Raw genomic sequence first — 115343 nt, 5'->3', positions numbered from 1 at the left:
AGGTTTTGCTGAAAGTTTAAAAGAGTTAGAAAAAAGACGCGAAGAAAAAAAACAATTATTAGGCGAAAAGGAAGCCAAGAAAAAAGAATTTACCAATAATCTGGCCAAGAGAAAGACATCTGTCTCTTATTCTCTGGTAGACCGCCATAGTTATGTGCTACCTCCGCCAATTTACACCTGTATTGAAGGGGGTAAAGTAGTCATAAATATTATTGTGGATGCCAATGGTAATGTGGTGGAAGCTGATTTTAATGCCAAAAGTTCGGGAACTTCTAATGGTTGTCTTGTTGATAATGCAATCACCTATGCTTTAAAGGCTCGTTTTAACTCATCTTCAAGGAGCTCACAGAAGGGCACTATCACTTACATCTTCCAGAGCAAGTAAACGCATCAGATCTGCTAAGGTATTATCTCCTTTATCTTTATTGTACCAAAGCTGAAGATCTTGCTTAAACTCTGGACTAAGTTTACCGTGTTGTTTCCTGTAATCACTGGCCATTTGTGTTGCCTTTGAAGGTCTGGGTCCCCAGTTTCCGAGTACTTCAAGCGTATTAGCATCGAGCATGATTAATTTAGGAATAGACATGGCTCCATTTGTCAGGAAGAGATCCATGAGCTCCAAATTTTCATCCCTGAAAAGTACTTTGAAATCAATGTTCTTATTGAGCTCAGCAACTTTTGCCATCACCGGCATGGTTGGCGCAGCATCTCCACACCAACTTTCTGTAAGCACCAGCCAATAAACAGGTCTGTCCCATTTTTTTATATATTCGGCTTCTTCCTGAGGAACTCTAAAAGTCTTATCCCACCTTTTGAATCTGCGACTATTGAGTTGCGTATAATTTATAAGAGCATCTGTTTGCTCCGGCCCACTGGTGCTCCCCCTTGCTGCAAATTCGTCTACCAGGTCTCGAAATTGGGAATATGTTACAGCCTTCTTCAGGCTTTCTGAAACTATATATTTAATTGAGTCTACAGTAGCTATTTTCATTGTTATTTCTTAATGCTAGGGTAAAAAAGCCCATAAATTAATTACTGTTCGGAGCGGATTGGTAGTAAAAAGACCCATAACCTTACATAATTCCTATTTAGAGATTTTGCGGATTTACAGACAGGCTCCTAAACAATGTTGCCTTGGTAGCCAGGTATTTATTCTGAATTTCATTAAGTTTTAAATTAGCGTCTATTAACTTACTCTCTCTGGTATTGATAAGAAAAAGTGAGCTTTCTCCAAAACTAAATTTTCGCTCTTCGGCCCCAAGCATGGTTGTATAATCTGCTACAATATTTGCTATCAATTGATTTTGGGTTTCATAGGAATTCAACTCCATATATATCGCTCGGACCTTGTTTCGAATTTCTAATTGGATATTATCATATTCTAGTTCTGCATCTCTTAATTTAAACTTTGCTAATTTCAGATCGCCTCGTTCCTTGCGCAAGAACAGTGGAAATCTGAAATTTACACCCCCTTTATAATCATTGGTGTCAAAAGAATTTATGATCTCCGGCTGTGTGGTTAGAAAATTGTATTCCAAATCGATAACCGGGAGTAGTTTATTAGCTTTTAAGCTTTTGTCAACTGCCAGACTTTCTATCTTAAATCCCTGAGACCTTAGTTTGGGGTGGTTCTCTACGGTAAAGCTATCGAGGGGTTTATCATTTATTTCCAAGGAAATATCGACTTCTCCATCCAGCCGAATATTTGGAATAACATTGTCCTGTAATTCTACAGGAATGTTGGCGTCTAACCATAAAAAATTTGAGAGTTCAAGTCTCCTCTTCACCAACGCCACCCGTGCTTGCTCTAAGCCAAGCTTCCTACTATTCATCGCTATTTTGGCCTCAACCGTATCTATATTGGCCAGATCTCCAACTTCTGCACTCCGTTTTATACCAACAAACCTTGATTTGGCGTTTACAAAGAAATTTTGATACACACGCTGATCATTGTAAGCCCTAAGCCAGTTAAAATAAGCCAATGATGCCTTATATAAGATATGATTAACTTCAAGGTCCCTGTCTGCTTTAGTTCTTTCCCTTAATAATTTGGCTTGTTTCAAGGTAGCCATCCTCTCATTGATCCAAAATCCATTGCCCAGAGAAACAGACACTCCTGCACTATACAAGCCGTCGGTTGGCAAAATCTCATCAGGGTTTAGAAAATCGCCCTGGTTCTGTTCAAAATTTCCTTTTAGTTCTATCCCATACCATGTTGGCACCTTAAAAGTGGCATTAAAGCGATCGTAATATTCCGTTCCTTTGAATTTCTTTCTATCATAGTCTACCTCTATTTTAGGATCAAAACCACCACGGGCCTTCATCAGATTGGCCTGCCCGATATCAATTTGGAGTTGGGCTTGCCTCGCTATTGGGTGGAATTTCTTTACATAGCCTAAATACTCCCGGAAAGATAGCACAACACTGTCTTGTTGCTGCGCTTTTACGGGGATTGTTACTAGCAGTAAAAGAAGGATTAAAATTCTGCTCATCCCTTTTTATTTTCCTTTACGGTTAATTGGTTGTCGGGCAGATAATAGTTTGGGGGAAACCCATTTAGTTGCCGCCACAATTCGAACCAAATTGGCACATCATCCAATAGGGCCAGGGTCATTGCACCAGATCCTACCCGTATTTCCTTTGGCCATGGATGATCTTGCGGGTCAGGAGCCAAGAGCACCCTATATTTTCCATTGTCACTTATAAAGGTTTCCATCGCCACTACTTCCCCGCCATAAGTTCCATAGGATATATTGGGCCATCCGCTAAATACGATAACCGGCCAGCCATCAAACTGTATTCTAACTTTCTCTCCAATATGTATTAGAGGAAGGTCTATTGGGCTGACAAAAGTTTCCACTGCCATTTCATAATCGGAGGGCATTATACCCACCAACTCTTCTCCTTCCTTAAAAGTCTCTCCTACGCCGGCTCGTAATGCCTTATTGATAAAGCCGCTTTGAGGGGCGCGAATATAATAGAGGTCTCTTCGCATTTCATAATTGGTGTAATCATTCCTGAGTTTGGTCACTTGAGCTTCTGAATCAAACTGACTAGACTGTGCCGTAAACATTTCACTCCTTGCCTTAGAAATCTTATCCGTATATTCCGCTTTAACCCTATTGATCTCTACCTCGGCATTAATAACATTATTTCTTGTGGCTAATAATTTATTTTTCTGGGAGATCAATTTAGCCTGAGTTTCCTGAAGTTTAAGACGCTTTTCTTCAACATCTGTCAAAGCCTTAAGTCCTTCTTTCTGTAACTGAGTAATTCGATTGAACTGACGTTTAGCAATCTCAATATTGGTTTTAGCCGCCTCCAGATCAATACTATCGCTCTTCACTTTGAGCCCAGCCTGCATCAGCTTATTGTTTGCTTGCTCTAATTTTAATTGCCGCTCGCGAGATAATGCTGCAATCTGATTATTTAATGCCCCAACCTTGCCTTCATAAGAAGATACTGCCCTAGTTTTTGCGTCAATTTGTTCACCTGTTCTTTGCACCAGGGCCGGGTCAAAATATTCATTCTTAACCTCAGAAATATGAATTATAGTGTCCCCTTTGTTTACAAAATCCCCCTCGCTGACGTACCATTTTTCAATTCTTCCGGGAATTGGAGATTGAATTGTCTGGGGTCTTTGATCTGGTTTTAATGTGGTAAGACTTCCCTTACCGGAAACTGTCTGTGTCCAGGGAAGAAATAATACGAGAACGGCAATACCTGCAAAAGCCAACAGAAATCTATTGAAATGCTTGTAATGTCTTAAGTGGAAAACCTTTTTTCCCGACTTATAGCCGGTGAGGTCCACACTTTTATGAAGTCTGTTCGGAGATATATTTAACATGATTATTAACTTTCGTTTACAATTTTACCCTCTTCCATGGTTATAATTCTTGTACAACCTTTTTTCCAAGCATCATTTTGGCTGACTACAATCAATGCCCAGGGGTTAGATCTGTCTGTTAAAAATTCCATGATCTCGTTGTACTCATTTGAGTCGAACTGATCTAACGGATCTTTGAGAATGAGTAATTTAGGTTTCCTTACCAGGCTTCTTGCCAGCACAATTTTCTTTGAAATTACATAAGGAATTTGTTTCCCTTCAGGATACAAAGTGGTTTTTAAACCATAGGGTTGTTCCTTAACAAAACTGGTAAGTTTTACCTTTTCCAGAGCCCAGTACACCTGCTGATCTGTTATGTTTTTGTCGCCGAAGGTGATGTTCTCTAAAATGCTGCCTTCGAAAGGCGATTCTTCGGTTAATGACTGTCCCATTTGGGCTCTATAGTGATTGAGATTTAAAGATTTCAGGGAAACATTATTTACAAAAATATTACCGGAATCTGGTTCAATGATGCCAGTGATAAGTCTTAAGAGGGTAGATTTTCCAGAGCCTGTGCTACCATCCAATAATATAGCACAACTAGGGGTAATCTTCATGGAAATATTATCCACGATTGGTTGTGTTCTTCCGGGAACAGAGTAAGTCACGTTTTTAAGTTCCACATCAAAACCTTCTTCTAGTTTAATGGGCGTTTCCCCTTCCTGTGGCTCTAACTCCTTATCTACAACCTGTCCAAGTTTCTCCAAAGAGGTAAGCAGGTCATAAAATGTTTCAAGACCCAAAATGAGCTTCTCTACTGAAGTTATGACAAGTAAAATTATAATCTCAGCAGCTACAAACTGTCCTATATTCATTTCCTGGTTCAAGACCAAAAGACCACCAATCAAGAGCAATCCCAGGGTCACCAGGACCTTAAAACCTATCATTTGGATAAATTGTAATACGAGAATCTTGAAATGACTTTCTCTGGAATTTAGATAATCTGTTATCAAAACATCGTTCTTATCCATTGCCAGACTTGTTTTGCCCGACAGCTTAAAACTTACCACAGACCTGGCTACCTCTTGTATCCAATGGGCCACTTTGTATTTGCTTTGCGACTCCTCCAAACTGGTTTCCAGGCCCCTTTGGGCAGTAAACTTAAATACAAGATAGATGAGTATTAATAGTAAAAATCCGTAGATTATAAAGAAGGGGTGATAGAAAGAAAGTAGAACAAGGCCAAAAACGATTTGCAGTAGGGCGGCAGGAAAATCAACCAAAATTTTGGAAAGTCCTTTTTGCACTGTCAAAGTATCAAAAAATCTATTGGCCAGTTCTGGTGGATAAAAATTCCTGAGCTCCTTCATTTTTATTTTTGGAAAACGGTAAGCAAACTCAAAGGAAGATCTGGTAAAGATTTTTTGCTGAATATTTTCAATAATCCTGATTTGCATCAATTGCAATATTCCACCAAATGCTACCCCTAATGTAACAAGCACCACAAGGACGATCCAGGACGTACTTATTTGGGCCCCTTGAATAAGATTAATAATCGCCTGAATTCCCAAAGGGAGAGAGAGGTTAACCAAGCCGGCAAAAACGGCATAGTAAAAAACCTGGAGTACGTCTCTTTTATCAAGCTTAAGAAGTCCTAAAAGCCGCTGCCAGGCGGTCATTATTGTTTTAGCCATTATCGCCGGTATTAAGTGAGTTAAAAACTAAATGAGTAAGATATTGGGTAGGGCTGATATGTTGATCACAATCTGTCAAAGACGGAAAATGCTCTTTTAGGAAATACTGATGTAAAGACCCCTCCAATACCGTACTCGACAGGCTATGAGGATATGGGTAATCAGGGTCGACCGCTATGATCATTTCTACCATTCTGATTATCAGTCTTTTGTAAATTTCAAAATATCCTTCTTTATTCTCTTCATCAACTTCTTTGGTCAGATAAGATTTAGAGTATTCATTAATTACAATTTCATTTAGCATTACTTCATTTATGTGGGAAAATGAAGCATCTAAGGAAACTGTTTGCGTTAAAACCTTAATGGCAGATTTTAGTTTCTCCTGTGAATCGGAGATACTATTAGTGGTAAATACCAACTGATATTCTAGCCAACCCCAATACCAGGATGTTAAATAGAGCAATAATTTGTGTTTATTTTCAAAATAACGGTATACCGAACTTTCGTTGGAACCTATTTTGGCACCTACTTTTTTAAAAGTAAAATGCTCGAACCCCAATTCATGTATCATCATGATACTATTTTCGATAATTCTTTTACCCAGATCTGACGACTCAGGATCTTTTACAAAGGTCTTTTCATTTACACCGATCTTTATGTTTTGTAGTAGATGTTTCATATCATAGGTTTCTATATCGAGGACAAATATAATAGTATTACTATCATATTCTAATTGTTTAACTTTTATTTAACGAGAGTATTGCTAATATAATTTTGTTTTTTACTATTATTTTATCTTATTTAATCAGATTGATCCCTAAATTGAAAATGATATGAGAAATGCACTAATTTTTTTTATCGCTGTTTTGATTGTACAATTTGCTGAAGCTCAAAATGTTACCGAGAAAGATGTGGTGGGTAAGATCCTTATTATCAAGGCACCTAAAGGCCACTCTTTTAATCACCTTAATTTTCCGAGACTAAATTTCATAATCAAAAAAAGAGGAATTGCGAATTACAAGAGCGTTTATGACAACCGGGTAAAAATTACGGCATCAGAACAATTGGAAGATGGCAATACCAGAGTTTACTTAAAAAGAACCAACGGCAGGAAATTCTTTAATTATCTTCCTGAGGTAGCTGCAAATCTGGAACTGGCATTACAAAGTGGAGAGTTGGTTCTGTATGAGCCTTAGACAAATGGGACGTCATCCAAAGCACCGTGATATGTCTTACTTTTATCCCTGTAGGATATCCTCACCTTTAGAAAATATTGCCATATCTTTAGGGTATAATCCTGTTTTATGAAACAAAAATGCGGCTGGTGCCTTGGCAATGACCTCTATGAGGCCTATCATGACCTGGAGTGGGGAGTTCCGGTAAGGGATGATGCTACCTTATTTGAATTTTTGATTCTTGAAACTTTCCAGGCAGGCCTTAGCTGGCTTACTATTCTTAAAAAGCGCGAAAATTTCAGACTTGCCTTTGATAATTTTAACTACAAAAAGATCGCCAATTACGACCAATCAAAAATTGACCTCCTTTTGCAAGATGCCGGCATCATCCGGAACAAGCTGAAAATTAAGGCTACTATTTCCAATGCTGTAGCTTTTATGAAGGTGCAGGAAGAATTTGGGAGTTTTAGCACATATATCTGGGGTTTTGTAGATGGGAAACCAATTAAGAATAAATTAAAAAATTATATGGAAGGACCATCCACCACGGCACTTTCTGATAGCCTGAGTAAAGATTTAAAACGGCGCGGCTTCAAATTTGTCGGGAGTACGGTGGTCTATGCCCATATGCAGGCAACCGGGATGGTCAACGACCATGAGACAAGTTGTTTTCGATATCATCAGGTGTAGTAAGTTGTTGCGTATAATATCAATTAAAATGGATGTGAAACTCAAATTATTTATACCCTTGTTTGCCATTGGCTGTTTTTGCTTTTCACAAGATGGGTTTGAAGGCGAACATAGAATTAAAAAATCACAATTTCCCGCATTAAAAGATCCGCAACTAATCCCCGATGAAGGAATAAAACAGTTGCGCTTCTACAAGGAAACAGAGAACGCCGAGTCTCAATACAGATTAAAGTTTAAACAGAACAGATTGCATTATTATATGAACTTTAATCATGATGGTGTTCTTTTAAATCTTGGCTTTAGAGTTAAAACTATTGATATTCCATCAGACACCCACACAAATATTGGTTCCTATTTCAACGAGCATTTTGAACAATCCAAAATAAGACGGATGTATCAGGAATACCAAGTAAAAAAAACAGCCGGCGCGAGAGAAGTCGTTAAGAATGCCTTTCAGAACCTCTTACTGCCAGATATTCAATATCTAATTATTATAAGGGGTAAAAAAGAAGGTGATTGGAATAGTTATAAGGCCAATTTTAATGCCGATGGAAAGTTGATTAGCATTAGGCGCGCATTGCCTCCAAATTATGACCACATACTGTACTAGTTAGTTTTTAAGGATTTCAATAAATTCCTTTCGTGAAATATCTTCGGCACCCAAACTCTCTAAATGAGGAGTATACATCTGACAATCTATAAGCTTGTAATTCTTTTCCTCCAATTCCCTTGCAAGATGAATGAATGCAAACTTAGAGGCATTGCTTTTAAGGCTAAACATACTTTCCCCGCAAAATACATGACCCAAATCTATCCCGTACAATCCTCCAACCAATTCCCCCTCTTCCCAAACCTCATATGATTTTGCCAAACCCTTTTCGTGTAATGTAAGATATGCGGCTTTCATAGTTTGGGTAATCCAGGTACCCTGCTGTCCCTTTCTAGCTACCGTTGAGCAATGCTCCAAAACTTCTTTAAAGCAGGTATTCTGACTCAACTGGAATTTATCCGATTTCAGAATCTTATTCATGGTCCTGGAAACTTTTATTTTATTTGGAAACAGCACCATTCTTGGATCTGGACTCCACCATAAAATCAGGGAGTCTTCGTTAAACCATGGAAATATACCTTCACTATAAGCTAATTTTAGCCGTTCCGGACTAAGATCACCACCAACCGCCAGTAATCCTTCAGCATTGGCATTTTCCACCGGTGGAAATATCAGGGTTTGAGTAAGAAATGCTATGTTGGTTTCTTTTCCTTTCAATCTTTAGACATTAGTGTAATACATTTTGGTCCTCAAAATAAAAAACCCGTCCTATTAATAGCATAAGACGGGTTGATTTTTACTTCGATCAATATTTCTAAAATGGCAGATCATCATGATCCTCTTCTTTCAGATTATCTGCAGGTTCAAAAGCCTCCATTGGAGGTACCGGTGGCATCCCTTCCGGGCTGGCATCGCTCTGTATGCTTTCAATACGCCATCCCTGAATAGAATTAAAATACTTCACCTCACCCTGCGGATTGGTCCATTCTCTGCCGCGGATGTTAATACTGATTTTTACCTGCTGTCCAACGCTATAACTATTTAATAAATCGGTCTTATCCTGTACAAACTCAACCAAAATATGCTGGGGGTATTGTTCTTCCGTGGTAAGCACCACTTCTCTTTTCCTAAAACCATTATTCCCGAAGGTTTTGGTTTCATCTATCTTCTTTATTGTTCCTTGAATTTCCATTGTTTTATTTAATTAGTGCAAATTATTAATTATATCTCTTACTTGGGCAATCCCATTACATAAATCCCTTGCTTTTTACTATTTTTTTTTGCGTATCCTTTGGTCCAGACATAATTCTGGGGATTAAGCTCACTCAGGAGTATCTCCATATCTTTCAGGGAATAGATTCTGGGCAATGACGCCTGGCCATCCCAGGCATAGCAGACCGGAATTATGGGTATTAAATAGGTAAACACCAGTTGTTGCCAGGTCAGAGGTTTTACAAATGGTGTCATAAAAAGCACCATGATCATCAGTATAATCAGGCTAACAGGCAATAAAAACCACCATAGCAAAACAGGGAGTTTATTGTCTCCCAATTCATAAATCAACAGGGGTTGCTTATGCTCTTGTGCTGATGCCAAAATTTTCCTGGCTTTATCTGGCGGCATATGGTGAAAACTATTCACCATTGTTTTAAGACCTTCTGGTGCTGAGGAAAAGTTGGTAGCGTCTACCGAGCTCGGGTCATATGAGATACTATCATCCTTGTTTTCATTAAACTTCTTCAATATGCTGGCGTTCGGATATAAGTCGGTCATAACCAGCCTAACTTCATTAAGCTCGGAATCTTCCTTTAATATCTGAAGTACATCGGGCATTACGCCCCCGGAACCGGATCCTAAATCTGTTATCTGAGAAATCCCCTGATTTTTAAGTACATTGGCAATAAGCTTAGCGAGTACTTCGCTGGTTCCCAGCATACGCTGTAATAAAACAATAAGATTCGTCATACAGGTTCTTAACCAATCGGGAAACCAGTTAAAATCTTCAAATTCGAATAATTGTATCCTTTTCAGCTCCATGCTTACCTGGTAATTCTATCTGCTAACAGCGCTTTCCAGGCTTCCAGGACCTTATTGTCTTCCAATAATCCCTGAGCATATTTGTGTAGCTGTTTCTGATCATCAGCGCTTAAAAGCCTTCTTATTTCCACATGCTCATCCAGAAACTTAAGAACCTCTTCTTTGGAAGGTGTTTTTTCAATATTGCCAAGCATCCCAAGATCATTGCCCGTTAACACATTACTTTTTCTAATATCTTCGGGAATCTGGTCTACACCAATCCCTAATGAAGAGAGTGGTTTAGGCACTTCAAATAATCCTGTATTTGCACGTGTATACCAGTTGCCGCCCATACGGGCTACCTGATCTATTTTATATTGGTCTATGGCACCATTTTCATCCAGAATACTTTCTTTTATATGTATTTTTACGACCTCAGAAAACACCAGATTCCCTGCGCCTCCATCTTTGCCAAGCGCCTCAACCTTTGTTACTTTACATTCAAATTGAACCGGAGATTCAGCCACTCTAAAGGGTTTAACTAAATCTGATTTCTGCATAGTAAGGCCGGCCTTTTTAAATTCGTTCACTTCTGTGCCATATTCCGTACTGGATAATGACATTTGCTGAACCATGTCATAATCCACAATATTTATCACTACCTCAGGTGTTTGCAGAACGTTTTCCAGGGTATGTTTTATAGTATTATCTCTTACTCGCCTCGCAGGCGAAAAAATAAGTATTGGAGGGTTGGCGCTGAATACATTAAAAAAGCTAAATGGGGATAAATTGGGAATTCCCGATGCATTCATTGTACTGGCAAATGCAATTGGTCTTGGGCCTACCGCACCTAATAAATATCCGTGTAATTTGCTAATTGCAAGTTCGGAAGGTAGCAGCGAAATTGTAGTATCCATAGTGCAGCAAAGGTACATAAATTGCACCCTAATTAAAACAGCAATCGAGCATGGATATACAACATTTTATATCAAATTAAGTTATCTTTAAAGAACATTAAACAGCAGGATGAATTTTAATCCTAAAAGAAAAACTTCCAACGTATTTTTATTGATAGCATCCTTTGTTATCGTGAGCCTTATACTATGGAATACAAATAGTTTTTTTAGAAAATTCAAGGAAGAAGAGCGCTATAAAATGGAGATTTGGGCCACTGCCCAATCAGAATTTCTTTCTATGCCTGCAGATGCCGATCCGGGTAACCTTACTCTTAGGGTCTTTCAAAATAATACTTCCACTCCCATGATTTTAGTCAATAGGGACGGTACAATGAAAACCAATAACATTCCTCCGGAATTAGCTAAAGATACCGTATACCTGCTCCGAAAAATGGAACAGTTCAAAAATGAAAATAATCCCATAATGATGGACGATAAAGGGGAACATCTGGCTACTTTGTATTACGGTAACTCTGAGGTCCTGAACAAGCTTAAATATTACCCGATAGCGTTGCTTCTGATTATTTTTCTTTTTGGCGCGGTGATATTTTTCTTTTTTAAAACCAATAAGGCCTCTGAACAGAATAAACTATGGGCGGGCATGGCCAAGGAAACTGCACATCAGATAGGCACTCCACTTACCTCTCTACTCGGGTGGAACGAAATTTTAAAGACAGAGGATATCAATCCTGACATTACTAAAGAAATAGAGAAAGATATTGGCCGGTTACAAACCATAACAGAAAGGTTTTCAAAAATTGGTTCCCTTCCCAAATTACAGGAATCGGACATTGTTAAAGAAACCAGAGATGCCTATGATTATTTAAAACTAAGGAGCTCCAAACTTATTCATTTCTCTTTTACTTCCAGGGTTGAAAAACTCCCTGTGTTACTAAACAGTTCTCTCTATAACTGGACCATTGAAAATTTAGTTAAAAATGGTATTGATGCAATGAAAGGTAAAGGACACATTGCTATAGAAATAATTCCTGAGGGTAAGTATGTAAACGTTCTGGTTTCTGATACGGGCCATGGTATGCCCAAAAGCGAATTCAATACCATATTTAATCCTGGGGTGACTACAAAAAAAAGAGGTTGGGGATTAGGGCTATCTTTGGTTAAAAGAATTGTAGAAGAATATCACCAAGGCAAAATCAAAGTACTGAGCTCAGGGAAAGAAGGTACTATTATGCAAATATCTCTAAAAGTTAATACATAATTCAGGCTATGTCGAAAGAAGAATTAGTAGTTATTCAGGAGTCCGATCTGACCAATAATTGCCCGGAATGTTTTAACCAGGAATTGAGACTTAGGTTCTATCAAAAGCACAAGCATAATAAATTCTTCCATAAGATTACATCTGAAGTGAACCATGAACTAAAATGTAAAACCTGTGAGTCTATTATTTATCCTGTAAAATGGGATAACAACATAGAGAACGCCTTTAATTACTATCAGAAAACGGTGAAAGCAGACAGAAGCACAATAAAATTCAATGCGCTGTTTTATATCCTGGTGATTATCCTATTACTGATAATAGGAGCCGGTATATATTTTATTATTATGGGTATCCCTATAACTTAGTTCTGATACTGTTTGCAACAGCTTCAAATTCCTCAGAGGTAAGGGATACTTTTTGCTGAAAAGTTGCATTGGCCATACTATTCAAAGGGATAAGATGCACATGTACATGAGGTACTTCCAGGCCAATTACGGTTAATCCAACTCGTTTGCATTCAACTGCAGCTTCAATAGCCTTAGCTATTTTTCGTGAAAACGCCATTAATCCCATATAGGTGGTCTCATCCAGATCGGTAAGTTTATCCACTTCTTTTTTAGGAATACAAAGGGTATGACCAATGGCATTTGGATTGATATCTAAAAAAGCAAAGAAATCCTTATCCTCTGCAATTTTGTAACAGGGAATTTCCCCCGCGATTATCTTAGTGAAGATACTTGCCATTGTAAATAGTAATTATTCTCTGGTTATTTCAAGAATATCGAACTTTATAGTACCATTGGGTACTGTAATCTCCGCAACATCTCCTACTTCTTTTCCCAGAAGTCCTTTCCCAATAGGCGAGGTAACCGAGATCTTTCCTGATTTTAAATCTGCCTCACTCTCCGCAACCAGAGTATACTTCATCTCCATCCCGTTTTGCTGGTTTTTTAGCTTAACAGTAGACAATACCAATACTTTAGAAGTATCTAACTGGGATTCATCAATAAGTCTGGCATTTGCCAAAACTTCTTCCATTTTGGATATCTTAAGTTCCAATAATCCCTGAGCTTCCTTGGCGGCATCGTATTCGGCATTCTCGGATAAATCACCTTTATCCCTTGCTTCGGCAATGGCCTGTGAGGCCTTTGGCCTTTCCACATCTTTGAGCTGGTTTAGCTCTTCTCTTAAGTTTTTTAATCCTTCAGCAGTGTAGTAAGATACGTTGCTCATAACTTCATCGTTTAATTAATAACGTTTAAATTAAATTGCATGCAATTTAATTTATTGATTTTTCACGTTATAAAAGGGAAAATCCTCTAGGACTCCTATGGCTATAGGTTTTTTAAAGAGGATTTAACGCAAAGATACAGATTTTTTGCTCAATTTTGTGGAAGATTTCTTAAATACCCCCTTATTATGCGCGCCTTAAGGCTACTTATTTTGATGACATTAATTCTCGGTTGTAGCAACGATCGGGGAACTCGCAACCCATATTTACAGGAAGTAGGTTTCAGATTTGATATCAACCTGAATTTGCCGCTGTATAGTCCACTTACGAACCCTGGCAATACCATATATATAGGTACACAGGGAGTTGGCACCAGGGGTGTTTTTGTCATCAACACCGGGTTTAATGTTTTCCGGGCTTTTGAGGCAAGTTGCCCCAATCATGCACCAAATTCTTGTTCTACAATGGAATTAGACAGCCAAATTGCGGTATGTTCATGCGAGGACTTTGAATATAGCTTATTTACAGGTCAGCAGCTTAACAGGCCTGACGATGGTAACCGCTACTACGATATGTTAGAATACCGGGCTACCCAAAGCGGCAATACGGTGTTCATTTCTAACTAGTCAAAAGGAAGTAGGTCTGGCTCCAAATAACTTTTTTTAGCCCGCTGCGAACTAAATATGTCTACTGAATAGTGCTGGCCTAAAAGGGTTTTAAAATTATCTTTTAGTCTGGGAAATTCTTGAATAAAATCAACAAAGTTACTCGACTCAGATTTCAGGCTGAAATGATAAACGGCCCTAATAGCCGCTATGGTAACCGTTGTATTGTACTTGTCCTTAGCACCTATATTTTCTACAAAACATTTTAGTTGATCGCAGATATTCTCAATTGCCTGTTCTTTCCCATATTTCTTAATATGAATCCAGGCCAGTCTTAAATGCGCTTCATGCGAAAAAAGGGAGGGATGTAAAGAACCATCCTTAAATGAACGTTCAAAAGCGGCATCGGATAACTGTAGGTGGTTTTTCATTTGATTAAATGTAAAACAAAAAATAGAAATAGATTTTGCCTACTTCTTGCTATTCCCCAATTTTAGACAAGCTGCATCAATCAATCAGTAAGCTAGAAATTTAAAGTAGCGCCAATTAATATATTAATCCCCGCCTGGGGATAGTACCCTGCACCTTCGATAGTAGTAATTGTCCCTGGGTTGGAAAAATCATCATCATAGGTAAAGAAGTAGCCGTTTGAGACATATTTCTTATCAAAAATATTGTTTACCAATCCGGATAATACGATACTTTTCATAAAAGTATTGGTGGTAATTTCATATTGAATATTAAAATCTGTTTGGGAATATGCTTCCAGTATGGAGCTTGCCGCATCAATATTTCCCATATACTGCTTTCCTACATATTTTGAAAGCACGGAAAATTCCAGCTTCTCTTTAGGGCTGTACGCAATTCTGTTTCCCAGTATAATTCCCGGAGAAAAAGCAATGTTAGTATTTCCGAGTTCCAATAATTCCCCATCTCTTTGGAATACAAAATCCACATTTTTATTGGTGCTTAAAGCCAGATTAGGCTGCCAGGTGAAATTTCCCATCTTTAAACTTGCATCGAGTTCCAATCCCAACCGATAACTATCCCCAACATTTGCACGTAAGGGGGCGCCTACATCATTGAGTTCCCCGGTGAGCACCAATTGATCCTTGTATTTCATGAAATAGGTATTGGCACTTAGCTGAAATGACGGGGATAAAAACCGCCACCCTAACTCAAAATCATTTAGTTTTTCTGGTTTAGGGTTGCCATTTTCATAGTCGTTCCTGTTGGGTTCCCTGTTCGCCACTGCATAGGAGAAATAAAAATTATTTCTGGGATTGGGGTTATAACTTACGCCAGTTTTTGGATTAAAGAAATTAAAAGTATCATCTACTAAACCGGTATCTTGTCCATTGGCCTTATAGGAAACGGTTCTTAGCTGCAAATCTCCAAAAAGATGCCATTTATTGTCTAATCTGTAATTCACCTTAGTAAAGAGATTAAAATCGGTTTTCTTAGAGTCATCATCATAGTACCTTTCCCGAATACTACTATTTCCAGCATATCTGGCCCAAATGACCTCACCAAAATGCGTTCCGTCATACACATTGTATCCACCTCCGAGGATGAGGTCGAGGATTTTTGAATTGTGGTTCGCAGAAAAGACAGTTCCGTAGAAATCATTGTCGAGCCAACGACGTCTAATAAGGTCTGTGGTATTAATCTCATTTCCATCTACAGATATTGGGGCAAAACCGTAGGTTTCGAAGGTATCGTCTTCTCGGAACTGTTCAAAGTATCCTCTCCCTCGCGTATAATGAACGGCAAGGTTTGTTCTCCATGTGGCTGAAATTTCCTCACTCCAGTGCAACTGCGCATGGTCTTGCTTGTAATTGTCTACTTCGTTATCGTAGAATTGTGTGTTGCCATCTTCATCTGTAAATATGCCTGCAGGATTAAAAGTCCTGTTGGTAGCCAGGGTTGAGGCATCAATACCAAACCAGGACTGGTAAGTGATCTCATGACCTCCAAAAAGCAATCCTTTTAAGAGTGTTTTCTTATTACTGAAAGTTCCTTGCAGAAAATATGATTCCAATTCAGATCTGGCGCGGTCAATATAGCCATCAGAAGTAATTCTGGACAGTCTTCCTGCAATTTCAAAGTTGTCATTAAGTTGACCTGTACTGAACTTTAAATTATTTCTCATGGTTTTATAGCTTCCTAGGGAAGAAGAAATTTGGGCGTAGGGATCTTTAGAAGTTTTATCTGTCAGGATATTTAAACTGGCCCCAAAAGCCCCTGCTCCATTTGTTGATGTGCCAACTCCGCGTTGCAACTGCAAACTTTCTGTAGAAGAGGCAAAGTCTGGCATGTTTACCCAGAAAGTGCCATGAGATTCCGAATCATTATAGGGAATTCCATTAATGGTAACATTTACTCTTGTTGCATCACTTCCACGAACTCTTATCCCGGTGTATCCAACTCCGGCGCCGGCATCTGAAGTGGTGACAACCGCTGGTAGAAAATTCAATAATACAGGAATGTCTTGCCCCAGATTTCTTGGTGCTATCTGTTCCTTGTTAATGTTAGAGAAGGTTACTGGCGAATTTTTAGTTACTCTAACTGCAGCCACCAATACCTCGTCAAGTACAATCTCCTTCCCAATCAGTGTGTCTGTCTGCTGTTCTTGCGATCTTAAACCATCAATGAATAAAAGAAGGCATATGGTAGCCAAAAATAATCTTGTGGGAGATGTAACACAATGGACCCATGTATTCGATTTAGCTCTGAAATATTCTAATTTCGATGATAGACAGAAGATATTCATCCGTAATAATTTTACGAATAAAAGGGGTAATTATTCCTGGTTTTACTATGATTTTTGTTCTCTTACGAACAAAGGAAAATCCTTTCAGCGATCCACGCATTCCTTGGCAGCATTACCTGCCCAGGTTCATTGGGTATAATCTCAGCCCTTAAAAGTTTTGAATTTTAGATTGGTTCCAATCTGATTTCAATACCTAAAAGCACCCCTTTGAGATGTAGCAAATATACATCCGCGTTTTTATTTATCATAGTAAACCCCTTCAAATAATTATCCCTGGTTTGCCATATGGTGGTATTACCTCTAAAAATAAAAAGGAACGGAGACCTATTGTGGCTCCGTTCCGACCAAACCAACTTGATACCAAGAAGTGAATCAAGCTATTTTATTGGTTAATTTAAATGTTATATAAAAGTCCCGACACCGATAAGAACCGGAAATCGGGACTTTAAAAAAAACCAACAACCAAAAAACCTAAATTACCTGTTTCAACAATTACAAACAGAATAAGATCATCGCTAAATCCTCTTCCATTACCTTGTAACTTGAACGGGGGAAATTAATCGTCATAGCTTTTTTGGAATCTTTGTTGGTTCCGGATAATACGTGGTTAGTGATTGTGACGAATTATCCTTATTCTTATTAGCTTTTTCGTTCTTCGATTCGATTTTTTGTTCTACACTAATGCCAGATGACTTTGCTCTGGGCAATGATACTGCCAAAATGCAAAATGCCGGACATGTAAGAGCATATGCTGCAGAAATCATTAAGTGTCTCATTGCTTGTGATAATTTGCGATTCTATTTATTTAGACACTTCTTTTTTGAAAAAGTCACATTAAAATAAAAATACCCCAGATGAGGATCATCTACGGCATTCTAAAAACACGCTTAATTAAAGCTGTTTATCAACAAATAGTAATAAAGATTACTAAACTATTTTGAAATTTGGTGAGTAGGCTTTAGCAAGTCATTCACTGTTTTAACCGGATTAAATGTAAAGGAAGGCACCTCAACAAATATAGTATTCCAATAGGCCATTGCCCCATTCCACAACCCTGGTAATTCCAGTGCTTTCAATACTTCACCATCTTTGGTCTTAGAAGTGATAAAGCCCTGCTTTTCGTCAACAAAATTCAGAAGATTATATTTTTCTCCTTTGTAATTTTTTACGCTACAAACCAGATCGACTGGGTTAAAATGCGTGGAATTCTTAAAAATTCTCTGTTGCACTTCATCTGTCAAATCTACCTGGGCCGATTCAATAATTTGAAGGGAAATATGATCATGTATATCTCTTATCCAAAATGGGCCCCCTCCCGGATCCCCTTCATTTATTACCATACCGCATACGCGAATAGGTCTGTTAACTTTGTCCTTATAAACTGCAAGTTGCTGATCTATACTAAAACCGAAGAAATTTTCTGAGAAGCGCACGTTAAGTTCATTTTCAAGGAAAGATTTTAAGGCTCCCAGTTGATCCGGATCTATATTATTATCATCTAACAATCTGGCATAATAGAACGCTTTTTCCCGAATCTTTAGTAGCAATCCGGCCAGCACTTTTTTGCTATTGGAAATGGCTTCTAAATATTCCGGAACAATTACATTATCAATGTTCTTAATGAAAATGATGTCGGCGTCCTGTTCATTCAAATTTTCTATCAACGCTCCATGCCCTCCCGGCCTGAACAGTATAGTGCCATCTTTATTTCTAAAAGGTTGGTTATCTAAAGTTACCGCAATGGTATCTGTTGAAGGTTTTTGGAAAGAGTAGTCTATTTCGAATGTGCTTTTGGTTTCGGTTTCAACCCTGTTTTTGATCCTATCATACTCCCCTTTAAACATTTCCTCATGCTGGGGTGATATAGTAAAATGCAATCGTGCATTGGCAGCTACGGCTGCATATTTTGCGCCTTCCTTTAAATGTTCTTCAAATGGGGTGCTTACGTACTCTCCGTAGTTGTGAAAAGGCAAAAGGCCTTTAGGGTAAAACCCATAATTCAGTCCCCCTTCCGAGAGTAATTCTTTAACGAATAAATGGTGTCCTTCTTCCGCAGAGTCAGCTTTACCCTGTATCCTATCATTCACAATTCCGGCAAAGGGCAGCAAACTTTGATCCGCAAAAAAGATTTCAATGGCGTTGTCCCCTGTCCTTTCAACATAATTATCAAGTGTTTCCTGCTTGGGATCAAAACTTTCCAGAAAATTGAATAGCGACTTAAACATCCTGGAAGCTGCGCCGGAAGCAGGTATAAATTTTAGTACATCTATGTCATTAACCGCCTTCTCAAAGTACTGAATAAGAGCTTTATTCTCTTCCTCGGTAAACTTTAAAATGCCGGAGGAAACCACCGCCTCCTTTTCCAGGCAGATCATTGCGATCCCTTCTTCAAAAGTGGTAATTTGTTTTAGGACCTTCTCTTCGGATATCCCCGCTTCGGCAAACTGCTGTTGGTCTTTATCTGTAAATTGGATCATATGGCCATTGTCTTATTTATAGCTTCTATCGCCATTGCTAAACGGGTTTTTTTATCTCCTTTTAAGATAATAAAATTCCGATTGTATTTTACCAGAGAATTTTTAAAATATTGGAACATTCTTTCCCGTTCTCCGGGTTTGTCTCTTAAATCATCTTTTTCCCAGGGCACGTCTATGTAGGTAAGTAAATATAAGTCATACCAATTTTTCAAGGCATATTTCTCCAGAAGGGGATCGCAATAGCCAAGGTAGTAAGCTTCTGAATATACCATAGTTTCCAAAAGATCCGTATCACATACCAACAACCTGGTGGCCTTTTTAGCAAGTGCATTTTCAAGCTTCATTTGACCTTTGGCAATGGGTAGTAAATCATCTGGTTCACAGGTTTTTCTTTCATTGTTCCACTTATCCTGCAAATATTCCCGTGCATATTCCGGCACCCAAACTGTATTGTAATGTCTGGCCAATTGTTCTGATAAAGTGGTTTTGCCGGTAGATTCAGGTCCAAACAAAACTACTTTAATGACATCTGCGGGGTCTTGTTCAAATGCTTTCTCCATGCAAAATATCCAAAGATTGCTATTATTGTAAATATCAGATATTGAAGACTCGTAAAGGTAAGTCCCTTATAAAAATACAAAGGAACAGATATTATATCGCCAATTATCCAATATATCCAATTCTCTATTTTCCTTTTAGCCATTAGCCACATTCCCACAAAAAAGATTGCAGTCGTAAGTGTATCTACATAGGCCGTCCAACTCGTCCATTTATCGAATGTGAAATAAACAATATATACAAATATCAAAGTAGCAATAAAGATGAATAGGGAAATCTTTTTTTCTTTTAGAGTTGTAACAGATATAGGGGTGTAATTTTCATTGTCTACCTTCCGTGTCCATACATACCAGCCATAAACGCTGACAATAAAATAATATCCATTAATCATCATATCACCAAGGAGGCCCCATTGAAAAAGCAGGTATACAAAAATTGCCGTACTTATCATCCCTGTAGGGTATACCAGTATATGATTCTGTTTGGCGAACCAAACAGATAATAATCCAAATACAACGGCAATAATCTCTAATACCGTATGATGTGTTTCGTAGTCGTTATACTGACCAAATAAAAAATCAAAAATGGGGCTCATAATCGCTGCGATCAGTTTTAACTATTTTCATAAACAACAGTCCGTTATCCATACTCTCCAAGGCTGTTTTGATCTCTGTCTGAAGTAAGGGCATCAGGGAATCATAGTCGCCATAAATCTGTGTGCTTAAGGGGTTTTCCAAGACAGTATGGCCAGAATCTCGCAGTCTTTCAATAAAATTAATAATCGGTGCCTCGAAATGCTCTTGTAATGGACTAAGCGTCAATTCTACTGAAATTTTCATAATTATAGATTAAGTATGGTCATCTTTAAATAGTAAAGTTGAGATTAGTACTACTAGTAAATAGTGTTTGTTATGTTTCATCTTTTCTTATAGCATATACACAGCTAAAGCCCTCAAAATCTACGAACGAAATGGTATAGTTTGAAACTTTCCCCAGGTACAGTATTTCCCCCGTGGTGCTGGAATCTGATATTGAAAAGTCTTTGATATTTATATGGTGCAAAAAACTGAGCCCATGAGTCGCATAAATTTTGTAAAGTGATTCTTTTGCCCCCCAAACCATGGTAAGTTTCCGTATTAGAGCATCGACATTCGCAATAGTCCTGTACTCATTAATTGGGGTGAATTTATGTGCTATCCGCAATATTTTTTCACGTTGTTTTTCTATATCGATACCCACTTCTTTCTCAGTGCTGACAATTAGTCCTGTATATTGATGCGAGTGTGAAATTGAAACAAAATTTCCGTCGTGTAAATGCGGTTTTCCTGCCTTGTCATAAAAAAGATCTCTATCGACATAACCCGGGATTTTCATCAAATGACGTATACTCAAAAATGCCCGTCGGTGTATTTCGGACTTCATGCATTTTATCCGTGACAGACTATTGGTCTCTAATACCAAATCTTTGGATAATTCTGCCTCGGACTCCGTGACATGCCATATATAGGCTTTTATGCCCGGCTGAACTGTTATAGTTTTGTAAAGAGGCATGCGGTTATTTATGTTATCATTACCTTTGCAAATGAATTTATCTCAGGTATACTGCGATAAAACGAAAGTAAAATAAAAAATATATATGAGCACCAAAACTACAACTTATGTCCCCTATAAAGTCAAGGATATCACTTTGGCTGCATGGGGTAGAAAGGAAATAGATCTTGCCGAAGCAGAGATGCCGGGACTAATGTCTTTAAGGGAGGAATTTGGAAAGGAACAACCTTTGAAAGGAGCCCGGATTGCCGGCTGCCTTCATATGACCATTCAGACGGCGGTATTAATTGAAACGCTAATAGCTCTTGGGGCGGAAGTTACCTGGAGTTCTTGCAACATTTTCTCCACTCAGGATCATGCAGCTGCGGCAATCGCAGCAGCCGGTATTCCGGTATACGCATGGAAAGGAATGAATGAAGAGGAATTTGATTGGTGCATAGAGCAAACGCTATTTTTCGGAGAAGACCGAAAACCATTAAATATGATTCTCGACGACGGCGGTGATCTTACTAATATGGTATTGGATCATTATCCGGAATTTGCCAAGGGCATTAAAGGCCTGTCCGAGGAAACTACTACCGGAGTACACCGCCTTTATGACAGGGTGAAAAATGGCACCCTGCCAATGCCGGCTATTAACGTCAACGATTCGGTTACCAAATCCAAATTCGACAATAAATATGGTTGTAGAGAGAGTGCGGTAGACGCTATCCGAAGGGCTACGGATACTATGCTTGCTGGCAAGAAAGTTGTAGTAGCAGGCTATGGTGATGTAGGAAAAGGAACTGCCGCTTCGTTCAGAGGAGCAGGTGCTATAGTAACCATCACCGAAATAGACCCAATTTGCGCACTCCAGGCCTGTATGGATGGTTTCGAAGTTAAAAAACTGGAATCGGTAATTGAGAATGCAGATATTGTAATTACTTCAACTGGGAATAAGGATATTATTCGCCCGGAGCATTTCCTGGCAATGAGAGACAAGGCTATTGTATGTAATATTGGACATTTTGATAATGAAATAGATATGGCCTGGTTGAACGACAATTACGGAGACACCAAAGATGAGATTAAGCCCCAGGTAGATAAATATCATCTCAACGGAAAAGATATCATTGTATTAGCAGAAGGAAGACTGGTTAATTTGGGCTGTGCCACAGGGCATCCGAGTTTTGTGATGAGTAATTCATTTACCAACCAGACCCTGGCGCAAATAGAACTTTGGAAGTATAGTGATAAGTATGAAAACAAGGTATACATGTTGCCCAAACACCTGGACGAAAAAGTGGCTAAATTACACCTTTCCAGACTAGGCGCAGAGCTAACGGATCTTAAGAAAGATCAGGCAGACTATATTGGTGTACCGGTTAATGGTCCTTTTAAACCAGACTATTACAGGTATTAATTTGCCTATCTGATCTATTTATAACTAAAAAATCCTGTTCAAATTAGAACAGGATTTTTTAGTTATATAGTCATCAATTAAAACTCGTAAAGCATTGGGTTTGCCTTAGAATGGATCATAACCAAATTTTTGACCGCCAACAGAAGCGTCAGCCATTAGTCCTGCCTTAGGCAGCGCAAAAACCGCTACCCCATCTTTATATTTTGCATTTACTGCTATCCCGGATTTAAGTGCCACTGCAGATGCCTCAGCAGCGAAAGCAAACTTCCCTTCCATAAACCTGTTCAGGTCTACTTTAGTCTCAAAGAAAATAACTTCAATAATAGATTGCCCGCCTGCTTGGAGTCCCACGTTCAACTTTTTGAGATTTGCCATTCCTACGGCATTTCCCTTTTCGTAAACTACCCCGTTGCCTGATGCACCTCCAATGATAAATCCTCCTTTACCAACATTAGGGAAAATTACATAGCCTGCGGAATTATCAAAAAATGATTGCAGACTGGAACTGGTTTTAAGAAGTTCTTTCTTGGCTTTTCTGGCATCAGCCATTATTTTTTTATCCTTTTTGGACTGCGAATGAACTGTAAATGAAACTAATAAAAGTAGTATTGTTGTTATTGATTGAAGTGCTCTCATAAATATTTCTTTTTGCCTATACAAGGTAATGATTTTCCGGATAAACAGATGACTTTAATAAGTGCATTCCCGGATATTTCTATGAACAACTTACGATATGTTAAGATTTTGTGATTGATTTGTAGTTAGGTTTTCTTTAATTGCTTTTTTGCCGTACTTCGCAAAAACAAAAGCAATGACATTATTTGTGGATATGGATGAAGTAATGGCAGATACTTATGGAGCCCATATAGAAATCTATAACAAAGATTACAACGCTTCATTAACCCTCCAGGATTGTTTAGGAGCAGAAGTATGGCAATGTGTTCCTGAGGCTCATCAGGAAAGTGTTCGTCAACATGCACGGCAGCCCGGATTTTTTCGGGATCTTAGCCCATTAAAAAATAGTAAGGAGGTACTCCGGGAGCTTAACAATAAGTACGAAGTTTATATCGCTTCCGCAGCCATGCAGTTTCCAAACTCATTGAGAGAAAAAAGCGATTGGCTAGACAAACACTTCCCATTTATTCCCTGGCAAAAACGAATTTTATGTGGCGATAAACATGTACTTAAAGGAGATATACTCATTGATGACCGCAGTTATAACCTGGAGAGCTTTAATGGAAAGTCTTACCTTTTCTCCTCACCACACAACATAAATACCAACGGTTTTGAAAGAGTAGATCACTGGCTGCATCTGGCTGATAAATTGCTTAAGTGAAATTAATGAATAGGACTAAACTAATTATAGATACTGATCCGGGAATAGATGATAGCAGGGCTATCCAGTTCGCTTTTGGCAGCAGACAATTTGATGTTTTGGGACTCACTACAGTCTATGGCAATGCAAATATTGAATTGACTACCAGCAATGCCCTGCGATTGTTGTATTTACTAGACCAACCTGATGTCCCGGTTGCCAGGGGGGCCGCGCATCCTTTGAATTCTGAATTCTCGGGCGGCGTCGCTTTCATTCATGGTGATGATGGCCAGGGCAATACATGGGCAGCGGAAGCCCCTCTAAAAGCTATTGATTTACCTGCTGCTGAGTTTATTATCAAAAAGATAAATGAATTACCGGGTGAAGTTACCCTTGCCGCACTTGGCCCACTGACAAATTTGGCTCTGGCTTTACAAAAAGATCCTGAGATTCAACATAAGGTGAAAGAAGTCGTCTTTATGGGCGGTAATGCTTTTTGTGCTGGAAATGCAAGTCCGGCAGCAGAAGCCAATATACTATCTGATCCGGAGGCAGCCGATAAGGTTCTTGGTGCCAGTTGGCCAATTACAATGGTAGGCTTAGATGTAACTCATAAAACCGTTTTATCCAGAGAGACTTTTGATGAAATAGCAAGAAATGACTCCCCAATAAATGCGCACGTTACAAAGGCATATCTTTTTTATCTGGACTTTTTTCAACGCGTAAACCAAATGAATGGGACGTATGTGCACGATTCCTCGGTATTTGCCTATTTGATAAAGCCAGGCCTTTATAAAACCGTAAAATACCCTGTTCGTGTGGAAACCAATGGAGGTATAAGCAAGGGCAAGACTTGGCCTGCTACTGTGGATACAGATAATGAAGAGCGAAAGACCTTAAAACCCTGGAAAAACAGACCCAAAATAAACATCTGTATAGATGTAGATGGGGAAGGGGTAATCCAATTATTAAAAAATGCATTGACAGGTTGAATATACCCGAGGTCTATTACTCCGCTTAACTAATAATTTAGTACAGCATAAAAAAACCCTGACAATGCGGACATTATCAGGGTTTTTTAATATTAAGTAGTATTCTAAGCCTCAAAAGGCTCAATAGAAACATAGGATTTCCCTCCTGATTTCTTTTCAAATTTTACAAGACCATCAACTTTAGCGTGCAAAGTGTGATCTTTACCGGCATATACATTCTCCCCTGGATTATGTTTAGTGCCTCGTTGTCTTACGAGGATATTTCCGGCAACGGCAGCCTGGCCACCGTAAATCTTAACGCCCAGACGTTTCGATTCTGACTCCCTACCGTTCTTAGAACTACCTACACCTTTTTTATGTGCCATGATATTTTATTTTAATCGTCTTACCGGATAATTCCCGGACAACATAGTTATTATTTACTCAATGCTGCTATTAAATCGGCTTTTTTCATTGAAGAAATCCCTTCAATTCCTTTTGCCTTTGCCATTGCCTTTAATTCAGCAACTGTATTTTTACTCAGATCCGTTGTCGCCTTAGGAGCTGCCTTTTTAGGAGCAGCTTTCTTTGGTGCAGCTTTTTTAGTTTCTGCCTTGGCCTTTGGAGCTTCAGCTTTTTTAGCAGCAGGTTTTGCTTTTTCCGCTTTAGCCTTCGCAGGAGCTGCTTTTTTTGCGCCTTTGGCTACAATACTTTCAATGACCAATTCTGTTAAATACTGTCGGTGACCATTTTTTGTTTTGAACCCTTTACGCCTTTTCTTTTTAAAGACAATAACTTTGTCTCCCTTCAGGTGTTTTACGACTTTAGCCTCTACAGCGGCTCCGTCTATAGCCGGGGCGCCAATGGTGATGTTCTTACCATCTTCAATTAGGAGAACGTTGTTAAAAGTTACCTTTTTACCTTCGTCTTCCTTTAAACGGTGAACATACACTTTCTGGTCTTTTGCAACTTTAAATTGCTGCCCTGCCATCTCTACAATTGCATACATAGTGTATCTATTATTTCTGTTTTACTGAGGCCCCACATTTTGAAGGGCCATTAAGCCAAAACAAGACATCTTGCTTAGGCGGGTGCAAATATACTGCTAAATTGGGAATTCGCAAGTGATTTTAGAGGAATTTAAGCCGATTTTCCCCTTGGGTTATTAGAGGCTTTAAAGAGCTGCATAAAAGAGAGCGTAAGTACCAAGGTAGTAGCGAACCCCATAATTGCAACGGTGAAAAATACTATTCCTTCAAAACTTTTAAAATCCTTGAAAAAGACCGAAGAAAGTTGTTCAAGGAAACCGCTGTTTAATTCAGTGGAATAGAGGGCAAAAAAGAAAGTAAAAATTAAAGTAGCTACAAATCCCGTAACCATTCCGGCCGTAAAACCTGCACCATAATTAAAACTGTCTTTATCTTTTAGCCTGTAATACTTAATTGCTTCATAAATACCAAATCCGGTAATGACACCATTAAACAAACTATAAAATACATTGGTATGTAAGCCAAATAAAGAAAGTATTAAGAAATAAGCAATCAGGCATCCACTGGTTGCAATTCCAAATCTGATGGGTAATGCAAATTGTTTCATTTTGATCTTATTTGACGTTAGCTCCTTGAATTTAGGGATTATTGTTTAATTATCCCATAAAATCTTGTTAAAGCAAGCGTGTTTTCCTGCGTTTTTTAGTAAAAAATATATATTCGTGAAACATAAATTTGCTTTGAGATACATATCAAAAAGCGGATAGCTATAATCACAAAAAATTAATGAGAATGAGAAAAACACTAACCCTTGCCATACCTCTGCTTTTTGCAGTTATGGCCACCAACGCCCAGGAGGTAACGTATGATGAATACGACCTTGACAACGGGCTACATGTTATTTTGCACCAGGATAATTCAGCACCTGTAGTTACTACTGCGGTAATGTATCATGTTGGAGCAAAGGACGAAAACCCTGAGAAAACTGGTTTTGCCCACTTCTTTGAACACCTTCTTTTTGAAGGAACCAAGAATATAGAGCGGGGAGAATGGGATAAAATCGTCTCTTCAAGAGGAGGACAAGGTAATGCCAATACAACTCAGGACCGGACCTACTACTACGAGACTTTCCCTTCTAATAATTTAGAATTAGGACTTTGGTTAGAATCTGAGCGCCTTATGCACCCGATAATAAATAAAATCGGTGTAGATACCCAGAGTGAAGTAGTTCAGGAAGAAAGACGTCTTAGATATGACAATGCACCTTACGGAAGATGGCGAGAGCAAATGTTTATAAACCTATTTAAAAAACATCCGTACAGATGGCAAACCATAGGTTCTCTTGAACATCTTGCAAGTGCTTCCCTTGAAGATTTTAAGGAATTTAATCAAAAGTATTACGTGCCTAATAACGCTGTATTGGTTGTTGCCGGAGATATAGATCTCGAGGGCACCAAAAAATTAATTAAGGATTATTTTGGCCCCATATCTAAAGGAAAAGTTATAGAAAGAAAGACTTTTGTTGAAGATCCTATAACTGCAACCATCAAAACAAAGTATCACGATTCTAATATTCAGATACCTGCAATATTGATGGGATACAGGACGCCCGCACAAACAGAAAGAGATGCGTATGTACTGGATATGTTATCAACTTATTTAAGTGACGGTAAGAGTTCCAAGCTTTATAAAAAATTAGTAGATGAGCAAAAACAAGCCTTACAGGTATTTGCTTTTAATAGCAGCCAGGAAGATTACGGGGCCTATATTTTAGGGGCATTACCCGTTGGCGAAACTTCATTAGCTACCATTATAGAAGAAATTGACGAAGAAATTGTTAAAGTTCAAACCGAATTAATTTCAGAAAATGACCATCAAAAATTGCTGAATAAATTTGAAAATCAATTTGTAAACTCCAATAGTAGTATAGCAGGTATTGCTAATTCTCTTGCTAGATTTTATATGCTCTATGATGATACCAGCCTTATTAATAATCAAATTGATATCTACCGCTCTATAACAAGAGAGGAAATCAAGGAAGTTGCGAGTAAATATTTGCAGACCAGCCAAAGAGTGGAATTGGAATATTTACCAGAAGAAACCTTAGAAAATTAAACATTAGCATGAAAAATTTATATACGATAGTTTTATTGGCATGTATGTCTTTTGGAGCTCAAGCCCAGATAGACCGCAGTATAATACCAGAACCCGGACCTTCACCGGAAATAAATTTACAAGAACCTCAGAACTTTGAACTCAATAACGGTTTAAAAGTTATGGTGGTGGAGAACAATAAACTCCCAAGAGTTTCTATACAGTTAAGGATAGATAACCCCCCTATAGCTGAGGGTGATAAAGCCGGGGTTTCTTCTCTTACTGCCAGTCTTTTAGGTAATGGATCTAAATCTATTTCAAAAGATGATTATAACGAAGAAATAGATTTTCTTGGTGCAAGCATAAATTTTGGATCTCAAAGTGCATTTGCCAATTCGCTTTCCAAGTACTTCCCCCGGATATTAGAACTTATGGCAGATGCTGCCATCAATCCTAATTTTACTCAGGAAGAATTTGATAAAGAGAAGGCTAAATTAATAACTGGTCTTAAGACTCAGGAGAAGGATGTAGCTTCTATTGCGGGCAGAGTACAGTATGCCCTTGCTTATGGGACACAGCACCCTTACGGAGAATTTGTCACAGAAGCTACAGTTAACAATGTAACCCTGGCAGATGTTATAAAGTTTTATGAAGATCGTTTTGTGTCCGCGAACGCTTATTTAGTGGTAATTGGTGATGTTAACTTTGATGAAGTAAAAGAGCTGGTGACTAAAAATTTTACTCCATGGACCAAGGCAGTACCATCTAGTTTAAGCTATTCAAGGCCTTCCGATGCACTTTTTACTCAGATAAATTTTGTAGACATGCCTAATGCTGTACAATCTAATGTCAGTGTGCAGAGTTTGGTAGATCTTAAAATGAAAAATGAAGATTATCTGGATGCCTTACTGGCCAACAGAATTTTGGGTGGAAGTGCACAAGCCAGGCTTTTCCTAAATTTAAGGGAAGACAAAGGATATACCTATGGTTCTTACTCCAGTCTTGGTAATGACAAATATGCGCCTGCCATTTTCAGGGCATCTGCAAGTGTCAGGAATGCGGTAACGGATAGTGCCACTGTAGAGATACTTAAAGAACTGGATAAGATTATTAGGGAACCAGTTACCGATGAAGAACTTAAAACTGCCAAAGCTGAATATGTTGGGAGTTTTGTAAGGGCCCTGGAAAGACCAGAAACAATAGCAAGATATGCCCTCAATATTGAAACAGAAGGCCTCTCCAAAGATTTCTACAAGACTTATCTGGAGCGCTTAAATTCCGTATCCAAAGAAGATGTACAGCAGGCAGCACAAAAATATCTTTCTTTAGAAAAGACCAGGGTTGTAGTTGTTGGCAAGGGCAGCGATGTTGCAGAAAACCTGGAAAAGGTAGACATCAATGGTAAAAGAATCCCGGTAAGATATTACAGCAAAACGGCAGAAAAGGTAGAAAAGCCAAATTATGATGCTGCCTTGCCTGATGGCGTAAATGTGAAAAGTGTTATTGAAAATTACTTTGAGGCTATTGGCGGCAAAAGTGAAGTAGATAAGATAGAATCATTGATGTTGGTTTATGAAGGCGAAGCTATGGGAGCAAAGATCAAGACAGAAGAAAAAAGAACTGCAGATAAGTATGCTCAAACTACCTATATGAATGATGCCCCAATGATGGGAGTTATTGCCAAGGGAGATGAGCTCTATATGAAACAGGGAGGAAACAAAGTGCCTCTTCCTCCTGAAATGAAAAACGATCTTAAAAGTGCTATGGGTATTTTTCCAGAACAAGGCATAGCCCTGAACCAGAAAGCTAAATTGACAGGTACTGAAAAAATTGAAGGTAAGGACGCCTACAAAATAGAGGTTCCCGGTGAAGCCGTGCAAGCCACTTACTTTTACGATGTGGAAAGTGGCCTTAAAGTAAAAGAAACTTCAGTGATTACAGTAAATGGCCAGACTCAGAATCAGGAGGTCTCCTATAAAGACTATCAGGAAGTAGATGGGATTAAATTCCCATCTGTTAAAGTTGGCACTATGGGCCCTCAACAGATTGAAAGCAGACTTTTGGAGGCCGTCATAAACAAGGAAGTCACAGATGCTGATTTCGACTGATTAATTCAAAAGTATCCTTAATTAAAAATGTCTGAAGACTTTGTTTTCAGGCATTTTTAGGTTTCCCCTTAAAGTGATGCAAATATGATTTATAATTAGCTGTAATATAACTGCATTTTGTAATTTTGGTCAACTATAAATTCCTTTTATGAAAATTAAAAACTTGCTCTTTGCTTTTTTAGTAATCGGCCTTGTCTATTCCTGTAAGGAAGAAAAAAAATCGGAAACCCTTTCTCAGATGAAGCAAGTCATGAATATGCATGATGAAGTTATGCCTAAAATGGGTACCATGGCAAAACTTGCAGGGAAATTGAGTAGTAAAGAAGATAGTACGGCAACAGGTATGCAATATAAGGCTGCCAGAAAAGATTTACAGGCTGCACGTGACTCGATGATGCGGTGGATGCAGGATTTTGGTAATAAATTTGATACTGATGAGATTATGAATGGCAAAGCGTTGAATGATCAGAAGCAGTTGTGGCTAGATAAGGAGGAAGAAAGAATGAAGGCGCTGAAAGACCAGATTAATTCTAGTATTGAAAATGCCGAAAATCTGCTAGAGGAAACTAAGGATTAAGTTAAAAAGGTAATTGTTCCAGGTCTACATTCCCACCAGAAATAATAATACCAACTTTCAGACCATCAAATATTTCCTTTTCTCTTAATACCGCAGCCAGGGCAACGGCACTGGAAGGTTCTACAATAATTTTCATTCTTTCCCAAATCAGGTGCATAGCTGAAATGATTTCATCTTCAGAAACCCTGATGATGCTGTCAACATACTTTTGAATAATTGGAAAATTCCTGTCTCCCAGTACCGTCTTGAGTCCGTCAGCAATAGTATTTGTACTCTCATTCCCTTCTATTTTACCACTTATCAAAGATCTGTATGCATCATCTGCCTCAAAGGGTTCAGCTCCGATCACCCTGCAATTATTTCCAAAATAATGAGCGGCCAGGGCAGTGCCAGCTATTAATCCCCCACCTCCTACCGGCGTAATTATAGTATCCAGATCCGGGATCTCGGTTAACAATTCCAGAGCCGCAGTTCCTTGCCCAAGTATAACCTCATCATCATTGGAGGGGTGTATAAAGGTAGCTCCGGTTTCTTTTTGAATTTTATCAGAACCTGCCTCCCTTGCAATTAGGGTAGGTTCACATAAGGAAATAATACCGCCATAAGACTCAACGGCCTTTATTTTAATTCTTGGGGCAGAAGTAGGCATTACAATATAGGCTTTAACGCCCAGGCTTTTGGCCGCCAGTGACAGGGCCTGTGCAAAATTCCCTGATGAGTGAGTTACCACCCCGCGAGATCTGGCTTCACCAGAGAGTTGAAGTATGGCATTTGTAGCCCCTCTCATCTTATATGCCCCCATCCTTTGAAAATTTTCGCATTTAAAATAGAGCTCTGCTCCCGCAATTTTACTTATGGAGCGCGATTTTAACACGGGGGTATTGTGGATATAGGGCAATATCCTTTTATGAGTATCCAGAAGTAATTGCTTTTGCATAGCGATCATAAACCCTGCAAGGATCTTTCCAACCCAGGCAGTAGCATTGTTAATTCTTCCACTTCAAAGTTTCCATTATTCTTTGTATATCATTTTGCAGGTATACCGCGGCAGGATATATGGAATCATAGTTGGGTTTAACATAAAAGTACAGCGAACCCGTAACAAAATGTGTCAGGCTATCTGTGGCGTAAAATTGGGCCTGTGAAGCGGCATCGCCTTTAACTTCATAAAACATCCCATAAACCCTTTCACTTTCATTGATAAACTCTTTAGGATCAATTGCGTCTGCTTTTACGACATGTTCGTAGCTTAATTTTTGAGCATCAGAAAGTAATTTTTGAAGATCCCCTTCTACTTTTTTATAGGTAATGAATATGGACCCTTTCATTTTCGGGTATTCCAATGTCAGCGATTTAGCATTGCGATCTTTCACATTTGCAAGGGCATTAAGCTCAAATTCGAAGTGGTCTGTTTCTAACTTGCCCGCAGGAGAATTGGGGTACTCCAAACGAAGCATGGCCTTTGGTTTGGGAAGCACCTCTTCTCGACAAGATCCCATCAAAACTAATAACAGTATTACAAGAGGCCATTTAAGTTGCATGTGGTAAGGTGATTTTTATTTGTTTAATTCTTTTTTTGTCGAGACTTTCTACGAGGAACTGGTAATCTCCAAAATACACCTTCTCCCCTCTTTTAGGAAAACTTCCTGATATTTCCAGTACAAAACCAGCAATAGTTTCTGATTCCCCTTTTTGAACTTCAAAGGCTTCCTCATCTTCAATTTTAGCTACTCTGTAGAAATCTTTGAGGGTAGTTTTACCGTCAAATACATAATTATAATCATCGAGCTTTGAAAAGATAAGGTCGACATCGTCAAATTCATCGCTAATATCCCCAACAATCTCCTCGATAATATCTTCCAGGGTAACTATTCCTGAAGTACCTCCATATTCATCAACAACGACAGCCAAATGGTTTTTCTTGTCCTGAAACTCCACCAGCAGATCGTCTAGTTTTTTATTTTCAGGCACAAAATATGGTTCCCGAATAAGTGAAATCCAATCGAATACCTTTCTATCTAAATAGGGCAATAAATCTTTCACATAGAGTACCCCCAGAACATTGTCCATATTTTCAGAAAAAACCGGTATCCTGGAGTAGCCATGATTCTTTATTTCGTCTAAAACATCCGGAAACTTCATATCCTCGCTTAGCGCAAATATGTCTATTCTCGGGCGCATTACCTGTTTCGTATCTGTATTGCCAAAGCTTACAATTCCTTCAAGTATTTTTTGTTCCTCTTTTGTGGTATCTCCTTCAGAAGTAAGTTCCAGAGCTTGAGATAAATGATCTACGCTTAAATTGGTTTTCTGCTTGCCTAATTTATTATATAAAAAAAAGGTAACAGACCGCATTGGAAGACTTAGTGGAGAAAACAGAACATCTAAGACCTTCAAAGGATAGGCCATAAAATGGGAGAATTGTTTCTGATTCCTATTGGCGTATACCTTAGGAAGGATCTCACCGAACATCAGGATCAGAAAAGTTGCCACCAACACTTCGAGTAAAAACCGAACAGACAGAAGACCAAAAAGGGTATAATTAATGCCTGAAAAAATGGTGTCTCCTATTGCACTAAACAAGAGAACAATTCCAATATTTATGGTATTGTTGGCAATAAGAATTGTGGCTAATAACTTTTTAGGCCGCTTTAGTAATGCAACTACTATGGTTCCCCTGGAGGATCGTTCTTCATCGATGCCGTTAATATCGGTTGGTGAAAGTCCAAAAAAAGCAACTTCCGCCCCTGAAATTAGGGCAGAGCATCCCAGTAAAATAACAAGAACAACAATCTTTAATGCGAAGACACTGTCTAAAAAGACAAAATTCAGGATTAAACTAAGGGGATCAGGATCCAATAGTCAGAATTTAATTTCTTAAGTGGTTCTAAAATGGAAGATCATCTTCCTGCTCCGGTTCACTTGCCGTTTGTGCAACTGTGGAAGGTGTTTTTTCCCTGGATGCCTCTGTGGCTTGAGTATTTCCCTGACCAGCAGACATACTGTTTGCCATACTCTCTTTCTTAGTAGAAAGAAATGTAAAGTCCTGAACATGGACTTCAGTGGTATATCTTGTATTCCCATCTTCCCCCTGCCATTGCCTGGTCTTTAACCTGCCTTCCACATAGATTTTATCTCCTTTACTAAGGTATTTTTCACATATTTCCGCAGCCTTGTTTCTTAGAACAATATTATGCCATTCTGTATTTGTGACCTTTTCCCCACTTTGTTTGTTGGTATAGGTTTCATTTGTGGCAATAGGAAAACGACCTATACAGTTACCCCCTTCAAAATAGTGCATCTTCACTTCATCGCCCAAATGCCCAATTAACATCACTTTGTTTAATGTACCGCTCATAGCTTATGTTTAAGAATTCAAAAATACGAAATTTTAAGGGTTTTAATAGCATCAGCAATCAAAACCGGCACTGGATAATTGTCTAATTTTGAAGGGGGAATACCTTCATTCAATACCTTATCCGTTTTAATTAACCAGAACTTGGTATGGAGGTGCTGGTGCGATAGTTTGTGTACAATCATTTGTTTATTAAACTCCCTAACTTCCGTAAGTTCCGGATAGGATAATACTTTTGATAAAAGCGGTATTAATTGTGTATCATTAATAGAATTCTCTGTTTCTATCAATGGAAATTGAAATAGATTTTGCCATATTCCCTTAGTGGTTCTTTGCTGCAACAAGGTGTTGTTTTCCGGATCGAGAAGTATCAAATAATTAAAGTTTCTGACTCTCACCCTGGTTTTTTTCTGTTTCCTCGGCAATTCATGAATCCTGTTTTCTTTTAAAGCACAACAACTCTTATTTAAAGGACAATTAAGACAATCAGGGCTTTTAGGAGTACACTGGATAGCGCCAAACTCCATTATCCCCTGATTATAAGGCCCTATATCATCCACATCCATAACTTCACGAGCCAGTTCCTTAAAATATTTTGTCCCCTGGGAAGAATCTATAGGAATATCCACCCCAAAATATCTTGCTAGTACCCTATAAACATTACCATCTACGACGGGTTCCGGCAAATTATAACAGGCAGATGCAATGGCGCTGGCTGTATAATCCCCAACTCCTTTTAATTTCAGAAGATCTTTGTAAGTCTCAGGAAATTTGCCTTTATAATCTGTAGTTATTGCTTTGGCAGTGGCATGCAGATTTCTGGCCCTTGAGTAATATCCCAAACCCTGCCATAATTTTAATACTTCTGCTTCACTGGCAGCTGCCAGATCGTTTACTGTTGGATATTGTTTAAGGAATTTCTGGTAATATGGCAGACCCTGAGCAACTCTGGTCTGTTGCAGGAGAATTTCGGATAGCCAAATTCTATAGGGATCTTTGGTCTTTCTCCAGGGTAAAGATCTTTTATTCTCAGAATACCATCGAAGAATTATTTTTGAAAAGGACATCTCCATTATACTAAGGAGCAAAAGTAATTGTTTATATACTTAAAATTAGTTCTTTAAGGCAAAAGATTGAATAATATTTATATATTTGCAAGCCTGAAAAACATACAGATAAATTAAATTTTTAAAATGACGAAAGCGGATATTGTATCGAGAATCTCAGAAAAACTGGGAATTGAAAAAGGAGATGTTCAAGCAACTGTTGAAACGTTCATGGAAGAGGTCAAATCTTCATTAGAGAATGGCGACAATGTATACCTGAGAGGGTTCGGCAGTTTTATTATCAAAACAAGAGCGGAAAAAACCGGTAGGAATATTTCTAAAAATACCACCATCAAGATTCCAGCTCATAACATTCCGGCATTTAAACCAGCCAAGGTTTTTGTTGAAGGAGTTAAGAGTAACGTACAAGTTCAATAATAACAGAAATTAAAGTAGAATTTTATGCCGAGTGGTAAAAAAAGAAAAAGACATAAGGTAGCTACCCATAAGCGTAAAAAGCGAAGGAGAGCTAACCGCCATAAGAAAAAGTAAATTAAAGGGGCTGATATTTTCATCCCCTTTCGATTGCTTTTTCGAATACTACGTTCATTGACATAGAAATTCCAAAAAGGATTTCGACGGGTTAATACAACAACCTGTAACAACAAATGTTTAATCCATCCTGTATTATGTAATACGGGATTAAAACTGAATCAGGTGAATAGAGAATTAATCGTAAGATCCAATTCTAATGCCGTCGATTTTGCCTTACTGAAGGATGGAAAGCTCATTGAACTTCACAAAGATGAAGATACCAATAATTTCAACGTTGGTGATATAATGATTGCCAAAGTGCGCAAACCTGTAACGGGTTTAAATGCCGCTTTTGTTAATGTAGGCTATGAAAAAGATGCCTTTTTACATTATCACGATCTGGGGCCACAACTGGCCACTATGTTGAAATTTATTAAGCAGGTGAGTACAGGGAAATTAAGAAATTATTCCCTGAAAAATTTTCCATTCGAAAAAGATATTGATAAGCACGGCACAATTAATAATGTGATCAAGGCAAATCAGTCTTTACTTGTGCAAATAGTCAAAGAGCCCATATCTACCAAAGGACCACGAATAAGTTCAGAGCTTTCACTAGCAGGACGTTATCTGGTTATGGTTCCATTTTCTGATCGTGTTTCCGTTTCACAAAAAATCGGAAGCAAAGAAGAAAAGGACAGGCTAAAAAGATTGGTGAAAAGCATAAAACCTAAAGGTTTTGGCGTAATCATCAGGACTGTTGCAGAAGGCAAAAAAGTAGCAGAATTAGACAAGGATCTTCAAAACTTGCTGAACAAATGGACAGCAATGTGTAAGAAATTGTATAAAGCACCTACACCCTCTAAAGTTTTGGTGGAGCTAAATAGAGCTTCTTCCATTTTAAGAGACGTGTTTAATGATAGTTTCACTGGCATCCATGTGGATGATGAAACGCTTTATAACCAAATTAAAGATTATGTTGCGGAGATCGCTCCTGCAAAAGAATCGATAGTAAAATTATATAATTCTTCTGTTCCCATTTTTGAAAAATTTGGGATAGAACGGCAGATTAAAACCTCTTTTGGGCGTACTGCCTCTATGAGTAAAGGTGCTTATCTGATTATAGATCATACAGAAGCACTACATGTAATAGATGTAAACAGCGGTAACCGTTCTAACAAAGCCAAAAATCAGGAAGATACAGCTCTTGAAGTAAATCTTCTTGCCGCCTCGGAAATTGCAAGGCAACTTAGGTTGCGCGATATGGGCGGAATTATCGTGGTAGATTTTATAGACATGATAAAGGCCGATCACAGAAGAAAGCTTTTTGATCATCTGAGAGATGAGATGAAAGAAGACAGGGCCAAACATAAAATATTGCCCCCGAGCAAGTTTGGTCTTATTCAGATTACAAGACAACGGGTACGTCCCGAAGTAAATATTAAAACTACAGAAGAAAATCCAAGTGGTAATGGCCAGGAAGTAGAGGCACCTATTGGATTGGTAGATAAAATAAATGTAGATCTGGAAAGGATTATGAAGAGTAACAAAAAGGATAATGGTATTGTTTTAAACATCCATCCTTTTATAGCGGCTTACATAACCAAAGGATTCCCATCAATCCGTTCCAAGTGGTTTATGGAACACAAAAAATGGGTTAAAGTACAACCAAGAGATGCTTATAAATATCTCGAGTACCGTTTTAAAGATAAAGACGGTAAAATAATTTCATAATAAAAAAGCGATTCCAAAACGGAGTCGCTTTTTTTTTGGCTATTATCCAAGTGAAATTCAATTTCATGGCTAATGAATTCCTTCTATTTTTTATAATTTAGTCTAAACTGACATCAGAAAAACACTTTTAAATGAAAAAGCTCCTTGCCTTAATTGGCCTCCTAATAGCTTTTATCGCATGTTCCCCGGAAAATGAAAATGAGACACATAATTTCCAGGCCCTTCTGGCTGATTCACCTTCTATAAAAGGCAAGCAAGAGTATCTGAATTCTCCCTATGTTACTGCAGGGAATAGGGTGTATATGGTTGGCCATCAGAATGGCACCTTTCCCGAAATAGGCTGGCATATAAAAGGAGAAATGGGAGGTATCTGGAATCACCCGATTAAACTCATGGACGGTTTTAGAGCTGCTCTCCGATGGGAAGATGAAATAGTAAAATTAGCAGATGCCCATACATTTATTAATTATCCCTTTGGAAACGAATTGCAGTACACTTTAGAAAGAAAAAATCTAAATATTTCACGTTTGCATTTCGTGCCGGACGACCTGGAAGGCATTTCTGTACAATACAAATTGGAAAATACTGGTGAAACTACTTTGAATTTTGAGTTTGAATTTACCGGGTACACAGACCTAAGACCTACATGGCTGGGTGAAGAAAACAACATGATTGATGGCCAGGATTCCGCAGAATTCCTGGATGATCTGAATCTATGGCTGGCGAAAGACGAACTTAATTCGTGGTATGTTGCCTTTGGTGCTGAAAATAGCATTAGTCTAAATGCCGTGCAGGAAAACGAATATATGGGAAAGGGTTCTGCAAACCGTCTTGGTCATTCACTTTCTATCGCTCCGGGGAGTAGTGAAACCCTAACCTTCACAATTGCCGGCTCTTATAACTCAAAGGAGGCCGCATTACAAACTTACCAGGAAATTCAGAACAATGCTCTCCAATTGTTAGCAGCTAAAAAACAAAGGTATCAACAATTGGCAAAACAGTCTAAACTCACCCTACCGGACAAAAAAATTGAGCAAACCTTTGAATGGCTGAAATACAATTGCGATTGGCTGGTACGGAATGTCCCTGAAGTTGGTACCGGAATCACCGCAGGTATTCCTGACTATCCCTGGTGGTTCGGAGTAGATAGCGAATACGCCTTAAAAGGGTATATGGCTATTGGTCAAAGTGATGTGGTGCATAAGACCATTGAACTATTAGATAGTGTCTCAAACGCCGTAAATGGCAATGGTAAAATAATCCACGAGATGTCGACCAATGGGGTGGTTTTCAATAAAGGAAATATTAATGAAACTCCGCAGTACGCGTCGTTGATTTGGGAAATTTTTCAATGGAATGGCGATATTGAATTTCTAAAAAAGTATTTTCCCACAGTAAAGAAAGGACTGCAATGGCTCATGGAAGAAAATGACCAAAACAGAAATCTTTTCCCGGATGGTTTTGGTATGATGGAAATTCATGGTCTCAATAGTGAAATGATAGATGTGGCTTCGTATACACAAAGGGCATTTTCTGATGCAGCCAAAATGGCAAGTGTACTGGAAGAAAAGACCTTGGCGAAAGAGTATCAGCAAACTGCAGATGATTTGAAAGCAAATATCAATAAGGAATTCTGGTCTGACGAATTTGATTCTTATGCTGACTTCTTAGGAAAAGACACACAGGCCCTCCACCTGATAGATGATGCTATAGTGCGTGCTGATACATTAAATAAACCCTGGGCAATTGAAGAGCTTGAGCAGACCAAGAAAAAGATTCTCTCTAATCCGTCCGATAAATTGCGACCGTTTGTAGTGCATCATAATTGGGTAGTAAATACCCCTATGGAAATGAAAATCGCAGATAAAGATAAAGCCCTGAAAGCGTTGAACACAGCGGAAAGATTTGTGAACCCCTTTGGTGTTTTCGTTACCGGGATAGACAGGGATGCATCGGCTGGTAGTGATGATGGTTCTTTTAGTGGCAGCAAAGTCTTTTCCTATACAGGGGCCGTGATGACTTTGCCGACAGGGGTGCAGGCCGTAGCTGAAAATAACTACAACAGACCCGACAAAGCTTTGGATTATTTAAAACGAATGACCAGAACATTTAGCTATGCTCTCCCGGGAAGCATGTACGAGGTATCACCAGACTATGGAATGATAGCACAGGCCTGGAATATCTATAGTTATGCCATTCCTATAGTTCAGCAATTTTTCGGAATAATGCCCCACGGCCATTTAAAAAAAGTAGTGATAAAGCCCCAATTACCTAAGGAATGGGATGATGCTTCCTTAGAAAATGTATTGGTTGCTGACAATGAGATTTCGGTGTATTATAAAAGCACTCCCCAGGCCATAAATATACGTGTTGTGCAACTTAATCCTGATTGGACCATAGAATTGACACCTCTAAAATCAGAAGAGGGTAGCTATAAAATCCTTGAGGGTAAGGCCGAACAATCGGAAACATCAACCCACCAAAAGTTTAGCAGTTCTTCTAAGGTGCTGGAAATTCAACTAGACCTTTAAACCATAACTGATAAACTTTCCCTTATCTTTTAAACCAATGAACAATAACCGAAAATCTTATACCCTTTCTGAAGCTATTTCCAAACTGGAAGGGTATTGTGCCTATCAGGAACGCTGTCATAAAGAAGTTGGTGATAAACTTATAGAAATGCGAATGATTCCGGAGGCACGAGACCATATAATTGCACATCTCATCAAGGAAAATTACCTTAACGAAGAGCGCTTTGCCAGAGCCTTTGCGCGTGGTAAGCACAACATTAAGAAATGGGGGAAAAAAAGAATTATCGCCGAACTAAAACGAAGAAATATTTCTAAATACAACATTAAGCATGCGATAAGTGAAATTGATGACGAACGCTATCTGGAGATATTCAACGAGCTATCTGATAAAAGACACTCCCAAATTCAAGAGAAAAATATACACAAGAAGCGTAAAAAATTAGCCAATTATTTGCTTTATCGGGGCTGGGAAGCCCATCTGGTTTATGATAAGGTTAAAGAGCTGATTGGCTAACCCCTTTTCATCTTTTTCCAAGAAGCGCCCTCTTTACTAGCTTTACTTATTATGATTTCCTTGCTTTATAAAATTCTCTGTTCGCCGTATTGCCTGCCTGTTTTTCCATTCTATCCAATTTTGTCCTCTGAGTTTTCGCATCAGATTATCATAATGTCTCATAAACAATACATTATAGAAGGCCTTCCCTAAATTTTTTGGGTTCCTTGCTATCGCCCTTAGGCTTATAGAAAAACCCGGCGTAACATATTTCATATAATGCCAGTATCCTTCAGGCATATACAATACTTCTCCATGTCTGAGGGAGGTCTTATACCCGTTAACATGTTTAAGCCCGGGCCATTGTTTAAAATTGGGCCTGGAAAAATCAATACTCTCATGCGTAATTAAAGAGTGGGGCACCTTGTAAAGGTATTTCGTCTCTGATTGTGGAAATAAAATGCACTCTTTCTCACCATCAAAATGAAAATGGAATATATTGGCAAGATCTATATCATAATGCATAAAAGTATGGGAGTTTCTTCCTCCAAAAAAAAGCATGGGTAAGCCTTTCATTAGTTTTAAACCAAAATCCGGATAAGTATAATCTTTCTGAAGCTCTGGAACCTCTTTAATTATGTTCCATAAAAATATTCGGTATTTGGTAGGTTCCGTTTTCAGAAGTTCGATATATTCTGACATCCTCATTCTTGCATGGGGCTCGTTAAAACCGTCCCTGTAATCTACCGGCCTGTCATCATAAAGAGGCACCTCTTTATCTCCCGCGACAGACTTTATATAATCCAGGTTCCACTTGGAATAAGCGGGCCAATTTTCCACCAATCGTTCAATAACGACAGGCTTCTGAGGTTTAAAATAGTTCTCGATGAACTCCTCTTTTGTGATTGTGGGTATTCTTGGAATTTCGTGTAAATTCAACGGTACTCAAATTTATTTGACCCTCAAAGTTAAATAACAATGCAAAAATCTTACCAAGTAAAACTTTTAACTGCGATTTTCTGGTAATGCCGACGTTTTTTTAGCCGAGTCATTACGGGCAATCTGATGATTCGGACGAGTCCATCTTGGTTTTTCACCCAAAGACTCATATTGAGAGTCTGCTGCTTCAACGGTTTCTGGTTGAGGAGTCTTTACAAATGCTTTCTGAGGTACTAATCCTAGTAATTCAAATAGTTTCATATCCTCGTTGACATCCGGATTTGGGGTGGTAAGTAACTTGTCCCCGGCAAAAATAGAATTTGCCCCTGCAAAAAAACAAAGGGCCTGCCCTTCCTGTGTCATTTCTGTCCTTCCGGCAGAAAGTCGCACCTGAGTTGTTGGCATTACAATTCTGGTGGTTGCTACCATTCTTATCATGTCCCAAATGGGAATAGGTTCCATATCTTCCATAGGAGTGCCTTCTACAGCAACCAGGGCATTGATCGGAACAGATTCTGGTTGCGGATTCAAAGAAGACAAGGCTACCAGCATTCCTGCTCTGTCTTCAAGTTGCTCTCCCATACCAATTATGCCGCCACTACATACAGTAACATTACTTTTCCTGACATTATCAATAGTATCCAACCTATCTTTAAATGCCCTTGTTGAAATAACATCTTTGTAATAATCTTCCGAAGTATCCAGATTGTGATTATAAGCATAAAGTCCAGCCTCCGCTAGACGCTTGGCCTGGTTTTCTGTAATCATCCCAAGGGTACAGCAGACCTCCATGTCTAGCTTATTGATTGTTCGTACCATTTCGAGCACCTGGTCAAATTCGGGCCCATCCTTAACATTACGCCAGGCTGCTCCCATACACACTCTTGAACTCCCGCTTGCCTTAGCCCGCAAGGCCTGTGCTTTTACATGTTGAACTGTCATAAGATCATTGCCCTCAATATCTGTATGATAACGAGCAGCCTGCGGACAGTACCCGCAATCTTCAGGACATCCACCTGTTTTTATTGATAGTAATGTAGATACCTGAACCGTATTCGGATTATGATGTTCTCTATGGATCGTTGCCGCATTATAGAGCAACTCCATCATTGGTTTATTATAAATATCCTGAATCTCCTCCTTAGTCCAGTTATGTCTTACTTCGCTCATATGTAGCTGTTATTTCAAAGTCAAAAATAGACCTAATTCTATAGAAATTACAATATTCAAAACCAAATTTCCGAATTCAATCCAGATTCCCGTCAGGACGTTTAAGCAAAATGCTCACCGCATTACCTCCAAAGCCCACGGCATTTACCAGAATCCGATCAATTTTTTTCGGTCTAATTGAATTTTTAAGATAAGGGACTCCGATAAATTTCTGATGCTGCAGCATCAGAATTGCCATTTCAATACTAAGCATTCCGGAGGCTCCAAAAGTATGCCCTATCTTCCATTTATTACAACTTAAGGCAGGACAATAATCCCCGAATATCTTTTGAATTGCATTAAGTTCGGACCTATCGCCTTTTATGGTTCCCGGGGAGTGTGTCACAATAATATCAATTTCTTCCGCTCTTAAACCTCCCATAGCCATCTTCATTGAAGATTGAAAGCAATCTGCTTCTGAAGACAGCGATACATTGTGCTCCAGGGGCTCTGTAGCATAGCCCATCCCTTCTATCAAAGCCAACGTTTTGGCAGTAATGCCCTTTTGTAAACAAGCCATTGAGGCGGCCTCTCCCAGCACCATTGTATTACGGTCGTTCTCAGGATCCAAAGCCCTGCAGGGATATGCTCCATTACCATTCGAATAAATTTTCAGTGCCTTCATCTGGGCAATGGTAAATGGGGTTAAAGGAGACTCTGAACCTCCAACCAAAAACTTTTCAGACAACCCTCCCTTAATCCACGCAATACCATTCAACAGTGCATGAAGTGCAGTAGAACACGTAATAGAATGCGAAATGACCGGGCCTTTGGTCCCAAGGTCGTGTCCCACCCAGGATGCTATATTGCCTAATGTGGTCGTGGGCGAAGAGAGGGTCGGACTTTTTCCAGTAGCTATAAATTCCTGATGAAACTTTTCAAAAAGGGAAGTTGCACCTCTGCTAGAGCCTATATTTACCCCAAAACTGTCCTCGTCGTTCCATCCTGCTTGTAAAATTGCTGCTCTACCAGCAAATAATGCATACAGAACACTATTATCTAATGCCTCATATTTTGAATTAGTTCCCCTTAGTAATTCTATTTCTTTCCTGAGCCCCTCTGGTAAACTGGCCACCCATTCCCGGCTACCTCCTACCTCTATTTGTTTTAAATAGTGGTCCTGGTTCAAATAATGCTTCCAGGTATTCTCGAGTCCGGTTCCAAGAGGTGAGACAGAGGCTATTGCGGTTATTCCGATTGGCTGATTCAATACAAGAGATGTTTCCGGCAAAAATAAAAGTTCTTATCTTGATCTACTTAATCCGAAGAAAAAATTAATGAACAATGAATTAGTGCCACAACCTAGTTGGTGGAAGAGAAATTGGAAATGGGTAGTGCCTGTGGGCGGTTGCCTCACAGCTATTTTACTAGTTGTTTTCTTTGTAGGATCTTTATTTTATGGAGTTACCAGCATTTTGGAAGATTCGGAACCTTATACCTATGCGTTAGAGAAAATTAATGACGATCCACAACTTATTGAACTCCTGGGAGCCCCAATTGAGCAAGATGGCATACCTCAGGGGAATTTAAATTGGCATAACGGCAAGAAGAATGCAGATATGAAAATTCCCGTAGTCGGACCCAAAGGCAAGGGTACACTTTATATCGTAGCCCATAGCGAAAATGATACCTGGATCTATGATGAGATCAGAGTAGTTGTTAGTGAAAATGAAGATTTCAATTTGTTAGAAAACGATTGGGAATAGTCCCATAATTAACACTTACTTAAATGCATCAAGCTGATATTGCAATTATTATTCCTTGCTACAACGAATTTGACCGACTTCCATTAGCAGAATTCAAGGCCTTTCTTTCAACAAATAGCACTGCACGTATATGTTTCGTCAATGATGCTTCTACTGACAACACACAGCTGAGGCTAGATAACTTAAGAACAGAGTTCGAAGGGCAGGTATTTATACTTGAAAATAAAAAAAATGCGGGTAAGGCAGCATCTGTACGCCTGGGAGTATTGCATTGTCATAAAAATGAAATTGCCCCGGTATTGGCCTATTTAGATGCAGATCTGGCGACCTCTCTTGAAGAATGTTATTCTTACTTAACTCATCTGAGCAGTGGCAAAAACTTTGTATTTGCCTCAAGAATTCTAAAAATAGGTTCGTTGGTCGAACGCAAATTTTCGCGATTTCTCTTCGGGCGCATCATAGCTACGTTTATTTCTAATGTACTTGATATAAAAGTTTATGATACTCAGTGTGGTTGTAAAGTTTTTAAAACTGAACTTGCAGAGCTGCTATTTAATGAGCCTTTTATATCCAAATGGTTATTTGACGTAGAATTATTTAGTCGCTTATTGTGTTATTATGGCAAGGAAGAGGCACTAAAATCTATGGACGAAATCCCAGTAAAAAAATGGGTAGATCAGGGAGATTCTAAGGTAAAACTAAGCTACTTCTTTAGGTTGTGGTACGATCTATATCTTATCAGAAAGATGCATAGAAAAAATTACCAGGCCAAATGGTCTTAAACTATGTCCAGGCAGGTCTCGATAGTAGAATATATTCTTAGTAACTGTTCTTCTGTGATGATATAAGGTGCCAGGATATAAATTGTATTCCCTAATGGCCGTAGAAAAACACCGTTATCCATAAAGTGTTTAAACATCCTGTCCCTAAGGCTGCCATAACGTTCCATCTGCGTATTTAGATCCATTGCAAAAATGATTCCGCACTGCCGGGTAGCGGCCACCCTGGGGTGCTTTTTTATTTCTTTCTCAAAGTCTTGATGAGATTTAATAATTCTGGCAATATTGTTTTGCATCTCCTGGGTATGCAATAATTGTATTCCTGCTAATGCGGCTGTACAGGCTAGCGGGTTAGCCGTATAGGTATGTCCGTGAAATAGCCCTTTGGCTAATTCATCACTATAAAAGGCGTCATAAACCATTTGGGTACAGGAAGTCACTGCCATTGGCATTAAGCCAGCCGTGAGGGCTTTAGAAAGACAAATGATGTCTGGCTTGGTTGCTATATAATCTGATGCAAAGTCTTTGCCTGTTTTCCCAAAACCTGTCATTACTTCATCTGCAATATTCAGTACATCGTGGCTTTGTAATAGCGCCAGGATTTTATCTAAGCCCTCCGCAGAATGCATTTTCATCGCAGCTGCACCCTGTACTAAAGGTTCATAAATAAACCCGGCTATGTCTTTCTTTTCTAATCTTTTATTTAAATAAGTCAGAATTTCGCCAATGTTATCTGCATCAGGGACAGCAATTCTTTCTACATTAATAAAGTATTCTTCAAAAGGACCATTGTAGACCGATAAGCCTGAGACAGACATAGCACCGAAGGTATCTCCGTGAAAACCTTCTTCAAACGCCAATAGTACATTACGCTTATTCCCTTTATTGAAATGATATTGTAGGGCCATCTTAATCCCAATCTCGGTAGCCGTAGATCCATTATCCGAAAAAAATATTTTCTGTTGGTTCTCCGGGAGCATTTTAATAAGTGCTTCAGACAATTCAACAGCTGGTAGATGGGTGAAGCCACTAAAAACAACCTGATCTAAAACAGACATTTGACTTTTTACACTATCCAGAATATAATCATTGCAATGCCCATACATACAAGTGTACCAGGAAGATATCCCATCTATATATTCTCTGCCGTTCTCGTCGTATAGTACACACCCCTTTGCTTTAGTGATCCCCAACATTTCAGGTTGCAATTTATGCTGGGTAAGCGGGTGCCAAAGGTGTTTTTTGTCTCTTTCTGAAAGTTTTTTCAAGGCTGTCGATATTACTAAATCTCCAATTTATCTATCTTGCGGTAGCCGGAAGAAAACCCAGCCCTAATGCTAAACAAAGTTATAACATCTCTTACTCCCAATTACAATAAACTTAAGAGCAGTACAGTATTTATTTTTCTTTTTGTTCTTTCCCTATTTGTAAGACTTCCTTTTTTCTTCCGCGATTATATAGACAGGGACGAGAGTACCTTTATTCTAATTGGGCAGTCGTGGGTTGACGGATTTCTTCCCTATACCCAACTTTGGGATGTTAAACCGCCCATTACTTTCCTTTTTTTTGCTGGTATCATCTATTTATTTGGGAAAAGTTTTTTCGCAATTCGCCTTATGGGGACCTTGCTGGTGGCAATAACGGCATTCTTTACCTACAAATCAGGGGCACTTTTATCTACCAAAAAGAATGGCTTTGTAGCGGCATTAATTTGTGTACTGCTGCTAAGTATGTTTGGGAGTATACAAGGGGTGATGTCCGAACATATTTGTATGGCATTTTTTATGCCCGGGTTATACCTGCTACTTAAAAACAAAAAGGGGGGGCACTATCTGGCTGCTGGTTTGTTAATGGGATTGTGTCTTATGTCGAAACTCAATCTGGCCTATGCCGTTCTTTTTACCGGACTTTTTATATTTTATGATTTAATCTCCTCCGGATTATACGCCAATAGTATATACTATACCGGACTCTTTGGAATAGGAATACTGCTTGTTATTGGTCTGACCATTTTGCCCTATTATTTGCAAAATAATCTGGAATTATGGTGGAATTCAGTTGTAATTGCCCCTTTGGACTATTCCGCTGCCAGACGTTATTCTCCCTGGCTAATTTCGCCCATTTTATTGCTAGTGTTGCCCTTATACATATGGGCCTGGAAAAAAAATTATCTGAATTTAAAGGAGCGTAATACGATGATGATGTTAATTGTTGTATTGGGGGTAATGTGGTCATTTATGAAAGGAGGAAGAATAAACAGTCATTACCTTATTCAGTTGTTTCCAATATTCGTAATTCCTGTGGTTATTGTCTTCAGCAAACTTGCTTTTTTTGAAAAGTTCAACTACCGTCCCTATGTGCTGTTTCTTTTGCTGTTACTTCCGGTCGAGGCCTACCTGGAATATTACAATATTGCCAGGAACAAGTTAGAGAGGGGAACTTTTTATAATGGGGAAGGATTTACGGTTCCACAATATATAGAAGTTCATGATCTGGATACTGAAAACATTCTCTTTTTAGGCTACCATATCGGATATTGGGTCTTGGGCGTTAACCCCCCGACCAAGGCAGCTACGCATCCCAGTAATCTTTGTAAGGAGGAAATGTTTTCTGCCTACAAGAACCCCCGGGATACCTCTATGGAAGAGTTGCGTCATATTATGGAGGTGTTACGTCCTAAAACTATTGTGACCAGAAAAGGGCGTCGCATATTTGATGAAGATGAAAAGGAGGAAAACGCCTATATGGTAAACTATTTAAGCAATCATTACAAAGTTTTAGCAATTGTAGATAAAGCTGAAATATATCAGAGATCAGAGTGAAGTTAATGAAGATCTGAATTCAGCAGCATACCTTTTAATCACCTCTTTGGTAAAGGCGGCTTCGTTGAATATACGACCCAGCGAAGGAACACCCGTTTTTTTAAGTATGATACTTTCTGTTGATTGATGGGGCTCCCCATTAAATATAATGGAAACATCAAAACCTGATTTTTGAAGGTAGTCTATGGTCAATAAGGAATGATTGATACTCCCAAGATAATGTCTGGATACAACAACCACTTTGTAGGTAGGCTGAATTATATCCGCTATGGTTTCCGTATTATTAATCGGCACCAGTATCCCCCCTGCACCTTCAATTACCAAATGGTTGTTTGTTCTGGGTTCGACAATTTGATCCGTATTAATGGAAATGCCATCTATTTCGGCCGCAGCATGAGGGCTCATTGGGGTATTTAGTGCATAGCTGTTCTGATGTATTTTTGTTTTTGTATTTGAGATTAATGATGCAATCTTATGACTGTCAGAGTCATTAAGATCCCCGGCCTGAACAGGTTTCCAATAATCTGCCTCCAGAGCTTCTGTTATAATGGCCGCGGCCAGGGTTTTACCCACTTCCGTTGAGATACCTGTAACAAATATTCGTTTCATTGATTAGGAGCCTTGGTTATTATATTACAAACAGTGCATTTGTACTTCTTTGGTTCAAAAAAGGGGAACAATTTGTTCAGCAACCCTTTGCGGCTGTAATACACCTCCGACTTCTGAGCTTTACAATTAGGGCAAACCACTGGCATGTTCTTACTATCTAAAGCATAATTGCGAATCTCATCATAAATCAAAATAGCGCGTTCCTTGTCTTTGGAATACACGCGTAATTTTACTCCCCCGATTGCGCTGCTTATCAACGGGTCTGTATTCAGTGTATTTTCATCTTTCAGGAATACTTCTATCCCTTCAGATTCTAGTTTCCCCTTTATAATTTGAACATCTGCTACATATTCAAATGCCCCCAACGTATAAAATTTCTGTTCCATAAATTGTATTTAATTACCCCGGGCCAGCGAGGGAGATTTAGTAATAATTGCTTTCAATGTCTTTAAAACCTCCTGTATTTCCTGCTTGCTATTAAATGAATGCAGGCAAAATCTTAAGCGTTCCTTTCCTTTTGGCACAGTAGGGTAAAGAATAGGTTTTACATCCATTCCCTGATGAGATAAAGCAAGTGCTGTTTGCTTTACCAACGTACTTCCTCCAAGAATACAGCAGTGGATAGCTGAATCGCTTTTAATAAAATATGTACTAAGTCGCATCCCAGTCAATAGTTCCTTAAAGTAATCTATATTCTCCCTTAACTTTATGATCTGCTGACTTCCAAGATCTGACGATAGTAATTTATAAGCTGCTAAAATACTTGCCAGCGAGTGAGGGGGCAATGCTGTAGTGTAAATTAAGCTTCTCGCAAAGTTCACCAAATAGTTTTTTAGTGCATTAGTCCCAAGGATCGCAGCTCCGTGACACCCTAAAGCCTTCCCAAAAGTTATCATTCTTGCGAACACCCTGTCTTCAAGATGAAGATCGGAGATCCTCCCCTTTCCACCTTTGCCAAATACTCCCACAGCATGCGCCTCATCAAGAATAAGAAGAATGTCATTACTCTCACATATTTCCATAAGTTTATGCAGATCTGAGGTATCACCATCCATAGAAAATACAGCTTCGGTGACAAGATATGCCTGATTATCACCACCATCCAGTTGATGTTTTTGTTGGGCAATACAGGATGATAAATCTTCTAAATTGTTGTGTTTAAACTTGAAAGCTCTTGCATTTCCGAGTTTTAATCCATCCCTAATACTGGCATGTATAAATTCATCAAAAAATACAATATCATTTCGCTGTGGAACCGAGGAGAAGAACCCTATGTTGGCATCATAGCCCGAGTTAAAAATCAAGGCATTTTCCGCATTGTGGTAAGTACTGATTAACTCTTCAACCTCATCGAATAAAATGTTATTCCCGGTCAGTAATCGGGAACCGGTTGCTCCATTGCGGGCCAACTCCTTATCCGACAAAATTTGCAATGCCAAATGCGATAATGCCATATTCTGAGAAAAACCCAAATAATCATTAGACGAAAAATCTACTAAGGAGGTTTCCGATGGTAATTCTCTTAGGGTATTATCAGCCCTTCGCTCTTCTAATTTTTGTTGCAGTTTTTTGGGTAATCGGGCCATATGACAAATGTAATATATCCTTTTTTATATATTATATTCGTGACACTAAACCTCCGTTGATGCAAAGACCATTTCTGAAATTAATTTTTTTGATCTGTCCGATAATTTTAACCGCACAATCTAGCAGTTATAATATCTCTTTTGATAATGCCGTGCACCATGAAGCCGAAATCACTATCCTTTTTTCAGAAGTTGAAAAGGACACCTTAATTGTCCAAATGAGCAGGTCTTCCCCCGGAAGATATGCCATCCATGAATTTGCCAAAAACGTCTACAATTTCAAGGCTACGGATGAAGAGGGAAATTCATTGAATGTCTTTAGACCAGACCCCAGTAAGTGGGGTATTACCGGACATAAAGGCGTGGTTAAAATTGGCTATACCTTATTTGCTAATAGAGGTGATGGCACATATTCCCAAGTTGATGAAACTCATGCCCATTTAAACATGCCGGCAACATTCATGTTTGCACCCCAGTTGAGTAATGGGAAACATAAAGTACAATTTAATCCCCGTAATGACCTCAACTGGAAGATTGCCACGCAATTAGTTTTGGAGGAAGGAACAACTTATACTGCCCCGAATTTGCAGTATTTTATGGATAGCCCCACGGAAATCAGTGATTTTGGATTAAGATCTTTTGAGGTCGATTCTGAAGATGCAACTTATACTATTCAATTAGCGCTGCATCATAACGGAACCGAAGAAGAATTGAACGACTATTTTGAAAGTGTAAAAAAAGTGGTGCTGGCGGAAAAAGAGGTTTTTGGAGAGCTGCCGGAATTCGACAATGGCACCTATACCTTTCTAGCCTGCTATATTCCGAATGCCTCAGGAGACGGGATGGAACATAGAAATTCCACAGTTTTAACAAGTACCAGAAGCCTCGGGAATGGAGGGTTAACCAGGAATATTGGTACTGTGTCTCATGAGTTCTTCCATGCGTGGAATGTAGAACGTATTCGTCCTACATCTCTGGAACCTTTTGATTTCACCACTTCAAACATGAGTGGGGAATTGTGGTTTGCTGAAGGTTTTACAAGTTATTATACCGGGTTAATACTATGCAGGGCCGGGTTAAGAACCGCTGAGCAATATGTTGAAGGGTTAAAAGGTACTTTTAATTATGTGTGGAATTCCCCGGCAAGGAAGTTTTTTAATCCCATCGAAATGAGCTATCAGGCCCCTTTTGTAGATGCTGCAACTTCGGTCGACCCTGTAAATAGAGCAAACACCTTTATTTCCTATTATTCTTATGGAAGTGTTCTTGGTCTTGCATTAGACCTTTCACTTAGGGAACAAGGTCTGAACCTTGATGATTATATGAGATTGATCTGGACAACTTTTGGCAAAAATGAAACTCCTTATACCATTGAGGATCTCCATAAGAGTTTAAATAAATATGCCGGCGAAGCTTTTGGCAATAATTTTTTTAACAACTTCATTTATCAGAGTAAAATGCCAGATTATAATTCCCTTTTTGCAACTGTCGGGGTTAAATTAATACGGCATTCGGAGACCCCTTATTTTGGTGCTTCTTTATCGGTTAAGGATGACGGCAGTGGCCATATTTTAAGCAGTACAAGAATTGGCAGCCCGGCATATGTTGCTGGTTTAGAAAAAGGTGATATCATTAAAACTATTAATGGACAAGCATTCCAAAAAGACCAATCTTTTACCGACCTGATTAAAACATTTAAAATCGGCGATACCCTGGAAGTCGTATATGAACGTTTTGGAGAAGCACATACATCTACTGTGAAATTGGGCCCGGGCAAACAGTATAGTATAGAACTTCAGGAGAAAAATGGAGATACTCCTTCAGCAGAAATCCTTAAGAACAGGAATGCCTGGTTAAAGATGAAATAGATGATACTGAAATATTGTGCTTGTGAACATATTGAAGAATTACAGCAAATATTAGAGCTTCAGCAAAGAAATTTACCAAAAAATATATCAGAAAAGGAAAAGTCTAAAGAAGGATTCGTTACCGTGTCTCATGATCTGGAACTGCTAGAGAAGATGAATAAAACATATCCGCACACCATTGTTAAAGACAAAAACAAAGTGGTTGGTTATGCCTTGAGTATGCATCCGGTTTTTGGGAATAAAATAGCGGTTTTGCGTCCCATGTTTAAAGAGATTAACAGCATACTTCCCTCAGGCAAAAAATATATAGTTATGGGGCAGATCTGTATTGCGAAAGCCTACCGGGGTAAAGGAATTTTCAGGAAACTTTACCAAACAATGTGGCAGGCTGTTAAGAACGACTTTGATTGTATTATAACTGAGGTAGATGCAACCAATCTTCGTTCTCTGGAGGCGCATTATGCCATAGGATTCCAGAGTCTGAAGATATATAATTCAGGGGGTACTCAATGGCATTTAATTGAAATGAAATAAAATTCATTACTGATTTTAATTAGAGCACAAAAAAAAGTCATGCCGGAGCATGACTTTTATAATTTTCAGTATTAAAAAGAATGTTTAATCGGCCAATACAATCACTTTGTTATCGCTCATCTCCACCGTACCGCTCAAAATTGAAAGCGTAGTCTTCCCCTTTTCGTCTTTGGCGAATTTAGTCTCGAATTCCTCTTCAATACTAATATCTCCTTCAATCTTAACCGTCCCTTCTTTAAGAAGAGAAACTATGGCTGCGTGATTATTTAACATCTGAAACTCCCCATCAACACCTGGCACTGTTACCGAGGTAACTTCGCCAGCAAATAATGTAGCTTCCGGGGATACAATTTCTAAATACATATTTCTCAGTTTGCAGTTTAAAGATTATTGCAATCTTAACTTATGCCTCGGCTAACATTTTCTCGCCAGCTTCGATGGCTTCTTCGATAGTTCCTTTAAGGTTAAAAGCAGATTCTGGTAATCTGTCCAACTCACCATCCATGATCATATTAAACCCTTTGATGGTCTCTTTAATATCTACCAGAACTCCAGGAATGCCGGTAAACTGCTCAGCTACGTGGAAAGGTTGCGAAAGGAATCTTTGTACCCTTCTGGCTCTTCCTACTGCAAGTTTATCTTCTTCAGACAATTCCTCCATTCCCAAAATGGCAATAATATCCTGTAATTCCTTATAACGTTGTAATAACTCTTTAACTCTCTGAGCACAGTCGTAATGTTCTTTTCCAAGAATCTCAGGTGCAAGAATTCTGGAAGTAGAATCTAAGGGGTCTACCGCAGGGTAAATTCCAAGTTCAGCAATCTTACGAGACAATACAGTTGTTGCATCCAGGTGAGCAAAGGTAGTTGCTGGTGCCGGATCCGTAAGGTCATCCGCAGGTACATAAACCGCCTGTACAGATGTAATAGAACCTCTTTTGGTAGAAGTAATACGTTCTTGCATGGTCCCCATCTCTGTGGCCAATGTTGGCTGATAACCTACCGCTGATGGCATCCTACCCAAAAGGGCTGATACCTCAGAACCTGCCTGAGTAAAACGGAAGATATTATCTACGAAGAACAATACATCTTTCCCTTGTCCTTCACCGGCTCCGTCACGGAAATATTCCGCGATCGTAAGACCAGAAAGTGCAACACGGGCACGTGCTCCGGGAGGTTCGTTCATCTGACCAAAAACAAATGTCGCTTTAGATTCTTTCATGGCTTTTTTATCTACCTTACTCAAATCCCATCCACCTTCTTCCATGGAGTGAAGGAAGTCATCACCATACTTAATAATTCCAGATTCTAACATTTCCCGTAAAAGGTCATTTCCTTCACGAGTTCTTTCTCCTACTCCGGCAAATACGGAAAGACCACCATGTCCTTTTGCAATATTATTAATGAGTTCCTGAATTAAAACCGTTTTACCAACACCTGCTCCCCCAAACAAACCAATCTTACCTCCTTTGGCATAAGGTTCTATAAGGTCTATCACTTTTATCCCTGTAAAAAGGACTTCTGTAGAGGTTGATAAGTCTTCAAACTTAGGTGCTTCACGGTGAATTGGCAGGCCATCTTCTCCTTCTTTAGGAAGATCTCCCAAACCGTCAATAGCGTCACCAATTACGTTGAACAATCGGCCGTATACCTCATCGCCTATTGGCATTTGAATGGCATTACCAGTAGCAACAACTTCCATCCCCCTGCTCATACCATCGGTAGAATCCATAGATATAGATCTTACGGTGTTCTCACCTGTATGAGATTGAACTTCAAGTATCAATTTAGTACCATCTTCTTTGATGAGTTCCAAAGAATCATAAATTTTAGGTAGTTCAGATCCTGATTGGAATTCCACATCGATTACCGGTCCGATAATCTGAGAGACTTTACCTGTAACTTTCGCCATTGTTCAAGTATTTATTGTATTAAGAATTAAATCGTTATATGAACAGCATTTCTAACTTTAAGGCTGTTTTTTCGGCTGCAAAGATAGGATTTAGTCTGTAAAAACGATCGCTTTTTTGTCATTTTATTTCATAAAAAAACACTTCCTGATAAGAAGTGTTTTTTATTATTCTACGGACAGTGAAAAATTACCCTAATTCACGTATAATCCTGTATATTCTTTAGCATCTACTTTGGGTAAGTTAGCCCCGTATTTTGTGTTGATTACATCAATCATAGCATTGGCTATAGCAGCATTTCCCCTGGGAGAAGTATGCAATCCATCCAGCGAAAATGCTCCTCCAGTTACAAAATCTGCAGTTATTATGGCGTTACCACCAATATTTAACCCGGTAGAAGATACTTCTTCTAACATGGCATAAGCGTCAAAGAATGCTAAATCAAACTGTCCTGCCATCATTTCTATGGTAGCGTTATATGCCAATGTTGCATCTACTATTGCTCCTTGCTCTTCCGGAGTAAGTACCTGGCTGTCGTCCAGGGCAACTCCAACACCGTTAACACTTAATGGGTTGTTAGGATCGGCTAAAGTACCAATCACAAATTGCGATGTAAGCACCATAAGGTCATTTGCCGTTGTCTGCCTTAATGGTGGCAGACCCAGTCCGGATAAATCTGTGAGATCCTCATCTTCTATAACCACAGCATTGGTTGCACTCGCTTCAAAGCTTATCGTACGTGCTGCCCTTTCTTCAGCTGATATCAGCATCCCTGCTTCTGCAGCCAAAAGACCTCCGTTATAAGCCGCGTAAGCCCCATTTACCGCTGCTGCTGTAGCCGCATCCAAAGGTATCGGATTATGCGGTACTACATGAAAATATGGCGCTTTTGTGATGTCAGGGATATTGGCTACTAAGCCATCGGCACCTGTCTGTGCCAGCGCTTGTAATATACCTCCATATACCTGGGCAAAAACATTGTTATTTGTAATATCCGGGCCGCCATAGGTAGCGGGATCCAGATTACCTGTTACATTGTGATCTTCCCCGGCACCTCCTGAACTTGCGTATTGCAACACATCATTGCTCCCAATCCACAGTGTGAAAAATGATGGAGCTTGTGCCAAAACATCCTCTAATACCGATGCATTAGGGTTAGAAGCCATCCTTGCAAAATAAGGATTTGCCAAACCTGCCTGGACTCCGGCTACGTTCCCATATCCATTAGCCAACAAATGGTAACTTTTTGCTCCGGGTACGCCCATATTGTTATGGGGGCCAGTAACTATATTAGTCACCTCAGTTGTTGGAGTACCACTAGCCGTGAATGGCAGCTGAGCAACCGGATCAAAAATAAATCGGTTGGGTGTAATTTGCATTCCTCCCAATAACAAGCCACCAAGATCATCACTCATAAGTGGTTGACCAAATGATCCGCCACCTGCTAAGCCAAATTGGGTTGCCAAAATATTGGGATAAGATGCCTCCTGACTTCTTATATACAAAGCGGCATCTGCTATTCCTGCAGTTAAAGAGTTACCAATAGCTACATAGTTGGCAAAACTGGTTGAGCCACTTGTGTAGTTTGGCGTTGGTAATCCAATGCCAGTTCCCGTGTCCGGGACATTCGGGATGGCCAGAATATTGTTGTCATCGGTAGAGCAGGCAAATGCAAGGCCGATCAGAGCAATTAATGATAGTTTTATATAATGCGTTTTCATATCGATTTTTTTTATTGATTAATGGTCCAGGATACGTAGTACTGTGCACCAATGGTACCAGCACCGGGAGCACTAACATATTCTTCTCCTAAGATATTTGAACCTCCTATTTTGAAAATAGACTTGATACTTGGTACTGTAAAGTTTACCTGCGCATCCACAATATTTCTGGATGGCACAAAACCATCGGCAAAAGAAGACTGCCATAAGTACCAATCATTCCACCTCCAATTAATATTGAAACCAAAATTATCGAACAATTCTGTATGCCCAAAAGAGGCCTTAACCTTATGTTCCGGGGTATTGAAGTTTGTCTCAAATCCGGGATCACTACCCTCTTCAAAATCCAGTTTAGCGTAGGTATAGTTTACACCGAAGTCAAAATCGCCCAGCACCTTAGTAGTAACACCTATACCACCCCCATAAGAACTGATATCCGCCGATGAATTGGTATATGCCTGAAATGGCAGGAAGTCTTCGTTCTGTAAAGCAAGTAATGAAAGTCCATTATCCCCTGCCTGCCCATAAAAGGGTACCAGAACCGTTTTATTGGAGATGAAATCCTCATAAGAATTATAATAGGCATTAAGATCTACACTAAGTTTTCCAAATATACCTCTATAGCCTACTTCATAGGCACTAATCTGCTCTGGTTGTACAAGATCCACTACAGTGGTTTGCGGATTACCTGCCGCCACAGATTCCCGAGTAAAGGCTGTTTCATAGGCCTGCCCACCAGAGAGTTGTACAGTTTCCGAACCCGTAAAGGCCTGCCCTGCAGTACTTACCAATAAATCAGGAGTTGTGTACCTGTCGAGGTTATCCGGTGCGGAACCAACCAAAGTGGCCAGCCCGGCGTTTAACCCAATAAAAAGATCCTGGGTAGAAGGATTTCGGAAACCTGTCTGATAAGATGCCCTTATATTATGTCTCTTTTCCTCGTCCAGGGCATAAACTAGAGAAACTCTTGGTGAAAAGAAACCGTCAAAAAACTCAGACTTGTCAAAACGCACAGATCCGGTAAACTTCAAGCGCTCTTCTAAAAGTTTCTTCTGTAATTGCAAATAGGCCCCATACTCCTCGTAATTAATTGGGCCATCCGTATCGGTATAAATGGTACCAGCAGAGTTTAATGAATATTGTCTCCAGGAACCTCCTACCATAATATCTGCAAAATCTCCTGTAACATGGGCCAGGTTATAGTTCGCGTCTATATGATAAATTTTAGAATTGTCCTGAAATTTAGATCCTGTAGTAAGGTCACCGTCCGCGGTAATACGCGCCAGGGCGCTGTTGAACTGTGCGGATCCCGGTACATACCTGCCTGCATCTGCATTTGCTCTACCTGCTGCATGACCCTGTTCATCTGTAACCGAAGGATTAAGGAACCTTGCGGTCAGGTAACCTAGGGCGTAATCTGTAAACCATGGTATATCATCTTTCCAGGCCCTGTTGATATTAATCGCTGTAAAACGGGTGTCATAAGAATTTCCTGCTTTTTCTGCTGTGGTATATCCTCTTACAAAAAAGTTTTTATTTCGAATCTCGAGTTTATGCTGCTGCATAAAGAAGTCCTTGATAGAATACCTGTTAGCCCCCTGATAGATGGTATTTCCCCTACCAATTTTAGAATTCCAAACAATTTCAAAATCATTGGCCCATGGCTTATAGTGTAAAGCAAAATCGGCCTTAAGGCTCTCTGCATCATAATCCATGAGGTCTCTTTCCTCATAACCCGTTCTTGTTACTCTTGCCGAACCAAAATCTGTAGCTACTGGAATGGGAAGGTTTTCTGCGGCTATCTGATCAAAATCCAGGGTAGTACCAACTTCATCTCCGTAAATATTGAGGCCGTCATAAGCCGGGTCCAATCTTGTAAATCCCGGATTACCAAAATCTGTGTAGTCTGTAGAAAACCATTCTGTTCCCTTTAAAAATGATACTGATGCTTTGGCCGCAAACTTATCATTAAATGCGTGTGCAAGCCTTACTCCTACATCCCAGAACTCATTATCCCCGGCATTGTTGCTCGAGGTAATCCCTGTTTTTGCATAAAAGCTAACTCCCTGGTGAAGGAAAGGACTTTTACTGGTCATAAACATGATACCATTAAAAGCATTTGCTCCGTATAGTGCGGATGACGCTCCGGGTAATAATTCTACGGTGTTTACGTCCAATTCTGACATTCCCAACAAATTTCCAAGTGGAAAGTTAAGTGCCGGGGAAGAATTGTCCATCCCGTCTACCAACTGCATAAATCTATTATTAGCGAAAGTTGCAAAACCTCTGGTATTCACAGATTTAAAGGTAAGGCTATTGGTGTTAAGATCTATTCCTTTAAGGTTTTCCAGGGCATCGTAAAAAGTAGGTGATGCCGCAGATTGAATAGTTTTGATATCCATCCGTTCAACGGTAACCGGCGATTCAAAAATCCGCTCGGGTGTTCTGGATGCCGAAATCACAATTTCGTCCAAAATTGTTTGTGCTTCAGAGATTGCAATTGCCAATGTTTGATTATTGGCGGTAACCTCCGCGATAGCCTCTGAAAATCCAATGCTTGTAATTCGTAATTGAAAAGGGGGAATTTCCGAGGTTTCCAAATTAAAATTTCCGTCAAAATCTGTGGTTGTACCTATTGCTTTGCCAACAATAACAACGTTGGCTCCGGGAACGGGATCTCCATTCTGATCTGTCACTGTCCCGTTTACATTAGTTTGCGAATAGGCACCTATACCCAACAGAAAGAAGGATAATAGGAATAATGTTCTCATTAGTTTAGAATTTTTAGTTAGTAACCAAGTCACTGGCAAGATACCGATTTTTTTAGACCGATCTTTAAAAAACTAAAAAAATTATGCATGCATAGTAAATTTTAACTTTCTCCTTCCATGTCCGATTTTACCGGAGTTGACTTAAAAAGAGAAAGGGCAAATCCCGAAGAATTTACCCTTTTACTATTATAATTTTTAAAAAAATACTTACTCTACAGTAACAGATTTTGCAAGGTTCCTTGGTTGGTCCACATTACAATCTCTCATAACCGCAATATGATAAGAAAGCAATTGTAACGGAATTGTCGTCAATAAGGGCGTCAGGCTTTCCATGGTTTCCGGGACTTCAATGACATGATCTGCCAGCGCAGTCACCTGTTTGTCTCCTTCGGTAACTATTGCAATGATTTGACCTTTCCGGGATTTTATTTCCTGAATATTGCTTACCACTTTTTCGTAATGCCCTTTTTTGGTAGCGATGACAATTACGGGCATTTGTTCATCAATCAATGCAATTGGTCCGTGTTTCATTTCTGCTGCAGGATAACCTTCTGCATGTATATAGCTGATTTCTTTTAATTTCAATGCCCCTTCCAGTGCCACTGGAAAGTTATATCCCCTTCCCAGGTAAAGACAATTATCAGAATCTTTATATGCATCCGCGATAATTTCTACTAATGGATTAGAAGCCAATGCCAATTCTACCTTGGCGGGGATGCTCTCTAATTCTGTAAGAAATTCATGGAATTTAGACTCGGAAAAGAGTCCTTTCTCCTTAGCCAGCTTCAAAGCTAAAAGGGTTAGTACTGTTATTTGAGTAGTAAATGCTTTTGTTGATGCCACTCCAATTTCGGGCCCTGCATGGGTATAGGCTCCTGCATCCGTTTCTCTGGCAATAGAAGAACCCACAACGTTGCAAACCCCAAAAACAAATGCTCCTTTTTCACGGGCAAGTTTTATAGCCGCCAAAGTATCGGCTGTCTCTCCTGATTGTGAAATAGCAATAAGTACATCCTGATCTGTAATCACCGGGTTTCGATATCGGAACTCAGATGCATATTCTACCTCAACAGGAATCCTGGCGAGATCTTCAAATATATATTCTGCTACTAATCCGGCATGCCACGAAGTTCCACATGCAACAATAATGATCCTGTTCGCATTGGTTATTCTTTCAAGGTTATCATCTACTCCGGCCATTTTGATAATGCCCTGATCAACTCTTAATCTACCTCTGTAAGTATCTTTAATTGCTCTGGGTTGTTCATAAATTTCCTTGAGCATAAAATGATCATATCCTCCTTTTTCAATTTCCTCCAAATTCATTTGAAGTTCCTGGATCATCGGATATGCGATGGCATCGTCCTTTATTTTGCGAAGTTTTATTTCTTTCCCCAATCTGACAATGGCCATTTCCTCATCTTCAAGATAAACGGCATTGTTGGTGAACTCTATAAAAGGGGAGGCATCAGAGGCAATAAAGAATTCGTTGTCACCGATTCCTATGGCCAATGGGCTTCCTAGTTTAGCCACTACTATTTCATCTGGTTTCCTCTTGTCGAACACTGCAATAGCATAGGCTCCTACTACCTGGTTTAAAGCAATCTGGACAGCCTTACCAAGTTTTACCTGCTCCTTGTTCTTTACCTCTTCAATAAGGTTAACCAAAACTTCAGTATCTGTATCAGACTCAAAGTGATATCCCCTTTTGGTCAATTCTTTCTTAATGGACTCATAATTCTCGATAATTCCATTATGGATAATCACAAGATCTCCGGAATTGGAGTAATGAGGATGTGAATTTATGTCGTTTGGCACCCCGTGTGTTGCCCATCTGGTGTGTCCAATCCCAAGGCTGCCATTTATAGAAATGGTAGATTCCGATTTATTTTTCAGGTCTTCTACCTTACCCTTGGTTTTCGCCAGATTTATATTGTTTCCATCATACAATGCGATTCCTGCACTATCATATCCCCTATACTCAAGACGTTGCAGGCCTTTCATTATTATTGGATAGGCCTCTCTATGGCCGATATATCCTACTATTCCGCACATACTAATAAATTGGTTAAATCAATTAAAGCTATAGGCAAATTTACTCGAAGTAAAACAAATGCCCCATTATATGGGATATATAACGAAATAAATCTTTTAGTGGTATACTTAAATGCAATATTAATTCGTCTCTGTGTAGAAAATCTCTAGTTTAAGCTTGTTTTCTTCATTTTCAGGAACATTACTTCCAAAAAGCACAGTACTTAGGGGGCTAATAGAACTACTTACCGGGAATTCTTCTTCTACATTACCGGCAAACATGGTATTAGATACTCCGGATATTCTTATATCGGGGGTAGTGGTAAGACCTAAAGTGACATTAGTAGAATCTCTTAAAACCAGGTTATTTATGTGATCTGTGATACGTATGGTATATTTAACACCCTTATCATCAACTTCCTCTTTAAAACCATCGTAATTAAGAAACAGTCCAAATGGCGTATCTGCAGTAGAGTTCTCGGTAGCCGCATTGTAGATGGGCTGATTAGACTCCGCATTATACAGGTAAAGACGTTCCGGTTCGTAGATAGTGCCAGCTGCATCTAAAGCATCCCTGTCTACATAAAATACCAGATTGGCCTCATTGATTATCCAATTATTTGCCCTGATCTGATTTAAGATATCTTCCCCGTTATTGGTCTCAAAAAGTTCAACTTCTGCAAAAGAACCGGACCCGCCTTTTAAATACAATCTGGATGCATTTTCGCCTGTATCCAATTTGTCTGAAATATCAGGTGGAAAGGCATCATTTATATAAGTGTTTACAGCATTACCAGACACCGGTAAATTTCCGCCTCCTGAAATAAGTCCCAAGACATATTGCTGTTCATCAGTAGTAAGTTCCTCATCCTGGATCTCATCAAATTCATAATTAATTGTGATCCTGGCTTCTGTAAGATCTAGCAGCATCATAAGATCATCTGAGATAGGGGTAATAGAGAAATGCAATCCTCTTAGAAATGCATTAAAGTTGGCAGTACTCAATAATTCTGATTCTCCTTCTTTATCTAAGATATTGGTTTGGAAAAAGTCCGGATCAAGATTTACCCATATTCCCGGTTCAAACCGGTCTGGGGATTCCAGAGATTCGTCTTCCTCCTCCGTATCCGGATCATCCTCTTTGAAAACAAGGATTTGTTCATCACTAACGGTAACTTCTCCATCAAATAGGACTTCAGAAACAAAAGTAGGTGAGAATTGCTGAGACGAGTAAAACTCCTGGGCTTCTTCAAAATTAGTATCCGGATCTAAATCTCTCAGGAAAAATGTAGATCTTTCCACTTTAAGATTAAAGGGTTGAGCGCGATTTCCATAAATACTGTCTAAATCCCTTTTTAATGGAAATCTATTGCCAGCGGTTTCAGTATCTTCCCCATCATTGGTGCCGTCCCCGTCTGTATCTACATTAAGAGGATCGGTTCCTGAAAGCCGTTCCTGATTATCGGTAAGACCATCACCATCGGTATCACTATTTGGGTCATCAGGATCCGCATCATATTCATTTGCCAACCCGTCCTGATCTAAATCTCCATTTGAATTTCTCAGGTAAGGGATATATAGGGTAACCTCTGTAACTCTTTCGTTCTCTTCAATTGTAGATTCATTGTCATCATTCTCTGAATCATCTTCAACCGCCTGAGAGTAATTTCCAAATCTCGGATTACCCGGGCTGGTTCCCAATGCCGCCTGAAGACTCAGTTGTGAAGTTATCCTTGCCTCAGTTTTTCCGTAAATTGGGTCGTTAAAAACACCTAGCTGGTATATCGGCAATTTATTGGTCTGTACTGCTTCAATTTTCCTGTTGTATGCAAAAACGTCATAAACAGCTTTATCTGTTGTAAATGGCTGTCCGCCAATTACACCATCTCCAATGGTAGTAAGGTCTTCTTCACAAGAGACAGCAGCCAAAACGATCAATATGCCTGCCAGGGCAGAATAACGTAATCTTCTCAAAAACTTCATGTAAATTACTTTAAAACTTCAGTGTTATAAAAATTGGCATACGCCTCTTCAAACTCTTGAAGAGAAACATACGGCAACACAGGTTTTTGAAGGTTGGCAATATATTCCTGCAATTCTGCCGGAATATCTTCCGCGGCTAAAATAACTGCATCAGAAAAATCTACAGCAACTTTTAACAAATTATTATAGGTAGGGGCGCTCAAATGTGCAATACTGTCCTCGGAAATTCCGTCAAAAGCAATCTTTTTCTGTAGTGAAGCATCAAGGGATCCTTCATAACTTCTGCCATAAACGGAGGTGACTATTTTACTATCTGCAAATAGTGGTTCATCTGCATAAAAACGCCTTAAATAAAGTGGCAACAATGAGGCCATCCATCCATGAACATGAATAATGTCTGGCGACCAGTTGAGTTTCTTTACCGTTTCTACAACACCTTTCGCAAAAAACAAGGCTCTTTCATCATTGTCCGGAAACAAATCACCATTTTCATCTGTAAACGTGGCTTTCCTTTTAAAATACTCTTCGTTATCAATAAAATAAACCTGAATTCTTTCACGGGGAATAGAAGCCACCTTAATGATAAGAGGCATATCCATATCATTTATCACAAGGTTCATCCCAGAAAGCCGGATGACTTCATGAAGCTGATGTCTGCGTTCATTGATATTGCCATACCTCGGCATAAATATCCGTATTTGGCCCCCATTGCTATTGACCATTCGGGGGGCTTCATAAGACATTAAGGAAACTTCATTTTCGGGTAGGTAGGGTACTAATTCGGAAGATACAAACAATATCTTTTTACCATTCATAAAAGTTCTTTTTTATTAATCGGGCAAACGTAGCCGCAAAATTACAAAAATTATGCAGAATAGCAGTAATTATAGTAAGTTTGCTCGGTTTTAAAATTAACAATGCACGTATTCAGGACAATTAAAAAACTCAAAGCGCATCTCAATTCCATTAATTCAGAGAAGAGCAGCCTTGGCATGGTACCAACAATGGGGGCACTTCATCCTGGCCATCTGAAGCTTGTGGAGCAGGCACTTCTGGAAAATGAGACCGTTGTTGTAAGTGTTTTTGTAAACCCCACACAATTTGACAACAAAGAGGATCTAAGAAAATATCCCAAGACGCTATCAGACGATAAGGCCCTACTAAATAGCCTCGATAAAAAAATAATAATCTTTGCCCCCGAAGTTGCCGAAATTTATTCGGATAAGGTGACCTCAAAGGAATACGACTTTAATGGTTTGGACAAAATGATGGAAGGTAAATTCAGAACAGGTCATTTTAATGGTGTTGGCACTGTTGTTGAAGCCCTTCTGACCGCGGTGATGCCAAATAGAGCCTATTTTGGCGAAAAAGATTATCAGCAATTACAGATCATTCGCAAACTCCTGAAAATACTAAACTTACCAATAGAAATTATTGGCTGCCCAATTGTCAGGGAATCAACAGGTCTTGCCATGAGTTCAAGGAACGAACGCCTGTCAGATCGACTGCGAAAAGAGGCCGCTTTTATCTACAAAGTACTTCAGGAAGCAAAAGACAAATTTGGCACGAAAAGTGCTAATTACGTTGTGAATTGGGCACATAAAATATTTGACGAACATCCCGATTTTGATCTGGAGTATTTCAAGATTATGAATTCAAAGAATCTCAAGCCGGTAATTAGAAAACAAAAAGGCCAGAAATACCGAGCATTCATTGCAGTATACGCCGAAGGTGTTCGCCTGATAGATAATATCGCCCTTAATTAATTAACTTTGTCCCATGCAAATAGAAGTAGTAAAATCTAAAATTCATAGAGTTAAAGTAACAGGCGCTGACCTTAACTATATAGGGAGTATAACTATTGATGAGGATCTGATGGATGCCGCAAATATTATACAGGGTGAAAAGGTTCAGATTGTCAATAACAATAATGGAGAACGATTGGAAACTTATGTTATTCCTGGTCCAAGGGGAAGCGGCGAGCTTACTCTCAACGGGGCTGCCGCTCGGAAAGTTGCTGTCGGTGATATCTTAATCCTTATTACCTATGCAAGAATGGATATAGAGGAGGCTAAGAAATTTAATCCTGCTTTGGTATTTCCCAATGAAGAGACCAATCTTTTAAACTGATTTTGAACAGAAAAATAAAAAAGACCTTAAAGCTGATACTCCCAATTGCCTTGGGAGTTTTTTTGGTTTGGTACCTTTATATCTCCACCACCCCAGATCAGCGAACAGAGATTCTGCAATATATCAAGGAGGCTAATCCTTATTGGGTTGCATTGTCTATCTTCATTGGAGTTCTGAGCCATGTATCGAGAGCTATACGTTGGAATTATCTTTTAGAGCCTTTGGGTTATACCCCAAGGACAACAAATAATGTCCTTATAATTCTGACCGCCTATCTTACAAATTTAGGTGTCCCGAGGTCTGGAGAAATCCTAAGAGCAACTGCCCTGACCACCTATGAAAATGTCCCTTTTGAAAAGGGCATCGGAACTATTGTGACCGAAAGGATTGTAGATCTTATCATGCTTTTCATCATAATTTTAATCGCTTTGCTTTTACAAACAGAGCTAATTATGGAATTTATTGATGAAATGGGTTTAGGTATCATCAGCGGAGCCGTTGTACTCATAGTAGGTATTCTGGGCTTGTTTGTCAGTATCTGGTTAATAAGAAAGTCGACCTCTAAAATTGCTATTAAAATCAAACTCTTTTTAAGGAGCTTATTGGAGGGGATTCTGAGTATCTTCAGAATGAAAAAAAAGTGGCCCTTTATATTCCATACTCTTTTTATTTGGGGGGCTTACATAGGGATGTTCTGGGTGATCAAATTCACCGTATTAGAAACAGTTGATCTTTCATTTGGTGCCATGTTAGTTGCTTTCGTAGGGGGAGCATTTGCAATGGCTACTACAAATGGTGGATTTCTGGCATTTCCGATCGCCGTCAGTAAATCTCTGGAGATTTTTGGTGTAAGTGTGGTTTCTGGTAATGCATTTGGCTGGATCATGTGGATTGCTCAAACCCTGATGGTTGTGGTATTTGGTGCAATATCTTTTCTGCTCTTACCGTTATTGAACAGGAACCGATAGCCAAAAAACAAGCCACATGAAAATTTTATTATCGTTTGTCTTCGGACTAACCTTTTGTCTGAACCTCTCCGCACAAGTAACACAAGAGATTTTCGAGTCTTTTAAATTGCAGGAAAGAAGGGATGTTAAATACTATTTCCCTGAAGATTATTCTGAGGAAAAGAAATATCCCCTGGTTTTGGTTCTTGATGGAGAATATCTCTTCGACCAGGTAGTCGCAACAGCTAAGTTTTATAGCGACTTTCAGGGTATGCCTGAAGTTATTGTCGTTGGCATAAATCAAAAGAAAGACGATCTTCGATGGGAAGACTGTGCATTTGATGAAGATTCGGGCTTACCAACTGAAAAAGGTAAACTCTTTTTTGAGTTTTTAGGGATGGAAATCATTCCATATTTAGATCTGAATTATAATACTGCACCTTTTAAAATGATTGTCGGTTATGATATAACTGCCAATTTTCAAAATTACTGGCTATTTAAGGACCGCTCTCTTTTTAATGCCTACATAAGCATTTCCCCTTTGTTGGCTCCTGAAATGGAAAATAGAGCTCCCGCCCGGCTGAATGCTCTGAACCAGCAAATCTTTTATCATTTGATAGTTGGAGGTAATCGGGATAAAACCAGCAATACGGTAATGCAAATGGACAGGGCCTTGAAAGTTATCGATAAAGAAAATTTTCATTATTTTTTTGATGAATATCCGGAAGCTAATGATGTTTCTGTAGCTACCTATGGTATTGGAAAGGCATGGGACAGAACCTTCCAAATGTTTAAGCCTATTAGCCCAAAAGAATACAAGCAAGAAATTCTGACATCTGACGAACCGGTATTTAAGTACCTGGAGGATAAATACGCCATGATAGAAGATCTTTTTGGTTTTAGAAAACCGGTGGAACTCAACGACATTATGGCCATCTATGCAGGGAGTAAAAAGAAAGATGATTTCGAATCGCTGAAGCCACTCTCTGAGCTATGTAAGAAAGAGTTTCCCACTACTATGCTGGGCTTTTATTTGGAAGGTGAATATTATGAAGAATTGGGAGAGCCCAAAAAGGCACTTCGCACCTTTGAAAAAGCATTTGGGATGGATGAGATAGATTTCCTTACCAAGGAAATGGCATTGGAAAAAATTGATGCCCTCAAAGCAGACTTTGGTTTTTAATAACCCGCATAGTGGGCTAACCTCGTCCAAAGTCCCGCTTTTTTGTCCAACCGTTTCCCTTTATTCTCAAAGGTAAAGTACTCATCTGTTTTGAAACTTTATCCTATCTTCGCCAGAAACCCTTTAAGAGGTTATGGCCAAGACCAAAACTGCTTTTTTCTGCCAGAATTGTGGCACCCAATACGCCAAATGGGTTGGGCAATGTGTTGCCTGTAAAGAATGGAATACCATAGTGGAGGAAGTCATACAAAAAGAAGAAAAGACCCCCTGGAAAAATGCCAAAATCACTGTCGACAAAATAAAACCACTACGGATAAATGAAATAAGTACTGAAAAGGAATTAAGGTTAAATGTCCAGGATAATGAATTTAATCGGGTACTTGGAGGAGGTTTAGTCCCCGGATCATTAGTGCTTTTAGGAGGAGAGCCAGGTATAGGTAAAAGCACCCTCCTGCTTCAGGTTGGCCTAAAGCTTCCCTATAAAACATTGTATGTTTCGGGAGAAGAAAGCCAGAAGCAAATTAAAATGCGCGCAGACAGGATTCATCCAAATAATGATACCTGCTTTATACTAACCGCGACCCGGACTCAAGATATTTTTCAACATATAGAGGCCATAGACCCTGAAATAGTAATAATAGATTCTATCCAGACGCTTCATTCTGATTATATAGAATCTGCTGCAGGCAGCATCTCTCAGATCAGGGAATGCACAGCAGAGCTCATCAAATTTGCCAAAGCCACCAATACCCCAATGATACTGATTGGGCACATCACGAAAGATGGCAATATTGCCGGCCCTAAAATTCTGGAGCATATGGTGGATACTGTTTTACAATTTGAAGGAGATCGCAACTATGTCTATCGGATTCTCAGAGCCCTGAAAAACAGGTTTGGTTCCACAGCTGAACTTGGAATATATGAAATGCAGGGAGACGGACTAAGAGAAGTCAGTAATCCTTCTGAAGTCCTTATATCTAAAAATGAAGAAGGACTTAGTGGCACGGCTATTGCCGCTACCGTTGAAGGTATGCGCCCTTTGCTTATTGAAATTCAGGCTTTGGTGAGTTCCGCCGTATATGGAACTCCTCAAAGATCTGCAACAGGTTATAATGCAAAACGACTCAATATGCTACTGGCGGTGCTAGAAAAAAGAGCAGGGTTTAAACTAGCGGCTAAAGATGTATTTCTGAATATTACCGGCGGTATCTCGGTAGATGACCCGGCCATTGATCTGGCTGTTGTTGCAGCCATCCTTTCGAGCAATTCGGATATCGCAATATCCAAAGGCATTTGTTTTGCAGCAGAGATAGGGCTGGCGGGTGAAATTAGGCCCGTACAGCGAGTAGATCAGCGCATTATCGAAGCTGAAAAACTTGGTTTTTCTACTATTTTTGTTTCGAAAAATAATACGATCTCCCTTAAAGACACCAGAATTAATATTAAGCTAATCTCTAAAATTGAGGAATTGGTCAGCAGTTTATTTGGCTAGCCAGCTAATATTAATTTAACTTTAAAGGAATATAAATACACAAATAATGAAAAGTACCATCCTCTTCTCCCTTTCCATGATCTTACTATTCGGTTGTAAACAACAGGAATCTTCTGCATCTGCTGTCCAGGAAAATGCTCCTTCCGATTACCTGAGTTTTGAAGGAAGGGATGACCAGTTTACAGGTGGAATAAAAATGATCCCAATCAACACAGATAAAGGAACTTTTAAGGTGTGGACCAAGCGGGTTGGTAATAACCCTGCCAAAAAGGTTTTACTGCTTCACGGTGGCCCCGGAATGACCCATGAATTATACGAATGTGCAGATGGTTATTTCCCACAGCAGGAAATTGAATATATCTATTACGATCAGTTAGGTTCTTACTACAGTGACAAACCAGACGACCTTGAACTCTGGAGTACCGAAAGGTTTGTTGAAGAAGTAGAACAGGTGCGGAAAGCCTTAAATCTAAACAGCGATAACTTCTATTTGTTAGGGCAGTCATGGGGTGGCATACTGGCCATGGAATACGCACTGAAATATCAGAATAATCTGAAAGGACTCGTTATTTCGAACATGATGAGCAGTATTCCGGAATACAATGCTTATGCACAGGAAGTTTTGGGGCCACAGCTAGATCCTGAAGTTTACAAAGAAATCAAGGCCCTTGAAGATGCCGAAGATTTTGAGAATCCCAGATATGGAGAATTACTCTTTGAGCATTATTACACCGAGCATGTATTACGGCTTCCACCAGATCAATGGCCAGAGGCGGTATTGCGAAGTCTTAACCATGCTAATAACCAGGTGTATGTGCATATGCAGGGCTACAGTGAATTTGGTATTACAGGAGATGCCACTCTAAAAGAATGGGACATAAAGGACAGACTTAAAGAGTTGTCTGTTCCCACTTTAGTTATTGGTGCTAAACACGATACCATGGATCCTGATCATATGGAGTGGATGTCGAAAGAAGTGCAAAACGGACGATACCTTTTTTGCCCGAATGGGAGTCATTTATCCCAGTACGATGATCAGAAAAATTATTTTGGTGGCGTAATTAATTTTATCAATGATGTAGATAAGGGTACTTTTCAATAATCATGGTGCCGGATTAGGAATCTGACCATGAATAGCCTCAATACCCTTTAGTACCTCATCGCTTAAATCAACATCTATACTGGAAATATTTTCCTTTAGCTGCTGCATAGTAGTGGCACCTATTATATTACTTGTTACAAATGGCCTTGAGGTCACAAACGCCAGTGACATCTGTGCCAGCGACAAATTGTGTTCCTGGGCCAGGTTATAATACAATTGAGTTGCTTTTTCAGAGTTTTCACTACTGTAACGGTTGTAGGCCGAGAAGAGGGTGATCCTTGCATTTGCTGGCTTCATCCCTCCCAAATATTTACCGCTCAACACGCCAAACCCTAAAGGGGAATAGGCAAGCAGTCCTATTTTGGATCGCATAGAGATCTCCGAAAGACCTACTTCAAATAATCTATTCAAAAGACTGTAAGGATTTTGAATTGTAATTGCCCTGGGAAGACTACTGTGTACCTTACTCTCCTCCAAAAAACGCATTGTTCCCCAGGGGGTTTCATTAGACAGCCCAATATGCCGAATTTTCCCCTCTCGAACTAAATCTCTCAAAGTTTCCAGCACCTGATGAATATTATCCTGCCAATGATCTGAAATATCATGTTCATACCCTCTTTTACCAAAGAAGTTGGTAGTGCGTTCTGGCCAGTGCAATTGATAAAGATCCAGATAATCTGTCTGCAAGCGCCCTAAACTTCCTTCAACAGCTTCAATAATAGACGCCCTGGAAAACCCAGTGGTCCTTATGAACTTTGTGAATTCTGCCTTTCCGGCAATCTTGGAGGCCAGGATTATCTTATCCCTTTTCCCAGTTTTTTTGAACCAGGTTCCTATTATTTTCTCAGTGTCGGCGAACCTGTCAGGATGGGGAGGAACAGGATACAACTCAGCGGTATCAAAAAAATTTATCCCCTGATCAAAAGCATAATCCATTTGCTCATGACCTTCAGATTCGGTATTCTGACGACCCCAGGTCATGGTGCCCAGGCAAATTTTACTGACTTCCAGATCAGTGTGTGGTAAACGGGTATACTTCATAGCTTAAGAATGGTTAGATAGAAAGTCCAAATTTAGGGATTACTAATCTTAAAAATCCCCAGCCGATAAATTTTATTAGTCGATTTCAACCAAAATAGGACAATGGTCGCTGTGTTTAGCCTCTGATAGTATAACTGATCTTTTTAACCTGCTTTCCAAAGGTTTACTAACCATAGCATAGTCTAAACGCCAGCCCTTATTATTGTTTCGGGCGTTGGCCCTATAGCTCCACCAGGTATAATTGTGAGGGTCTTTATTGAAATGTCGGAAACTATCGATAAAACCACTATCGATAAAATTTCCGATCCACTCTCTCTCCACCGGCAAGAATCCTGAAACATTTTTATTGCGGACGGGATCGTGAATGTCAATAGCTTCATGACAAATATTGTAATCCCCGCAAATGATTAAATTAGGGTGGGATTTTTTGAGGGTATCAATGTATTTATGGAAATCCGCCATATAGGTAAGTTTATGGTCTAATCTAGCCAGGTTTGTACCAGATGGAAGATAGAGGCTCATTACCGAAACACCATTAAAATCTGCTCTCAGATTTCTTCCTTCGAAATCCATATAATCTATTCCGGTCCCTATCTCAATATGATCCGGACGTTTTTTAGACAATATGGCAACTCCACTGTATCCTTTTTTCTGTGCGCTGAACCAGTAATTATGATGATAACCCGCCTGGGTGAACAAAGAAAGGTCTAATTGTTCTTCCATGGCTTTAATCTCTTGCAGACAAACCACATCAGGGTTTACAGCGAGCAGCCATTCAATAAAACCCTTATTCAATGCAGCGCGGATTCCATTTACATTGTACGATACTATTTTCATGATTCAAAAATAGTGAATGCCATCGACCATATAAATTTTCTGATGATGATTTTAATATTACTTAATAAGACAAACCATGTCCGTATGGAAACAGGGGGTCTTTTGAATCATAAGGCACATCTTCCTTTTGATTCTCCACTGCCTTCCAGGAAGACGGTAACTCAAATGGGAGTTTCCCTGATGGACTTGTTTTACCAAAGAGCATCTCAACCAGTACTTCATCACTTGTGCCAAATTCTCCGAACATTGCGCCACTACTTTCTTCTATCCCGGTAAGTATGGCAGGGCGTTCCAGATTTACTATTACAATTGATGGTTTTTGTTCGATTAAATCTAAAATCTCGTTCTTTTCCTTTTCATTATAGTACAATCTGCCCTGATGGAAGAAGCTTTCCAGGAAATAATCATTTCGCTCATCAAAGGGTGTGTTTATCCTGGTCAGAATAACATCGGCATCCTCTGGATCTGTAACCAGCTCACCATACTTGTCAATAATTTCAGGTGTTAATAGCCCTTCTATATAAACTTTTGTTCCCATTTTGAGTGGTAATAAATTGTCATTTTTAAGCAAGACCATCGACTTACTCTGGGCTATTTTACCTTTTTCTCTGAATTCCTTTCTACCGGCAATTTTAATTGCTTCCTTTTCATCTACATAAGGATTATCAAATAGACCCAGTTTAAATTTGTCGAGCAATATCCGTTTTACAGAAACATCTATCCGCTCCTCGCTAATTTGTCCTTCTTCGACTAATTCAACTATGAGTTCCGGGATGTTTTCTCCCCCAAATTGATCGCAGCCGGCATCGAGTACTTTTTTTACCCTTTGTTTATATGATAAATCTTCTACTCCCCATGCACGGCCTTCTCCCATTTTAGAATCTGTAATTATATTCCAATCTGTGCAAACCACGCCATTAAAGTTTAGCGAATCTCTTAACAGGCCCGTGATAATTTCTTGATTGAATCCGAAAGCGACATTTTCGCCGGTCTGATCCACAGGAATCCCATAGTAGGGCATAATTTGGGCAGTCTTAGCCTTAAACGCACCCTCGGTAAATGGAATAACATGATAATCAAAATTATCACCGGGGTATACTTGCTCCCTTCCATAAGGGAAATGTGCGTCCTCACCGTCTTTCTGTGGTCCTCCACCCGAAAAATGTTTGGTCATACAGGCAACACTGTTTGTACTTAGAGAATCGCCCTGGAAACCCTGCACATACGCCTTAGTCATCATTGCTGACAAGTAGGCGTCTTCCCCAAAAGTCCCATTTGTTCTCCCCCAGCGAGGTTCGGTGGCTAAATCGGCCATTGGATGCAAAGCCAAACGCAACCCTACCGCAATGTATTCCTGCCTTGCAATATCACCAAATTCTCTAACTAGTAGAGTATCTCTTGTAGCAGCCAGGCCCAAAGAACTGGGCCATTGTGAAAAGGAAGGGGTATACAGGGAGGCTCCCGGATTATTCTCTGTACCATGTCTTGGATCAGTGGCGAGGGTAATAGGAATTCCCAGGCGGGTACGCTCGGCCATTTTTTGGACACTATTGTTATATCTGGCGTAGCCGGTGGCATCTAAAGAAGCTAATATATTGAAGCTATTCATTTTCTTTCTTGCTATCATCTCGGAATTTGATGGCAGCATAAAAGACATCATAATATTAATCGGATCTGTTGATAGTACGGGTTTTTCCATGGGCTCTCCATCCGGAGTTGTTCCTATCATGGTTACAAACATGGTACCTGCCTTTTCCTGGAGATTCATTTGATTGACCAAGTCTGTTGCCCTATTTTCCGGACTTGCATTTGGGTTCTCATAAACATCTAACTTGCCATTTTTGTTGAGATCCCTAAAAGTGATGCCGTTCTGGGTAAGAGTACTGGCTTCCTTTCCCAACAAGGCCATGTTGTTTTTGGAGGCGTTAGACTTTTTTATGTACACTACCAAAAAGACGATAAGCAGGATTCCTGCTAAAGATAGTAGTAGATATTTCAGGACATTCAGAAACTTTTTCATTTTTATTTAGTTAATTTGACACAATAATAAGAAAAATTTCTATTGTATCATATTAATACAATAAAATATTTATATTTACCCATGACAAATATTTCAAGAAAACCCAGTTTAAAAATGGCATTAAATCCGGATGACTACATGCCCGGAATTTCCATAGACTGTGTAATTTTTGGATATAGTAACCAACAACTCAAGATTCTGCTATTGAAATGGAAGCATCAAAACTTATGGACGCTGCCAGGAGGATTCATTCGCAAAGATGAAGATATGAAAGATGCTGCCAATAGGGTTTTAGAAGAACGTACAGGGCTTAAATCTGTCTTTCTTAATCAATTTCACACCTTTGGAGATATTGAACGCTCGCTTCAAAATGGAAAAGAACAACTAAAACGAATGGAATTTATTAGGCAATCTAAGTTGCACAATGATGAAGTAATTGGTTGGCTAAACAATAGATTTATCACTACGGGATATTTCGCATTGGTTGATCTTCATAAAACTAAGCCAGAACCAGATGCGCTTAGTGATACATGCGAGTGGAAATCGCTCACAGATATGCCAGATTTGATGATGGACCACAAACAAATTGTTGAAAAAGCACTTACACATCTCCGCATCCAACTTAATTATCTGCCCATTGGCTTATCACTTCTTCCTGCCAAATTTACGTTTCTGGACCTTCAAAAATTGTACGAAGCTATACTTCAAAAACCATTGGAACGCAGTAATTTTCAGCGCAAAGTACTTAAGCTTGGAATTCTAAGGCGCCATGAAAAACAAATGACCGGTGCTGCTAATAAAGCTCCCTATCTCTACAGTTTTGATAAAAAGAAGTTCAAAAAGCTTATAGAGGAAGGTATTGGTTTTTCATATTAATTCTCAGTCTCCATCTTACCAGGATTACATTTTTGGAATAGCTTTTGATTTACCAATAAAAATAAATACGGAATATGAAAAATACAGTTTTAATTCTTCTTGTTTTAAGTGGATATTTTCTGCGGGCCCAGGCCTACCCCGCTTTCAATGATAATCAGGAATTGAAATTCAATATAGGTTTATTCCTTGCTACAACAACTATAGATGCCTCATATGAATATTATCTCACAGAGGACACCAGTTTTGGCGGCACAGTGTATTTCGACAATGATGCCACAGACTACAACGGAAACTTTGGGATAGGTCCTAACTTCAGAGCTTATTTTGGTTATGCCCCCAGAAGCGGATTTTTTGCAGAGGCATTTGGCCTTTATTATACAGGAGAAGATGACAGTGCATCGGATAATCTCGGGGCAAGAAATAATGATTACAATACTTTTGCCCTTGGTTTGGGCCTGGGGAATAAATGGGTAACTCGCAGTCAAAAATTTACCATGGAATTTAGTGGGGGATTTGGAAGAAATATTAATCCGGCCAACTTTCAGGATACATTTGTTTACCGGGTTGGTTTATCTGTAGGGTTTAGGTTCTAGATTTAATTAGTATTTAAACAAAACCCCTTGAATGTAATATTTTGTAGATTCAAATTTTATTTTGAGTAATCGCTAGCAATGGTTAGTGCTAATTATTCCCTATTTTTGGCCCTCATTATAATTGAATGAAGACTTCCCTTTTTTGTATACTCCTTGTAATCTCTTTTAGTAATCTGTTAGGTCAGGAATCTGTTCAGGACTCTGTGACTTACCTGGATGAAGTGATCCTTGTAGACCCGGTAAAAAATAAGGCAGCCAAAGGAATAACAGCCTCCAATGTTATTAAAGGAAAGATTTTTCAAAATCAAAGCCCAATAGATTTTGCCGCTACCATAAACCAGATCGCAGGGGTGCATATGTTCAGCGGCGCTCTAAATACTAACAGGATCACCATAAGAGGTGTGGGTGCCAGAACACCCTTTGGCACAGACAAGATCCGTCTTTATTACAATGATATCCCAGTGACAAATGGTACCGGGTTTTCAACAATAGAAGCTTTTGACCTGGAAAATCTCAATGCTATTGAAATTATCAAAGGACCAAAAAGTGCGGCTTATGGCACCAATCTGGGTGGAGCCATGCTATTAAGAACCACAGAAGTGGAAACCACGGGAACTACAGTTTCGAACAATTTTACCGCGGGGTCTTATGGCCTGATAAAAAATAACCTAAGTCTTTCTCATGCTGATGAAAAACTGAATTTCAATATGCATTACGGACATATGTCTACCGATGGCTACAGGGAGAATAACTCCTTTGACAGAGACGGGTTGTTGCTAAATCTATCTCGTATTATAAATAGTAAGAGTACCGTATCACTCCTGGTAAATTATATTGATTATACGGCCCAGATACCCAGTTCTTTAAGTCAGACTGCATTTGATGAAGACCCTACCCAGGCTGCATTTACCTGGAATGCATCCCAGGGGTTCGAAGCAAATAAGTACACGCTTGTAGGGCTTTCCCATACTTATAAATTCAACGAGAAATTTAGGAATACGACAGGATTGTTCTATAGTTATCTAGACCATTATGAACCAAGGCCTTTTAATATTCTGGATGAGTATACAAATGGATATGGCTTTAGATCCAACTTTTCGGGAAACTTCGATCTCAATGGGCAGGAAGCCACTTATAACTTCGGGGGGGAGTTTTACAGGGACGAGTACAAATGGCAAACTTTTGAGAACCTCTACAGGGACAATAATGGCAATGGCAGTCTTGAGGGAGATCAGATTAGCAACAACAAGGAATACAGAAGGCAATTTAATGGTTTTGGGGTGATTACCTTACCCCTTTCGTCTCGACTCAAAGCGCAGGCCGGTCTTAATATCAACAAAACTCATTATGACTTCAGAGATCTTTTTACCATTGGAGCAGGCAATAAAAATGCAAAAAGGAACTTTGATCTACTAATATTGCCCAGTCTGAGCATGGAGTATGGATTAGGGGGAGGAAGCAGGATATATGCTAATGTGAGCCGTGGATTCTCTAATCCGAGCCTTGAAGAAACCCTTACTCCGGATGGACTTATTAATCCGGAAATAGAACAGGAGACGGGAACAAACTATGAGCTGGGAACTAAACTGTTTTTTTGGCCTAAAACTAATTTATGGTTAGACATTACTTTCTATAGAATGGATATTAAGAATTTGCTGGTAGCACAACGTGTAGGCGAAGACCAATTTATAGGGAAGAATGCCGGAAAAACCAGACATCAGGGGATAGAATTACAACTTGATTACCGATTTAATTTAGGCAACAACACTACCCTCTCCCCCTCCGTGGGGTATACTGTCAATGACCATAGCTTTAAAGAATTTGTAGATGGTGACGATGATTTTTCTGGTAATCCTTTAACCGGCGTTCCAAAACACCGGCTGCATTTTAGCAGCAGATTGGAGCACAAGAAAAAGTTTTATTGGACGGCCACTTATCAATATGTGGATGATATACCACTAACCGATGCCAATAGCTTGTCTAGTGATGCTTATGGAATTTTTAGCAGCCAAATGGGGTATAATACCTCCGTTTCCGAAAAACTATCATTAGGTATCAATATAGGGGTGAACAATATTTTTGATACTACCTATGCCCGGTCTGTATTAATTAATGCTGTTGGATTTGGCGGCAATGCGCCCCGTTACTTCTATCCTGGAAATGACAGGAATTACTACGGAGGCGTACAACTGGCCTACCGATTGTAATAATAATTAAACAGCTACTCAGATTTTTTTAAGCCAATATTTCATATCTACTTCCTGAGATATGATGGTACTGAGCTCCTGGATCAGAACTCGTTGTTGCTCCATAGTATCTCTATGCCTTATGGTTACTGTTTTGTCTTCCAGCGTCTGATGATCTACAGTGATGCAGTAAGGTGTACCTGCGGCGTCTTGCCTCCTGTATCTTCTTCCAACAGCGTCTTTCTCGTCATAAATAACATTAAAATCAAATTTCAAGTCGTCTATAATTTGATGCGCTATTTCAGGCAACCCATCCTTTTTTACCAAGGGTAATACCGCTGCTTTAGTTGGTGCAAGTACTGCCGGAATTCTTAGTACAGTTCTTGATGTGCCATTATCTAATTCTTCTTCCTGTAATGAATTTGAGAATACTGCCAGGAACATTCTATCTAACCCAATTGAAGTTTCCACAACATAAGGCACATAATTCTCATTGATTTCCGGATCAAAGTACTGGAGTTTTTTCCCCGAATACTTTTCATGACTTCCAAGGTCAAAATCAGTTCTGGAATGTATGCCTTCTAATTCCTTAAATCCGAAGGGAAATTTAAATTCAATATCGGCCGCAGCATCTGCATAATGGGCCAACTTTTCATGATCGTGAAATCGGTAATTTTCTTCACCCATCCCTAGTGAAAGATGCCATTTAAGTCTGGTTTCCTTCCATTTTTGGTACCATTCTTTCTGAGTCCCGGGTTTAATAAAAAACTGCATTTCCATTTGTTCAAATTCACGCATACGAAAAATGAACTGACGCGCTACAATCTCGTTTCTGAATGCTTTTCCAATCTGTGCAATACCGAATGGTATTTTTAATCTTCCCGACTTTTGAACATTCAGGAAGTTCACAAATATTCCCTGGGCAGTTTCGGGTCTGAGGTAGAGATCCATGGCGGTATCAGCAGATGCCCCAATTTTAGTCCCGAACATTAGGTTAAATTGTTTTACGTCTGTCCAGTTTCTTGAACCGGACAAAGGACAGGCAATTTCTAATTCCTCTATAAGGGCTTTTACGTCTGCTAAATCTTCGTTTTCAAGAGATCTTCCCAACCTTTTGAGAATGGTCTGTGATTTTTCCAGATACCCAAGTACTCTGGGATTGGTATTAAGAAACTGCTCCTTATCAAAGGAATCACCAAACCGTTTGGCTGCTTTGGCTACTTCCTTATTAATTTTTGTTTCAATTTTCGCAACATGATCCTCTACCAGTACATCTGCCCTGTATCGTTTTTTTGAGTCCTTATTATCGATCAGGGGATCATTAAAAGCATCGATATGCCCGGAAGCTTTCCAGGTAGTAGGGTGCATAAATATCGCAGCGTCTATCCCAACGATATTATCATTCATTTGCACCATTGCCTTCCACCAGTATTCACGGATATTCTTCTTCAACTCCGCACCATTCTGGGTGTAGTCGTAAACCGCGCTTAATCCGTCATAAATTTCACTGGATTGTACAACATATCCATACTCCTTGGCATGAGATATTACCTTTCTGAAATCATCTTCTTGTTTCGCCATTCGGCAAAAATAGAATTTTAGTCAAAAAGATGGTTTAAATTAACTCGATTTATTTCAATTGAAATTCCGCTGAAGACAGTAGTTTTTCATCTTCAAAAACATTAAGGGTATAAGTTCCCTCGGATAAGGAGCCCGCAGGGATGGTGATAAAATCACAAACGAAGATCTCTTCACCCATATAAATAAGCTCAACTCTCTTGCTGTATATATTCCCATTAACCGAGATTGTATTTGCATTATCCTCGATTACTCCCATATTTGGACCTAGAAATTGAAAGTATATTACGCGTTCCTGACTCCTGGCATTTGGATCGTCTGTAATTGTTACACAACCGCGAAGCTTTTCAATAGTTGAAGCCTTATTGGTCTTAATTGGTCTTCCTCCGCGCAGGCGAAAACCATTCCCTTCGGCATTCTGTAGTTTTAAATAATTCTTGATTTTAAGTTCTTCACTTAATTCTTTATTCTTTTTACGGAGTAGCGCTTCTGCTTCAGCCAGTGAACTGCTCTTCCCTCTAAGCTCGTCAATCATTTTACGGGTTTCCTCGTACTTATCGGCAAGCTGCATGTTATTGTACTTAAGGAAGTTATTTTTGAGCTTTAAGCTATCATGTCTGGCTTCAAGCTGACGCAGTTCCTTTTTATACTCTCTTAATTTATCAACCGTGAAATTTAAACGCCCTACTGAATCTAATAACTGTTGCACCTTATATCTGGAATCTTGCAGTTCTATTTCATTAACTTCATTTAAAGCCGATAGTCGGTCAACTTCGGTTTTCATCAATGTAAGATCCTTAACTAATAGCCCTTTTTCCTCCTCCAAATAAGTGATTTGAGTCCTGGATTGGGCATAACTGTAGTAAAAGGCGATGAGAATGCCAATAATGACAGCAACCAATGCCGCAAGGATGATTTTATAGTTGAATTTGTTATCTTGAATGTCCATGCAATAAGGGCTAAGTTATAAGTAGGGATAAATAAGATTTGATGTATTCTAAGCTATCAAATATAATAAATGATATCAACACAATCATGATGCCAAGGTTGTGTTTTGGATGTAATGTCCGATTATATCGAGGAGAACAACACTTGTGTACAGTTTGTCGTGATCAATTGCCACTTACCGAATACAACTTCACGGAGGAAAATGCCATAGATCGGATTTTCTATGGTCGTATTCCCATCAAAAAGGCTGCTGCCATGCTGTTTTACGAGGAAAAAGGAATAGTTAAAAACCTCATACATTCTCTGAAATACAAAGCACAGATACCTATTGGTATATTCCTAGGCGACTGGTACGGTCTCCTATTAAAAAAAGACCCTGGGTTACCGCCTATAGATTTGGTTATTCCGGTGCCACTGCATAAACGAAAACTCCGTAAGCGGGGTTTTAATCAGGTAGCTGCATTTGGCAAACGAATTGCCTTTCATCTGGAAGCACAATATGAAGATACTTTGCTTTTAAAAACGAGCAATACTAAAACGCAAACTAAAAAGAACCGTTTTTACAGGTGGCACGGAAATCAGGATCTATATACACTGACAGAACCAATTAAGGCCAATAATAAAAGCGTTTTGCTGGTTGATGATGTCATCACCACCGGCGCCACATTGGAGGCATGTACTAAGGCTCTAATGCAAAGCTCAGGTACTTCTATTTATATTGCCACAATGGCCATGGTGCCATAACTATGATAATAAGAAATGACTTATTTATTATAGGGTTTTTGAATTTTTGGAAATGGAGATTTACCAAAATAGTCGTTTCTTTGCGGGATAGATTTTGAAATGGGATTTTTAAAGCGCATTGTATCCGGCCTTTTTATATTTTTTCTGGTTTTTGCATTGATGCAATGTGCAAAAAGAGGTAACCCTACGGGAGGCCCCAAAGATGTGACTGCTCCCGTACTTATAAAATCCGAACCTGAAAATTTCAGCATTAACTTCAATGCTCAAAGGATTAGATTGTATTTTGACGAATATATTAAGTTAGAAGACGTACAGAATCAATTGATTATATCCCCTCCACTTAAATACAATCCTCAGATAAGTCCACAAGGAGGAGCCAGTAAGTATGTGGAAATAATTATCAAGGATACTTTAGAGGAAAATACCACTTATACCCTGAATTTTGGGCAGAGCATTGTAGATAACAATGAGGGAAACCCAAACAGCTTTTTGAACTATGTTTTCTCAACAGGCGACTATTTAGACTCGCTCACGGTTTCGGGAGTGGTCAAAGATGCATTCAACAAAGATGCTGACGAATTTATAAGTGTGATGCTTTATGCCATTGATACTGCCTATACAGATTCGACAGTATATAAAAGCCCCCCAAACTATATTACCAATACCCAGGATAGCACGGTCATTTTTGAACTTAAAAATTTAAAAGAAGGACGGTATGCTATGGTGGGGGTAAAAGACGAAAGTAAAAACAACCTGTTTGATCAACTGACAGATAAGATTGGATTTGTAGAGGACACTATTACACTCCCAACAGACTCTATTTTTCTTTTAACCCTTTTCAGGGAAATCCCGGATTATAGCGTTCTTCCGCCAAATTATGCAGCGAGTAATAAGATCATCTTTGGTTACAATGGAAAGGATGAATCCTTGAAAATAAGCCCCCTAACAGTTTTACCAGACTCTATTAGGACCTTGGTGAGGAAAGAGGTTGAAAAGGATAGTTTAAACTTCTGGTTTACCCCGTTTGAAGTTGATTCCTTGATATTCATTGTTGAAAATGAAAAGAGAGCACAAATAGATACTTTTGTTGTTAAACCCAGAAAACTGGCGGCAGACTCCTTGATTCTGGATCCTTCTCATCGTGGAAATATGAACCTGGAAGAAGAATTTAGCATTGAGGCCAATATACCTCTGGTAGCTCTTGATTCTACCAGGATTTCTATGATAAACAAAGATTCTATAGCGGTTGATATAGAGGTAACACTAGACACTTTGAAAAACAAGATTAATTTTTCATTTGATAAAGAACCCAATGAAAACTACAATCTTGTGCTCTTACCTGATGCGGTAAAGGATTTTTTTGAAGCTACTAATGATACATTAAATTACCGTTTATCAACAGGTAGTTATGCGGACTATGGCAACTTAAGTGTCAATGTAACAGGTCCGGTGAGTTTTCCCATGATTGTACAACTGGTAACAGAAAGGGGAGAAGTAAAACGTGAAATCTACTCAACGGAACCGCAGTTGTACGAATTCAATACTATTGAACCAGCTAATTATCTTATTCGTGTAATTTTTGACACCAATAAAAATGGACAATGGGATACGGGTAATTACCTTAAAAAAATACAACCTGAAAAGGTAAGTTATTATCCAAGAGCCATTGAAATCAGGGCCAATTGGGAAAAAATAGAGACTTTTACTGTATTACCAAATTAAAGGAATCCTTATCTCCCAGAAAGTTGAGCTTATCTCGCGTTGCTGTAATATGCTGCCGCTCTAAAGTGGTGTATACTACGGTTTCATCTTCTGTAAAACAAAGTTGGTTCCCCAGACAGTCATAAGCGGCGGAATGACCACAATATTCATAGCCATTGATGTCTTGCCCTATCCGGTTTACTCCTATGCAATATGCCATATTCTCTATGGCCCTTGCCTTTAATAATGTATCCCAGGCATCGATTCTGGGTTTTGGCCAGTTGGCAACATAGATTAAGGCATCATAATTTTCGGTGTTCCTTGCCCATACTGGAAACCGTAGATCATAACAGATCATAGGACAAAGCACAAAGTTCATATATTCTACAATTAATTTGGCTTTGCCAGCCTCATAAACCATGTCTTCCCCTGCCAAAGTAAAAGTGTGCCTTTTATCGTAATGAACAGGAGCGGCTTTATCACTCACAAAAAACAACCGATTGGTATATTTTTGGTCTTCCCAAAAAGAAATACTTCCCATCAGTGCTATTCCTTTATCTCTGGCAATAGATTTCATCCAACTTACTGTTTTCGCGCCCTCGTCATTTGCGATGTTTTCCGGGGTCATCGTAAATCCTGTGGTAAACATTTCCGGCAGGACTACCACATTGGTATCCTCTGAAATATTGTTAATCAACTTCTCAAAATTCAACCTATTTTGCTCCGGATCCTCCCATACGAGAGAAGATTGTACCAGTGCCAATTTTAATTTGTGATTCATGCCTTAAAATTAATCAAAATAAAGGTGGGAAAAACCGGCTGATAGCCCACTTAAATATAAATTATATCTCAGTTCCCGCCTTCTTTATCTCCTTGTTTTACAAAAAGTGCCTATTCAGGGTAATATAGTATAGATAGTTGAAAATCTAGTTGTAGTAAACCTCTATTAATCCCTGGAGATTTGCAAAATAAACCTACTTAATAATTATCATGGAAATAACATCAATTATAGGAAATATCGCCGCTACGCTCACCACAATGAGCTTTTTGCCTCAGGCCGTTAAGACCATTAAGTCTAAGGATACCGGAAGTCTTTCTTTTCCCATGTATCTAATGTTTGTAATGGGTGTCTTGCTATGGCTTATATATGGCACTTTAAATAGACAAATGCCTATTATAATCGGAAATCTGGTAACACTGCTTCTTGCAGGGATTATCCTTATGTTTATGTTGAGGGATCAGCTTAGAAAAAAGAGGAATCAGGATTCCGGATCAAGAATATAAGAATATCTTAAACAGCAAATTCTAATATTTGGCTTCCAGCACATCTATAAGATTCGGTGTGCCCTGAAGTTTTGCATGGTCCAGGGCCGTATTTCCCCTGGCATCTTTAATGCTGAGTTCTGCCCCATTTTGCAATAGCAATTTTGCAATTTCTAACTGGTTGAAAGTAACGGCGTAAATTAAACTGCTGGCACCCATTGCATTCTGATGGTTAATGTTGGCCCCTTTTTCAATAAGCATTTTAACCACAGGTAAAAAACCCTTAAAGCATACGCCCATCAATGCCGTATTGCCAGAAGAATCCACATCATCAATTTTTGCCCCATGCTCCAGTAATAATTTCACCAACTCCTCATGTCCATAATAAGCTCCTAAAATCAATGGTGTCGATCCCCGTTGATCTCTGGCATTTACCCAAGCAGGGTTTGTAGTTATCAATCCAAGAACGACATCTAATTCACCATTCCGAATTGCATCAAAATAAGCAGTTGTATCTTCCATAGATAAGCAATTTAATAATTAGGTACTTTAAGCTTTCACCCCTTCAAATTCTGCTTATCGCCAGAAGCTGAACTGAGTCTTACAAAGTTATCCCGACCTGATCTTAAGATAGTATTTTAAACTATAGATAATACTTATAGCCTAATAATATAAATCAAAGTTTTATTTATACTTTTCCTGCTGTAAATTGATACATTTACTGAAGAACACACCTAAAATTAAAAGCAATGGAAAAAAAAGAAATGAACTCCCCTCATGGCGATAATATGGATATGAATGATCCCAGTAAATGTCCCTTTCTGGGCGGATCATTAAATCAGAGTGCCGGCGGAGGGACAACTAATCAGGACTGGTGGCCGAACCAACTGAGATTAAATGTACTTCGACAGAATTCTTCTCTTACCAACCCCATGGATGAAGATTATAATTATGCTGAAGAATTCAAATCGCTCGATTTGGATACTGTAAAAAAAGACATTGTTGAGGTCTTAACCACCTCACAAGATTGGTGGCCTGCAGATTATGGCCATTACGGACCTTTTATGATTAGAATGGCATGGCACAGTGCAGGAACTTATCGAATTGGTGATGGCCGAGGAGGAGCGGGCTCCGGATCACAACGTTTTGCTCCCTTAAACAGTTGGCCAGACAACGCTAACCTGGACAAAGCCCGATTGTTATTATGGCCTATTAAGAAAAAATACGGAAGGAAACTTTCATGGGCAGACCTGCTAATACTTGCGGGGAACTGTGCTTTAGAATCTATGGGTTTTGAAACCTTTGGTTTTGCTGGCGGCCGTGAAGATATTTGGCAGCCCGAAGAAGATATCTACTGGGGCTCCGAAACAGAATGGCTAGGTGACGAAGATAGATATTCCGGAGAACGTGATCTGGAAAATCCTCTGGGAGCATCACATATGGGGCTGATCTATGTTAACCCTGAAGGCCCTCAGGGACAACCAGACCCTGTTAGGGCGGCTCACGATATTCGGGAAACATTTGGCCGTATGGCAATGAATGATGAAGAAACAGTGGCGTTGATTGCCGGTGGGCATACCTTTGGAAAAACACACGGTGCTGCAGATCCGGATAAATATGTTGAGGCAGAACCTGCGGGAGCCGGCATAGCCGAACAAAGCCTGGGATGGAAAAACAACTTTGGGACCGGCCATGGAGCGGATACCATTACCAGCGGTATAGAAGGCGCCTGGACCACTACCCCGGCAAAATGGAGTGATGACTTTTTTAAACACTTGTTTGAATACGATTGGGAACTTACTAAAAGTCCGGCTGGAGCACACCAGTGGCGTCCAAAAAATGAGGCCGGTGCTGGGACCATTCCCGATGCTCATGACCCAACTAAAACTCACGCACCATTTATGTTGACCACGGATCTATCTTTAAAGGAAGATCCTGCTTACGAAAAAATCTCTCGTCGTTTCTACGAAAATCCTGAAGAATTCAAGGATGCATTTGCGCGTGCTTGGTATAAACTGACACATAGGGATATGGGACCGGTTTCCAGATATTTAGGCCCGGAAGTTCCAAAAGAAGAATTGATATGGCAAGATCCAATTCCTGCGGTAGATCATGATTTGATCGATGCTGCTGATATAGCTGATTTAAAAAAGAGACTTCTTGCATCTGGCTTGTCAATATCACAATTGACTACAACGGCATGGGCCTCGGCCTCAACATTTCGTGGGTCTGATAAAAGAGGAGGTGCCAATGGCGCAAGAATACGTCTTGAACCACAAAAGAATTGGGAAGCCAACAACCCTGGAGAGTTGTCAAAGGTCTTAGAGACCCTGGAGGCCATCCAGAATGAATTTAACAATGCCCAGAGCGATAATAAAAAGGTATCCCTGTCAGATCTGATTGTTCTTGGGGGATCTGCCGCTATTGAAGAAGCAGCTAAGAATGCAGGACATGATGTAAGTGTAGCCTTTACACCGGGCCGAACTGATGCTTCACAAGATCAGACAGATATAGCATCATTTGAAGCTCTGCAGCCTAAGGCTGATGGGTTTAGAAATTACAGGAACGCTACCCACCAAAGTTCGGCGGAAGCTATGCTTATAGACCGTGCTCAGCTTATGAATCTTTCTGCCCCTGAAATGACTGTACTAATTGGGGGTATGCGCGTGTTGGACACCAATTATGACAAATCCAGACGTGGTGTATTTACAGATCGGAGAGAAGTCCTTACCAACGATTTTTTCGTGAACCTTCTGGATCTGGGTACCAAATGGGAAAGCACTTCCGAAGATGATAATTTATTTGCTGGTCGTGATCGTACCAACGGTGCAATAAAATGGACGGGGACAAGAGTAGATCTGATTTTTGGTTCCAATACGGAACTAAGGGCCCTCGCAGAAGTTTATGCAACCTCCGACTCTGAAGAGAAGTTTGTAAGAGACTTTGTTTCTGCATGGACTAAGGTGATGAACCTGGACAGGTTTGACCTCGACTGATATATAGTAAAATTGTTTAACTTTAGGATTATATAATTAAAGGTGGCTCTTCCCGAGCCACCTTTATGTTTTCCTATGGTTTTATCTTTGCTTTTGAATCAATTTCACTTATCCTCTTTCACAAAAGAGTAAACAAAAAAGACCACTCCTAGTTCCCTGATAATAAATGAAATGGAAATACGTTGTACTTAGGGCACTGTAACAATATTACTAATATTTATTACTGTATTTTCTTACATATATAATTTTTAGTAGTAATTTAGAATTGAGAGCACTAATAAACCAATTCAGACCTTGGAGGCAATAACCACAAATTACCTAATCAAAGATTCACCGGCTGCGGTGGCTGTTTTAGATCGATCTCTCAAATTCATATGTCATTCCGATATATGGCTGAAAGAATTTGCCATTAATGAAACCGATATAATCGGTAAACATTACTACAAGGTAGATTCTAACCTTCCTGAAGAGTTAAAGCAAATTCATCAGGATTGCTTAAAAGGCAATACGAATATTAATAAAGGCAAAAAATTTATTGGTGCAGATGGCCATGTACAATGGCTAAAATGGAAAATTAATCCCTGGACAGATCAACAAGGCGATATTGGTGGGCTCATCATTGTTCAGGAAGACATCACAGAAATAAAAAGAGAGGAAGAATTGCTTCTCATTGCAGAAAGGGTAGCCAAAATAGGAGGATGGGAAGTAGATCTTATTAAGAACGAAGTTTACTGGACCGCCGTTACCAAGGAAATTCACGAAGTTCCGGCAGATTATGTTCCCAATCTGGAAGAAGGTATCAACTTTTATAAGGCAGGGGCATCCAGAGATGAAATAACAGCCCTTGTTGCCGATGCTATTGCTGAGGGAACCCCCTGGGATACCCAATTGCAATTGGTGACCGCAAAAGGCAAAGAAATATGGGTTCATGCCAAAGGGAAAGCTGAAATTGTCAATGGAAAATGCATCCGGCTATACGGTACTTTTCAGGACATCGATGAAAAAAAGAAAACAGAACTAAAATTCAAAGAAGCAACAGAGCGTTTGGCAATTGCTACAGATGGAGCAGGGGTAGGTATCTGGGATTATGACATCGTTGAAAATAACCTGGTTTGGGACGACAATATGTATCACCTCTACGGATTAAATAAAGCTGATTTTTCAGGGGTATATGAAGCCTGGGTAGCCAGCATACATCCGGATGATCTGGAACGCTGTACCAGGGAAATTGAGATGGTTATTTCTGGCGAAAAGGAATTTGATACCGAATTCAGGGTAGTATGGCCCAATGGGGAGGTCCGATTTATCAGGGCTATTGCTGTAACACAGCGCGACCATGATGGGAAAGCCCTTAAAATGATTGGCACTAATTGGGACATTACCGCATTAAAAAGAACTCAAATAGAACTTAAAAAGAGTGAAGAATCTTTTACCGGGGCATTTGAAAATTCTGCAAGCGGGATGGCCATTCTAGATCTGAATGGCAAATTGGTTCGGGTTAATTCTAGCCTTTGTTTAAGTTCTGGATATTCGGAAGAGGAATTATTAAATCTCACATTTCAGGATGTTACCCATCAGGATGACCTGCAAAGGGATCTTGAGCTACTCGATAAAATAACTAAGGGGGGCTTAGAAACTTTCCAATATGAAAAACGTTTCTACCATAAAAATGGAGAAATTGTTCATACCATCGTCACGGTAACGGCCATAAAAGATATTGGAGGAAACCTTTCTCATTTTATTGCACAATTACTGGATATTTCTTCAAGAATTGAAGCTGAGAAACGACTTACAACCCTAATTAATGTAACCAAGGAGCAAAACAACAATTTGCTGAACTTTGCACATATTGTCTCTCACAATTTGCGGTCGCATGCCAGTAATTTATCTATGCTAACCGGCTTTCTCCTTACTGAAGACAGCGAAGAGGAGAAGAAAAATCTGGAAAGCATGCTCAATAATGCTTCCGACAGCCTAAATGAAACTGTACAACACTTAAATGAAGTGGTACAGGTAAAAACGGGTGCATTAGACAAACTAAACAGCATTAGTTTAAAGAACGCCGTCAACAGCGTTGAAAAAAACATAAGTGCTCTCTTAAAAGAGAAAAAAGCCATATGTAAGATAAATATTCCAAAGTCGCATTTTGTAAATGTTGTACCCGCCTATTTGGATAGTGTCTTACTTAATTTATTTACTAATTCTCTGAAATATTGTGCTGCAGACAGACCGCTTAAGTTATCGATCAATGCTGCTAAAAAAGACGGTTATGTTGTACTTAAATTTAAGGATAACGGTCAGGGAATTGATCTGGAACGACATGGTGATAAGATATTTGGAATGTATAAGACATTTCACAAACACAAGGATGCCAAAGGCATAGGACTATTCATAACCAAAAATCAAGTGGAGGCAATGAATGGCAAAATAGAAGTGGAAAGCAAAGTAGATGTGGGCACTACTTTTACACTGCATTTTAAAGAAGGTTAGCCCGTGACGATGAAGAATTAGCGGTATGAATAAGATTCAAAGTTCATGTATCATAGACGATGACCCTATTTTTATATATGGGACAAAGCGAATTATGAAAGAGGTGCATTTCTGTGATGATGTGCTGGTATACAGCAATGGGCAAGAAGCCATAGAAGGACTTACAGCCATAAATGAACAGGGTGACGTTCTCCCTTCTGTAATTTTTTTAGACCTCAATATGCCGATAATGAACGGCTGGGAATTTTTAGAGCTTTTTACAAAACTCCCCAATCACAATATAGACGATGTAACCATATATATTATTAGTTCTTCTATAGATCCCAGAGACCTTGAAAGGGTCCAGAACTATAACATCGTCCATAATTATATCTTAAAACCCATTACTCATAAAGACCTGGAAGGAGTAATGGAAGCACTTGAACAGCACTGATCACCTTATTCCCGGAGAAAAATCTTCTGGTGCATTTTGAGGGAGTTTAATGGTTCCCATAGCACCGGTGTCATTGTAGATGGTCCATTCTTCAAAATTGAAAATTGGGTTTCCTTTCACTATTTCCGGTTTCCGAATTGCTCTGCCGTCTTCAAATTCATGATTGGTACCAGACCCGTCTTCGCCAACAATTCCAAATACATCTATCACCACTCCAAAAGGATCTACTAATTCCAGATTGTCATCACCATTGGAATCTGCAGGACTATTTGTCCCTGCGCCGACATCCGGACTTTTCTTATAGACCAGCTCAAATTCCTCGGGATTCGGTGATATCACCAGCGTACTTTCAGCAGGAATCACATATCCGGCAAGCTCTATTATAGATCCAACCGTTGTATTATCATTGGTATACCTTCTTAACAACCAGCCATCTAAGCTAATTTCATTTGATTCTGTATTGTACAATTCTACAAATCTGGCTTTACTATTGTTGTCAGGATCAGCGATCTCGGTAATAAATACCTTCTCAGTGCTTACCTCATTCAGAGTAGATTTACATCTTTCTCCTGTAAAATTAATGTCCAATGTATCCCTTATGATTAACTGATAATTCCTGTTTTTTTTGTGTAGCACTCCAGTTATACTGCCATTTCCTGAAGGCATTTTAACATGTTGAAAATCTGAAAAGCCGCTATTTAGAAGTTGAAGAATATTATCTTCACAATCTGTCAAATTCCGCTCTGTTTCTTTCGCATTAATAGCATATATACTGTCTTGCTCTTCCTCTATTAGTTCCAGATGTTCTAAACTAACCAGAGTATTTAGCATTCTGTCATCCAAATCATTAATAGCAACCTGTAATGGTCTCAAATCTCCAGCTTTTTCACATGACAGGAAAATATGTTCCTGAGCTTTATTTGCGGGTAGTCTCCCAACCGTCTCTGCACCGAAAACATTTAAAACGCCTCCAATTTTATATATCGACTTACTTTTCCCTAAATACAACCCTTTAAGTTTTATCAGGATTTTGGCACCTGCTTTATAGAATAGGTGGGAGTCTGTTAAATCCACCTGGATTTGTATCCCTTCAGTTGGGAAATCAGGATTATCTTGAATATGCAGCGAACCAAAAATATTTCCAGCTCTATCAGACGAAATAACATAGCCTTCAATAACAAGGTCTTCTTGAATTTGAATCGTAATATCCTCATATAAAAGTTTAAGTTCAATGAGCGAAATATTAGCGGATAGTACATCCGAACAACCTTTATCCGGTTCCTTAAACTCGCGTTCCTGTACACATCCGGAGTAAAGGACGAGTAGTGCTATCCCAATACATATTTTTATCACAGTAATCAGACATTTATCCATAGTAAATATTTAAAAACTCACGGCTAGATTTAGAAAGAATGTTCTCCCGAAACCATACCAGTATTTTGGCCCAAATGAAGGCGACCCTCCAAGATTGTCATGAGCTAATTGATTGAAATTGCCATTTCTGCCTTGCTCATATCCCCCTGTCTTAAAGACAGTATTAAACACATTATTAATACTAACAAAAACACTGATGTATTTCCCGTCAGAAAGCCAGGACTTTCCTCCCGTTATATTTAAGAGGTAAAAATCAGGAAGTTTATTTTGCTTCAGAAGTTGAGCAATTTTTTCTTCTGAAGCATTAGTAGCTATATGAGAAGTTTTAGGATCCAGAAGAAAACTCGAAGTCCTCCTTATATTAGAAATACTAACATAATTATTAGCAAGATGATTGGCGGTCATGCCTAGCCACCAGTATTTTGGATCTCGGTAATCCAGTCCTAGTGAATATGCTTTTTGTGGTCCCTGAGGTAGTTTGTAATCTTTAATAGTTGCCATGCCCAGATCTGCATAGCCTTTTTCTGAGATTATATCATTCCTCTGGCCGTTAGGGTCAAAATAGATGTTTATTTGTGGGTCACCGGCAAATAGATACTTAGCCACTGATCCTGCAAAAGTAAGACGTACCGCTGAGGACATCTGATATGCACAACTTATTTCCAGCCCTAAATGCAGTTTGTCCATATCGGTGATCACCTCCTGAACAAAATCGGATCCCAGTCCAGTATCAACAAAGAAGAAGTTGATGTTCATGTCATCCTGAATTCTGGTATAATACCCGGTAATCCTGCCTTTTAAATCCTGAAAACGAAAATGATATCCCAGATCGATACTGCTAATTTCAGCGTTGGAAATATTAGCTACAGTAGTATTATGTTCTCTTGGATTAATAAATGTATTCTTTAAAGTAGGTGGCCTTTTGAAATAAGTTGCATTGACAGCCACCCAATGTCTGGCTGAAAAATTAAAAACAACACCAGTTTTAATACCAAAATTTAAAAAATCAACCACTTTACTTTTCCCAAGTGAATTTTGAGGGTAACGTTCATTGAGATAAATTCCTTTTCTATAAAAGGAAGAGCGGATCAATCTTCCAGAAATAAAGGCATCCCATTTTTCCTTAACCAGCTTTAGCTGTAAAAATCCATCTATTTCCTTCGCATTGAAATTATAGTTATAGTTGAAGATGTCTCCCGGTTCTTTTGTTGTATTTCCTTCCAGATCATTCAGAGTATTTGAAAAGGGATCTATATCATCATGCCTCTGAGCTCCTAATAAGTCATTAATTCTGGAGTAGTTTTTTGAGTTAGACTGTCTAAAGGTTATCCCTGCGTCTAAGTTTAATGCGGGACTTGGTTTTAGGTTTACTGTACCCTTAAGAGAGAATATCCCTTCATCAACCACATCATCGTATAAGAGATAAGAAGCGCTTCTATCCTCATTTTCCAGAGTGTTTACACGGTATATCCTATCCCAGTCAATTTGAGCATTTTCTTTAAACCCCTCTTGGGCCAAAGCAGCATTGGAAAAATTAGGGCCAATAGCACTATTGAAGTAATAACTTGGCAAGTATCTGTAATACGTTGGATCTGGGTTTGGGGCATTGAAGTAGCCCAATCTGCTTTTTGTTCTACCTCCTATTTGATAAGCTATTCCCGTATTGAGCCTTATTTTCTCCGATAAATGGGAATAGTTAAGCATCAAAATAGGTTCTTGTATTTTTCGTATTCTGGAATTTCTTACTTTACCATTCTGATATCCCCAAAATGGATTGTACCTGCTTCCTTCCAGTGTAAAAACCTCATCGGTTATTGCTGCGGATTGTCCCCGTGTATTAGAGGCAAATATGGCCGTCAGATGTAAGCTATTCCTTCTATTTATAATGTGTTCGAGACTTCCAAAAATAGAATACGCGCTATAGAAAGTCCCTTCCACAAATCCCTCGTTCCCCCATCGCCGGGAACCTGATATGGCATAGGCCCATCCTTTGTCTGATTTACCCGAATTGTAGGTTGCCATTAACCTGCCAGCGTAAGTTCTGTTGGCAACGGAGGCAGACACCCTGATCCCTGGTCGTAATACACTAGGTCTGGTATCAATATTTGTTACCCCCAGAAGCTCCCCAAAAGACAGCCTGGCTGCTTTTAGCCCAAAACTCAATTCCTGGTTTCTGGTAACATCATTAAGGCCACCCCAATTATTCCATTGGGCCCGCCCATCTGATAATTTGTTCATTTTGTGTCCATTCAGCAATATTGTGGCTTCGCGGGAATCGTACCCTCTTATCTTAAAAAAGGCCTGACTAAAATCAAATGCTGCGCGACTTAAATAAATATCTCGCGTTGCCTGCAAGTGGGCCGCACCGGATATTACCTCCTCGTCATTTGAAAGTTCAAGTTCGTTTAGGGTAATAAGGTTATCTGTTCTCTCTTTAATAATATCCCGTTCCAAATGAATCTTACCAATGTCTAAATCTTCATCAGCCAATTCTATCGGAAAACGTTTTTCGACAAAATCTAAAGCCGTGATCCGCAGGGTATATGCCCCTTTGTTTAACCCTGTCAAATAAAATTTCCCCCCTGCATTTGAACGTTCCTGATACAAGGTCCCCTCAAGATATATAGTTGCATTAGGAATAGGTCTTTAAGAGTGGTCATCTATAAGCTCCCCAAACAGAGATAAATCTTGCAAGGCAGACAATTGTACCAAGGATAATACGGCATAACACAAGCTTAGAATTCGCATCGAAAATCCAATTATAAGATTACATTGATAATCACAGTTCGAAAATATTGATGCACACTGCAAGTCCCTTGCGGCTGCTCTTCCTAGCTTTAAACATTCATTAAAAATGATACTCTCTTGAAGTATTTAGGAATTTTCTGTCTGATGTTATTATTCTTGTTCTGCCAACAAGATGATACTTCATATAAACAATTCACAGTGCGGACGATAGCGTTTTACAATGTGGAAAATTTGTTTGACACCATAAATGACAGTCTGGTGTATGACGACGATAGAACTCCTCTTGGAAAGGACAGGTGGACCACAGAAAGGTATAAGAAAAAAATCGGAGATATATCCAGGGTTATCTCTGAGATTGGCCAGGATATAACAGGTTCATCACCAGATCTTATCGGCCTGTGCGAGGTAGAAAAACAAGAAGTTGTTGAAGACCTGATACATCATCCTAACCTTGTTGGTGGTAATTATGGTATAGTGCACGTAGATGCTCCTGATGAGCGTGGAATAGACGTCGCATTCATCTATAAAAAGTCTGTCTTTTTACCGATGTCCTTTAGTAGTCACCGTTTGCTTTTAATGGATGAAGCACAGGAAAGAGACTATACACGTGATCAATTGGTAGTGGGTGGTAAACTGGAAAGTAAAGAAATACACCTTATTATTAATCATTGGCCTTCAAGAAGTGGTGGGGAAACTCGGAGCAGGCCAGGGCGAATTGCAGCGGCACGCCTAACCAGGAGAATTAAGGATTCTATCTTGTCCGTATCTCCCGATTCGGGAATTATCATAATGGGCGACTTAAATGATAATCCAACGGATATCAGTCTTAAAAATGTATTAGGTTCCCTGCCAAACAGAGATAGATTACAAGCCAATGATTTATTCAATCCCATGGAAACTTTATATAAGAAAGGGCATGGTACTCTGGCCTACAGAGATGAGTGGAGTCTGTTTGATCAAATCCTATTGACAGGGAATTTAGCAAACAAAAACTCAGCCGAATTATCATTTTGGAAAGTGGGGATATACAACCCTGCCTATTTAATAACACCAACTGGCAGATTTAAAGGCTATCCCTACAGAACCTATGCCGGTGGCACTTATACCGGGGGCTTTAGTGACCACTTCCCGGTATATATTGCTATGCTAAAAGCTGTGGATTAATATTATTCCGGAACGGTAATCTTAATATTCCGCCATTTTACACGAATACCGCCTCCATCATGTATCTGTAGCGCAATAGACCCTTCTCCTGCACCTATTTTTTCATCGGTAATGCTGACCATTTCCACACCGTTAAGCCAGGAGGTAAGTTGATCTCCGCTTACACGTATCTTCATGGTATTCCACTCTCCTTCCTTTAAATGCTTCTCTTTTTCAGGATCTGGCTTAATTAGCCATCCCCTTCCATAAGATTCATACACCCCGCCTGTGTGCTTCCCAGGAGGCGCAACCTCTACCTGCCAGCCGCTTACTTTGGTCCCTTCTATGGTAGATCTTATAAATACCCCACTATTGCCATCTGCTTCTTGCAGAAACTCCAGAGAAACTTCAAAATCTTTGTAGTGGTCATCCGTCGCCAGATAACCATATTGGGCATCCGGGCCACTTTCGGAAATTAGCAATCCGTCTTCCACATACCATTTTTCGGTGCCATAAGCCGTCCACCCTGTCAGGTCTTTCCCATTGAAAAGCGACTTCTCCTGCGCCGTTACCCCAAGACAAAGAAGTGATACCGCAATTGTTATCAAGTTTTTCATAATGTATATTTTGTTTTTAAAGCTATTGTGTTATTATAAAATATCGGGCTTGAAGCATCTAGCTAAACCATTGCCCCCATGGAATCCTGCTTAGTACCAGCAACAATCCAAGACCATAGAATACCGCAATGCTCTTAAATTTCTTTTTGCCTTCCATAAACTTCTTGTGTCGAGACCAGCCAATAGTGATAAGTATAATAGCCACTATATTGATGGCAGGATGTTCTACGGCCAGTAATCTTGCGGCGGAATTTAGACCCCCCATACCCAATTCCTGAAGGGCAGAAAAACCGCTGGGAGACATAAAGTAGATCAATAGTCCTATCAGCAGCTGCAAATGGCAGAGAATTAAAGTAAACAGACTTAGCCTGAAATCTTTTTGAGGTGTAAACATCTTATTCCCAACCAAACCCATTATAGCGTTGGCCACTGCTAAAAAAAGGAAGACCAAAACAATGTAGGCCAGATAAGAGTGTAATTCCTGTATCCATGGATACGCCAGAGATTCTTCTTGCATCTTTTATATTTTAATTTTTAAAAGTAGTGAATTTTGGGCATAAAAAAACCTGATGAAAAACATCAGGTTTTTTTTTCAATATTATTTATCTCCTAGTTAAAGATATATCTGATCCCCAATTGTGCTTGCCATCTTGAAGAGGCGATACCGAAATCATCTAATTCTTCAATATTTGGTGTTCCATCAGCATTAACTACCCCATCATTGATCTCAAATACAGGTGTAGCATCAGTTGCAACTGTAGTAAGTGGACTTACCTCGCTTCGGATAAACTTACGCTTTCCCCATTCCTTATTCAACAAGTTGGTAAAGTTGAAGATATCTGCAGAGATCTGGAAGGTATGCGATTTGCCTCCGAAATCCAGGGTGAAATCCTGAAGTATCTTAAGGTCTACAATATGGCTCCATGGACCTCTTACTGCATTTCTTTCAGCATACTTGCCTCTGTTCTCTTTTAGATAGTCTATGCTGTTGATAAAAGTTTCCAAACGTTGCCATTGGGCCGCTTGCATTACATCATCTCCTGTAAACTGAATCTCATCAGCGCTTGCCGGGATATAGATTAAGGCATTGTCCCTGGAATCGTCATTAAACAAGTCTCTACCTTCTCTATAGTTAAAGCTATAAGGTGTCCCCTGGAACCCTTCATAGAATAACCCAAAAGTAGTTTTAACATTGTCATTCCAATCTAACTGATAAGAGAAATTTGCAGAAATCCTGTTTCCAAGTGCAAAATCAGAACGGCTGACTGGAACGTAAGAGTTCTTACCATTGACAGTGTTTATATTTCTCCACTGTGAACTGTTCTGGGAGGATGTTCCATCAAACTGCTTAAAGGAATCTCCAAAAGAGTAAGAGATTTGTCCTGAAAAACCATTTTCAAAAGGCTTCCTCAAAGTAAAGGATGTATTGTGTGAATATCCCCCACCGGTATTGGACGCAAGGATAACTCTTCCGTAGGTAGGATCAATCTCATCCCTTCTGTCATAGAATGGTCGGTTATCAGCACCTTCATATCTTCCGCTAGGTCCTTTTAGGTTTAGGTTCTGATAGTAGATATCTGTAATTACATCGGTGTAAAGGAAATCTCCTGAAAGAATCAGGTCCCACCATGGTAGTTTCTGGTCTATTGCAAAATTGTATTTCACTACCTGAGGCAGGGTGAAATCCTTGGCAATCAAATCAATATTTCCACCAACTCCACCAGATCCGGGTGCTGGGTCTTCAAACTGGTTATTTACGTCAGCAACAAAAGCCTGGCCAAATTCAAAGTTGAATCCTCCTGTGATACCGTTGTTGTTATACGTTCCCCCTGGCCATACCAATGGAAGTCTGGAAGTAAACACCCCAATTCCTCCACGGACCTGTGTTTTACTTTCACCCTTTACATCCCAATTAAATCCAAGTCTAGGTGCAAAGTGAACGGTAGGATCAATTCCCTGACCTACTCTTGCTCCCTGAAGGTCTTTGCCAACAGTTTCCAATAGGCCTATTGTTCTGGTATTGAAATCGTTGTTTACCGCACCGTCATCCCAATACGGAATATCTATCCTGGCACCTATGGTAGCCTTAAAGTTATCTGTTATCTGGATATCATCCTGAACATAGAACCCTGCCTGGAAGGTGTTAAATTCGGAAGATCCAGCAGATTCATCACCTACAACGCCGTTTCCAACAAGGGAGTAACCATGTTGGTATACATCGGCATCCTGCCCAGTAAGAAATTGGTTTAGACCAGTGGAAAGCAAAACACCTGCATCATCAAACTGGTCTTCGAAGGTGTAATCACCATAATTAAATGCAAAGAAAAGGTTCTTGATCTTGGCAAATTCAAGGTTACCACCTAAAGTAACAGTGTGCCTTCCGGCATAGATATCAAAGTTATTTGTTATTGTGAATACATCCTGATCCAACAGGTTAGCTGTTGAGAAGGGTTCCGCTCCGAAGGAGATGGTTCCCCCACCGTCTTGAATATCTATTGTCGGGAAAGGATCTCCAAGAGGGTCTCTGTCATCCCTGACACTTGTATAGGCTAAAACAAGGTTGTTGGAAAATTTATTCCCAAATCTGGAACTCAATTCAAGAGCTGTTGAATTAGTTGTAGTAACAAAGGCCTCAGAACCATTGATGAAACCAATATTCCTGTTCCCAGAGTTTCTGGCTTCCAGGTTTTCACCCTTTACATAACTGTGTCTTAAGGAAAGCTTATGATCCTGATCTATGTTCCAGTCGATCTTAGCTGTCAGTTTATCACTTTCCAGAGTTCTGGTGTTATTGTTAAAAACACCGGGGTTATACCCATAAGTACTTTGAAGGAAATTACTTAAACCATCAATATCAGCCTGGGAAGAACGCCCTGTGTAATTGCTGAAATTAAACGGCTGAGGTGTTTCATCATCCTGTCTTTCATAGTTTACAAAGAAGAAAAGTTTATCTTTTACCAGAGGCCCTCCTAATCTAACTCCATAAGTCAAGGCGCTAAAATCAGCAACTTTTTCTCTTTCTTCCCCATCGCCTACTAAATCTGGTGGCGTTTTTCCAACCAGGCCTTGATTTCTCACAAAAGCATAGGCAGAACCTTCAAATTCGTTAGAACCAGATCTTGTAATAGCGTTGATAGAACCTCCTGAGAATCCGGATTGTCTTACATCAAATGGAGCAATGTTTATCTGGAAAGTCTCAATGGCATCCACAGAGAATGGGTTAACTCCGGTTTGCCCACCGTTGGTTCCCGAACCTGCAAGTCCGAATACATCATTATTTACCGCTCCATCAATATAGATAGCATTATATCTGTTATTCTGGCCAGCCAGGGAAACGGAGAAACCGTCATTCCCTTCAGTAAGCTGTGCCTGAGGAGTGATACGAACGAAATCAGCAATTGATCTGGAAGCAGCTGGCAAAGTAGCAATATCCCTTCGGGAAACGTTGGTTTCCGTACCAGTTTTATTAGAGCTAAATACCCCTCCAGATACTCCGGTCACTACTACCTCCTGAAGCGCTGTAGCAGATTCAGCCAAAGTTGAAGCCATCCTCATGGTTTGCCCTAAGTTTAAAAATACTCCCTCACGGACATCTTCAGTAAAACCAATATAGGAAAACGTGATCTTATAAGGACCTCCAGTTCTCATATTGGATATTCGGTAGTAACCGTCAAAGTCGGTCGCCGCCCCGTAAGTCGTCCCCGAAGGTACGTGCACGGCTAAAACTGTGGCCCCTGGTAAGGGCTCTCCAGTGCTGTCAGTTACCTTACCTCCCATAGATGAGGTGGTAACCCCTTGCGAAAATGCCATTGATGCGCAAAAAAAGGCAACAATAGCCAAGTAATAATTTTTCATTGTCTGTCTCAGTGTTAATTAGTTGAATTATTCTAGCTGCAAAAGTGGTCTATTTTCAAGACCTGTTTATTAAGGGAACGTTAAATTAATGAGCCCCAATTTAACATAAATTTGGCAAAAGAATTCCTTTTTAAAGAGAAGATTTTAAAGGGATTACAATATTTAGGAAATGTGTATGTTAATTCTTAAAATATTGTAGAAGATGTAAGGTAGAAGCATCATGATTAGCAACTTCAGAACCTTCTATATCATTTAAAGTAGTCGTGGCCAGTTGTTTTCCTAATTCTACTCCCCATTGGTCATAACTAAATATGTTCCAGATCACTCCCTGCACAAATATTTTATGCTCATAAAGGGCTATTAAGGCTCCGAGATTCTTTGGAGTTAAGCTGTCTATAAGTAAGGTGGTGGTTGGTTTATTTCCCTCAAATATCTTAAAGGGTGTCAAGGATTCTAATTCTTGCCCTGATAGCCCCTTCGCCATAAGTTCTGACCTCACCTGCTCAGCATCTTTACCATTCATAAGGGCTTCTGTCTGCGCAAAAAAGTTGGCCATAAGTTTGTTATGGTGGTCTTTATCCCCATAAAGTGAATGCTTGAAGCCGATAAAATCTGCTGGTATTAATTTTGTCCCCTGGTGAATTAATTGGAAAAATGCATGCTGCGAATTGGTCCCTGGTTCTCCCCAGATGATTGTCCCGGTCTGGTAGTTTACAGCGTCGCCATTGCGGTCTGCACTCTTTCCGTTACTTTCCATAATGCCCTGTTGTAAATAAGCCGAAAACCGACTTAAATATTGGGAATACGGAATAATCGCCTCTGTCTCTGCACCATAAAAATTATTATACCACACACTCAATAGCGCCAGGATTACAGGTATATTATCTTCAAATGAAGCGCTCTTAAAGTGCTCATCCATCTCATTTGCGCCGGACAGGAGTTCATCAAAATTGTCCGGGCCCACAGCCAGGGCAATAGAGAGCCCCACTGCACTCCATAAGGAGAACCTACCTCCAACCCAATCCCACATTGGGAATACGTTCTGATCATCAATGCCAAACTCCTGTATTTTAGCAGTATTGGTTGAAACGGCGACAAAGTGTTTGGCAATATCTTCCTGGGTTCCATGTTTTAAGAACCACTTTTTAATTGTGGTGGCATTGCTTAATGTCTCCTGGGTGGTAAAAGTTTTGGAGACCACTACAAAAAGTGTAGTTTCAGGATCTAGTTCTTTAAGGATTTCCTGAACATGATCCCCATCTACATTACTGACAAAGTAGGTCTTAAGGTGGTTCTTGTAATATCTTAATGCCTCAGTAACCATAGCCGGGCCTAAGTCTGAACCTCCTATGCCGATATTAACTACAGCATTAAATGCCTTTCCTGTGTATCCTTTTTTCTGACCTGAGATAACCTTATCTGCAAAAGCCCTTATCTTTTGCTTCACCTCATAAATTTCAGGAACTACGTTTACCCCATTAACTAATATGGCGTCTGTTTCTTTTGCACGAAGGGCAGTATGCAATACGGCACGCCCTTCAGTTTCGTTGATAGTATCTCCACCAAAGTATTTGTCAATAGCATCCTTAAGGTGTAATTCTTCAGCCAGGTCTAGCAAATGGGAGCGGGTTTCCTGGGTAATTCTGTTTTTGGAATAGTCTACAAAGAATTCTTCCCATTTAAGGGTAAACTTCGAAGCTCTATTCTCATCTGCTGCAAAAAGCTCTTTAAGATGAAGGGATTTATTTTTTTCGTAATGTTCTTTGAGTTTCTTCCAGGCAGCGGTCTTGGTTGGGTTGGTGTTCTCTAATGGCATTCTATTGGTTAAGAGTTATCATATCTTCGGTGGGTTCCTCGTGAAATTCTATGCAATCTAACTGGGCCTTTATCGGGTTTATAGTTTCGTAATATGCTGGCCTTAATTGTTCGGCAAGCGGATCTGCAGCCGGGAGTTTTTCTCTTAAGGGATCTACCTGTCTGCCATTTCTCCAGAATCTGTAACATACGTGGGGTCCTCCGGTGTTTCCAGTCATCCCGATCCAGCCAATTACATCGCCCTGTCGAACAAAATCACCTCTTTTCACATTTTGTTTCCGCATGTGCAGGTATTGGGTGCTATAGGTTCCATTATGTCTAATTTTGACATATTTTCCATTGCCCCCTTTACGAGTCGATTCTGTAACCGTACCATCGGCTGTTGCCATAATAGGGGTTCCTATAGGTGCGGCATAATCTGTTCCTTTGTGTGGTCTTACTTTATAACCGTAATACCTTATTCTTCTTTTGAGATTATATCTCGAAGAAATACGGCTGAACTTAACGGGCGCTCTTAAAAAAGTACGCCTTAAGTTATTAGCTTCATCATCGTAATATTCCACGATATTTTTTAAGGAGTCATTTTCGTATGCAAAAGCATACAATGGTGTTCCATTATGCTCAAAATACGCAGCTTCTATTGGCTCGGCCCCGGCGTATATAGAATCGTTAATAAATTTTTCTTTGTAAATGACCTTGAATTTATCTCCTTTCTGAAGCCTGAAAAAATCGATAGTCCAGGCGTAAATTTCCGATAATTCGTGAGTTATGTAATAGTCTATGTTCTGCTTAAGAATAGCATCAGACAAGCTTGTTTCTATTATTCCAGAAGCCTCTCGCTGTACATACTTTACCTCCTTTTGTTGCTTATAGGCTATTGCGGAATCCCTGAAATCTACCACAGTGTAATTAATTCTATCGTTCTCATAGATAAAGATCTGGGCCTTTTCAGTGGTATCTTTAGATTTTAAGATAAGATAAGGCTTTCCTACCCTTATCCTGCGTACATCGAAGGTGTCTCTGAAATCTTTTGAAATTTTGGCGATTTTAGGATACTCCACTTTATTCTCGAGCATGAGTTCTCCAAAACTATCCCCATTTCTTACTGTGTCCTGAAGGACCTTAAAATTCTTAAGATTAAAGCCATACTCTGTAGATTCGGGACTTTCATCACTAATCTGAATGTCTGCGATTTCAGAAGGTTTAGACTCAGATTTATTTTCCCCACATGAAGCTAGTAGTACTATTACCAGTAGGGCGCCCCAATACTTTTGCATGATTAATTATTAATTTTCTCGGGGTTAAAGATATGGTCTACCCATTGTTTCCCCCAATTATTTAACTCTTCTTTTGAATGTAAATCCGGATAAAATACAACTTTCTGAAAACTCGGGGGTAAATAATCTTTCCAATTGGTGCCCCCAGTAGCTTCTATAGCCGCATTTTCTTTATTTAAATAGCGATGGGCAGAACCCATGTGCATTAAAGGCCAATTTACGTTCGCATTGATGTCCATCATCTTTAACGCTTCTATAAAAGCTTTATTATGTCTGCTTTTCTCAGGAAGCCCAAGGTATTTGTGGTAAATAGTCTGGTCTTTAAGCTGTTTTGCTATTCTAATAAATCTTGGGGTGTAGCGGTATTCAAATTGTTTGAGGGTCAGGGTCTTTTCCCCGGTAGCCCGATCTGTTGCCCCTTTCTTCCAATATATATGTTCATAAAGCTCTTCAATGGTATTTTTACTGGAGAATAAATGCCTTTCTGTATGGTGTACCAGGTGCTCCATTGGGGTTGCATAGATTTCTATCATTCTGTATTGGGCAGATTGAAATCCACTGGCAGGTAATAAGGCCATACGATATTGTAAGAATTGCTCTCTCTCCATCCCTCTAATCATTATGCTAAAAGATGAAATAAGCGCCTTATAGTAGCTATTGATTCTGTTTACCTTCTCGGTAAGAAATTCCAGGTTTTGGGATTTATCATCAACAATCTGCTTTTGTTCGTGCAGAATCAGCTTAAAATAGAGTTCTGTGATCTGATGATACATAATAAAGATTTCCTCATCAGGGAAATGCGTCCTGGGCACCTGGATGCTCAACAAGGTATCCAGATGAATATAATCCCAATAAGTAAGATAACGTTGATAAAGAAGTCCGTCCAAATAAGAGCTTAAATCCTGTCCTGAGTCCTTGTATTTTTCTTCAAGTTTGGAAATCTGTGAAGCAATGCGCTCTTTGTCTTTCATATGATCTTAGTTGTCTTACAAAGGTCACACGTAACCAGATAATATCAAAATAATTGGAAGTATTAATGCAATTGAAGCGTTTTGCCCGAATTAGGCCCTCGTGGTGGATTAGTCCATTATAATTTTAAACTGGTGTTTAAGGCTGTTATACCCGTCTAAATCTGCCTTAATAGAACCAACAGCAATATCGGCCTTAATCCTTATTGGTATCTTATTTAAATCATTGGAGACCCATAATGTTAAACTTTCCTGTTCTTTAAAAACCCTGCCAGATTGAACATATGGTCTGAATTTTAGGCATTCTACTTTCCCAAATTTGGTTTTAAGAATATCCTTGCCCAAATATTTTAGCTTAAACTGAAAGATACCATCATCGTCATAAAGCATATTAAGCTTTATGGACTCGTTAAGTATTAAATCCTCAAATTCATAATTATCACGTACATAGTAAAAAGCAGATATAAGGTCCTGAATACTGTCCCTAATGGTAAAATTGTACTTTTTCTTATTCTTCTTATCGTTTAGGACTGCCTCGTCCCTGTCATAGTCGAAGTTGATTTCAATATCTTTGGTATAACCTCCTTCATCAATCTTTCGCACAAATTTATAGGGTTTGTAATCCTCTTTGTCAAAATAACTTTCATATCGGTCATCAACCTTAAAAAAAGCACGGGCAATTCCAGTTGTTCTGCCTTTACCTACTACATGGTAAACCATTTTATCATCTACCTTACTATTCTTAAGCTGCAATGTGGCAAAGCTGGCATTGATCCACCCGTAATGAATTCTGAACTTCAACCATTCCCCTGGCTTAAAAGCAGATTCTTTTTTACCTTTTTCCGGATTGGCTGTAGCAAACCTATCCTCATCATAACCGCCAATGGTAGTTTGGCCCATTAAAGAGAAACAGAAAAGAATAACAAGGTATTTAGTAACGCCTTTCATGGTTATAAAATTAATATCAAATTTTTAATTCGATGTAAAAAATTCATTGTTTACAATTACTTAAACAAATTTTATTCCAAAGTATTGTGTATTGATCAGTTGATCGACAAAGTTGCATCAGTACCCGACCAACCTTTATTTTCTCATAACTGGCCAAGATCAAAAAAAGCCCCGACAAGATGTCAGGGCTTTTCCTAAATAACCAACCAAACTTTAAATTATGAAAAACCAATACTTAAAGTAATAAGGGAACCACCCCTTATGTGACTCAAATTTACTGCAAGTGAATCACTGATTAAACTGTTTTAACGTTCTTTAACGCAGCTCTTAACAATACTTTATGCATAATGCATTAAATTTTACAAATCCTTAAGAAAATGTAGCTTAAAGCGTCCCCCGTGATTGTTGTTCCCGTTCAATTGCTTCGAATAAAGCCTTGAAATTTCCTTTCCCAAAAGACTTGGCTCCTTTACGTTGAATTATCTCAATAAACATCGTTGGCCTGTCTAGAATTGGCTTGGTAAATATCTGCAACAAGTACCCTTCATCATCCCTGTCGATCAATATTCCCAAATCTCTTAATGGCTCAAGATCTTCATCTATCTCGCCCACCCTGTCTAAAACATCTTCATAATAGCTGACAGGTACAGTAAGAAACTCTATGCCCCTGTTACGTAAAGAGGTAACAGTCTCAATTATATTGTCTGTTGCCAGAGCCATATGCTGTACCCCTGCCCCGTTGTAGAATTCTATATACTCCTCAATTTGAGATTTTTTTCTACCATCTGCCGGTTCATTAATCGGAAACTTTATACGACCATTCCCATTGCTCATTACCTTACTCATAAGGGCAGTGTACTCTGTGGAAATGTCCTTATCATCAAATGACACCAGTTGAGCAAAACCCATTACCTCTGCATAGAACTTACACCATTTATTCATTTCATTCCACCCTACATTGCCCACCATATGATCTATGTACTTAAGGCCAACATCAGTAGGCTGATAAAATGGATCCCACTTTATATATCCAGGCATAAACACTCCCTTGTAATTGCCTCTTTCCACAAAAACATGTACAGTTTCACCATAGGTATGAATACCAGAAAGTACTACTTCTCCTGATTCATCTGATAGTGTTTTAGGCTCAAAATAGCTTTCTGCACCTCTTTTAGTTGTTTCCAGGTAGCTTTTTGCGGCATCATCTACCCAAAGTGCAATGGCTTTAACTCCATCTCCGTGAGCATCTATATGTTTGTTTATTTCACCACCAGATTTTAAGGGAGAGGTAAGCACCAATCTTATTTTATCTTGTTGCACCACATAGGAAACCTTGTCTTTAAGACCTGTTTCCAGACCGGCATAAGCCAAGGGTTGAAATCCCCAGGCAGACATGTAGTAATATGCCGCTTGTTTGGCATTACCCACATAGAGTTCTACATGATCTGTTCCTAATAGCGGAAGAAAATCTTCGGCTTCCATATTTTCTTTAGGTAATTGTAATGATGTTTTATCTAATACTGACATTGTTCTAAAATTTTGAATTGATAATTAAAAAAAGTAAAAATCGGGTATTATAACCCTAATCCGGGGTTTTATAACCCTACCACATAGCCCTGAGATGGGCGGTTATATCAATCCTTGTATGTGTCAAAGCTGTGATCATAAGAGAATACAAATATCGTAAAAATCATCTACAAATCCCTCATTTTAAAGCTTTTTACAATCCTGTCGGCTCTAATGATCAAAACCAATATCCCACACTGATAAAAATATTGCTTTGAGTAACTTCGGGAGACCAGGAATACAGAATTTGTACCGGCCCAAAAAAGGATTCCCATCCATAACCAAGGCCGTAACCGGAATAATCCGGGGCAGTAAACCACTCGCCGGTTCTAAAAAGATCATCTTCCACATTAGAGTAGTTCGCCGCAAATAACAAATGATTTTTCGGGGCAAACTCGAGGTCCAATCTGGCATAGGCTTTTACATAACTATTTCCGGGAAGCGCCAGAAAATCGTACCCCAGGAAGGGGACAAAGTTGTTGATCAGGTTATTGCCATAACCCCCAAGGACAAAATCCAGCGAAGAGACATTTGAAGTTCCCAGTTTAAAACCCCCTTCTGTTTCAACATTTAAAGAAAGGTTTCCAACAATTGGAAATGCCATCCCCATTCTGGCTTTTGCGATGGAGAATTCTTTGAAGTTATCATTAAAATCTGAAGATAAAAGATACAGGTGAAAATCTCCATTAAAGTACAATCCTTTAGAGGGAAAATATTTATCGTTATATGTGTCTAAAATCAGTTTGCCATACGTACTGAAGTAATTGCTTTTTTCAAAGAAGGTCCTTATGTCTCCCGGGGCACTAATATTCAATGAAGTATTGTTATTAACCTCATTTAAAGTAGTGGTACTGTATTTTAAAAATTTATGCTCCACCCCCAGGCTAAATGCAAATTCTTCATTGAGTACGGTTTGCAGGTATATCTGATTGGTGAAATCTGAAACGTCCAGGTTGACACTATTAATATTGTCGTCCTGAGGTACATCAAAATTAGATTGAATGACGCCATAACCGATTTCATCTGTAAAATCATTAAATCTGGAATTAATCCCAAAACTCCAATAAGAACCCTTGTCCACATAATATTGAAAGTTATAGCGAACATTGTCTCCAAGAATAAAGTCGAGAGATGCAACATCATCACTAACCAAAGCGTACTTTTTCGTTAAATTAATCATGGCCGCACTTTTATACAGATCATCATAGTGGGCCCCTATTCTAATAAAGGTTTTAGTAGGATTTTCTCTGAGCTTAATGATAAGATCTTCCCCCAAACCATTAGACACCAATTCATATCTTATGGTCTGAAAATTCCCTGTTGCCGCCAGGTTACTTATACCTTGCTGCAATTTCCTGAATGTGACCTTTTCGGCCAGGTTAAATCTGAGTTTTCCTTTTACATATCCTCTTGTATAATTATTATTCCCATTTATAACCAACCTGTTTACAATAATTGTGTCTTTTTGGAAAATAGGCGGTTTCGGCTCCTGTTTTATTGATTGTCGCAGGGCCAATGCCTGAAGTGCCTGAATTTGGTCTCTGGCAGCGTTTTCACCTGTTTCCATTATTTTTTGCTTCAGATCAAAATCAATAACGGAGTAATTCTCCATATCGGGTTTTATGTAAATGTCGGTAAGCCTGGATTTTAATTTCATATCCCCAACGGTTCTGTAGTTATTTATCTGCAGCAATATCTCAGTAGCAGATAAGAGAGATTCCCGGTCTCTAAGTCCGTGTTGCACATCTACTCCAATTATGAAGTCCGCTCCTAAATTGCGAACTTCCTCTATCGGATAATTGTTTAATACCCCGCCATCAATTAGGATTTGCCCATCTACTTCGGCAGGTTCAAACAATGAAGGAAAGGTGCCACTGGCAAGTATGGCTTCCGGCAGATAACCACTGTCTAATAAGACTTCTGTGCCTTTCTCAACGTCTGTCGCTATGCAGAAAAAGGGAATTGGCAGTTTGTTAAAATCTTCGGTGTCTTTCACATGATAAAGCAACCTGACCAACTCATTATAAATATTCTGCCCTCCAGAAATTGCAGGCGGAAACGAAATTTTAAAATCATTAAAGGGAAGTGTAAGGGCATATCTCTCCGAGTCTTCCTTCTCATAAAATGTTTTGGCACTTCTGGGTAGATTATCCTGAATTAGGTTGGCTAGATCTGTGCTCTTAAAAATAGAGTCTAATGCGGAAGCAGAGTACCCGGAAGCGTAAAGTGCCCCAATAATTGCCCCCATACTGGTACCCCCTATGTAATCTATTTTTACCCCGGCCTCTTCAATGACTTTTAAAGCCCCAATATGCGCTAATCCTTTAGCGCCGCCACCGCTTAGAACCAACCCAACTTTTGGATTTTGCTTTGCTCTATCCTCCTGCGCAAAAGATACCAGGGCGAACAAAGAAAATATTATGAAGAAAACCTTTTTATTCATAGGTCTGAGATAAGGGGACGTCAGTGAAAGTTAATATAAATTTTCTTGGCTTTAGACGATCCCACAATATTAGATAATTCTTCCAAGGAAGCTTCTTTTATCCTTTTGACGGATTTAAAGTTCTTAAGTAATTCGAGCGCCGTTTTTTCTCCTATCCCTTCAATTTCCTCCAGGGCAGAATTAATTGCCGCTTTACTTCTTTTGTTCCTGTGAAAGGTAATTCCAAATCGGTGTGCTTCGTTTCTCAGCTGCTGAATTATTTTAAGGGTTTCGGATTTTTTATTTAAATACAACGGAATCGGATCATCGGGAAAATAAATCTCCTCAAGGCGCTTGGCAATTCCAATAATGGCAATCTTACCCCTTAATCCCAGCAATTCAAGGCTTTTCAAGGCCGATGACAGCTGCCCTTTACCCCCATCTATAACTATGAGTTGCGGAAGTGTTTCACTTTCATCGATTAGCCGCTTATACCTTCTGTGGACCACCTCTTCCATTGAAGCAAAATCATCCGGGCCATCGACGGTTTTAATATTAAAATGCCTGTATTCTTTTTTTGCCGCTTTCCCATTTCTAAAGACTACACATGCCGCTACCGGGTTACTGCCTTGAATATTAGAGTTATCAAAACACTCTATATGCCTGGGCTCTTCGGACAGCCGCAGGTCTATCTTCATCTGGGCCATTATTCTATTTGTATGCCGGTCCGGATCTGTAACTTTTATTTGCTTAAAACGATCTTGCCTAAAGAATTTTGCATTGCGCTCGGACAAATCCAATATCTTTTTCTTATCCCCTAATTTTGGCACGGTCACTTTAATCCCCGAAGCAATCTTTAATGGGAAAGGAACATACACTTCCCTGGATTGTGAATTAAATCGTTGCCTGATCTCAACTATGGCCAATTGCAATAGGTCCATATCCTGCTCGTCTAATTTCTTTTTAATTTCCATGGTATGTGACCTTATAATGGAACCATGGGCGAGTTGAAGAAAATTGATATAAGCATAGGCGCTATCCGAAATAATGCTGAACACATCTACATTGCTGATCTTCGGGTTAACTATGGTCGACTTTACCTGGTAATTCTCCAGGACTTCAATTTTTTCCTTAATGCGCTGCGCTTCTTCAAATTTCATTTCCGCAGCAAGAGATTTCATCTGTTTTCTGAAATAATGCAGGGAAGATTTAAAATTCCCTTTTACAATATCTCTAATATCGTTTATTTGTTGGTGATAATCTTCAGATGTTTGAAGGTCTTCGCAAGGTCCTTTGCAATTCCCTAAATGATACTCCAGACAAACTTTATACTTCCCTGCCTCAATTTTATCTCTTGAAAGATCGTAGTTGCATGTCCTTAAGGAATAAACTCCCCTGATAAGATCTAAAAGTGTCTTAACCGTTCTCATACTGGTATAAGGGCCAAAATATTCGGAGCCGTCCTTTATGAGTTTTCTCGTAGGAAATATTCTTGGGTAATTTTCATTCTTTATACAAATCCAAGGATAAGATTTATCATCTTTAAGCAGTACATTGTATCTGGGCTGATACTTTTTAATGAGGTTGTTCTCTAATAGCAAGGCATCAGATTCTGTCGGAACTACAATGTGCCTAACCTCTTTTATTTTCTTTACAAGTATTCTGGTTTTGCCGTAATCATGAGATTTATTAAAATAAGAGGCCACCCTCTTCTTAAGGTTCTTTGCTTTTCCAACATAGAGGATTTTCCCTTCAACATCATAGAATTGATAAACTCCCGGTGTCTCTGGTAAGGATGTAATTTGTATTTCTATCGGAAGTTCTGGCATCTAATTCAATAAAGATAATTTAATGAATAGTATATACACAAAGATAGAATACTGCTTATTTAAAAACTCAAAGCGCAAACAATTTAACGAAGCATTATAATTCAAAGAAATCCGATAAAATACATGGCATTTCTCTTCTGTCCTTCAAAGAGGTTTTGATAAATAAAACTACTATTTTTTTAAAGTGGTGATTATCAATTTTTTAGACAATAGCACTTTAAGGAAATAGTCGGTAAAATGCACAAAAATGTTAATGATTGCATAAAAAAGTGCATTTCATCGATGAATTAGTGCATTTTATGGGTGTACCCTCGATTTTTTTATTTACATTTAGCACGTCAAAAGCAGGCACTCACATGGACAATTATTTCATTACATTAGGAATGTACCTGATATTGATGCTCTTTTTCAAGATTTATTTTGCCGTTGCGGCGAAGGAATAATTTTGACGAATAGCTCCCCCCACACAATTCGTTTAATCGCCTTTTATGTTTAAAAAAGAGTTACGATTAAACTTTACATTACTGAGAAAAGAATTTTCAGAAGAACAACTAGAAGTTGCGAGTTTGGCTATTGCCGAAAACGTAAATCAGCTTCCTATTTGGGAGTATCTGTATTATCATTTGTTTTTACAGATCCCGGAAAAAAAGGAAATTGACACTTCCTGTATCCTTACTATTCTGCAAGCTAAGGATAAAAATGTAGTAGTGCCCAAAATCACCGGCCCTTCGAAATTGACAAATTACCTATTAACAGATAGTACAGTATTTAAAAAAAATCGCTGGGACATTCCCGAACCTGTTGAAGGAATTCCTGTGCCATCAAGTATGATTGAAGTTGTTTTTGTGCCTTTAATGGCATTTGATCTTAAAGGAAACCGAGTAGGGTATGGAAAAGGTTTTTATGATAATTTCCTTAACGAGTGCCCGCCAGATGTTATTAAAATAGGACTATCGTTATTTGAAGCTGTAGAAGAAATATCAGATCTCCATCCGGGAGATGTTCCTTTGGACTACTGCGTTACTCCAAAGAAAATTTACGAGTTCTGATCCTGATCTCCAGGTGAAGTTGTTGATGTCTCAGATTGCAAAGCCTCCTCAGCCACTGCATTATTTTCTTGTTCTGCTTCAGCTTTTTTGGGAAACGCCTTTTTATTGAACACCAATAATATGCCAACCCCTGTGCTGATCGCCGTATCAGCTACATTAAAAACAGGCTCGAAAAAACGAAAGTTATTCCCACCGACAAAGGGCATCCATTCTGGCCAGGTAGTATCTATCATGGGAAAATAAAGCATGTCTACCACCTTACCATAAAAAAGGCTTCCATATGGCTCATCGGAAAACAAACTTGCCACCTGATTATAACTATCATCAAACACAAGTCCGTAAAAAACAGAATCGATTATATTTCCAAGCGCACCTGCAAAAATTAAGGCAACGGCTATTATTAATGTTTTAGATGCCATCTTTCGGACAATATCATAAAGCCAATATCCGATCCCGACAATAGCAAAGAGCCTGAAAATGGTGAGAATTAACTTTCCGGCAGAGTCCGAAACAGGTAAAATATCGCTTAGTTTAGTTCCCCAGGCAGCACCTTCATTCTCTATAAACAAAATCTTGAACCAGCTAAATACCGTGACATCTTCGCCCAATATAAAGTGCGTTTTGACATAGATCTTAGATATTTGATCTACTATCAAAATTATAGCTACCAGCAACAGGGCCTTGTTTAATCGCATCTATTCCAAAATTGATTCGCAAAAATAGGGATTATAAACCAATCTGATGCATGTAGAAGACGTAGGTGTCAGAAATACAGTTAATTGGTATTGGTCAGGTGAATATCCCCCCTAACGGAATGCAAATCATATACACTTGCACCTTCCGGAAAGTTCTTTTTAACAACTGTTCCATATTTAGATTCGGCCAGCACATTGCCTCCCTCTCCCAGGACATTGATATTCCCGCTCTGTGTTTTAACAACTGCTTTTAAGCCCACCTGGTCTAAAGAGCAATTCCCATCGTCTAGCGCTACTTCCAATATGGAGAATGTTCCCTTTGCCATCACATTGCAGTTGGTTCCGGTAACATGTACCTTATTAAATTCTGGCAGTCTAACTTTTAAGGCAATAGAAATGACTTTGTGCGCACTTAATTTATCATTAGGAACAACAAAATTTGGCCTAAACCCGGTACTTACCATATAAGTGCTCCCGGCTTCTCTGATTTTTACTACTAAATCGTCGCTATATTCCCCATCTATTAATGCTTCTACTATCAGCTCATCATTTGTTGATGTTGTCAATTCTAAATCGAAACAATTGCGGGTGTCTATTTGAAAGGCGGTTACATTGGAGTTAGTCAAAGATTTTCTGATCATCTTTTGAGACTGTAGTCCGCTAAAGGTGATTAAGCAAATTACTGTAAAGACCAGCCTTATCATTATAAAAAAACGCCCTATTCGGGCGTTTCAATTTTATTTTTGCATATTCTTTGCCTCAATACTCAGCGTTGCGTGAGGTACCAGTTTTAAACGCTCTTTGTTGATGAGCTTACCGGTAACCCTGCAGATACCATAGGTCTTGTTTTCTATTCTCAATAAAGCATTCTTTAAATCACGAATAAATTTTTCCTGACGAATTGCAAGTTGTGTATTTGCCTCTTTACTCATAGTTTCTGACCCTTCTTCAAAGGCTTTGAAAGTTGGAGAGGTATCATCAGTGCCATTATTCCCGTCATTCATATATGAGCTTTTAAGCAAATTGAGATGACTTGTAGCCTTTTCTATCTTTTCTTCGATAAGGGCTCTAAATCCTTCTAACTCCTTATCTGAATATCTAATCTTTAAATCTTGTCCCATAGTTTTAGTGTTTTTGGATAAACAATTTTGTATTTACTTCATCAAATGCTACTGAGGTGCCATTTTCCAAGGTTTCTTCAAACTGCAAATCGGCAGTTAAAGTCTCAGTTTTTATATAATTAATATTACTGGCAACTGCTTTTTCTACAAAACCGTCTTTCAGTATTTTAATGTCTATTTTATCTGTTACCTCAAATCCTGATTCCTTACGAAGGTTTTGAATTCTATTTACCAATTCTCTGGCAATCCCTTCCTCCCTAAGGTTTTCATTGATAGTTACATCCAGTGCTACAGTAAGCGATCCGGAACTGGCAACCAACCAACCTTCAATATCTTGTGAGGTAATTTCTACATCCTCTAACTGTAATATAATAATTTTATTCTCTAAGTCAAGTGAAATTTCGCCTTCTCGTTCAATTTTCTGGATATCCTCCTGATCTAACTTCGCTATAGCCTGGGAAATCAGCTTCATCTCTTTACCAAACCTGGGTCCCAGAACTTTAAAATTGGGCTTAATTTGCTTTACTAAAATCCCTGAAGCATCGTCCAGTAAGGTTATTTCCTTTACATTGACCTCAGATTTTATCAATTCCGCCACCGCTTCAATTTCACTGCGTTGTTCTTCATCCAGAACAGGAATCATAATTTTCTGCAGTGGCTGCCGCACCTTTATTCTTTCCTTTTGACGGATAGACAAAACAAGTGATGATATAGCCTGTGCCTTTTGCATTTTTCTTTCCAGACTTGTATTGACATAAACCGGATTAGCTTCGGGGAATAAAGCCAGGTGAACACTTTCATACCCCTCCCTTTTGGTGGTCGCCGTAAGGTCTCTGTACAATTGATCCATAAAAAAAGGAGCTACAGGAGCAGAAAGCTTGGCAATGGTTTCCAGACAAGTGTAAAGAGTTTGGTATGCAGAAATTTTGTCTTCCTGATAATCACCTTTCCAGAAACGCCTTCGGCATAATCTAACATACCAGTTACTTAAATTTTCCTGAACAAACTCTGAAATAGCACGGGTGGCCTTTGTAGGTTCATATTCCGCATAGGCTGCATCCACTTTTGATATTAAGCTGTGTAATTCTGACAAAATCCACTGATCTATTTCCGGTCTTTTTTCTAAAGCAATGTCATCTTCACTATAGTCAAATTCATCTATGTTAGCATAGAGTGCAAAGAACGAATAAGTATTGTAAAGGGTACCGAAGAACTTTCGTTTCACCTCAACAATACCGTCAATATCGAACTTCAGATTATCCCATGGGTTTGCATTCGAGATCATGTACCACCTTGTGGCATCTGCTCCGTGCATGTTCATGGTTTCAAAAGGATCGGCGGCATTTCCAAGGCGTTTAGACATTTTCTTTCCATCCTTGTCCAGAACAAGTCCGTTAGAAACCACATTCCTGTATGCTATGCTATCAAATACCATGGTTGCGATGGCATGGAGCGTATAGAACCAACCTCTTGTCTGGTCTACGCCCTCAGCAATAAAATCTGCCGGAAAAGTTATCCCCTGATCTACAAGGTCATTATTTTCAAATGGATAGTGCCATTGTGCATAGGGCATTGAGCCACTATCAAACCATACGTCTATCAGATCGGACTCTCGCTTCATCGGTTTGCCTGAGGGAGATACTAATACAATCTGATCCACAATATTTTTGTGCAGATCTATTTTATCATAATTGGCCTCACTCATATCGCCAATTACAAAATCTGAAAAGATATCCTCCTCAACAAGCCCTGCTTTAATGGCTTTGTCAATTTCATCTTTAAGCTGGGCAACTGATCCTATTATAAGTTCTTCTCTGCCATCCTCTGTCCTCCAAATGGGTAATGGAATCCCCCAATATCGCGATCTTGATAAATTCCAATCATTGGCATTCGCCAGCCAATTACCGAACCTACCGTCACCAGTTGCTTTTGGTTTCCAGTTTATCGTCTGATTTAATTCAAACATTCGGTCTTTGATATCAGTAACCTTTATAAACCAGGAATCTAATGGATAATATAGAATTGGTTTATCTGTACGCCAGCAATTAGGATAACTATGGGCATATTTTTCTACTTTAAATGCCTTGTTCTCTTCCTTAAGCTTAATTGCGATCTCTACATCAACAGACTTTTCCGGGGCTTTGCCATCATCATAATATTCGTTTTTGACATATTTCCCCGCCAATTCTTTCATTTCCGGGCGAAATCTACCCTGCAGATCTACAAGGGGAACGGCATTGTCATTCTCATCCAGCACTAACATGGGCGGCACCTGGGGTTTAGCCATTTTAGCCACCATCATATCATCTGCACCAAAAGTTGGAGCCGTGTGTACTATCCCCGTTCCGTCTTCTGTGGTAACAAAATCTCCCTCAATTATCCTGAAGGCATTTTCAGCATTTTCATACGGTAATGCAT

General features: G+C 39.3%; 103 protein-coding genes (2 of these 103 only partly in view). 39 read left to right on the top strand and 64 right to left on the bottom strand.

The features are described from left to right. Positions 1-385, top strand: partial view of a hypothetical protein gene (locus tag J1G40_RS02045; RefSeq protein ID WP_265240610.1) — the 3' portion only. The gene continues 341 nt to the left of window position 1, outside the view; 385 of the gene's 726 nt are visible here — the last part of the coding sequence; its start codon lies beyond the left edge, outside the window; its stop codon occupies positions 383-385. On the opposite strand, the gene J1G40_RS02040 is transcribed toward J1G40_RS02045, so the two are convergent. The 5 genes from J1G40_RS02040 to J1G40_RS02020 all read right to left on the bottom strand — a co-directional run bounded on the left by J1G40_RS02040 (position 344) and on the right by J1G40_RS02020 (position 6199). Beyond that, positions 344-991 (bottom strand): thioredoxin family protein, encoded by a 648-nt coding sequence (locus J1G40_RS02040; RefSeq protein WP_265240609.1) that lies wholly within the window; start codon positions 989-991, stop codon positions 344-346. The genes J1G40_RS02045 and J1G40_RS02040 overlap by 42 nt on opposite strands. 97 nt (positions 992-1088) lie before the next feature. After that, entirely contained in the window at positions 1089-2492 is a 1404-nt protein-coding gene (locus tag J1G40_RS02035) for a TolC family protein (protein ID WP_265240608.1), read from the bottom strand. Beyond that, positions 2489-3847: an HlyD family secretion protein gene (locus J1G40_RS02030; protein ID WP_265240607.1), complete on the bottom strand. Its 1359-nt coding sequence runs from the start codon at positions 3845-3847 to the stop codon at positions 2489-2491. Before J1G40_RS02030 ends, J1G40_RS02035 begins: the two co-directional genes overlap by 4 nt. 5 nt (positions 3848-3852) lie before the next feature. Continuing rightward, a complete protein-coding gene (locus J1G40_RS02025; protein WP_265240606.1) occupies positions 3853-5520 on the bottom strand; it encodes a peptidase domain-containing ABC transporter in 1668 nt (555 codons plus the stop codon). Beyond that, a complete protein-coding gene (locus J1G40_RS02020; protein WP_265240605.1) occupies positions 5513-6199 on the bottom strand; it encodes a TetR/AcrR family transcriptional regulator in 687 nt (228 codons plus the stop codon). Before J1G40_RS02020 ends, J1G40_RS02025 begins: the two co-directional genes overlap by 8 nt. 154 nt (positions 6200-6353) lie before the next feature. Here J1G40_RS02020 and J1G40_RS02015 point away from each other — a divergent pair, with 154 nt between their 5' ends. The 3 genes from J1G40_RS02015 to J1G40_RS02005 all read left to right on the top strand — a co-directional run bounded on the left by J1G40_RS02015 (position 6354) and on the right by J1G40_RS02005 (position 7995). Then, on the top strand, positions 6354-6716 hold the full coding sequence (locus J1G40_RS02015) for a hypothetical protein (protein ID WP_265240604.1): 363 nt from the start codon (positions 6354-6356) through the stop codon (positions 6714-6716). Between the two features lie 108 nt (positions 6717-6824). Continuing rightward, a complete protein-coding gene (locus tag J1G40_RS02010) occupies positions 6825-7385 on the top strand; it encodes a DNA-3-methyladenine glycosylase I (RefSeq protein ID WP_265240603.1) in 561 nt (186 codons plus the stop codon). A gap of 34 nt (positions 7386-7419) precedes the next feature. Then, complete coding sequence (locus tag J1G40_RS02005) at positions 7420-7995, top strand: hypothetical protein (protein ID WP_265240602.1); 576 nt, start codon at positions 7420-7422, stop codon at positions 7993-7995. Here J1G40_RS02005 and aat read toward each other — a convergent pair whose 3' ends face one another. The 4 genes from aat to J1G40_RS01985 form a co-directional block, all read right to left on the bottom strand. Next, positions 7996-8652: a leucyl/phenylalanyl-tRNA--protein transferase gene (gene aat / locus J1G40_RS02000; protein WP_265240601.1), complete on the bottom strand. Its 657-nt coding sequence runs from the start codon at positions 8650-8652 to the stop codon at positions 7996-7998. It lies immediately after the preceding gene. A 97-nt stretch (positions 8653-8749) separates the two neighbouring features. Beyond that, positions 8750-9127 carry a DUF3127 domain-containing protein gene (locus J1G40_RS01995; protein ID WP_265240600.1) on the bottom strand — a complete coding sequence of 126 codons (378 nt, stop codon included), beginning with the start codon at positions 9125-9127 and terminating at the stop codon, positions 8750-8752. 38 nt (positions 9128-9165) lie between these two features. Next, positions 9166-9972: a hypothetical protein gene (locus J1G40_RS01990; protein ID WP_265240599.1), complete on the bottom strand. Its 807-nt coding sequence runs from the start codon at positions 9970-9972 to the stop codon at positions 9166-9168. Positions 9973-9974: 2 nt separating this feature from the next. Then, positions 9975-10868 (bottom strand): flavin reductase family protein, encoded by an 894-nt coding sequence (locus tag J1G40_RS01985; protein WP_265240598.1) that lies wholly within the window; start codon positions 10866-10868, stop codon positions 9975-9977. A 109-nt stretch (positions 10869-10977) separates the two neighbouring features. Here J1G40_RS01985 and J1G40_RS01980 point away from each other — a divergent pair, with 109 nt between their 5' ends. After that, positions 10978-12126: a sensor histidine kinase gene (locus tag J1G40_RS01980; protein ID WP_265240597.1), complete on the top strand. Its 1149-nt coding sequence runs from the start codon at positions 10978-10980 to the stop codon at positions 12124-12126. 8 nt (positions 12127-12134) lie between these two features. Beyond that, a complete protein-coding gene (locus J1G40_RS01975; RefSeq protein WP_265240596.1) occupies positions 12135-12491 on the top strand; it encodes a hypothetical protein in 357 nt (118 codons plus the stop codon). Here J1G40_RS01975 and J1G40_RS01970 read toward each other — a convergent pair. Together J1G40_RS01970 and greA are read right to left on the bottom strand one after the other, a co-directional pair. Next, a complete protein-coding gene (locus tag J1G40_RS01970) occupies positions 12481-12870 on the bottom strand; it encodes an HIT family protein (RefSeq protein WP_265240595.1) in 390 nt (129 codons plus the stop codon). The genes J1G40_RS01975 and J1G40_RS01970 overlap by 11 nt on opposite strands. A gap of 12 nt (positions 12871-12882) precedes the next feature. Next, on the bottom strand, positions 12883-13359 hold the full coding sequence (gene greA, locus J1G40_RS01965; RefSeq protein ID WP_265240594.1) for a transcription elongation factor GreA: 477 nt from the start codon (positions 13357-13359) through the stop codon (positions 12883-12885). A gap of 186 nt (positions 13360-13545) precedes the next feature. Between greA and J1G40_RS01960 the strand changes: the two genes are divergently transcribed. Further along, entirely contained in the window at positions 13546-13983 is a 438-nt protein-coding gene (locus J1G40_RS01960) for a hypothetical protein (protein ID WP_265240593.1), read from the top strand. On the opposite strand, the gene J1G40_RS01955 is transcribed toward J1G40_RS01960, so the two are convergent. From J1G40_RS01955 to J1G40_RS01925, 7 genes are all read right to left on the bottom strand, one after another. After that, entirely contained in the window at positions 13980-14393 is a 414-nt protein-coding gene (locus tag J1G40_RS01955) for a hypothetical protein (RefSeq protein ID WP_265240592.1), read from the bottom strand. The genes J1G40_RS01960 and J1G40_RS01955 overlap by 4 nt on opposite strands. 92 nt (positions 14394-14485) lie before the next feature. After that, positions 14486-16735, bottom strand: coding sequence for a TonB-dependent receptor (locus J1G40_RS01950; protein ID WP_265240591.1), 2250 nt, complete (start codon positions 16733-16735; stop codon positions 14486-14488). A 932-nt stretch (positions 16736-17667) separates the two neighbouring features. Further along, on the bottom strand, positions 17668-19212 hold the full coding sequence (locus tag J1G40_RS01945; RefSeq protein ID WP_265240590.1) for a DUF4301 family protein: 1545 nt from the start codon (positions 19210-19212) through the stop codon (positions 17668-17670). Further along, positions 19209-19772 (bottom strand): ATP-binding protein, encoded by a 564-nt coding sequence (locus tag J1G40_RS01940; protein ID WP_265240589.1) that lies wholly within the window; start codon positions 19770-19772, stop codon positions 19209-19211. The genes J1G40_RS01945 and J1G40_RS01940 overlap by 4 nt, the downstream gene beginning before the upstream one ends. Then, a complete protein-coding gene (gene pnuC / locus J1G40_RS01935) occupies positions 19727-20365 on the bottom strand; it encodes a nicotinamide riboside transporter PnuC (RefSeq protein WP_265240588.1) in 639 nt (212 codons plus the stop codon). Before pnuC ends, J1G40_RS01940 begins: the two co-directional genes overlap by 46 nt. After that, positions 20349-20609 carry a hypothetical protein gene (locus J1G40_RS01930; protein WP_265240587.1) on the bottom strand — a complete coding sequence of 87 codons (261 nt, stop codon included), beginning with the start codon at positions 20607-20609 and terminating at the stop codon, positions 20349-20351. The genes pnuC and J1G40_RS01930 overlap by 17 nt, the downstream gene beginning before the upstream one ends. 70 nt (positions 20610-20679) lie before the next feature. Continuing rightward, positions 20680-21321: a 4'-phosphopantetheinyl transferase family protein gene (locus J1G40_RS01925; RefSeq protein WP_265240586.1), complete on the bottom strand. Its 642-nt coding sequence runs from the start codon at positions 21319-21321 to the stop codon at positions 20680-20682. Between the two features lie 85 nt (positions 21322-21406). Between J1G40_RS01925 and ahcY the strand changes: the two genes are divergently transcribed. Then, positions 21407-22723, top strand: a complete 1317-nt coding sequence (ahcY, locus tag J1G40_RS01920; RefSeq protein ID WP_265240585.1) for an adenosylhomocysteinase — start codon at positions 21407-21409, stop codon at positions 22721-22723. A gap of 105 nt (positions 22724-22828) precedes the next feature. Here the strand turns inward: ahcY and J1G40_RS01915 are convergent, their stop codons facing one another. Further along, entirely contained in the window at positions 22829-23359 is a 531-nt protein-coding gene (locus J1G40_RS01915; protein WP_265240584.1) for a lipid-binding SYLF domain-containing protein, read from the bottom strand. A gap of 175 nt (positions 23360-23534) precedes the next feature. On the opposite strand from J1G40_RS01915, the gene J1G40_RS01910 reads away from it, so the two are divergent. Together J1G40_RS01910 and J1G40_RS01905 are read left to right on the top strand one after the other, a co-directional pair. After that, positions 23535-24059 carry a 5' nucleotidase, NT5C type gene (locus J1G40_RS01910; protein WP_265240583.1) on the top strand — a complete coding sequence of 175 codons (525 nt, stop codon included), beginning with the start codon at positions 23535-23537 and terminating at the stop codon, positions 24057-24059. Between the two features lie 5 nt (positions 24060-24064). Next, a complete protein-coding gene (locus J1G40_RS01905) occupies positions 24065-25030 on the top strand; it encodes a nucleoside hydrolase (RefSeq protein WP_265240582.1) in 966 nt (321 codons plus the stop codon). Between the two features lie 104 nt (positions 25031-25134). Here the strand turns inward: J1G40_RS01905 and rpmA are convergent, their stop codons facing one another. The 3 genes from rpmA to J1G40_RS01890 all read right to left on the bottom strand — a co-directional run bounded on the left by rpmA (position 25135) and on the right by J1G40_RS01890 (position 26605). Continuing rightward, entirely contained in the window at positions 25135-25395 is a 261-nt protein-coding gene (gene rpmA / locus J1G40_RS01900; protein WP_265240581.1) for a 50S ribosomal protein L27, read from the bottom strand. 50 nt (positions 25396-25445) lie between these two features. Continuing rightward, a complete protein-coding gene (gene rplU / locus J1G40_RS01895; RefSeq protein WP_265240580.1) occupies positions 25446-26018 on the bottom strand; it encodes a 50S ribosomal protein L21 in 573 nt (190 codons plus the stop codon). A 131-nt stretch (positions 26019-26149) separates the two neighbouring features. Further along, on the bottom strand, positions 26150-26605 hold the full coding sequence (locus tag J1G40_RS01890; protein WP_265240579.1) for a DUF4199 domain-containing protein: 456 nt from the start codon (positions 26603-26605) through the stop codon (positions 26150-26152). A 185-nt stretch (positions 26606-26790) separates the two neighbouring features. On the opposite strand from J1G40_RS01890, the gene J1G40_RS01885 reads away from it, so the two are divergent. The 3 genes from J1G40_RS01885 (at position 26791) to J1G40_RS01875 (ending at position 30777) form a co-directional block, all read left to right on the top strand. Continuing rightward, positions 26791-28113: a M16 family metallopeptidase gene (locus J1G40_RS01885; protein ID WP_265240578.1), complete on the top strand. Its 1323-nt coding sequence runs from the start codon at positions 26791-26793 to the stop codon at positions 28111-28113. 8 nt (positions 28114-28121) lie between these two features. Next, positions 28122-30200, top strand: a complete 2079-nt coding sequence (locus J1G40_RS01880; protein ID WP_265240577.1) for an insulinase family protein — start codon at positions 28122-28124, stop codon at positions 30198-30200. 148 nt (positions 30201-30348) lie between these two features. Then, positions 30349-30777: a hypothetical protein gene (locus J1G40_RS01875; RefSeq protein ID WP_265240576.1), complete on the top strand. Its 429-nt coding sequence runs from the start codon at positions 30349-30351 to the stop codon at positions 30775-30777. 1 nt (position 30778) lies between these two features. On the opposite strand, the gene J1G40_RS01870 is transcribed toward J1G40_RS01875, so the two are convergent. The 5 genes from J1G40_RS01870 to mutY are packed head-to-tail and all read right to left on the bottom strand — an operon-like array spanning position 30779 to position 35199. Beyond that, entirely contained in the window at positions 30779-31714 is a 936-nt protein-coding gene (locus J1G40_RS01870; RefSeq protein ID WP_265240575.1) for a pyridoxal-phosphate dependent enzyme, read from the bottom strand. A 49-nt stretch (positions 31715-31763) separates the two neighbouring features. Then, complete coding sequence (gldD, locus tag J1G40_RS01865; RefSeq protein WP_265240574.1) at positions 31764-32318, bottom strand: gliding motility lipoprotein GldD; 555 nt, start codon at positions 32316-32318, stop codon at positions 31764-31766. Beyond that, positions 32308-33636 (bottom strand): gliding motility-associated protein GldE, encoded by a 1329-nt coding sequence (locus J1G40_RS01860; RefSeq protein ID WP_265240573.1) that lies wholly within the window; start codon positions 33634-33636, stop codon positions 32308-32310. Before J1G40_RS01860 ends, gldD begins: the two co-directional genes overlap by 11 nt. Positions 33637-33664: 28 nt before the next feature. Then, on the bottom strand, positions 33665-34135 hold the full coding sequence (locus J1G40_RS01855; RefSeq protein WP_265240572.1) for a single-stranded DNA-binding protein: 471 nt from the start codon (positions 34133-34135) through the stop codon (positions 33665-33667). 17 nt (positions 34136-34152) lie between these two features. Further along, entirely contained in the window at positions 34153-35199 is a 1047-nt protein-coding gene (gene mutY, locus J1G40_RS01850; protein WP_265240571.1) for an A/G-specific adenine glycosylase, read from the bottom strand. Between the two features lie 126 nt (positions 35200-35325). Between mutY and J1G40_RS01845 the strand changes: the two genes are divergently transcribed. The 4 genes from J1G40_RS01845 (at position 35326) to J1G40_RS01830 (ending at position 40488) form a co-directional block, all read left to right on the top strand. Further along, positions 35326-35616, top strand: coding sequence for an HU family DNA-binding protein (locus J1G40_RS01845; RefSeq protein ID WP_265240570.1), 291 nt, complete (start codon positions 35326-35328; stop codon positions 35614-35616). A 279-nt stretch (positions 35617-35895) separates the two neighbouring features. Then, a complete protein-coding gene (locus J1G40_RS01840) occupies positions 35896-37443 on the top strand; it encodes a ribonuclease E/G (RefSeq protein WP_265240569.1) in 1548 nt (515 codons plus the stop codon). A 131-nt stretch (positions 37444-37574) separates the two neighbouring features. After that, positions 37575-39974, top strand: a complete 2400-nt coding sequence (locus J1G40_RS01835) for a trehalase family glycosidase (protein ID WP_265240568.1) — start codon at positions 37575-37577, stop codon at positions 39972-39974. Positions 39975-40011: 37 nt separating this feature from the next. Next, positions 40012-40488 carry a regulatory protein RecX gene (locus tag J1G40_RS01830; protein WP_265240567.1) on the top strand — a complete coding sequence of 159 codons (477 nt, stop codon included), beginning with the start codon at positions 40012-40014 and terminating at the stop codon, positions 40486-40488. Positions 40489-40530: 42 nt separating this feature from the next. Here J1G40_RS01830 and J1G40_RS01825 read toward each other — a convergent pair whose 3' ends face one another. The 3 genes from J1G40_RS01825 to J1G40_RS01815 all read right to left on the bottom strand — a co-directional run bounded on the left by J1G40_RS01825 (position 40531) and on the right by J1G40_RS01815 (position 43825). Further along, positions 40531-41406 carry a cupin-like domain-containing protein gene (locus J1G40_RS01825; protein WP_265240566.1) on the bottom strand — a complete coding sequence of 292 codons (876 nt, stop codon included), beginning with the start codon at positions 41404-41406 and terminating at the stop codon, positions 40531-40533. Positions 41407-41472: 66 nt separating this feature from the next. Further along, positions 41473-42576, bottom strand: coding sequence for a biotin synthase BioB (bioB, locus tag J1G40_RS01820; RefSeq protein WP_265240565.1), 1104 nt, complete (start codon positions 42574-42576; stop codon positions 41473-41475). A gap of 76 nt (positions 42577-42652) precedes the next feature. Then, entirely contained in the window at positions 42653-43825 is a 1173-nt protein-coding gene (locus J1G40_RS01815) for a beta-ketoacyl synthase N-terminal-like domain-containing protein (RefSeq protein WP_265240564.1), read from the bottom strand. Positions 43826-43892: 67 nt separating this feature from the next. Here J1G40_RS01815 and J1G40_RS01810 point away from each other — a divergent pair, with 67 nt between their 5' ends. Together J1G40_RS01810 and J1G40_RS01805 are read left to right on the top strand one after the other, a co-directional pair. After that, a complete protein-coding gene (locus J1G40_RS01810; RefSeq protein ID WP_265240563.1) occupies positions 43893-44321 on the top strand; it encodes a cytochrome c oxidase assembly factor 1 family protein in 429 nt (142 codons plus the stop codon). 23 nt (positions 44322-44344) lie between these two features. Further along, positions 44345-45103, top strand: a complete 759-nt coding sequence (locus J1G40_RS01805; RefSeq protein WP_265240562.1) for a glycosyltransferase — start codon at positions 44345-44347, stop codon at positions 45101-45103. Here J1G40_RS01805 and bioA read toward each other — a convergent pair. Then, positions 45100-46368, bottom strand: coding sequence for an adenosylmethionine--8-amino-7-oxononanoate transaminase (gene bioA / locus J1G40_RS01800; RefSeq protein ID WP_265240561.1), 1269 nt, complete (start codon positions 46366-46368; stop codon positions 45100-45102). The two genes, J1G40_RS01805 and bioA, sit on opposite strands and share 4 nt — an antisense overlap. Before the next feature lie 66 nt (positions 46369-46434). Here bioA and J1G40_RS01795 point away from each other — a divergent pair, with 66 nt between their 5' ends. Beyond that, positions 46435-47922 (top strand): ArnT family glycosyltransferase, encoded by a 1488-nt coding sequence (locus tag J1G40_RS01795; protein WP_265240560.1) that lies wholly within the window; start codon positions 46435-46437, stop codon positions 47920-47922. Here J1G40_RS01795 and bioD read toward each other — a convergent pair. Genes bioD through J1G40_RS01780 form a run of 3 tightly spaced genes read right to left on the bottom strand, consistent with a single transcriptional unit; the run spans position 47914 to position 50117 of the window. Beyond that, positions 47914-48531: a dethiobiotin synthase gene (bioD, locus tag J1G40_RS01790; RefSeq protein ID WP_265240559.1), complete on the bottom strand. Its 618-nt coding sequence runs from the start codon at positions 48529-48531 to the stop codon at positions 47914-47916. The two genes, J1G40_RS01795 and bioD, sit on opposite strands and share 9 nt — an antisense overlap. Continuing rightward, a complete protein-coding gene (locus J1G40_RS01785) occupies positions 48528-48917 on the bottom strand; it encodes a DUF2007 domain-containing protein (protein WP_265240558.1) in 390 nt (129 codons plus the stop codon). The genes bioD and J1G40_RS01785 overlap by 4 nt, the downstream gene beginning before the upstream one ends. Before the next feature lie 9 nt (positions 48918-48926). Further along, positions 48927-50117, bottom strand: coding sequence for an aminotransferase class I/II-fold pyridoxal phosphate-dependent enzyme (locus tag J1G40_RS01780; RefSeq protein ID WP_265240557.1), 1191 nt, complete (start codon positions 50115-50117; stop codon positions 48927-48929). A gap of 59 nt (positions 50118-50176) precedes the next feature. Here J1G40_RS01780 and J1G40_RS01775 point away from each other — a divergent pair, with 59 nt between their 5' ends. Together J1G40_RS01775 and J1G40_RS01770 are read left to right on the top strand one after the other, a co-directional pair. Then, positions 50177-51985, top strand: a complete 1809-nt coding sequence (locus J1G40_RS01775; protein WP_265240556.1) for a M61 family metallopeptidase — start codon at positions 50177-50179, stop codon at positions 51983-51985. After that, positions 51986-52519, top strand: a complete 534-nt coding sequence (locus tag J1G40_RS01770) for a GNAT family N-acetyltransferase (protein WP_265240555.1) — start codon at positions 51986-51988, stop codon at positions 52517-52519. 84 nt (positions 52520-52603) lie between these two features. On the opposite strand, the gene J1G40_RS01765 is transcribed toward J1G40_RS01770, so the two are convergent. From J1G40_RS01765 to J1G40_RS01735, 7 genes are all read right to left on the bottom strand, one after another. After that, positions 52604-52882 (bottom strand): F0F1 ATP synthase subunit epsilon, encoded by a 279-nt coding sequence (locus tag J1G40_RS01765; protein ID WP_265240554.1) that lies wholly within the window; start codon positions 52880-52882, stop codon positions 52604-52606. A gap of 40 nt (positions 52883-52922) precedes the next feature. Next, positions 52923-54431, bottom strand: coding sequence for a F0F1 ATP synthase subunit beta (gene atpD, locus J1G40_RS01760; RefSeq protein WP_265240553.1), 1509 nt, complete (start codon positions 54429-54431; stop codon positions 52923-52925). A gap of 192 nt (positions 54432-54623) precedes the next feature. Next, positions 54624-56150, bottom strand: coding sequence for a G-D-S-L family lipolytic protein (locus J1G40_RS01755; RefSeq protein ID WP_265240552.1), 1527 nt, complete (start codon positions 56148-56150; stop codon positions 54624-54626). Positions 56151-56161: 11 nt separating this feature from the next. Further along, complete coding sequence (locus J1G40_RS01750) at positions 56162-58921, bottom strand: TonB-dependent receptor (RefSeq protein ID WP_265240551.1); 2760 nt, start codon at positions 58919-58921, stop codon at positions 56162-56164. 207 nt (positions 58922-59128) lie between these two features. After that, positions 59129-60976, bottom strand: a complete 1848-nt coding sequence (gene glmS, locus J1G40_RS01745) for a glutamine--fructose-6-phosphate transaminase (isomerizing) (protein ID WP_265240550.1) — start codon at positions 60974-60976, stop codon at positions 59129-59131. Positions 60977-61096: 120 nt separating this feature from the next. Further along, positions 61097-62938 carry a DUF4270 domain-containing protein gene (locus J1G40_RS01740; RefSeq protein WP_265240549.1) on the bottom strand — a complete coding sequence of 614 codons (1842 nt, stop codon included), beginning with the start codon at positions 62936-62938 and terminating at the stop codon, positions 61097-61099. A 5-nt stretch (positions 62939-62943) separates the two neighbouring features. After that, complete coding sequence (locus J1G40_RS01735) at positions 62944-63753, bottom strand: glycogen/starch synthase (protein ID WP_265240548.1); 810 nt, start codon at positions 63751-63753, stop codon at positions 62944-62946. Between the two features lie 102 nt (positions 63754-63855). Here J1G40_RS01735 and panC point away from each other — a divergent pair, with 102 nt between their 5' ends. The 6 genes from panC to J1G40_RS01705 all read left to right on the top strand — a co-directional run bounded on the left by panC (position 63856) and on the right by J1G40_RS01705 (position 69792). Continuing rightward, positions 63856-64704: a pantoate--beta-alanine ligase gene (panC, locus tag J1G40_RS01730; RefSeq protein ID WP_265240547.1), complete on the top strand. Its 849-nt coding sequence runs from the start codon at positions 63856-63858 to the stop codon at positions 64702-64704. 13 nt (positions 64705-64717) lie between these two features. Beyond that, positions 64718-65068: an aspartate 1-decarboxylase gene (panD, locus tag J1G40_RS01725; protein ID WP_265240546.1), complete on the top strand. Its 351-nt coding sequence runs from the start codon at positions 64718-64720 to the stop codon at positions 65066-65068. A gap of 2 nt (positions 65069-65070) precedes the next feature. Then, positions 65071-66036: a lysylphosphatidylglycerol synthase transmembrane domain-containing protein gene (locus tag J1G40_RS01720; RefSeq protein WP_265240545.1), complete on the top strand. Its 966-nt coding sequence runs from the start codon at positions 65071-65073 to the stop codon at positions 66034-66036. Positions 66037-66052: 16 nt separating this feature from the next. Continuing rightward, positions 66053-67198, top strand: a complete 1146-nt coding sequence (locus J1G40_RS01715) for an alpha/beta hydrolase (RefSeq protein ID WP_265240544.1) — start codon at positions 66053-66055, stop codon at positions 67196-67198. A 133-nt stretch (positions 67199-67331) separates the two neighbouring features. After that, positions 67332-68690, top strand: a complete 1359-nt coding sequence (gene radA / locus J1G40_RS01710; RefSeq protein WP_265240543.1) for a DNA repair protein RadA — start codon at positions 67332-67334, stop codon at positions 68688-68690. Positions 68691-68736: 46 nt separating this feature from the next. After that, positions 68737-69792 (top strand): proline iminopeptidase-family hydrolase, encoded by a 1056-nt coding sequence (locus J1G40_RS01705; protein ID WP_265240542.1) that lies wholly within the window; start codon positions 68737-68739, stop codon positions 69790-69792. On the opposite strand, the gene J1G40_RS01700 is transcribed toward J1G40_RS01705, so the two are convergent. The 3 genes from J1G40_RS01700 to J1G40_RS01690 all read right to left on the bottom strand — a co-directional run bounded on the left by J1G40_RS01700 (position 69793) and on the right by J1G40_RS01690 (position 73690). Further along, the gene (locus J1G40_RS01700) at positions 69793-70833 is read right to left on the bottom strand and encodes an NADP(H)-dependent aldo-keto reductase (RefSeq protein ID WP_265240541.1); all 1041 of its coding nucleotides are present in this window, start codon (positions 70831-70833) and stop codon (positions 69793-69795) included. It abuts the gene before it with no gap. Between the two features lie 75 nt (positions 70834-70908). Next, a complete protein-coding gene (locus J1G40_RS01695; RefSeq protein WP_265240540.1) occupies positions 70909-71670 on the bottom strand; it encodes an exodeoxyribonuclease III in 762 nt (253 codons plus the stop codon). A 61-nt stretch (positions 71671-71731) separates the two neighbouring features. Further along, complete coding sequence (locus J1G40_RS01690) at positions 71732-73690, bottom strand: glycoside hydrolase family 3 protein (RefSeq protein WP_265240539.1); 1959 nt, start codon at positions 73688-73690, stop codon at positions 71732-71734. A gap of 81 nt (positions 73691-73771) precedes the next feature. Here J1G40_RS01690 and J1G40_RS01685 point away from each other — a divergent pair, with 81 nt between their 5' ends. The 3 genes from J1G40_RS01685 to J1G40_RS01675 all read left to right on the top strand — a co-directional run bounded on the left by J1G40_RS01685 (position 73772) and on the right by J1G40_RS01675 (position 77366). Further along, on the top strand, positions 73772-74566 hold the full coding sequence (locus J1G40_RS01685) for an NUDIX hydrolase (protein WP_265240538.1): 795 nt from the start codon (positions 73772-73774) through the stop codon (positions 74564-74566). A 74-nt stretch (positions 74567-74640) separates the two neighbouring features. Then, complete coding sequence (locus J1G40_RS01680) at positions 74641-75159, top strand: DUF3575 domain-containing protein (RefSeq protein WP_265240537.1); 519 nt, start codon at positions 74641-74643, stop codon at positions 75157-75159. 125 nt (positions 75160-75284) lie between these two features. Beyond that, positions 75285-77366 (top strand): TonB-dependent receptor family protein, encoded by a 2082-nt coding sequence (locus J1G40_RS01675; protein WP_265240536.1) that lies wholly within the window; start codon positions 75285-75287, stop codon positions 77364-77366. Positions 77367-77384: 18 nt separating this feature from the next. Here J1G40_RS01675 and J1G40_RS01670 read toward each other — a convergent pair whose 3' ends face one another. Beyond that, positions 77385-78926, bottom strand: coding sequence for a glycine--tRNA ligase (locus J1G40_RS01670; protein WP_265240535.1), 1542 nt, complete (start codon positions 78924-78926; stop codon positions 77385-77387). 49 nt (positions 78927-78975) lie between these two features. Continuing rightward, a complete protein-coding gene (locus J1G40_RS01665) occupies positions 78976-79872 on the bottom strand; it encodes a hypothetical protein (protein WP_265240534.1) in 897 nt (298 codons plus the stop codon). A gap of 41 nt (positions 79873-79913) precedes the next feature. Between J1G40_RS01665 and J1G40_RS01660 the strand changes: the two genes are divergently transcribed. Further along, a complete protein-coding gene (locus J1G40_RS01660) occupies positions 79914-80615 on the top strand; it encodes a ComF family protein (protein ID WP_265240533.1) in 702 nt (233 codons plus the stop codon). 99 nt (positions 80616-80714) lie between these two features. Beyond that, a complete protein-coding gene (locus J1G40_RS01655; protein ID WP_265240532.1) occupies positions 80715-82337 on the top strand; it encodes an Ig-like domain-containing protein in 1623 nt (540 codons plus the stop codon). On the opposite strand, the gene J1G40_RS01650 is transcribed toward J1G40_RS01655, so the two are convergent. Further along, a complete protein-coding gene (locus J1G40_RS01650) occupies positions 82318-83097 on the bottom strand; it encodes a nitrilase family protein (RefSeq protein WP_265240531.1) in 780 nt (259 codons plus the stop codon). The two genes, J1G40_RS01655 and J1G40_RS01650, sit on opposite strands and share 20 nt — an antisense overlap. Positions 83098-83306: 209 nt before the next feature. On the opposite strand from J1G40_RS01650, the gene J1G40_RS01645 reads away from it, so the two are divergent. Further along, positions 83307-83600, top strand: coding sequence for a SemiSWEET transporter (locus J1G40_RS01645; RefSeq protein ID WP_265240530.1), 294 nt, complete (start codon positions 83307-83309; stop codon positions 83598-83600). Positions 83601-83621: 21 nt separating this feature from the next. Here J1G40_RS01645 and J1G40_RS01640 read toward each other — a convergent pair whose 3' ends face one another. Continuing rightward, on the bottom strand, positions 83622-84101 hold the full coding sequence (locus J1G40_RS01640; RefSeq protein WP_265240529.1) for an ankyrin repeat domain-containing protein: 480 nt from the start codon (positions 84099-84101) through the stop codon (positions 83622-83624). 227 nt (positions 84102-84328) lie between these two features. Here J1G40_RS01640 and katG point away from each other — a divergent pair, with 227 nt between their 5' ends. The 3 genes from katG (at position 84329) to J1G40_RS01625 (ending at position 89498) form a co-directional block, all read left to right on the top strand. Next, complete coding sequence (gene katG / locus J1G40_RS01635) at positions 84329-86575, top strand: catalase/peroxidase HPI (protein ID WP_265240528.1); 2247 nt, start codon at positions 84329-84331, stop codon at positions 86573-86575. Positions 86576-86869: 294 nt separating this feature from the next. Next, positions 86870-89065, top strand: a complete 2196-nt coding sequence (locus J1G40_RS01630; RefSeq protein ID WP_265240527.1) for a PAS domain S-box protein — start codon at positions 86870-86872, stop codon at positions 89063-89065. Positions 89066-89090: 25 nt separating this feature from the next. After that, on the top strand, positions 89091-89498 hold the full coding sequence (locus J1G40_RS01625; protein WP_265240526.1) for a response regulator: 408 nt from the start codon (positions 89091-89093) through the stop codon (positions 89496-89498). Here the strand turns inward: J1G40_RS01625 and J1G40_RS01620 are convergent, their stop codons facing one another. Continuing rightward, positions 89499-90872: a DUF5689 domain-containing protein gene (locus J1G40_RS01620; RefSeq protein ID WP_265240525.1), complete on the bottom strand. Its 1374-nt coding sequence runs from the start codon at positions 90870-90872 to the stop codon at positions 89499-89501. 9 nt (positions 90873-90881) lie between these two features. Beyond that, the gene (locus J1G40_RS01615; protein WP_265240524.1) at positions 90882-93440 is read right to left on the bottom strand and encodes a TonB-dependent receptor; all 2559 of its coding nucleotides are present in this window, start codon (positions 93438-93440) and stop codon (positions 90882-90884) included. Positions 93441-93737: 297 nt separating this feature from the next. Between J1G40_RS01615 and J1G40_RS01610 the strand changes: the two genes are divergently transcribed. Then, entirely contained in the window at positions 93738-94784 is a 1047-nt protein-coding gene (locus J1G40_RS01610; RefSeq protein WP_265240523.1) for an endonuclease/exonuclease/phosphatase family protein, read from the top strand. Between the two features lie 2 nt (positions 94785-94786). On the opposite strand, the gene J1G40_RS01605 is transcribed toward J1G40_RS01610, so the two are convergent. From J1G40_RS01605 to uvrC, 10 genes are all read right to left on the bottom strand, one after another. Continuing rightward, positions 94787-95380 carry a DUF1080 domain-containing protein gene (locus J1G40_RS01605; protein ID WP_265240522.1) on the bottom strand — a complete coding sequence of 198 codons (594 nt, stop codon included), beginning with the start codon at positions 95378-95380 and terminating at the stop codon, positions 94787-94789. Between the two features lie 58 nt (positions 95381-95438). Further along, positions 95439-95897, bottom strand: coding sequence for a hypothetical protein (locus tag J1G40_RS01600; RefSeq protein ID WP_265240521.1), 459 nt, complete (start codon positions 95895-95897; stop codon positions 95439-95441). 92 nt (positions 95898-95989) lie between these two features. Next, on the bottom strand, positions 95990-99235 hold the full coding sequence (locus J1G40_RS01595) for a TonB-dependent receptor (protein ID WP_265240520.1): 3246 nt from the start codon (positions 99233-99235) through the stop codon (positions 95990-95992). A 178-nt stretch (positions 99236-99413) separates the two neighbouring features. Further along, positions 99414-101051 (bottom strand): glucose-6-phosphate isomerase, encoded by a 1638-nt coding sequence (gene pgi, locus J1G40_RS01590; protein ID WP_265240519.1) that lies wholly within the window; start codon positions 101049-101051, stop codon positions 99414-99416. Position 101052: 1 nt separating this feature from the next. After that, positions 101053-102327 (bottom strand): peptidoglycan DD-metalloendopeptidase family protein, encoded by a 1275-nt coding sequence (locus tag J1G40_RS01585; RefSeq protein ID WP_265240518.1) that lies wholly within the window; start codon positions 102325-102327, stop codon positions 101053-101055. A 2-nt stretch (positions 102328-102329) separates the two neighbouring features. Next, entirely contained in the window at positions 102330-103298 is a 969-nt protein-coding gene (locus J1G40_RS01580) for a tryptophan 2,3-dioxygenase family protein (protein ID WP_265240517.1), read from the bottom strand. 108 nt (positions 103299-103406) lie between these two features. Then, complete coding sequence (locus J1G40_RS01575; RefSeq protein WP_265240516.1) at positions 103407-104243, bottom strand: DUF3108 domain-containing protein; 837 nt, start codon at positions 104241-104243, stop codon at positions 103407-103409. A gap of 384 nt (positions 104244-104627) precedes the next feature. Next, on the bottom strand, positions 104628-105770 hold the full coding sequence (hppD, locus tag J1G40_RS01570) for a 4-hydroxyphenylpyruvate dioxygenase (RefSeq protein ID WP_265240515.1): 1143 nt from the start codon (positions 105768-105770) through the stop codon (positions 104628-104630). A gap of 217 nt (positions 105771-105987) precedes the next feature. Continuing rightward, complete coding sequence (locus J1G40_RS01565) at positions 105988-108252, bottom strand: patatin-like phospholipase family protein (RefSeq protein WP_265240514.1); 2265 nt, start codon at positions 108250-108252, stop codon at positions 105988-105990. A 20-nt stretch (positions 108253-108272) separates the two neighbouring features. Next, on the bottom strand, positions 108273-110060 hold the full coding sequence (uvrC, locus tag J1G40_RS01560) for an excinuclease ABC subunit UvrC (protein ID WP_265240513.1): 1788 nt from the start codon (positions 110058-110060) through the stop codon (positions 108273-108275). 488 nt (positions 110061-110548) lie between these two features. Between uvrC and J1G40_RS01555 the strand changes: the two genes are divergently transcribed. Beyond that, positions 110549-111109 carry a 5-formyltetrahydrofolate cyclo-ligase gene (locus J1G40_RS01555; RefSeq protein ID WP_265240512.1) on the top strand — a complete coding sequence of 187 codons (561 nt, stop codon included), beginning with the start codon at positions 110549-110551 and terminating at the stop codon, positions 111107-111109. Here J1G40_RS01555 and J1G40_RS01550 read toward each other — a convergent pair. From J1G40_RS01550 to ileS, 4 genes are all read right to left on the bottom strand, one after another. Beyond that, positions 111097-111804 carry a lipoprotein signal peptidase gene (locus J1G40_RS01550; protein WP_265240511.1) on the bottom strand — a complete coding sequence of 236 codons (708 nt, stop codon included), beginning with the start codon at positions 111802-111804 and terminating at the stop codon, positions 111097-111099. The genes J1G40_RS01555 and J1G40_RS01550 overlap by 13 nt on opposite strands. Before the next feature lie 80 nt (positions 111805-111884). Further along, on the bottom strand, positions 111885-112445 hold the full coding sequence (locus J1G40_RS01545) for a hypothetical protein (protein ID WP_265240510.1): 561 nt from the start codon (positions 112443-112445) through the stop codon (positions 111885-111887). A gap of 96 nt (positions 112446-112541) precedes the next feature. Continuing rightward, positions 112542-112925 (bottom strand): TraR/DksA family transcriptional regulator, encoded by a 384-nt coding sequence (locus J1G40_RS01540; protein ID WP_265240509.1) that lies wholly within the window; start codon positions 112923-112925, stop codon positions 112542-112544. A 4-nt stretch (positions 112926-112929) separates the two neighbouring features. Next, on the bottom strand, positions 112930-115343 hold the 3' portion of the coding sequence (ileS, locus tag J1G40_RS01535) for an isoleucine--tRNA ligase (protein WP_265240508.1). The gene runs 988 nt beyond the window's last position; only the last 2414 of its 3402 coding nucleotides appear in the window; the start codon falls outside the window, past its right edge; the stop codon is at positions 112930-112932.

This window comes from Muriicola sp. Z0-33 (genome assembly GCF_026126425.1).
Classification (GTDB): Bacteria; Bacteroidota; Bacteroidia; order Flavobacteriales; family Flavobacteriaceae; genus JAFMPW01.
This window is presented reverse-complemented; position numbering and strand designations above follow the sequence as displayed.

Coding starts and splice junctions, on each gene's coding strand:
- J1G40_RS01990 (WP_265240599.1), bottom strand. CDS start 9,972: ATGGAGCTGAAAAGGATACAATTATTCGAATTTGAAGATTTTAACTGG.
- J1G40_RS01970 (WP_265240595.1), bottom strand. CDS start 12,870: ATGGCAAGTATCTTCACTAAGATAATCGCGGGGGAAATTCCCTGTTAC.
- J1G40_RS01890 (WP_265240579.1), bottom strand. CDS start 26,605: ATGAAACAATTTGCATTACCCATCAGATTTGGAATTGCAACCAGTGGA.
- J1G40_RS01540 (WP_265240509.1), bottom strand. CDS start 112,925: ATGGGACAAGATTTAAAGATTAGATATTCAGATAAGGAGTTAGAAGGA.
- J1G40_RS01995 (WP_265240600.1), bottom strand. CDS start 9,127: ATGGAAATTCAAGGAACAATAAAGAAGATAGATGAAACCAAAACCTTC.
- J1G40_RS01640 (WP_265240529.1), bottom strand. CDS start 84,101: ATGGAAGATACAACTGCTTATTTTGATGCAATTCGGAATGGTGAATTA.
- J1G40_RS01960 (WP_265240593.1), top strand. CDS start 13,546: ATGCGCGCCTTAAGGCTACTTATTTTGATGACATTAATTCTCGGTTGT.
- J1G40_RS01880 (WP_265240577.1), top strand. CDS start 28,122: ATGAAAAATTTATATACGATAGTTTTATTGGCATGTATGTCTTTTGGA.
- J1G40_RS01690 (WP_265240539.1), bottom strand. CDS start 73,690: ATGAAAAAGTTTCTGAATGTCCTGAAATATCTACTACTATCTTTAGCA.
- J1G40_RS01685 (WP_265240538.1), top strand. CDS start 73,772: ATGACAAATATTTCAAGAAAACCCAGTTTAAAAATGGCATTAAATCCG.
- atpD (WP_265240553.1), bottom strand. CDS start 54,431: ATGGCGAAAGTTACAGGTAAAGTCTCTCAGATTATCGGACCGGTAATC.
- J1G40_RS01585 (WP_265240518.1), bottom strand. CDS start 102,327: ATGCAAAAGTATTGGGGCGCCCTACTGGTAATAGTACTACTAGCTTCA.
- J1G40_RS01740 (WP_265240549.1), bottom strand. CDS start 62,938: ATGAAGTTTTTGAGAAGATTACGTTATTCTGCCCTGGCAGGCATATTG.
- J1G40_RS01940 (WP_265240589.1), bottom strand. CDS start 19,772: ATGGAGAAAGCATTTGAACAAGACCCCGCAGATGTCATTAAAGTAGTT.
- J1G40_RS01845 (WP_265240570.1), top strand. CDS start 35,326: ATGACGAAAGCGGATATTGTATCGAGAATCTCAGAAAAACTGGGAATT.
- J1G40_RS01620 (WP_265240525.1), bottom strand. CDS start 90,872: ATGGATAAATGTCTGATTACTGTGATAAAAATATGTATTGGGATAGCA.
- ahcY (WP_265240585.1), top strand. CDS start 21,407: ATGAGCACCAAAACTACAACTTATGTCCCCTATAAAGTCAAGGATATC.
- J1G40_RS01715 (WP_265240544.1), top strand. CDS start 66,053: ATGAAAATTTTATTATCGTTTGTCTTCGGACTAACCTTTTGTCTGAAC.
- mutY (WP_265240571.1), bottom strand. CDS start 35,199: ATGTCCTTTTCAAAAATAATTCTTCGATGGTATTCTGAGAATAAAAGA.
- J1G40_RS01770 (WP_265240555.1), top strand. CDS start 51,986: ATGATACTGAAATATTGTGCTTGTGAACATATTGAAGAATTACAGCAA.
- J1G40_RS01885 (WP_265240578.1), top strand. CDS start 26,791: ATGAGAAAAACACTAACCCTTGCCATACCTCTGCTTTTTGCAGTTATG.
- J1G40_RS01575 (WP_265240516.1), bottom strand. CDS start 104,243: ATGAAAGGCGTTACTAAATACCTTGTTATTCTTTTCTGTTTCTCTTTA.
- J1G40_RS01795 (WP_265240560.1), top strand. CDS start 46,435: ATGCTAAACAAAGTTATAACATCTCTTACTCCCAATTACAATAAACTT.
- J1G40_RS01755 (WP_265240552.1), bottom strand. CDS start 56,150: ATGAAAACGCATTATATAAAACTATCATTAATTGCTCTGATCGGCCTT.
- J1G40_RS01665 (WP_265240534.1), bottom strand. CDS start 79,872: ATGGACATTCAAGATAACAAATTCAACTATAAAATCATCCTTGCGGCA.
- J1G40_RS01805 (WP_265240562.1), top strand. CDS start 44,345: ATGCATCAAGCTGATATTGCAATTATTATTCCTTGCTACAACGAATTT.
- katG (WP_265240528.1), top strand. CDS start 84,329: ATGGAAAAAAAAGAAATGAACTCCCCTCATGGCGATAATATGGATATG.
- J1G40_RS01980 (WP_265240597.1), top strand. CDS start 10,978: ATGAATTTTAATCCTAAAAGAAAAACTTCCAACGTATTTTTATTGATA.
- J1G40_RS01735 (WP_265240548.1), bottom strand. CDS start 63,753: ATGAATGGTAAAAAGATATTGTTTGTATCTTCCGAATTAGTACCCTAC.
- bioD (WP_265240559.1), bottom strand. CDS start 48,531: ATGAAACGAATATTTGTTACAGGTATCTCAACGGAAGTGGGTAAAACC.
- J1G40_RS01955 (WP_265240592.1), bottom strand. CDS start 14,393: ATGAAAAACCACCTACAGTTATCCGATGCCGCTTTTGAACGTTCATTT.
- rplU (WP_265240580.1), bottom strand. CDS start 26,018: ATGTATGCAATTGTAGAGATGGCAGGGCAGCAATTTAAAGTTGCAAAA.
- J1G40_RS01595 (WP_265240520.1), bottom strand. CDS start 99,235: ATGAAAAATTATTACTTGGCTATTGTTGCCTTTTTTTGCGCATCAATG.
- radA (WP_265240543.1), top strand. CDS start 67,332: ATGGCCAAGACCAAAACTGCTTTTTTCTGCCAGAATTGTGGCACCCAA.
- J1G40_RS01905 (WP_265240582.1), top strand. CDS start 24,065: ATGAATAGGACTAAACTAATTATAGATACTGATCCGGGAATAGATGAT.
- J1G40_RS02025 (WP_265240606.1), bottom strand. CDS start 5,520: ATGGCTAAAACAATAATGACCGCCTGGCAGCGGCTTTTAGGACTTCTT.
- J1G40_RS01775 (WP_265240556.1), top strand. CDS start 50,177: ATGCAAAGACCATTTCTGAAATTAATTTTTTTGATCTGTCCGATAATT.
- glmS (WP_265240550.1), bottom strand. CDS start 60,976: ATGTGCGGAATAGTAGGATATATCGGCCATAGAGAGGCCTATCCAATA.
- J1G40_RS01870 (WP_265240575.1), bottom strand. CDS start 31,714: ATGCAAAAGCAATTACTTCTGGATACTCATAAAAGGATATTGCCCTAT.
- J1G40_RS01700 (WP_265240541.1), bottom strand. CDS start 70,833: ATGAAGTATACCCGTTTACCACACACTGATCTGGAAGTCAGTAAAATT.
- J1G40_RS01670 (WP_265240535.1), bottom strand. CDS start 78,926: ATGGCGAAACAAGAAGATGATTTCAGAAAGGTAATATCTCATGCCAAG.
- J1G40_RS01545 (WP_265240510.1), bottom strand. CDS start 112,445: ATGATCAGAAAATCTTTGACTAACTCCAATGTAACCGCCTTTCAAATA.
- J1G40_RS01625 (WP_265240526.1), top strand. CDS start 89,091: ATGAATAAGATTCAAAGTTCATGTATCATAGACGATGACCCTATTTTT.
- J1G40_RS01580 (WP_265240517.1), bottom strand. CDS start 103,298: ATGAAAGACAAAGAGCGCATTGCTTCACAGATTTCCAAACTTGAAGAA.
- hppD (WP_265240515.1), bottom strand. CDS start 105,770: ATGTCAGTATTAGATAAAACATCATTACAATTACCTAAAGAAAATATG.
- J1G40_RS01855 (WP_265240572.1), bottom strand. CDS start 34,135: ATGAGCGGTACATTAAACAAAGTGATGTTAATTGGGCATTTGGGCGAT.
- J1G40_RS02040 (WP_265240609.1), bottom strand. CDS start 991: ATGAAAATAGCTACTGTAGACTCAATTAAATATATAGTTTCAGAAAGC.
- J1G40_RS01835 (WP_265240568.1), top strand. CDS start 37,575: ATGAAAAAGCTCCTTGCCTTAATTGGCCTCCTAATAGCTTTTATCGCA.
- J1G40_RS02010 (WP_265240603.1), top strand. CDS start 6,825: ATGAAACAAAAATGCGGCTGGTGCCTTGGCAATGACCTCTATGAGGCC.
- J1G40_RS02035 (WP_265240608.1), bottom strand. CDS start 2,492: ATGAGCAGAATTTTAATCCTTCTTTTACTGCTAGTAACAATCCCCGTA.
- J1G40_RS01810 (WP_265240563.1), top strand. CDS start 43,893: ATGAACAATGAATTAGTGCCACAACCTAGTTGGTGGAAGAGAAATTGG.
- J1G40_RS01565 (WP_265240514.1), bottom strand. CDS start 108,252: ATGAATAAAAAGGTTTTCTTCATAATATTTTCTTTGTTCGCCCTGGTA.
- J1G40_RS01550 (WP_265240511.1), bottom strand. CDS start 111,804: ATGCGATTAAACAAGGCCCTGTTGCTGGTAGCTATAATTTTGATAGTA.
- J1G40_RS01655 (WP_265240532.1), top strand. CDS start 80,715: ATGGGATTTTTAAAGCGCATTGTATCCGGCCTTTTTATATTTTTTCTG.
- gldD (WP_265240574.1), bottom strand. CDS start 32,318: ATGCAACTTAAATGGCCTCTTGTAATACTGTTATTAGTTTTGATGGGA.
- J1G40_RS01600 (WP_265240521.1), bottom strand. CDS start 95,897: ATGCAAGAAGAATCTCTGGCGTATCCATGGATACAGGAATTACACTCT.
- J1G40_RS01915 (WP_265240584.1), bottom strand. CDS start 23,359: ATGAGAGCACTTCAATCAATAACAACAATACTACTTTTATTAGTTTCA.
- J1G40_RS01785 (WP_265240558.1), bottom strand. CDS start 48,917: ATGGAACAGAAATTTTATACGTTGGGGGCATTTGAATATGTAGCAGAT.
- bioB (WP_265240565.1), bottom strand. CDS start 42,576: ATGAGCGAAGTAAGACATAACTGGACTAAGGAGGAGATTCAGGATATT.
- J1G40_RS01765 (WP_265240554.1), bottom strand. CDS start 52,882: ATGTATTTAGAAATTGTATCCCCGGAAGCTACATTATTTGCTGGCGAA.
- J1G40_RS01695 (WP_265240540.1), bottom strand. CDS start 71,670: ATGAAAATAGTATCGTACAATGTAAATGGAATCCGCGCTGCATTGAAT.
- J1G40_RS01650 (WP_265240531.1), bottom strand. CDS start 83,097: ATGAATCACAAATTAAAATTGGCACTGGTACAATCTTCTCTCGTATGG.
- J1G40_RS01830 (WP_265240567.1), top strand. CDS start 40,012: ATGAACAATAACCGAAAATCTTATACCCTTTCTGAAGCTATTTCCAAA.
- J1G40_RS01605 (WP_265240522.1), bottom strand. CDS start 95,380: ATGAAAAACTTGATAACAATTGCGGTATCACTTCTTTGTCTTGGGGTA.
- pnuC (WP_265240588.1), bottom strand. CDS start 20,365: ATGAGCCCCATTTTTGATTTTTTATTTGGTCAGTATAACGACTACGAA.
- pgi (WP_265240519.1), bottom strand. CDS start 101,051: ATGCCATTAGAGAACACCAACCCAACCAAGACCGCTGCCTGGAAGAAA.
- J1G40_RS01675 (WP_265240536.1), top strand. CDS start 75,285: ATGAAGACTTCCCTTTTTTGTATACTCCTTGTAATCTCTTTTAGTAAT.
- J1G40_RS01930 (WP_265240587.1), bottom strand. CDS start 20,609: ATGAAAATTTCAGTAGAATTGACGCTTAGTCCATTACAAGAGCATTTC.
- J1G40_RS01705 (WP_265240542.1), top strand. CDS start 68,737: ATGAAAAGTACCATCCTCTTCTCCCTTTCCATGATCTTACTATTCGGT.
- J1G40_RS02020 (WP_265240605.1), bottom strand. CDS start 6,199: ATGAAACATCTACTACAAAACATAAAGATCGGTGTAAATGAAAAGACC.
- J1G40_RS01780 (WP_265240557.1), bottom strand. CDS start 50,117: ATGGCCCGATTACCCAAAAAACTGCAACAAAAATTAGAAGAGCGAAGG.
- J1G40_RS01975 (WP_265240596.1), top strand. CDS start 12,135: ATGTCGAAAGAAGAATTAGTAGTTATTCAGGAGTCCGATCTGACCAAT.
- J1G40_RS01945 (WP_265240590.1), bottom strand. CDS start 19,212: ATGATCCAATTTACAGATAAAGACCAACAGCAGTTTGCCGAAGCGGGG.
- J1G40_RS01925 (WP_265240586.1), bottom strand. CDS start 21,321: ATGCCTCTTTACAAAACTATAACAGTTCAGCCGGGCATAAAAGCCTAT.
- rpmA (WP_265240581.1), bottom strand. CDS start 25,395: ATGGCACATAAAAAAGGTGTAGGTAGTTCTAAGAACGGTAGGGAGTCA.
- panD (WP_265240546.1), top strand. CDS start 64,718: ATGCAAATAGAAGTAGTAAAATCTAAAATTCATAGAGTTAAAGTAACA.
- J1G40_RS01660 (WP_265240533.1), top strand. CDS start 79,914: ATGTATTCTAAGCTATCAAATATAATAAATGATATCAACACAATCATG.
- J1G40_RS02015 (WP_265240604.1), top strand. CDS start 6,354: ATGAGAAATGCACTAATTTTTTTTATCGCTGTTTTGATTGTACAATTT.
- J1G40_RS01875 (WP_265240576.1), top strand. CDS start 30,349: ATGAAAATTAAAAACTTGCTCTTTGCTTTTTTAGTAATCGGCCTTGTC.
- J1G40_RS01645 (WP_265240530.1), top strand. CDS start 83,307: ATGGAAATAACATCAATTATAGGAAATATCGCCGCTACGCTCACCACA.
- J1G40_RS01750 (WP_265240551.1), bottom strand. CDS start 58,921: ATGAGAACATTATTCCTATTATCCTTCTTTCTGTTGGGTATAGGTGCC.
- J1G40_RS01555 (WP_265240512.1), top strand. CDS start 110,549: ATGTTTAAAAAAGAGTTACGATTAAACTTTACATTACTGAGAAAAGAA.
- J1G40_RS02030 (WP_265240607.1), bottom strand. CDS start 3,847: ATGTTAAATATATCTCCGAACAGACTTCATAAAAGTGTGGACCTCACC.
- J1G40_RS01680 (WP_265240537.1), top strand. CDS start 74,641: ATGAAAAATACAGTTTTAATTCTTCTTGTTTTAAGTGGATATTTTCTG.
- J1G40_RS01950 (WP_265240591.1), bottom strand. CDS start 16,735: ATGAATATCTTCTGTCTATCATCGAAATTAGAATATTTCAGAGCTAAA.
- panC (WP_265240547.1), top strand. CDS start 63,856: ATGCACGTATTCAGGACAATTAAAAAACTCAAAGCGCATCTCAATTCC.
- greA (WP_265240594.1), bottom strand. CDS start 13,359: ATGAGCAACGTATCTTACTACACTGCTGAAGGATTAAAAAACTTAAGA.
- J1G40_RS01910 (WP_265240583.1), top strand. CDS start 23,535: ATGACATTATTTGTGGATATGGATGAAGTAATGGCAGATACTTATGGA.
- J1G40_RS01985 (WP_265240598.1), bottom strand. CDS start 10,868: ATGGATACTACAATTTCGCTGCTACCTTCCGAACTTGCAATTAGCAAA.
- uvrC (WP_265240513.1), bottom strand. CDS start 110,060: ATGCCAGAACTTCCGATAGAAATACAAATTACATCCTTACCAGAGACA.